This is a genomic window from Pseudoalteromonas piscicida (assembly GCF_002744175.1).
GTDB lineage: Bacteria > Pseudomonadota > Gammaproteobacteria > Enterobacterales > Alteromonadaceae > Pseudoalteromonas > Pseudoalteromonas piscicida_B.
In genome coordinates this window covers 1-115,343 of the sequence record NZ_NKHF01000077.1, presented here as the reverse complement: position 1 = coordinate 115,343, position 115,343 = coordinate 1, and the positions used below count along the sequence as shown (strand labels likewise).

The window sequence follows — 115,343 nt, the reverse complement described above, 5'->3', positions numbered from 1 at the left end:
ATGTGATCCGCTGCGCGGATCGCGTCTTCATCATGTTCAACCACGATGACGGTATTGCCAAGATCTCTTAGGTGCGTGAGTGTTTTGAGCAGCCTATCGTTGTCGCGCTGGTGCAAGCCTATTGAAGGCTCATCTAACACGTACATTACGCCAACGAGCCCTGCGCCAATCTGGCTTGCCAGACGAATACGCTGTGCTTCACCGCCTGATAGAGTATCTGCACTGCGTTCTAACGAAAGGTAGTTTAGTCCAACATTGATTAAAAACGATAAACGATCGCGAATTTCTTTCAGTACTTTATCAGCGATCTGCGCTTTTTGTCCGCTTAGCTCAAGGTCGATAAAAAACTGACTGGCTTCGCCAATACTCATGGTTGTTACGCTAGGTAGGTTGGTTGCACCAATAAAGACATGGCGAGCTTCTTCGCGTAAACGAGAGCCGTGGCAACTTGGACAAGCCTGGCTGGTTTGATACTTAGCGAGCTCTTCTCGCACTGAGCTTGACTCGGTTTCACGATAGCGGCGGTTCATATTATTAAGTACGCCTTCAAACTCGTGGTTTCGAGTGATTAAATCGCCTCGGTCATTACGGTATTTAAAGGCAATTTTAGTTGTGCCTGAGCCTTCAAGTACGACGTTTTGGAATTTACTTGGCAAGTCTTGAAACGGTGTTTCTAAGTCAAACCCATATTGTTCAGCGACCGAGCTAAGCATTTGAAAATAGTAAAAACTGCGCTTATCCCAGCCTTTAATCGCGCCACCCGACAAGCTCAGCTCAGGGTTTTGCACCACACGTTTTGGATCAAAATATTGTTTAACACCTAAGCCGTCGCAGCTTTGGCAAGCACCGGCTGGGTTATTAAAAGAAAACAGTCGAGGCTCTAGTTCGCTCATGGCATAACCACAGCTAGGACAAGCAAAGTTTGCAGAGAACACCAGTTCATCGGCGTCGCTTTCGTCCATATACGCTATTTGCGCGATGCCATCTGCAAGCTCAAGTGCCGTTTCAAACGATTCTGCTAAGCGTTGCTCTAGTCCTTCTTTTACTTTGAAGCGATCAACAACAACCTCAATTGTATGTTTTTTCTGAAGTTCAAGCGTCGGCGGATCAGATAAATCACACACTTCACCGTCAATACGAGCACGGATAAACCCTTGGCTTGCAAGTTCCTCAAGTAATTTTACGTGCTCACCTTTACGGTTTTTTACCACAGGTGCCAACAGCATTAGTTTGCTACCTTCAGGTAGCGCCAGCACCGTATCGACCATTTGACTGATAGTTTGTGCCGCTAGCGGCAAGTCATGGGTAGGGCACCTTGGTTCACCGACTCGGGCAAATAGCAATCTTAAGTAGTCGTATATCTCGGTGATGGTCCCTACCGTTGAACGTGGGTTATGGGAAGTCGACTTTTGCTCGATGGAAATAGCAGGGGAAAGACCTTCGATATGATCGACATCTGGCTTTTCCATCAGCGATAAGAATTGCCTTGCATATGCTGACAAGGATTCGACATAGCGACGCTGGCCTTCTGCATACAAGGTATCAAATGCTAAAGATGATTTCCCCGAACCAGAGAGACCTGTGATCACTATCAATTTATCTCGTGGGATGGTGAGAGAGATATCTTTTAAATTGTGGGTGCGGGCACCCCTGACTTCTATTTTATCCATACGACCCTTGTGTGTTCTCGTGCACTGTAATGAGTAAGCGATACTAATCCATCAATTTGAAACATGAACCAGTCATATCATGATGTGAGGTGAACAGATTACCGCATCCCGAATACAAAATTAAGTTATCTCTGCTAAACGAACTAAACTTATTAAACAGATCAACTTGGAATCTTGATTTTGTCTCGATTATTGTGGTTATTTGCGTTGCTTTGTCACAGCGCTTTTAGTTGTGAGCTGATAGTTCGATTTGAAAACTATGCCGCGCAGTCGACGTTAGATGAAAAGCTCGTTTGGCACGGAATGGATGTTGATTTTGCTAAAGCACTATTAGATGAAGCTGGGTGTGGTTATCGCTTTGTGAGCATTCCATGGGGAAGAGCATTAAAGCTGTTGCAAGAAGGCGAAATAGATTTGATCTTAAGTGTCTCCAAAACGCCTGCTAGAGAGCAATATGCTTATTTCGTTGGGCCACAGCGCATGGAAACCATCGTATTTGCAATGAATACGGAACAGCCTTATCAACTAGACACATTGGAATCATTGTTTAACTTACCCAAACCCATAGCAATCCATAGAGATGCTTTTTATGGCGAAGCATTTATGGAGCGCTTAGCTCAACGCACCGAGCGTGAAACACAGTTTATTTACGTGCCAGATAACCAGGTGAAACTAACACTACTTAAAAAAGGGCGAATTGCAGGTTTTTTAGAAGAAAAGTTCAATGTATTGTATCAAAGCAAAAGCAACCCAGACTTTGAGAAGCTTACGATCAACCCCTTTATTATCAATGAAATGCCAGTGTATTATGCCTTCAGTAAAAAGCGCACCTCTAATGAAAGGCTGCAACGTTTAAACCAAGCATTTGAGCGTTTAAAACGTAGCGGTAAGCTTAGTCAAATCAGCGCCAAGTACGGAGTTAACTGAACCTGAGTTTATCAACTTATCAGCGACTTAAATTAAGCAAATTGGTATAAGTTACGAAAAGAGTTTGTTAAACTTGCGCGTGATTTTCGATAGTGATGAATACCGCCTTATGTCTAATGACTCTCTAAATCCGACAGAAAAGCGCGCCGCGATTTCTCTTGCTGGCGTATTCGCTTTTCGTATGCTCGGCTTGTTCATGTTGATGCCTGTTTTGGCTGTTTATGGTCAATCTTTACAAGATGTCTCACCACTATGGATTGGCTTGGCGATAGGTGCTTATGGCTTAACGCAAGCACTGTTGCAAATTCCAATGGGGTGGCTGTCTGATAAGTTTGGTCGCAAGCCTATCATTGTGGGTGGCCTACTTGTATTTGCGCTAGGCTCAGTGATTGCTGCGTTAGCCGATTCCATCTATTGGGTTACCTTTGGTCGTGCACTACAAGGCATGGGGGCAATTGCCAGTGCTTTGTTGGCGTTAGCCGCAGATCTAAGCCGTGATGAACAGCGCCCTAAAGTGATGGCGGTGATTGGCATGTGCATTGGCATGAGCTTTGCGGTTGCCATGCTATTAGGGCCTATGATTGCAGCCTCATTTGGTATTGCTGGTATTTTCTGGTTAACGGCTGTGCTTGCACTGGTTGGTATTGGTATTATTACTTTTATGGTGCCTAATGCAGTGAACAAAGCGCCTAAAGGTGAGACGATAGCGAGCTTAGCTGACATTCGGCGCTTGATCCAAAACCCACAGTTATTAAGGCTTGATGTTGGTGTACTCCTATTACACTTAACTCTAACCACAATTTTTGTTGCTTTACCGGGTCAACTGATCCGAGATGGGCTCGCTGCTGATAAACATTGGCAACTGTATATTCCCGTGTTTTTGCTTGCCTTTATACTGATGGCACCGATGATGATCATGGCAATTCGCAAACAAAAAGAGAAGCAAACCTTTTTGTTATCCATAGCCATGTTGGTAATAAGCTCAATCACTTTATATTGTTTTGTAGATTCTTTATGGGTGATAGCGGGAGCAATGCTATTATACTTTATTGCCTTTAACTTCCTTGAAGCAACCATGCCTGCATTGGTTTCTCGGATTGCGCCTGCAAGCCAAAAGGGATCTGCGATGGGGGTATTCTCATCGGGCCAGTTTTTGGGGGCGTTTATTGGTGGTGCATTAGGCGGTATGTTGGCGCAAAATTTTGCTGTCGATACGATATTTGCCGCAACGGCTATTATTGGGGTAATATGGTTTGTTATCGCATGGGGCATGCAAGTGCCACCGAAAAGCAAGGCGATCAGCTTGGTTTCTGCTGTAGAAAATGAGCAACAAGCGACGGAATTGGCGGACCGATTGGTTTCATTACCGGGTGTACTTGAAGCCACTGTAGCAAGCGATGAAAATCGTAGCTACCTGAAAGTAGACGATAAAGTTTTTGATTTAAAGCAAGCCAAGCAAGTACTTGGCTTGTCATAGTGTGAGGAGACAATGCCATGGCACGTGGTGTTAATAAAGTAATTTTGGTAGGTAATCTGGGCCAAGATCCTGAAGTTCGCTATATGCCAAACGGTAACGGCGTGGCTAACATCAGCATTGCGACAACAGATAGCTGGAAAGATAAGAATACAGGCCAACTACAAGAGCGTACTGAGTGGCACCGCGTGGTGTTATTTGGCAAGTTGGCGGAAGTGGCTGGTGAGTATCTAAGAAAAGGGTCACAGGTTTACATCGAAGGTCGTTTGCAAACACGTAAGTGGACAGATCAAAGTGGCCAAGAAAAGTACACAACGGAAATCGTTGTAGACATGGGCGGCCAAATGCAAATGTTGGGCGGTCGTGGTGAGCAGCAAGGTCAAGGCGGTGGCCAGTACCAAGGCGGTCAACAGCAGCAAAATAATTATGGTCAGCAAAACTATAATCAAGCGCCGCAGCAGCAATATGCACAGCCACAGCAAAGCCAATCAAACCAGCAGCAAGGTGGATTCGCACCGCAGCAGCCTCAGCAATCGCAGCAGAATACACAGCAGTCTTCTGGGTTTGGCGGTCAATCGCAAGGTGGGTTTGCACCACAACAGAATCAAAACCAGTCACAATCAGGTGGTAGCTCAAACCCAATGGAGCCACCAATTGATTTTGATGATGATATTCCGTTCTAATTTCTGGTATATCTAAAAGCGTAAATATAAATCGCTTTTAATCAAAGTATTAAACTAAACCCAGTGAACAGGCTGGGTTTTTATTTTTTACACTTCACTTTTATTTTTTCAAACAAAGCTAGGTCAGAGTGAAAGCCCACTTTGTTAACCAAATATAAGCTCGGCCTTTAATGCTTCGTCAAAAGTGGCCCGAATACTTCGATATTTTTCAGCCTTCACAACCGGATAAAATCGCAGAGACAATAAAACCAAGGTTTTGGCTTGTATGGGGACGTTTATCTTTAATAAGTTGAAGGTTACTATCTAAGGCTAGTACAGCGGCATGGATATGGCTGCAATACCTTTAGTGAATCAAAAATAATTAATTCTTTTCGCCAAGCCAATTAATTCTACGTCATCTAGCATCGAATTGTTTGAGCAAGCTGGCTCAACAAATGAAATTTTAAATTTATAATCATATAGTTAAAAGCTTTAGTCATGTGCTGGAGTTGTTGCTTTTAGTACTCTATTTGATTTGTGCCACTGGCATAACAGTTAACCGACAACTCTATGGGAATAAAAATCTTAGTCATTTCTAGTTTATGCTCAGGTGCTTAACTTTTCTATGCAATTAAAAGCCGTACCCAGCTTGAGTTTTGCACTATTTTGAACAACACTTCAGTTATCTTCTTACCCAACAAAATTGTTATGCCAATACAGCTGTTAGATGGATTTAGTCGTCAGTACAAAAAGAAGCTAGTCATGGTCTGTTTAGCGGTTTTGTTATGTCTAAATTTCTTACTTAATCATTTATTACACCTTCAGGTACATACTCAAGGTGAGGAGGCGGCTGCAGAAATAGTGCTTCTGTCTGCTGAGACAAGGCTAGAAGAAGCAAGCGAAATTGCTACCAAATATGGTTTTTCATTAACGCCTGCCTACAATACAGAGGTGCATAGATTTACACGTAACGGAGAGGTCGTTACGCTGTACCACGAGTCGGTATGGTTGAGCCATGGTTACATCTTAATTTTCTTCAATTTATTGTCACTAGGCCTAGTCCTATTTGTTCATCGCTGGTGGTTTTTGTACGGTAAAGTAGCCTCGACGCCAGTGATGGATACACAGGCCATGCTAACCGCCCCAGCCGCGGAAGGGCATTACTCCTTATTTGCATTAGTTCATTGGCAGTGCAGTACTCCGAAAGAAATAGATTTACAGCTGCATTTCCAACTTGCTTTAGTTAAAGGGGTGGGAGAATTCGGCACAGTGGCGGTTAAATATCTTGCATCTGGTGCACTTGCGGTAACGGTTAAGCAGGTCGGCGCAAGTGAAGGGATGGCGCTAGCAAAACAAATGCATGAGATTGTATTTAAAGTATTACTTGAGTTTCGGGGAGATCTGTCGCGCAGCAAAGTAAAACTAGGGGCGTGTTTTTATCAGCACAATAAGCAGCAAACCCAAGTTTATCAAAGCGCTAAGTCGGCACTGTCGATAGCGCAAAATCAAGTTTGGCAACACATCCACTTAGTCCACTTAACAGAGTTACTCGCCAAACGATTGAATGAGGATGGCGAGGCTTTATTGGAGTACCTTAAAAGCGGACAGTTCTCATTGTTTTTTCAACCACTGTTTGATTTTTTGGCCGAAGATGTGATTGTGAGTGAAGCGCTGTTACGGATCTCACACAAAGAAATGGGACGGATCTCGGCGAGGCAAGTTATTCAACACTTGTATACTCCTGAACAATTTCAATTTCTTGACAGAGCTATCGTCAAGCAGGTTTTGTCTGTATACGAGCAAGAGAGAAACTTTGGTAAGGTCAGTATTAACTTGCATATTAATAGCTGGCTAGATGAGCGTTTTATTCACTGGCTGGAAGCCCAACTCATTGCCTCTCACTGTGGTGCTGCAATTGGATTTGAACTCAGTATTGAAGAAGTTCACCAACACAGCGATGTGCTAGAGCCCGCATTTTTAACACTCAACCGTTTAGGATGTGATATCTACTTAGATAACGTTTCACAGGCCATTACCTTGAGCGCTTCTCCACTGATAAAAGTGGTGAAAGCGGTTAAGCTCAGTTATGAGTTAGTACATGGCATTGAAAAGTCAGCTTATCGAAAACGTACGGTCAAGCAAATCGTCATGCAGTCTAGAAGTTTGGGAATTCCTGTCTATGCCGTGGGCATTGAAACCATTGACGAGTTAAGTTGTATAAAAAGCTTAGGAGTAAAAGGGGCCCAAGGTCATTATTTTTCTGCCCCACTAGAGCAACTCGCGGATATTCATTAACCTGAACTCGGGATAAGAAGTTAGTTAATCAACCACTGAGTTATTTTGTTTCAGGCACGGTTCTTAAGCTATGTTTTTTTGCATATACCTCAAGCCATCAAGGCCTTGCAGCCCGCCTGTATGGATTGCAGTGATCACGCTGCCGTTTTCAAAATAGCCTTGTTCCGCTAGCGCAAAAATAGCGAAAAACAGCTTTCCTGTATAAACCGGCTCTAGTGGCAGAGCATATCTTTTTTTCATTTGAGTACAAAAAGAAAGTAGCTCAGGTGTTGTTTTTGCATAACCGCCATGATGAAAATTATGCAATATCTGCCAAGGTTTAGTCGTGTTATCGGGGAGAAGATTGCCTACCTCTTGCTCTAAATATTGAGCTCCTTTGAGCACTGCAATGCCCAATACTTGAGTATGTTCAGGTGTGCCTGCCACAAGGCCTGCGAGTGTTCCGCCACTACCGACAGCAGTCATCACATAATCGCTAGCGGGTAATGTACTTGCTAGCTCTTCTACTCCTTTCAAAGCGAGTATGTTTGTTCCCCCTTCGGGAATGATGAATGCATGTTTAAATCGAGTTTGAAGCGCTTGTAAATAATCAGCTTGATGCCTTTTTTTGTACTCTAACCGACTGACAGGGTGCAAGGTCAGTCCACATGCACTGGCCATTTTTAATGTGGGGTTGTGAGGATCCAGCTCAGGTCCCCTGACAATCAGGTGGCCTTTTATCGCGAAAATTTTGCATGCCATGCTCGTTGCATACAAATGATTGGAAAATGCACCACCGAAGGTAACGAGCTCTTTCAATCCGGATTGTTGCAGGTGTTGTAAATTATATTTCAGTTTACGCCACTTGTTCCCTTGAATAACTGGGTGAAGCAGATCATCGCGCTTTACGTGCAGTGTGAGAGCGTGTTTCTCCAGCACTGGGTGACGAATGGTTTGTATAGGAGATTCATGAATGTCTGAGAGTGCTAGCATGGTGATATCGGTCAAGCAGGAAGTCTTTATTATAGTAAACAGCTTAGGTGTTTCAATCCAGCTTTTGCCAAGTAAATCCGTTATTGTAGTTGAAAACTCGTAACACATCGTAATGTTGGAGAAAAATCGACAAAATCTGTTCTAAAAACTGGCAAGACGCTGGTTAATAGTTGTAAACTCAGATATTAATTGTGCAAAGCTTGTGTTTTACTTTGTAAGTACATAGCATAGAGCCCTAACTATAAGAAATAACAAGACCAAACAATTGCCGCTGTTGGGAATGGAACATATGCGAATTGCTCCTTTAACTTTTATTATCTCGGCCTCGATTCTGGCCATGGGTACTGTTGCCTCAAGCGCCATGGCGCAAGATACTGCAACAGTCACCGCCATTGAGTCTGAATTATCTAATAAACAGAGTGAATTAGATAGATATTCGGTCGTTCTGGAAAAACACCTAGCAGAGGAAACGCGTCTGCAATCTCAGTTGGAATTATTGAGAAAACGCTCTGGTGAACTAGATAAAGAAAAAAACCAAGCCTTAGATGCAATGAATGAGCTGTATCGGAGGCTGATTGACGATCCTTCTATCGATATCTCGGCAGCACAATCACGCTACCAGCAGGCTGTAGCTGAGCATAAGCAGAATAAAGAAGATATTGCGATGCAAATAGCGGCGATTGCATCACAACGAAAAGACATTGAGCAAGTTCGTGTCACCAAGCACACCTTAGTGAATACCCTAGAAAATTTAAAAGACCAACTTGGTACAGCACGAGTCGAAAGGTTGCGTAACGAGTTTACTCGTGAAGGGACGTTGGAGGTTGAGCATACAATCAACTGTAAACGCACAGAAACCTTGGCAGCATGTGAACAACGTGGTCAACAAATGGGCCTGCAAAAAGCCACTAAGCGCTTTATTGATCAAATCTTCGCTAACTTAACTGAAAGCCGAGTGGTAGAGCCAAAGCGCAATATGGCTGGCGCGCAAGTGCATGTAGTCAGCAGTCATGTGGTAAACAGTGGGTTTAGCGGTCAGGGCAATTATAGCGTCAATCTTAGCGTGACAATGCGAGGTGATGTTAATAGCAGTCGATTATGTAACTTACTTAGCCTAGACAATCGTTACTGTGCTGAGTATGGAACGCCACTTGCTGGAAATTATCAGTCAAATTACACAACGGTTTATAGTGATAGCCAACTCACTTTTTCAGATCAGCAAACCGAAGCTGTAGAAGTTGCCACTATTGCCAAACAGCCGATAGTGGAGACCCCTCTTGTAAAAAAGTCTCAAACGGCTGATAAAACAGTCGAGTTAACTTTACGGTCTAATGTTTACGATGATGAAGTGTTCATCAATGGCGTAAGTTATGGCGCAACCAAAACAACCGTTGCGATCCCAATGGGGTTTCATGACGTTGAAATTCGCAAAATTGGCTATGAGCCGTATAAAGCTCGTATTAACTTACGAGCTGCACGCACAATCAATGCAAAACTGGTTAAAAAGCGCCAGGCTGTTACCGCTGTCGTAACAAAAAAAGAGGAACCAGCAGCGCCACAAGTGCAAGTTGCTGTAAAGCCAGCAGCTGAGAATGAGCTGACCATAATTCCTGCTGGTACTTTTAAAATGGGCGACCTCACAGGTAATGGTTTACCAAACGAGCGCCCCGTTGTGGAAAAAGTGCTAAGCCATTCCTACGCGATGCAAAGCACGGAAGTGACTGTTGCGGCTTTTCGTCGATTCGTACAAAGTACGGGCTATAAAACGTTAGCAGAACAAGGCAAAGGTTGTGCTTATTACAAAAATGGTGAGCCCGTTTGGGAGCTTGAGTACAACTGGGAAAGTCCAGGGTATGAGCAATCGGATAACTTTCCTGTGGTCTGTGTCGCTTATGATGATGCAAAAGCGTATGCTAACTGGCTATCAGGCGAAAAGGGTCAACAGTATAGATTACCCAATGAAGTCGAGTGGGAATATGCTGCTCGAGCAGGTACGGCATCAGAGTACCCTTGGGGTAACGAAATCGGAAGAAACTTAGCTAACTGTGGTTGGTGCGGTAGTGAGTGGTCTAATAAAAGTCCCTCGCCAGTCGGCCAGTTTTCACCGAATAGCTATGGCTTATATGACACTGTAGGAAACGTGTGGGAATGGACGCAAAAACGTGCATCTCAGAGCGATGTTACAGTGCGTGGTGGTGCATGGAACTTCGCCCCGAGTTTGGCACGAGTGTCGACTCGTCTTGCGTTAGCGCCAGATTTTAGAGCGAATTATATTGGCTTTCGATTGGTTCGAGAGCGATAAGTAGTAAATTTAGAGCAGCAGGTGATGCTGCTTTGTTTGACAGAATTCTGAAAGGTCACCCAGCCTCATGTTTAAAAAATTACGCGGATTATTTTCTAACGATCTCTCTATCGACTTAGGGACGGCAAATACACTTATTTATGTGAAAGAAGAAGGCATCGTACTGAATGAGCCATCGGTGGTGGCGATTCGTCAAGAGCGAGCAGGCGGCCCGAAAAGTGTCGCCTCGGTAGGTACGGCTGCAAAGCAGATGCTGGGTAGGACGCCTGGAAACATCAAAGCCATTCGACCAATGAAAGATGGTGTTATCGCTGACTTCTATGTCACTGAAAAAATGCTACAACACTTCATTAAGCAAGTGCACAACAACAACTTTATGCGCCCCAGCCCTCGAGTACTGATCTGTGTACCTTGTGGAGCAACGCAAGTAGAGAAGCGTGCTATCCGTGAGTCAGCAATGGGAGCCGGTGCCCGTGAGGTGTACTTAATAGAAGAGCCTATGGCTGCAGCTATTGGTGCAGGTTTGCCTGTGTCAGAGGCAACTGGCTCAATGGTAGTTGATATCGGTGGTGGTACAACTGAAGTTGCTATTATTTCTCTTAATGGTGTTGTTTACTCATCATCTGTACGTATTGGCGGTGATAAGTTTGATGAAGCTATCATCAATTATGTACGCCGTAATTTTGGTAGTTTGATTGGTGAAGCAACAGCGGAGCATATCAAGCACGAGATTGGTTCTGCCTTTAAGAGTGAAACACCCGTTGAAATTGAAGTGCGCGGCCGCAACCTTGCTGAAGGTGTACCACGTTCATTTACGCTTAACTCACATGAGATTTTAGAAGCACTACAAGAGCCGCTAATGGGCATTGTAAGTGCGGTTATGGTTGCCCTTGAACAATCGCCGCCAGAGCTGGCATCAGATATTTCAGCACATGGTATGGTGTTAACTGGAGGTGGCGCATTACTAAAAGACCTAGATCGCTTATTAATGGAAGAAACGGGTATTCCGGTGGTAGTAGCTGATGACCCCCTCACTTGTGTGGCCCGAGGCGGCGGTAAGGCGTTAGAAATGATAGACATGCACGGTGGTGACGTTTTTAGTTACGACTGATGAATTTATTATTTGGCCGAACCGTTCCTTTACAACTGCGACTTACTGTCGCAGTTGTGCTTAGTATTATTCTGATCATTGGTGACCGCTACACGGCTGGCGGTACTATGGTGCGAACCAGTTTAAACACACTTGTTAGTCCCCTGCTGTATGTCGCGAACCTTCCATATGAAGCCTTCAATCTTGGTTTAAAAAGCCTTAATACTCGAGAAAAACTACAACAAGAAAATCAGGTTCTTAGAGAAAGGCAGCTGATACAGAGTGAGCAACTACAGCAGTTACAATTCTTGCAAAAAGAAAACCAAGAGTTACGCGCGCTGTTAGGTGCTTCAGCAAGAGAAACAAACCAAAGGCTCATCTCACAGGTACTTTCTGTACACTCAAATCCGTATAGTCATCAGGTTGTTATTAATCGTGGCACCATTGATGGGATCAGTGAAGGGCAAGCCGTGATTGACGAAATGGGTATCGTCGGGCAACTTACGCAGGTGGGAACGACAACGTCTCGTGTATTACTGATGACAGACACAACGCATGCAACACCAGTGCGTATATTACGCAATGATGTACGAACGGTTGTTGAAGGCACAGGAAAAATCAATAGTGTACGACTAGCCCATGTTCCGCATAGCATGGATATTCGTATTGGTGATGTGTTGGTCACTTCGGGACTGGGTGGAACCTTCCCTGAAGGTTACCCGGTAGCGGTCGTCACTCAGATTGATCGTGATGAAGGGCTGCCATTTGCGCAAGTACAGGCTGAACCTATTGCCCAATTAGACCGCATTCGGTTACTCGTGGTTTTGGGTAAACGTAGCCAAGAGGCGATTAATAATGAGTAGACACAGTAATTTATTGATTGCTCTAAGTGTCTTTGTTGCGCTGATCATGGCACTAATGCCACTGCCTTTTTCACTTGAGCCATTTCGCCCTGATTGGGTGTTGTTGGTGCTGATGTATTGGTCCTTAGCTGTACCACATCGGGTCAATATTGGCTGGGCCTGGATGACAGGGCTAGTCATTGATTTGGCTATGGGGTCACCGCTGGGAGTGAACTCACTGACTTATTCTATATGTATCTATATCACTGCCAGCAATTTTCAAAAAATTCGTAATTTCTCCATTTGGCAACAAGCAGTATTGATCGGGTTATTTTTGGCGCTCTATCATTTGTTACAATTTTGGCTTAATCATTTCTTGCTTGATATCTACTTTAACCCGCATTATTTGTGGCCTGCGGTCACGGGGATGGTGTGTTGGTTGTGGATATTCCCACTACTGAGAAAATACCGTAGACAGTTTAGGATCCGATAATGTCTATCTCTTTATACTTAGCTTCGGCCTCTCCGCGCCGAAAAGCGCTGCTTGCACAGTTAGGTTATGCGTTTGAACAATTCAGTGTCGATGCGGATGAAAGCCCGCTTGAACACGAATCTGCAAAACAGCTTGTTGAGCGTTTAGCACGACTTAAAGCGCAGTCTGGTGTCGCACTTGGTTACACCGACAGGCCTGTGCTCGGTAGCGATACTGTTGTCGTTATTGATGGAGAAGCGCTCGGAAAGCCACGCAATAAAGCGGATTTTACGGCCATGATGCAACGCCTTTCTGGTAATACGCATCAGGTTATGACAGCGATAGCACTTGCTGATCCAGACAAAGTACTGAGTGACGTGATAGTAACTCATGTTACCTTTAAAGCCCTGAGCGACTCAGAGATAGATAGGTACTGGGAAACCAACGAGCCTCAAGATAAAGCCGGCGGCTATGGCATACAGGGGATTGGTGGACGCTTTGTAACCGAGATCCAAGGTAGCTATTTTGCCGTAGTCGGCTTACCTTTGTATGAGACAGATGAACTAATTCAACGGTTTTTAAATAATTATGAGCACTGAACTATTAATTAATGTCACCCCAAGTGAAAGTCGCGTCGCCTTAATTGAAAACGGTGTACTGCAAGAAGTTCAGGTTGAGCGGATCGGTAATTTAGGTATTGTGGGCAATATCTATCTGGGTAAAGTAAGCCGCGTACTACCTGGTATGCAGGCTGCTTTTGTAGATATCGGTTTGGAAAAAGCAGCGTTCTTACATGCTTCTGATATCGTCAATAGTGCCTCAATCGAAGAAGGCGTTGCTGAATCGCCAGTGAAAAAGGTGCAGGATATTCGTGAGTTGGTTAAACAAGGCCAGTTCATTATGGTACAAGTGGTTAAAGATCCCCTTGGCACCAAAGGAGCTCGACTGACCACAGATATTACCATACCGTCTCGTTACCTGGTGTTTATGCCTGATGCAACGCATGTTGGAGTCAGTCAGCGTATTGAGACCGAACAAGAGCGCGACCGACTAAAAGAGATTGTCGCGCATTATAATGACGAAAACGGTGGTTTTATTGTTCGTACCGCCGCTGAAGGTGCTTCGGAAGCTGAGCTAAAGCATGATGCCGAGTTTTTGAAGAAGCTGTGGCAAAAAATAGTAAGCCGTCGTCGTAAAACCAGTAAAGCGAGAATTTTGCATGAAGATTTGACGCTCGCATTTCGTACATTACGAGATTATGTCGGCGAAGATATGGAGCGTATTCGGGTTGACTCTAAACTCACCTATCAAGAATTAAAGCAATTTACCGAGGAGTTTGTTCCTCAGCTTGCCAATGCACTTGAATACTATCCCGGTGAGCGACCTATATTTGACTTATTTGATGTCGAATCTGAAATCCAAAAAGCGCTGCATCGCAAGGTTGAGCTTAAATCGGGTGGCTATTTGATCATTGATCAAACTGAGGCGATGACTACCGTTGACGTTAACACCGGTGCATTCGTAGGACATCGTAACCTTGAAGAAACAATTTTCAATACTAATGTTGAAGCAACTTCAGCCATTGCGAGGCAGTTAAGGTTAAGAAACCTGGGTGGTATTATTATCATCGACTTTATCGATATGGTTTCTGATGAGCATAAGCGCAGAGTATTGCACTCTTTGGAAACGGCGTTGTCTAAAGACCGGGCAAAAGCCAATATAAATGGCTTGTCTGCACTTGGTCTGGTAGAAATGACCCGCAAGCGCACGCGTGAAAGCTTGGAACATATCCTTTGTGATGTTTGCCCTTCATGTTCTGGTCGTGGTTCCCTAAAAACCGTTGAAACTGTGTGCTATGAGATCTTGAGAGAGATTGTTAGAGTTAACCGTGCCTATGATGCAGACAAGTTTATGGTCTATGCAGCGCCAGCGGTGAGTGAAGCGCTGATTAATGACGAATATCACAATTTGGCTGAGCTTGAGTTATTTATTGGTAAACAAGTTAGTATTCAAACTGAGAGCTTGTACAGTCAAGAGCAGTTTGATGTGGTAATGATGTAAAAAGGTAGCTGTACATGCAGGCTAAGGCCGTCTGTTTTTTCTGCCTGCGTAAAGCGTGGCAAATTTTTGCGATCACTTTGGTGACACTCGCGGTGTTGGTGTCTGCGCTTAAGTATGCCTTACCTTATGCCAATGATTACAAAAGTAATATAGAAGCGCTGATCCAAAAACAGCTTAATGTTGATATTAGTATCGGCCAGATCAGTGCCAGCTGGGAAGGAAATGGCCCTGCGCTAGTGCTGGAGTCGCTCTCATTTACCGATAATCAAAACTCCCCGATTTCGATTAATATCGCCAAAACCTCTTTGCAGCTTAATGTCTTAGAGTCAGTAAGACAGATGCAAATAGCATCTAACTACTTTGTATTAGAAGGCTTTGAGGCTGATATTGATCTTCGTAAGCTCCGCGCCAATGAGGAGCAAGGTGCATTCGAGCAGCAATCACTCATTGAAAGCTTATTTTTGGGTGATGTTGGCCATTTTGCAGTGCAAAACAGTCGCCTGAATATCACCTTTTCTAGTGGTAAAACACACAGTTTATTACTGAAAGACCTAGTGTGGCAAAACTCCAGCTCGTTACATGAAGGGGCGGGTGAGATTGCACTGCCTGGGTTTTCTCAAGGCCAATTTAATGCCAGATTATCGCTATCTGGTCGCAGGTTGCGAGAGCTGGCAGGAAATATTTATGTATCTGCGGATAAAGTCAACCCCGTCGACTGGTTGGAAGAGTTGATCACCCTAGAATATCCAGATCTAACTGCAGATATCAATGCGCAATTATGGCTTGGTTTTGAGCAAGGCACATTGCAAGATATTACGGTGGATATCAAACCAAGTGTGTTAACTTGGCACGAAGACGACACGCTACGTACGCTAGCGTTGGACGACGCCCAATTTCTACTCACCCCCGATCTGCACGGGTTTTGGATCCAAAGTAGTGGTATTCAGTTTAGCCGCAACCAAATAGCGTTGCCGCCAATTTTAATGGAAGCTTTATGGCATAAGGATAACAAAACCTTTTGGCTAGAAAACATCAATGCCAGTTTATTAGCAGAATTGGCTCAGTTGGCGCAGTTTCCAGGTAGAGACTTACTTTATGGCATGAACCCAAATGGCCAGCTAACTGCTGCCAAGTTTAGTATAGATAGCAATTCCGCATTCTCTGCATGGGGGGTTATTGAAGATATTGCCTTTGAGCCTTATCAGGGGATCCCAGGGATTTATGGCACACGACTAGAGTTGAGCGCAGCAGACGGTCAGTTCAGGCTTAACTTAAGTGCAGAGCAAAGCGAGCTACTATCAAAAGAAACATTCAAGAGTAACCTTGAGATTGAGCAATTAAGTGGCGATATCTTTATTCAAGAGAAGCCCCAGCATGGTTGGCTAGTTTCAAGCCCTAACCTTTGGCTTAGCAATCAAGACGTAGCCTTGGCTACGGAATTTTCGCTACATTTATCTGACGACCCAACACTTGACTTGTATGCTGAGCTATCGGGTGGACGTGGTGAAATTGCGTCTCGATATTTTCCCGTTAGCATCATGCGTAAAAGCTTAGTTGACTATCTTGAAGCAGGTATACAGGGCGGCCAGCATCAGCAAACCCAAGTACTACTTAACGGTCCGCTCTCGCACTTTCCCTTTGCCGATAAACAAGGTCAGTTTGAGGTGAAGTCTCGCCTAAACGATGTCACCTTTGGTTTTGCGCCAAATTGGCCTAGCGTGACTTCTGGGGATGTTACACTGCACTTTGAAAATGAAAGAATGGATATCTATGCGCATCATGGCAAGTTGGTGAATCAAACAATTGATGAAGGGGTTGTCGTCAGCATTGAGGATCTAAACCATGCTGATGTGCTGACCGTTGATATTCTCCATGAAACAGATGCCAGCACGTTACAGCCGTTTTTTGCCAAGACCCCGCTGGTAGACCCGCTTGCTAATATTCTCGACATTGTTCAAGCCTCAGGCACGGCAAAAGGAGATGTGCACCTAGCGGTAGACTTACACAGTGGGGCCGTGAATGCCAAAGGTGAGGTGTATTTAAAGGATAATCCAGTTTTCTTAGCGAAACCTGGGATGCAGCTGCAAAAGGTAACTGGTGTTGTAAAATTCGATGATGACACCATAGAAGTTAACAATTTAGCTGCAACCTGGCTCGATATGCCATTATCGTTGGATTTATCCGGTCACGGTGATAAGCAAAATTACCAAGTGAACACTAAAATAGGCTTGCAAGCTGCAATCGAACAATTGCAACCACACGCCAATGGGATCATTGACGGTTATTTTGATGGCAGCAGTATATTGAACACCGAGCTGGTATTAAACTTTGCAGCAACTGGGTTCAATTACAAAGCAAAGTTTGATAGCGACTTACGTGGGATTGCAAGTTACTTACCTGACCAATTCGCTAAACCGGCAAAGCAAGCTCGGCTACTGAGTGGCACAGTATTGGGCGATGATATCTCTAATTTAATTACGGCGAGTGTCGATAACCAGTTGTATTTCAATGGCATCATTGATAACGATTCGGGTGCTATGCGTAATGCCCACCTCATCATAGGGAGTAAAGACGAGGGGCTAAACGCGACGGGATTTGATATTACAATAAAGCAGCAAGAAGTGGAGCTGCTTCCTTGGTTACCCCTGATTAATCGTATTGTTAAAGCACCTAGATCGGAGTCTGGAGCCGCCTTTATACCTGCACTTAATCAAGTGAGTGGCTCGTTTTCAAAAGTCACTGTGGCGGATATTCCATTTCACGATGTCGATATTGCCATGGCACCATTAAATGGAGCGATGCAGCTTAAGATAAACAGTAAAGAAATGCGCTCACAAGTGGCAATTCCAGCCTCGAATTCAAGCCGTCCAATTCACATCAATAGCGATTATTTACGCCTCAATCTCCCTAAGTCAGAACAATCACCAGAGCCAAGCCCTGAGAAAGAGGAGGATCCTCTAGACTGGTTGCTTAGTTTGCCTGCAACCGAGTTTGTTTGCGCTGACTGTAAGGTCGATGAATATCAGCTAGATAAAGTCAGTTTGTCTTTATTTGGTGATGGTAATCGACTCAATATTTCTGAACTTGTGGTCGATAAAAAAGACCATAAACTCAATGCCAGTGGCCGCTTTGAGCAAGGTAAAACCAGTTTATCTGGCGCGCTAGTCAGTGATGATTTTGGCGAGTTAACCGACGAGTTTGATATCACTTCAACCATTAAAGACTCGCGGGCGAATATTGAATTTGATTTAGCGTGGCAAGGGGCTCCTTATGACATGGATCTTCCTAGCCTTGGTGGAACAATAACATGGCGTTTGGGTGAGGGACACTTAGCTGAAATTAGCGATAATGGCGCGCGGGTATTCTCCTTATTAAGCTTGGATTCGCTGATCCGAAAGCTGCGTCTTGATTTTAGAGATGTGTTTTCTAAAGGCTTTTTCTACAACAGCATGAGCGGCTCAGTACAGTTAAGTAACGGGGTCGCGGTGACTGAAGACACCAAGCTGGACGGTGTTCCCGCTGATTTATCAATACGTGGTTATGCCGATCTGAATACCCATGAAATTAACTATGATCTCGCGGTTGCACCTCAAGTCACTTCTAGTCTACCCGTGATCATGGCTTGGGCCGTCAACCCTGTTACCGGATTAGCAGCTCTGGCATTAGATAAAGTGATCCACTCTGCCCGTGTTATCTCGGAAATTAATTTCAAAATCACTGGGACGATGCAGGAACCTGTGGTTACAGAAGTTGATCGTAAGAGTAAAGAAGTGGAATTACCCAAGCCAATAGTGCCAGAAGAAGAGCCGGCACCTACATCGGCACCCACAACGCCTAAGAAAAATAATCAGGACGAGCTACCTTTGCACTCAGAACCAAAGCACAGTGCTACACTTAAGCAGAGTAAGCAGCCTAGTGAGCCGCAGAGTAAGGAAGGTAATAATGGCTAAAGTGATCGCATTACCAATGTGCTCGGCAAAAACGCCACAAGTGAATTTGGATTACTTGCGTAATCAGCTCGCTAAGTTGGTGATTAATGGCCCCACTTTAGTTTGCTTGCCTGAAACGTGGTTAGCGTTTTGCGATAACGCCCAGCAAACTTGGCAGGAGGCGCTACACAGTGAAGGTTATTTACAAGAGCTTGGCAGACTGTGCCAGCAATATGGTGTTTGGTTAGCGGCGGGCACCATAGCAATACCAAGTTCAGACGAAAAATACCACGCTGCGAGTTTTTTATTTAATGCTCGTGGAGAAGTCGTCGCACGCTATAATAAAATCCATCTGTTTGACGCCGAGGTGAGTGATAACACCAAACGGTATCGAGAGTCAGAACGTACTGAGTCAGGCCAAGATGTTGTAGTGGTAGACAGCCCGTTTGGTAAAATTGGTCTGAGTGTTTGTTATGACTTACGCTTTGCTGGTCTATTTCAGGTGATGAGGGCACAGGGGGCTGAATTGTTTTTGGTTCCGAGTGCATTTACCTGTACAACGGGAGCCGCACACTGGCAACCTTTGCTACAAGCTAGAGCGATTGAAAATCAATGTTATGTGGTTGCAGCCGCTCAGACAGGCAGTCATGAGAATGGCCGAGAAACATACGGGCATAGCTTAATTGTCTCACCTTGGGGCGAGGTACTAGCTGACTCAGGCACGAGTTTAACGCCGATATCACAGTCGATAGATACAGCATTCCTTGATTCGATCCGAAAAAAAATGCCGGTAGCGGATCATAACCGATTTAAAAGTGAGTTTTTATGAGTAATGTAGAGCAGAATTTACTGACCAACAGTCAGCTGACACGAGAGCAATTAGCACAAACACTCGAGTATATTCATCAGCACAAAGTAAATTATGCCGATCTGTACTTTCAATCGAGCCACCATGAAACTTGGGTGTTAGAAGATGGCATAGTCAAAGATGGCAGCTATAACATTGAACGGGGTGTTGGTGTACGTGCTGTGAGCGGCGAAAAAACGGGTTTTAGTTATTCCGATGCTATTAATATCGAAGCTCTCAATAAAGCCGCAGAGGCTGCGCGCAGTATTGCTCAAGCGGGCGAGAACGGCAAAGTCCAAGTATTCAGTGATGTGGCGACTACACTACACTTTCAACCGGCCCAGCCAATCACTAGCATGACCGACGCAGACAAAGTATCGTTATTGAAAGAGATAGAGCAATGTATTCGCGATTTAGCGCCTGAAGCCCAACAGGTGGTTAGTTCATTGTCGGCGGTATACGAGGAAGTGTTAATCGCTGCGAGTGATGGGACGTTTGCTACGGATATCCGTCCGCTAATTCGTTTAAATTGCTCTGTGCTATTGGAAAAAAATGGCCGTCGTGAGCGAGGCAGTGCTGGAGGTGGTGCACGTTTAGACTACGGCTATTTCAAAGAATTAGTAGACGGTAAACCTAGATGGATGCAATTTGCGAAAGAAGCGGTAAGACAAGCGCGAGTCAACCTTGAAGCCATTGATGCGCCAGCAGGAGCTATGCCGGTGGTACTCGGTGCAGGTTGGCCGGGTGTACTGTTACACGAAGCTGTAGGGCATGGTCTTGAAGGGGACTTTAACCGTAAAGGCGCCTCAGCATTCAGTGGTAGGATCGGCGAGCAAGTAGCCTCTAGTTTATGTACGATTGTTGACGATGGCACGATTGCGGACCGCAGAGGCTCATTAAATGTCGATGATGAAGGTACACCAGCGGCTTACAATGTACTGATTGAAAACGGTATTTTAAAAGGTTATATGCAAGATAAACAGAATGCGAGCTTGATGGGGGTTGCACCTACAGGCAATGCTCGCCGCGAGTCATATGCCCATTTACCAATGCCGAGAATGACTAATACCTACATGTTAGCGGGAGCGCACACGCAAGAAGAGATCATTCGTAGTGTCGACAAAGGGATCTTTGCAAGCAACTTTGGTGGAGGGCAAGTTGATATTACCTCTGGCAAGTTTGTGTTCTCAGCCTCAGAAGCCTATTTAATCGAAAATGGTAAAATAACCCAACCGATAAAAGGCGCGACACTGATAGGTAATGGTCCAGATGTCATGAAAAAAGTCTCTATGGTAGGGAATGATCTGGCACTGGATAACGGTGTTGGGGTTTGTGGCAAAGATGGTCAAAGCGTCCCTGTTGGAGTTGGTCAACCTAGCTTAAAGATTGACGAAATCACGGTAGGTGGCACAGCTTAATTCAAATTTGCATTTGATTTAATAACAAAAAGGCGCTGTAGCGCCTTTTTGTATTCTGCCAAAGTAATACCAAATGTATTAAGTAAATGAGCTATTTCATCCTTCAAATTAGAGAACTAGCTCAATTGGTATAACAACAAATCTTAAGGCATGATGGCTTCTTTGAGGTATTGAAACAGCTCTTTGTAGGCTTTACCTGGCTTTTCAGCTTTTACTTCTTTGCTGGCTTGACGAGCCATTTGACGCATTTTTTGGCGCTCAAGTTCAGGGTACTCATTTAAGAGTTCATTGATTTTACTATCCCCTTTGGCAATCACTTCGTCTCGGATCAGCTCTATTTTATTCATCAGTACATCGGCTTGATTATTTTTATTCAGCATCAGATCCATTGCCGCTTGGATCTCTTCTACATTTGCCGTACTACGTAACGTTTTTGCGATGTAATTCATGTGACGACGATAAGCATCGGTTTTTGCACGAATTTTATCTGCAACAGCCATGGCTTCTTTGAGTTCGTCGGTGAGAGGAAGCTTTTCACGCTGTTTCTTGCCAAGCCCTGCTATGTCACAGCCCAGCTCGTGTAGCTCTTGCGCCTCACGTTTCAATTCGCTCTTGGAAACGTAAATAATCTCTTCTTCAGTCGTTTGCTCGTGTTTAGCCATTGGTCTTGTCTATACTATGAATAATTAAGGTCTCTAACGCTAGAGTATACCACAATTGATCACTACAATAGGTAGTAGCTGTGTTAGCATATTAAGTTATAAGCTTTAGTCACAAGAGCGAGCGGATAAGGTATCTATGACTCAACCTCAACAACACCCTATATATAATCAAATTGATGATGTGAAAAACGCTGTTGCCGATGTACTCGCGCAGGCGAAAAAATTAGGTGCGACGTCGGCAGAAGCCGCGATGTCGAGCACATCAGGTCTGTCCGTAAGTACACGTATGGGAGAGGTTGAAACCATCGAGTTTAACCAAGATGGCGGGCTTGGCATTAGTGTCTATGTCGGCAACCATAAAGGCTCAGCTTCAACAGCGGACTTGAGTCCAGAAGCGTTACGCTCAGTGGTCGAAAAAGCGATAGACATCGCTAAATTTACCTCGGATGACCCCTGTAATGGTGTGGCTGATAAAGCGTTACTGGAAATGTCACCGCCCGATCTCGATCTCTTCCACCCTTGGGAAGTCTCTCCCGATGAAGCTATCGATCAGTGTATTGCAGCAGAAAAGGCTGCGCTGGAATACGATCCAAGAATCGTAAACTCTGATGGCGCGAGCTTATCAAGTCACCAGGGGATCCGAGTTTATGGTAATAGTCATGGACTGATTGCAGGCTTCCCCCGCACCAGACATAGCTTAAGCACTATGGTGATCGGTAAGGAAGGGGAGCAAATGCAACGGGATTCAGCATATGCGCTATCTCGAGTACATACGCAGTTAAAATCACCTGAAGATGTTGGCTTAGAGGCCGCCCAGTCTACGTTAGCGAAACTTGGCAGCCGCAAGCTCTCTACACGAAAGGTACCTGTTGTATTTAGAGCTGACATTGCTAACAGTTTGTTTGGACATTTGGTCTCTGGTATTGGTGGTGGGGCTCTCTATCGTAAATCAAGCTTTTTGCTTGATTCCTTGGATACACAAATTTTTAATGCCTGTGTCAACATCGAGGAGAAGCCACATTTACCAAGAGGGCTTGCATCTAGCCCATTTGATAGTGAAGGGGTAAAAACGATAGACCGCGAAATTATTACCGACGGAGTGTTAAATACCTACCTATTGGCAAGTTATGCGGCGCGCAGAATGAATATGCAAGCGACAGGCCATGCAGGTGGCATCCATAACTGGTTAGTAAAACCAACCCACGATGACTTAAATAGCTTGTTGGCAACCATGGGAACTGGCTTGTTAGTCACAGAACTGATGGGACAAGGTGTAAATACAGTAACAGGTGACTATTCAAGAGGGGCGGCAGGCTTTTGGGTTGAAAACGGAACAATTCAGTACCCAGTTAGTGAAATCACCATTGCTGGAAACTTAAAAGATATGTTTTCAGGTATTGTAGGCTTAGGTGGCGATATAGAGCGTCGAGGTGCAGTTCAGACGGGCTCTGTACTACTTAATAGCATGCAGATCGCAGGCGAATAATTCAGAATATATTGAGTAATGCTGGCCAGTTGCCAGCATTGTCTTTTCTTGTTAAACGAGTAACCAAGTTGCTGTTCCAAGGAACGCAAAGATACCAACGATATCGGTTACTGTTGTTAATACTACACTGCCCGCCAACGCTGGATCGATATTCATTTTCTTCAACATAATTGGAATACTTGCGCCTGCGATACCTGCCGCGACTAAGTTCATAAACATAGCGAAGGCAATAACTGCACCGAGCGTGAAATCCCACTGCCATATCGCAATCACACCCGCAATTAATACCGACCAGAGCACCCCATTAAGGGCACCAATCGCCAGCTCTTTACCCATTAAAAACTTTTGGTTTGTTTGGTTGATATGACCAAGTGCAATACCACGGATCACAAGTGTTAGGGTTTGACTACCTGCCACACCACCCATGCTCGGTACGATGCCGTTTAACACAGCAAGAATAGGTAAAATATCTAATGTACCTTCGAAAAAGCTGGCAACAAATGCAGCCATTAACGCCGTGAGCAAGTTAATGCCTAGCCAGATAGAACGGCGTTGGCTACTCTTTAGTACTGGAGCAAAGGTATCTTCTTCATCTTCAAGACCTGCCATGCTCAATAAGCTGTGCTCAGCGTCTTCGCGAATGACGTCGACCACGTCATCGATGGTTACACGGCCGAGTAAGTGGGCGTTATCGTCAACTACAGGGGCTGAAATCCAATTATGACGTTCAAACAGCTGCGCCACTTCAGACTCGTCCATAGAGATAGGGATAGTTTCCTTATCTTCGTCCATCAGTTCTCGGACTATGCTATCTGGAGACTTGGTCAATAAGGTGTTGACGGAAAGCGCCCCTAAAAAGCAGTTGTCTTTATCTACGACATATAGTTCATCCGTACCATCTGGTAATTCACCTTTAAGGCGCAGATAGCGAAATACGACCTCTAATGTCACATCTGGGCGAATAGTTACCGTATCGGTGCTCATTAAAGCACCCGCTGAATGCTCCTTATAAGAGAGCGCTTGCGTGGCACGCTCTCGGTCTTGGCTATCCATGGCACCAATAACGTCTTGATAAACGGTATCAGGCAGGCTACGAAGTACGTCACCAAGGTCATCATCGTCCATGTCCTCGGTTGCGGCAGCAATCAGTTCAGGCTCCATCTGGGCGATGATCCCAAGCCTTACATCTTCAGATAGCTCTTCGAGTACGTCGCCTTGAATATCAGGGTCAACAAGCTGCCAAAGCATTGAGCGAACTTTATGCGGGGATGATTCGAGTAAAAGTGCGGTGTCACAAGGTGCTGTTTCTGCAAGCATGCGCCTAACTTGAACAAACTGACCACTGTTTAAGGCTTTAGTTACCTTTTGGAGTTGTTCCAGTGTGTAGTCTTGTTCAAATACTTCAGGCATAGGCATCCTTTTTGATTATCGTGACAGAAAGTGTTGTTAATAAGTTACCCTGATATTGTTATTGTAGCGCAGAAATCTTTAGGTTTATTCAGTGTGTTTCTGCTGGTGGGTTGTTAGCACATGCAGTGCTATGCGCTTTAGAAACTATCAATTTGCTAAAGCAGCGCATATCGGGTTACTAATCGGAATTACAGTGTAACTCAGTTTACTTTGAACTACCAAGGGTTACGCTTGATAATGAGTGACTTATTCACTCACAAGTGTAGGGGGAGGAGGGTAGCAATTAAGAGCTGAATCAACCCTGAGTGTCAGTAATTACAGCGAATTGAGCTTAATGTTGCTGAATAAAGCAAAGAGGTTTTACTCAGATTCGTTAAACTTATTTGCAATTAAACGGCCAATGGCATTGAGGGCAGGCTGGGCATCGGGGCCTTCACATACAACACGGACTTCTTTTCCCTGGCTACTCTCTAGTAAGAGCAGTGCTAGCACGCTGTCTGCCGCAGCACTTTTTTCACCTTGATACAAAGTCACCTCGGCATCAAATTGCGTGGCCAGTTGTGCAAGCTCGGTTGCTGCTCGCGCATGTAAACCGAGTTTATTTTGAATTAAAAACGTATTTTCTAGCATTAATCTTCTTGCTCGCGATGGCGAATTTTTACGTTAGGATGGGTTTTGGCAAACCGCTCTCCAATCGTTTGTGCTAGATATACTGAGCGGTGTTGGCCGCCAGTACAGCCGATTGCAATAGTTAAATAGCTGCGGTTGTTGCGTTCTAAATGTGGCAACCAAGTCTGTACAAAGGTTTGAATTTGCCAAGTGAACTTTTGCACAATACTATGACTTGATAAATAGTCTTTTACCGGTTGGTCGAGGCCTGTTAACGGTTTTAGCTCCGGCTCCCAGTGTGGGTTTGGCAAAAAACGTGCATCGAATACGTAATCTGCCTGTTTTGGGATCCCGTGTTTAAAGCCGAAAGACTCAAAGGTAATAATCAGTTGTTTGTCTTTTTTTCCTAAGATCTTTTCTCGAATATCTTCAGCAAGTTGGTGCACACTAAGGCTTGTTGTGTCGATGAGAAAGTCGGCGCGGGTGATCAACACATCCAGTAACTCACGCTCTTTCTTTATTGCAACATCTAAAGGAAGGTTGTGTAGCGAAAGTGGATGCAAACGACGAGTTTCAGAAAACCGTTTAATCAGTGTTTGATCATCACTGTCTAGATAGAAGAGAACCGGTTTGGCAAACCCAGGTAAATATTCAAGTATGTCATTGAATTCATCTTGCTCTTTGGGCAAGTTTCTCACATCAATACTCACCGCAATCTTGTTGTAGTTATCAGAAACACTACGGACTAGAGAGGGGAGTAGATTGACTGGAATATTATCAACACAATAGTAGCCTAAGTCTTCCAGTACTCGAAGCGCTACGGACTTACCAGAGCCTGAGCGGCCGCTAATAATGATAAGCTCGAGTCCTTTTTCTTCATCACTCATCAGATTCACCTTGGATCACTGTGTATAACTCATCGTCACTTTTTGCTTGCCTCAGCTGTTTACAAAAAGCCTTGTCTTTGAGTGTATCAGCAATCGCTGCTAAGGTCTTCAGGTGTTGTTGATTATCCCCTTCGGGTACGATGAATGCGACAAAAATGTCGACAGGCTGCTTATCAATAGCTTCGAATGGTATCCCTTGCTCACTAACAAGGACCATAGCAAGTATTTTATCTAGTCCTTCTAGGCGACCATGGGGAATGGCAATACCCTTACCTATGCCTGTACTACCCAGCTTTTCTCTTGCCATTAAGGCATCCAAGATAGCATGCTGACTGGTATCAGGGATTTGGCTATGCGCTAGTTCACTGATGTATTCTAAAATACGTTTTTTGCTATTAAAAAGGACCGCAGCCTTACTGCAGTCCTTGTTCACTAATTCACTTAATTTCATTTTAGTGTCGAGTGAGCTTCTCTTTGTATTTAATAACTTGACGGTCTAGCTTATCGATAAGTCCATCAATTGCAGCATACATGTCTTGATGCTCTGTTGATGCAAATAGCTCGCCGCCGTTAACATGCAGTGTTGCCTCTGCTTTTTGTACTAGCTTCTCGACATCAAGGATCACATGCACGTTGTTGATATGATCAAAGTGCCTTTCTAGCTTCGCAAACTTGTTGGTGACATAGTCTCTTAAAGAGTCTGTAATTTCTACATGGCGACCAGTTAAATTTAGTTGCATAAGCATTTTTCCTTCTTAAGTTTTACGTCTTATATCAAGCTCTTACGCTGATTTGACGGTGGAATGGCTAGTGATTCACGATATTTTGCTATCGTGCGTCTCGCTACCTTAATTCCTTGCTCAGCTAAAATATCTGCAATTTTGCTATCACTCAGTGGTTTAGCAGTATTCTCTGCAGCTATCAGCTTTTTGATCAGTGCTCTAATTGCAGTAGAAGAGCACTCACCTCCGTTTTCTGTACTTACATGGCTGGAGAAGAAATACTTCAGTTCAAAGATGCCCCTAGGGGTATGCATATACTTTTGTGTCGTCACACGGGATATTGTGGACTCATGCATATCGACCATTTCAGCGACATCATTTAACACCATAGGGCGCATTGCTTCAGGGCCATGTTCAAAGAATGCCTGTTGTTGTTGCACAATGCAATTAGTAACTTTCAATAAAGTATCATTGCGGCTTTCTAAACTTTTAATGAACCATTTTGCTTCTTGTAAATGCGAACGAATGAACTGACTGTCGGTGCTGGATTTAGCCGTTCTCGACATCGCTGCATAGTGATCGTTTACTCTTATTTTTGGCATGGCATCGGGATTTAGCTCGACAACCCAGCGGCCTTTGACCTTTTTAACCGACACATCAGGGATCACGTATTCTGGTTCTTCGTGAATAATACTCGCGGCAGGCTTTGGATTGAGGCTATGGATCAAGGTCATGACCTCTTTAAGCTCAGCCTCTTTGAGACGTGTCTTTTTCGCTAAGGTGCGATAATCGCGACTAGCAAGTAAATCGATATGCTCCGTCAAGATCATCTTGGTTTCGGCAATCCAAGGGGTGTCAGGAGCAAACTGATTTAACTGAATACACAGACACTCTTGTAGACTGCGAGCGGCAATGCCAACAGGGTCAAATAGTTGAATGCGTTTAAGTACGGCTTCAATCTCATCTAACTCAATCGGTTCCTCGCTGTCTTCATCGTTAATACTTTCCAAGATGTCTTCACAAGACAGGGTTAAAATCCCAGATTGGTCAACTGCTTCGATTATTGCGATTGCGATGGCTCGGTCTGTGGGGCTAAATGGTGTTAGTTCGAGTTGCCACATTAGATAGTCATGAAGTGACTCAGAGGTTTCGCCTTGATAAACATTATCATCATCGGGCAATGGGCCGGAGCTTGCAGCGGGGGCTGCACTCATATATTCATCCCAAGTGACATCCATGGCCAAGTCATCACTCACAGTGTCCTTAGTCATGGCGGTGTCAGAGTCCATCTCATAGTCACTAACTTGAGCTTCATCGTTGGTGTTTTGGTTGTCGTCTGAGTTGGTTTTTTCTTGCGAGTTTTGGTCTGTACTCTCGACGTCAGTACCGTCACCTTCTTCCACTTCTAACAAAGGATTGCTATCCAAAGCTTCTTGAATTTCTTGTTGCAGATCCAATGTACTAAGCTGCAGCAGACGGATAGCCTGTTGCAGTTGTGGAGTCATTGTAAGTTGCTGCCCCATGCGCAGCTGTAATGATTGCCTCATGTATCTCTAACAATCCTTTTTAACAGTTATTAATACTACGTCTTAACTATAGCTTGAATTGTTCGCCTAGGTAGACATCTCTTACAGTTTGATCCGCCAAAACATCTTCTGGCGTGCCAGCAGCGATTAACTCGCCGTGTGAAACTATGTAGGCTTTCTCACATACATCAAGCGTTTCCCTTACATTGTGATCGGTGATCAGCACACCAATACCACGATTTTTGAGATGCTCAATGATTGTCTTTATATCTAACACCGAAATAGGATCAACGCCAGCAAAAGGTTCATCTAACAAAATAAACTTAGGGTTTGCGGCTAACGCGCGAGCAATTTCAACCCGCCTACGTTCACCACCAGACAAAGCCATTCCTTGAGAATCGCGAATATGTTGAATGTTAAACTCATCGAGCAGCTCATTTAATTCGGCTTCTCTTTCTACTTTAGATAAATCTTTACGAGTTTCCAAAATAGCCATCAGGTTTTGATAGACCGTTAGCTTTCTAAAAATCGATGATTCCTGTGGCAAATAGCCGATCCCTAGCCTAGCTCGGCTGTGCATTGGTAACAGGGTGATGTCTTCATCATCAATTTGGATAAAGCCTTTATCACTCGGTACAAGGCCTACAATCATATAGAAAGTCGTGGTTTTTCCGGCACCATTTGGTCCTAGTAAGCCAACAATGCTGCCGGCTTTAACACTCAGTCCAACATTTTTGACGACCTGACGACCTTTATAGCTCTTTGCCAAACCCGTTGCTTTGAGCTCGCTCATGAATTGTTACCTTCTTCCTGGGCTTTTTCGTCTTTTTTGCTTTTTTTGTCATCAACAGGAACAAGAATCGTCCGTACTCGGGAATCTTCTTGGTCGGAGCGCTCAGCACTGATCAGTTGCTTTTCGATATCATAGGTGATCACTTGGGCATTTATTTTTTGGCCTGTTTGATTGATCTCAGCATCACCAGAAATAACCAAAGTGCCCTTAGCAACGTCATAACGAATCTCATTTGCTTTGGCTTCTAGCAAGTTTCCGTCTGGTTGACGCTCGCTGAAAATTGCCGGGCTGCCAGTTGCAACTAACAGCTGCTTATTAGTACCTAGCTCAGCGCGGCGATGCACCTCTAAACGGTCTGCATTGATTTTTCTGTTGCCATGGATGATGACAACATTTTGCTCAAAAATACCGATATTACTTTGCAGCTGAGCTTGCTGGCGGCCAGCATCGATAATGACTTCGTTTTGTTCTGCAGCCATTGCAAAAGTAGAACTGGTAAGCAAGCCGATGAAAACTAGTTTGTTAATTATTTTACTGGTCATAATAAATTGTCTTTGTATGGTTGATGAGTTCGATCACCTGCTTTTGCAAGTCCGCATGCAAGCCTTTACCTGTGATCTTTAGGCTTGGACCTGTGATAACAACCGGATGTTCCGACTTCATCAATTTCTGCTTAATCTCAACTCTTACATTATCGGCATTGATATCGCTAATCATCGCGTCTGGCGTTAAGTTCTTTGCCAAGACATTGCCTTCTAATATTAAGGTATTATTCTCGTATAGTGTTGCTTCAGATGCACTTATTTGCCAATTTTGTTCGCCGTTATATAAGGTGAAAATGGGCTTTTCAAAATGACTAAAGCCAAGGTCTTGATATAGCTCCATCTTATCAGCCGTTACCTGATAATTTAATAAGCCATTTTCACTATAGGTAGTCTGTTCTAGTGCTCTGGCAACATAATCAGGCTTTGCTAACGGTTCATCTTCGCTTTTTGTGTCTACTTCGGCTGGGTTGAACATAGGAGACCACATCCATACCATTAATGAAGCAAAAACAATGAGTAAGACGACACGCATTACGGTCATGTACTTGATCCTTTAGAGGTGAGTAAATGATCTTGACTGAGCATCAGTAAATCAGTGAGCTCTCTTACTGCGCCAAAGCCACCGGGCATCAATGTCGTATAGTGTGCAATTCGCTTGATGAGCGGATGAGCATCGTTTACAGCAACCGCAAATCCAACTTGTTCCATTACTGGTAAGTCAGGGCCATCATCACCAATGTAGGCGATGTCATTATCGCTAAGGTTTAACTTAGCTTTGAGTTCGTCATATGCCACAAGCTTGTTTTCTTGCCCTTGGTAAATATGAGTTACATTTAAACTAGTCATTCGTTGCTGAACTATTTGTGAATGTCGACCAGTGATCACGGCCACTTCAATACCAGAGTTTACCAACGCTTTGATACCAAAGCCGTCTTTGGTGTTAAATGCCTTAAGTTCTTCACCATTGTTACCAAGGTAAATACGGCCGTCAGAGAATACACCGTCAATATCACAAATTAATAGCTTTATCTGCTTGGCTCTTTGCCATGCATCTACTGAAATGTCTTGATAAAGATCGTTAAACTGCATTACAGCACTCCCGCTCTGAGTAAGTCTTGTGTATTCAATGCACCAACGGGGACGTTATTGTCATCAACAACAATTAGCCCATTAATACGCTTGTTTTCCATAATATTAAGTACTTCGGCAGCGAGCATAGTTGCGCGAGCTGTGGTACTTTTGGCGGTCATTACCTGTGTGATCGGCGTTGTATGAATATCAACTTTTTGCTCAATAATGCGGCGCAAGTCACCGTCAGTAAAAATACCTTGCAGTTGGCTTTGTTCATTGACGATGGCTGTCATACCTAAGCTTTTGGCTGACATTTCAAATAGCGCTTCTTTGACAGTACATTTGCTGCTCACCATTGGGATGGCCTTGCCTTGATGCATGATATCAGCAACCGTTAGCAGCAATCGTTTACCTAGGCTGCCGCCGGGATGAGAAAGTGCAAAGTCGTCAGCAGTAAAGCCTCTGGCTTCGAGTAAAGCAACGGCAAGCGCATCACCCATGACTAGCGTGGCAGTTGTACTCGCTGTTGGCGCTAACCCTAAAGGACATGCCTCTTTTGAGACCTTGACACACAGATGAACTGTCGCATTACGGGCCATTGTTGAGTTTGGGTTGCCTGTCATTGAAATAACCGGTGCGCCGAGTCGTTTGATCACAGGTAAAATAGAGATGACTTCTTGGGTTTCACCTGAGTTGGAAATCATTAGTACTACATCATCTTTGGTGATCATGCCTAAATCACCGTGACTGGCCTCACCAGGATGGACAAAAAATGCTGGGGTGCCAGTACTGGCTAAGGTGGCAGCAATTTTATTACCAATATGACCTGACTTTCCCATGCCAATAACAATGATCCGCCCTTGGCAGCTGAACATAATCTCACAGGCTTTGGCAAACTGTTGATCAACAAACTGTTGTACTTCTTCTATTGCTGCAAGCTCAGTTGCAAAAACTTGGTTTGCAGAATCAATAAATGGGTTCGTTGTCACATGGGTTCCTTAAATGATGTAGTAAATATATCCGACGAAGCTTGCGACTAACACGCCACCTTCTAAACGATTAATACGACGCTTACCGGTCAAGCTAAGGCTCATTAACAGCAGTAATAAAGTGGCACCGAGCATGATGAAAATATCACGTGAAGCAATATTGGCATCCAGTGTTGACGGGTTAATGATGCCAGCTATCGAAAGCACTGCGAGAATATTAAAAATATTCGAACCGATAATATTGCCAAGTGCTAAATCGTCTTCGTTTTTCAATACGCCGGCAACACAAGCTGCTAATTCAGGGAGGCTAGTTCCTACGGCGATGATGGTCAGGCCAATCAAAAGGTCGCTCATGCCGAAGTATTTGGCAATATCAACTGCTGCGCCAACTAAGTAATCTGCACTCACAGGTAGGAGGATCATGCCAACCACGAGCCAAAAAATGGCTTTTTGGGTTGGGATATTATCTGGCACTTCTTCACAAGCCTCACTAACAAATGGGTCTTCGCTGTCATTACCCCCGCGCTTGGTGACAATAATTAGCGCCAGTAAAAATGCAACAAAGCCGATGAGCAAGGCGATGCCTTCAACAAAACTAAACTGGTTATCGCTAACGATATACCACGCGGCCAGTGAAACAATCACGAGAAGAGGCATCTCGCGGCGTAATATCCCAGAGCCAACGGAGAGTGGTCTCAATAACGCGGTGATCCCCAGGACGAGTAGAATATTAGCTATATTAGAACCGACGGCATTACCAACAGCTGTGTCTGTTTTATCTGCAAGTGCGGCTTGTGCAGCTACCATCATCTCTGGCGCTGAAGAGCCCATGGCGACAATCGTTAAACCAACAATTAATGTTGGTACACCAAAATTTCGTGCTAAAGCGGCCGCACCAAAAACAAAGCGGTCAGCACTCCAAACCAGTGCAATAAAGCCAAGAATGAGAATAACAAACGATAAAACCATGAACCTCTAGCCAATAGGATTAAAATTTCGTTAGATACTACCAAATGCGCTTTGGAAAGTATAAGCAAACCGTGACATTTCACTACTTACAAAATTTTACCAAAACGATTTTCCATCTTGTTTGAAAAAAAAGTATCATACTTGGATGAATATAGTCTTGATCTGGAGAGCGACTTGTCGCAGTCAATTGTAGAAATCAAGGATGTAACCTTTACCCGGGGTGAAAGGGTCATCTACAAAAACATGAGCTTTTCCGTACCAAAAGGCAAAATTACCGCAATAATGGGGCCCAGTGGCATAGGTAAAACGACCATGCTACGTTTGATTGGTGGCCAACTAAAACCTGATAGTGGTGATATTCTTTTTGCTGGAAACAGTATTCCTAAAATGTCTCGTGCCGCATTGTATCAAGCCAGAACCCGCATGAGCATGCTATTCCAAAGTGGTGCGCTATTCACCGACATGAGCGTGTTTGACAATATCGCTTTTCCGCTAAGAGAACATACTGAACTCTCTGAAGAGTTAATTCGTTTGGTGGTGTTGATGAAGTTGCAGGCGGTTGGGCTTCGCGGTGCGAAAGATTTAATGCCCGCAGAGTTGTCCGGTGGTATGGCGCGACGTGCGGCGCTTGCCCGTGCGATTGCGCTCGATCCCGAACTCATTATGTACGATGAACCTTTTGCAGGACAAGATCCGATCTCAATGGGTGTGTTGGTTCGTTTAATTAAATCACTCAACGAAGTATTGGGGTTATCGTCTTTGATAGTAACGCACGATGTCACTGAAGTACTCAGTATTGCTGATCATGTGGTGATTATCGCTGAACAGGGTGTTATCGGTTCCGGTACGCCAGAGCAAATGCTTGAGCATGAATCCCCCTTAGTTCAACAGTTTTTACAAGGCCTTGCAGATGGACCGGTGCCGTTCCATTTTGACGCGCCTGATTATCAGCAAGCACTGTTGCAAGGAGAGTAGGTATGGTCGATTTTCTGCAAAAAATAGGTCATAAAACACTGAGTCGGTTTGCCGCTCTTGGCCGTGCAACGAATATGTTATTTGGTGCTTTGTTTAGCCTGCCAAATTTTCGTAAGGGAACGCCACTGCTAATTAAACAGCTTTACATGATAGGTCACCAGTCTTTGTTGATCATCATGGTCTCTGGCCTGTTTATTGGTATGGTGCTGGCGCTACAGGGTTATACGGTTTTAGTGGGCTATGGTGCTGAAGACAGTCTTGGACCTTTGGTTGCTTTAAGTCTATTAAGAGAGTTAGGCCCAGTGGTAACAGCATTACTATTTGCTGGACGTGCGGGCAGTGCGTTAACCGCAGAAATAGGTTTAATGAAAGCAACTGAGCAGTTATCTAGTTTAGAAATGATGGCAATAGATCCGCTAAAGCGGGTGATTTCACCGCGTTTTTGGGCAGGCTTCATTAGTATGCCTTTGCTGGCGTTAATTTTTTCAGCAATCGCTATTTTAGGAGCACACTTGGTTGGTGTTGATTGGTTAGGCGTAGATTCAGGTAGTTTCTGGTCAATTATGCAATCGCAAGTGTCGTTTCAAAAAGACATTTTAAACGGTCTTATTAAGAGTTTCGTATTTGCACTATTAGTAACTTGGATCGCGTTATACAAAGGGTATGACTGTATCCCAACTTCTGAGGGGATCAGTAAAGCGACGACGGAGACGGTAGTTCACTCTTCTCTGGCTGTACTGGGCTTCGACTTTGTATTAACAGCGGTTATGTTTTCAAGTTAAAAGGTTTTAAAAAATGAATACACGGAAAATAGAAATTTTAGTTGGGTTATTCGTGGCACTGGGCGTTGCAGCTTTTGTTATGTTAGCGCTTAAAGTGGCAAACTCAGGCTTGAGCGGCAATGGTGAAACTTATACGTTACAAGCTAAATTTGAAAACATCGGTTCATTAAAAACACGCGCACCGATAAAAGTGGGGGGCGTTGTAATTGGCCGAGTAGATGGTATCCAAATCCATCCACAAGAGTTTGTGCCTGTTGTATCAATGAGCATAGACAAAAACTACGAATGTCAGTTTTCTGATACCTCGTCGGTCTCTATTTTGACTTCAGGTATTTTAGGTGAGCAATATTTAGGTATTTCTCCTGTTATCGCAGCTGAGTCAGCGAAGCAAAAATGTTTAGGTCAGGAAGTTACGAGTGAAGACAGTGTTGATCTGGAGTCTCTTTTTGGTGTCGAAACCAAAGCGCTAAAAGACGGCGATATGATCACTGATACAAAGTCTGCACTTGTGCTAGAAGAGTTAATTGGTCAGTTCCTATTTAATCAAGGGAGCGAGTAAAAATGTTAAAGAACGTCTATGCCAAATGTCTAACTTTGCTGATGGCCTTGATGGCAGCAGTATCAGTACAAGCAAAAGAAGTGGATTCAAGCAATCCTTACAAAATGGTTGAGCAAGTCGCGGCACAAACTTTCCAGCGTGTTACGAAAGATCAGAGCATTATTGAGCAGGACAAAGAACACTTACGCGTTATCGTGGAAGAAGAGCTTTTGCCTTATATCGATTACAAATATGCGGCTTATCGTGTACTGGGGTCCTATATTCAAAAGGTCCGCAATATTACCAATAAAGAAGAAAAGGCCGCAGCAGTAAAGCATATTCGTGAATTTATCGAGGTCTTTAAAAACTACCTTGTAGCGACTTATGCTGGTGTGTTTACCCAATATAATGATCAGGAAGTAGAGTTTGGTGAGCACCGTCCATTTGAGAATGAGGCGGTCGTTGTTGTTAAGAGCAAAATTGTGGAACCTGGTAAGCCTGATATCAAAATTGACTTTAAAGTCAGGCGCGGTCAAGACGGTGATTGGCGTGCTTTTGATATGATGGCTGAGGGGATCAGTTTGTTAGATGCAAAGCAAAGTGAATTACACGGTATTTTGCGTCAGCAAGGTATTGAGCATGTGATCCAATTGCTGGATAAAAAGAGCCAGCTACCAGTGCAATTTAGAGGGGACGATGGTGACGCCTAAAATTTCATTCACCGAAAGTAAAGGTGAAATCGTGTTAACTGGTGAACTAACAAGAGCGAGTTTACCAAGCGCACTGAAACAGTCGGCTATCGTTCAATTGCTGAAAAATGCACAATCAACCGTCTATTTTGACCTTTCTGAGGTCTCAAGGGTTGACACCGCGGGCTTAGCTTGGTTAATTCACTCTTTAGGTCAATTAAAACAGCGCGACATTCGTCTCGAGCTGAAAAACACACCTGAACAACTACAAAATTTAATGGAGTTGGGTCAGGTGACAACCCTATTTGAGTGAGTCTAATGGAAACAAATCAAGTCGAAACTTTATTGAAAGATGCACTATCGCTTGACGAAATTATTGTGAAAGCAAACGGTAGTCACTACGAAGTCATTGCTGTTGGAACGTGTTTTGACGGATTAAGAAGGCTAAAAAGAGAACAGCTGATCTATGGCCCACTAATGGATACTATTAAAGATGGCACTATTCATGCCGTGAGTATCCGTGCTTTCACGCCTGATGAATGGCAAAAAGAGCGCAAATTTATCCTTCCACAATAACGGAGTGCCGCAATGGATCAGTTTGTTATCCAAGGTGGCACCACTTTAGCCGGTGAAGTCACTATTTCTGGGGCGAAAAATGCAGCCCTTCCCATCCTATTCGCTGCGCTGTTAGGCGAGGGGAAAAGCCGATTTTCTAATGTTCCTCACCTACGTGATATCGGCACAACAGAAGCATTATTAAAGACGCTGGGGGCCCAGGTTGAGTGGGATGGTGACATCCTAGAAATCGATGGTGCCACAGTGAATAGCGTGGTGGCTCCTTATGAGCTGGTAAAGCAAATGCGTGCTTCGGTACTAGCATTAGGGCCTCTAGTGGCAAGATTTGGTAATGCACAGGTTTCTTTGCCTGGGGGCTGTGCCATCGGCGCGCGTCCGGTAGATCTCCATATTTCAGGCCTTGAAAAGATGGGCGCTAGCATCAAGGTTGAAAATGGTTACATCCATGCAACGACTGAAGGTCGTTTACGTGGCGCTGAGATCTTTATGGAAACGGTTAGTGTTGGCGCAACTGAAAATCTGTTAATGGCTGCGGCGTTGGCGGATGGCAAAACGGTGTTAGAAAATGCCGCAAGAGAACCTGAAATCATCAATTTGGCGGAGTGCTTGGTGGCAATGGGGGCCAAAATCTCTGGCGCAGGCTCAAGCCGAATTGAAGTCGAGGGTGTAGAACGCCTATCAGGGTGTGAACATAAAATCCTACCAGATCGTATTGAAACCGGTACTTTTTTAGTGGCAGCTGCCATGGCTAAAGGTGAGGTGCTATGTAAAAACACAGACTACCATAGCCTTGAACCTGTACTTGAGAAGCTCAGGGCTGCCAATGCTATTGTGGAAGTTAACGAAGACAGCATCTATGTTGATATGCGCCAGCGCGCTTTAAAAGCCGTGAATATCAAAACCATGCCACACCCAGGTTTTCCAACGGATATGCAAGCTCAGTTTACGGCATTGAATGTAGTTGCTGAGGGAAGTGCCACAATCACAGAAACTATTTTTGAAAACCGCTTTATGCACGTTCCTGAATTGCAGCGAATGGGGGCTAACATCCGCTTAGAAGGTAACACAGCAATTTGTGGTGAAACCGACTCTCTATCTGGTGCTCAGGTAATGGCGACGGATCTACGTGCGTCAGCGAGCCTGATTTTGACGGGCATCGTTGCTTCAGGCGAGACAATTGTTGACCGCATCTATCACGTTGATAGAGGGTATCAGAAGATAGAAGATAAATTGAGCCGTCTGGGTGCCAATATAAAACGTCGTAAAACGTAATACCAATAGCTCATTTACTTAATACATTTGGTATAAGTTGAACAAGCATAAAAAAACGTCCCTAGGACGTTTTTTTATGCCAAGTCGTTAATACAGGCCAGTTTCAAGTTCAGCTACAGCGACTGTAATAGTCAGGCGTTGCCCACCTCTGAGTACTTCAAACTCAAGTTCAGTTCCCGGTGTAGTATTACCTATCTTTTTAAGCGTTCTCTGTGGGTTTGTAACGGGCTCCCCGCCAACTTTAACGACTATATCATTTTCCTTCATTCCTGCCTGCCATGCGGGACCTAAAGGGTCTAACTCACTAACCGCAAGGCCAACAATCGGGGTGTATAGATCAGTAACACTTTTACCGGTGTTGTCGACTGGCGTTCCTCTAAAACCAAGATATCCTCGGATGACTCTGCCATCCATGATCAGCTTATGCATCACATCCATCGCAAGATCATAGGGGATTGCAAAAGAAATTCCTTGAATATCAATATTTAAACGGGTTCTAAATTGTGCAGAGGTGATCCCGACAAGTGCGCCATTAGAATTGACAACCGCACCACCCGAATTCCCAACATTAATCGCGGCATCCATTTGTAGTAAGTTGTTGAATTGGCTCTCAGTGAGTGTTTGTTTACCGGTAGCACTGATAATGCCTTGGGTAATTGTTTGCCCAATATTCAAAGGGTTACCTATAGCTAGCACCACATCTCCTACGCGTGGTTGATAGTCGTTATCAATCGGAATAACGGGGAGGTTTTCTGCAGGGATCTTTAATAGCGCCAAATCGGTAATGGTATCAAAGCCTATTAATTGCGTATCGCTGTACTGGCGCCCATCGGGAAGTAAGACGATAATTTGATCGGCATTATTGACCACATGATAGTTGGTTAATATATAACCGTCACGACTCATAATAACGCCAGAGCCAAGCTCTCGTACCGTATTTTGGCGCTGGTATCTCGGTTGGCTACTAAAGCCCTCAGAAAAAATAGTCACCACAGCAGGCGCCGTTTTTTCAACGGCTTTTGCAAAGCTCATATGTTGGGACTGGATGTTAGGCGCTTCCAGCTTTGGTAAGTTCGCCCTTAGCTCCGGATTGAACCAGATGATAATAAACGCGATCCCTAACCCTGCAAGCAGTGGTGGAAAAATAAATTTAATTAATTTGAACACAAGAGCTTATATTTATCGTTGTTTAATACTGCTAATAATGACACAAAAAAAAACACAGCGACAAGTTTCGCTGTGTTTCATTTCAATATTTATTGGAATTGTTACTGAATGAGATAAAACACAGTTTCACGGCCGCGTTTTATACCCAACACAATGTTGCCTTTAATATTGTCAATCAGCTTAGACATGTCTTTTACAGAAGTAACTCGTTGGCGGTTTACTTGCATGATCACGTCGCCTTCTTCAAGACCTACACGTGCTGCCGGAGAGCGCGGTTCTACAGATGTGATCACCACGCCTTCATTACCATTACGTTCGCCACTTTCAAGTACCGCACCTCGTAGGTTAGGGTGCACATCTTCGGCATTTGCTTGCTCTTCTTGTTTACCACCGAGCTCAACGTCAATAAACTTGGTTCTGCCATCTCGATAGACGCCAAGTCTTACTTCGCGACCTTCACCTAAAGTGGCTACCTTGCTTGCAAGCTCAGCCATGCTTTCAACTTCATCACCGTTTAAGCTCACAATAACATCGTTCGCTTTAAGCCCCGCTCTGTCAGCCGCTGAGTCTTCTACAACACGCATCACATACGCGCCGCGTTTAACATCAAACCCTTGTGCTTTGGCAAGGCCGGCATCGAGTGTACGACCGTGAATACCTAACGAGCCACGGCGTACTTCACCATATTCAATGATTTGGTCGACAAGGCTTTTCATCATATTGGATGGAATGGCAAAACCGATCCCGACATTACCACCTGACGCGCCAAGGATCGCTGTATTAATACCGATTAACTCGCCATTTAGGTTTACCAAAGCGCCCCCAGAGTTACCTTGGTTGATTGCCGCATCAGTTTGAATGAAGTCTTCATAGCCCTCGATATTTAATCCACTACGGCCGAGTGCACTAATAATGCCCGAGGTCACTGTGTGACTAAGGCCAAATGGATTACCAATTGCAACAGAAAAATCGCCCACTCTTAGTTTATCTGAGTTTGCTAGTTTGACTTCGGTCAGGTCTTCACCGTCAATTTGTAACAAGGCAATATCCGATTCAGCATCACTTCCGATCAGTTTAGCTTCAAACTCTCGGCCATCTTTCAAGGTCACTAACATTTCGTCTGCGTCGTCAATCACATGGTTGTTGGTGACAACATAGCCTTTGTTTGCATCAATAATGACACCAGAACCTAACCCGCTAAAAGGACGCTTTTGGCTACGCGGTTGTGGTTGGCCGAAGAAAAAGTCGAACGGGTCGACGCGGCGGCGCACCTCTTTGGCCCCTTTTACTTGAATACTAACAACACCGGGTGCTACTTTTTCCAGCATTGGCGCTAAAGTTGGTAGCTGTTGACCATCTACGGCAACAGGAAGTTTGGCCATGCTCTGTTGTGGGAACAACAATAAGCTAGAAGAAAGTAAAGCGGCCGATAACAAAGATAGTTTAAATTTCATAGTCGTGAAGTACTCCGCTATTAGCGTTAATATAGGTCATAAGAGGCTGATAACTAGCCTCTTATTAGTAATTAATAACTTCTTTTACTGACTATGGGGTCAACAAAAAGTTTCATCAAGAGGCTTTAATTTGTTCACTTTCTTTTTTTTGACCAGAAAATAACCCAGTTTCACCCTCAGCATAGTCGCTTGGAGGCGTTTCAAAACTAGGATCTTGCTTACGTCTTCTCTCTGGACGTGCTTGAAGAGATGCTTGTAACTGCTCTGTGGTTTCTTTTGAGAAGAAAGGATCCGATGGGTGAGAAGGGCGCTCCTGCGTGAGTAATTGGTTGGTTTCTTCAACATGGGTAAGCAGTTGTTGGTAGTTATCCTGCATTTTATTCACCAGCTTTTTAGTGCTTGCAAGATGATCTGATACGTCTTGACGGTATTGCTCAAGGTCGTGTTTAGCCTGTTGTGCTTGAACTTCCAGTTCGTCGTGTTTGAACTGCTTCTTCGTTACAAAGCCACCTAAAAAGAATGCGGCAATGGCAACAACGATCAATAATCCAAGCCAAGTAACGGTAGTCATAGGTTTCTCCCTGTGTGCCTCAAAGGCAAATAAAATAAAAACTCTGATAGAGTTAAATATACGCTGTGAATACAGTCGTGTTAATATAACCCACAAACAAATCGTAAAAAAATATTTAAGTCGATGACGCCTTGGGAAAAATATCAGCAAGATCTACAACGTGATGATTTTCAGTATGACAGCGCACAAGAAAATGCGGTAAAGCATTTACAGCGACTATATGATAATCTCACCAATCAGCCTGTTGCTAAGCAGGGGTTCTTTTCACGTCTATTTGGTAAAGTTGAGCAGCCAAAAGTAAAAGGTTTGTACTTTTGGGGTGGTGTAGGGCGTGGTAAAACTTATCTTGTTGATACTTTTTACGATGCTTTACCAACAGAGCGTAAGATGCGAGTGCACTTTCACCGTTTTATGCACCGTGTTCACGCAGAGCTAAAAAAGCTTAACGAAGTGAAAAACCCTCTGGAGCACATCGCTGATATTTTTAAGTCAGAAACCGACATTATTTGTTTTGATGAGTTTTTCGTTCAAGACATTACAGATGCCATGTTGCTTGGCGGCTTAATGCAGGCGCTATTTGAGCGTGGCATTGTACTGGTCGCAACATCGAATATTATTCCTGACGACTTATATAAAAATGGCCTGCAGCGCGCGCGATTCTTGCCGGCAATTGAGTTGGTAAAAGCAAACACAGAAGTCGTCAATGTTGACTCTGGTATTGATTATCGCTTGCGTACCTTAGAGCAAGCAGAAATCTTTCATAGTCCCTTGGATAAGCAAGCGGATGAAAATCTATTTGATTACTTCAATAAACTTTCCCCAGAGCCGGGCAAGGCGGGGCAAACCATAGAGATTGAGGGGCGGATGATCGCAACCCGAATGGTCTCTGATTGTATCGTGATGTTTGACTTCCCAGCTTTATGTGAAACGGCGCGCTCACAAATAGACTACATGGAGATCAGTCGTTTATATAACACCGTGATCTTGTCTAATGTGAAGCAAATGGGGCAGCAGAATGATGATGCCGCTAGGCGTTTTATTGCATTAGTCGATGAGTTTTATGAACGTAATGTGACGTTGATCATCTCTGCCGCAGCACCGATCACAGAGTTGTACACGGAAGGAACATTAACTTTTGAGTTCAAACGTTGTGTTAGTCGATTACAAGAGATGCAGTCGCATGAATACCTTGCAAGAGAGCATTTAGCTTAGCGTTTGCACTGTATTGTGCTGTAGGGCTGTGTTGGGTACTGGTTGAAAGGTACTGACAATGCAGCTTTTCAACACCTTCGCTATGTCGCCCCGCCGGATTTTTGGTCTTTTTGGTTTTTTTCAAAATTCTTGAGATTTTCTTGTAGAAAAAAGCACCAAGCGCTGGTTTTCGCCCAGAAGGCTTGCTATAATCCGCGGCCTGCCACGTTGCGTTCTATTGCCCTCGTCGGCTTAGCCACTGACTTGAGCGGCATAAAAGTCTTCAACTCGAAGGGGTTAAAGCAAATACAAGTAGAGCGGTAGTCCAAGGACTGCCTGTGGTTTTAAAATTGAAAACTTTGGATTTTTATAATGAAAACGTTTGTTGCTAAACCAGAAACTGTAAAACGTGACTGGTACGTAGTTGACGCTGAAGGTAAAACTTTAGGTCGCATCGCTACTGAAATCGCTCGTCGCCTTCGCGGTAAGCATAAAGCTGAGTACACTCCACACGTTGACACTGGTGACTACATCATCGTAATCAACGCTGAGAAAGTTACTGTAACTGGTAACAAAACTCAGGACAAAATGTACTATGCTCACTCTGGTTACCCAGGTGGCCTTAAGTCTATCAACTTTGAGAAACTTCAAGCTAAAAAGCCTGAAATGATCATCGAGAAAGCGGTTAAAGGCATGTTACCTCGCGGTCCTCTAGGTCGTGAAATGTTCCGTAAACTTAAAGTTTACGCTGGTAACGAGCACAACCACGCTGCACAGCAGCCTCAGGTTCTAGACATTTAAGGAGCACTATCATGGCAAATCAATACTACGGTACAGGTCGTCGTAAAAGTTCAAGTGCTCGCGTATTCCTACGCCCAGGCACTGGCAACATCGTAATCAATAAGCGCTCTTTAGAAGAGTTCTTCGGTCGTGAAACTTCTCGCATGGTTGTTCGTCAGCCACTAGAGCTAGTTGAAATGACAGAAAAGTTTGACTTATACATCACTGTTGCAGGTGGTGGTACTACTGGTCAAGCTGGTGCTATCCGTCACGGTATCACTCGTGCACTTATGGAGTTTGACGAGTCTCTACGTCCAGCTCTACGTAAAGCTGGCTTTGTTACTCGCGATGCTCGTAAAGTTGAGCGTAAGAAAGTGGGTCTTAAGAAAGCACGTAAGAAGACACAGTTCTCTAAGCGTTAATTTATTACGTTTCAAGAATTCAAAAACCCAGCTTATGCTGGGTTTTTTGTTTTCTGTGTTAGAGGCGTTTTAAATCATGTAGCCACTACCTTTGATAAGATTTCCCCTTCATTTCGCTCAAAAACCTCCCGTCGCATTAAAAAAGTTCAATAAATATAATAATTAGTGCAAATCGAACGGTAACTTGGCGGTTTTTTTTGCTACAATTGGCGGAGCAAGTAGAAAGACCTGAGATCCAGTCACGCGATTTGGTGCGTATCCTTAGTCGGGGGTTGATCTTAGTCAGTATATTGTTGTGTCAGATGCGATATCATAAATGCTCGGTTTCATGCTCGAAGTAATCATAGATTATTTTCTGCCGGTTTATTCGGGCATGGATCTGGAATAACCTTGTTTTAATCAAGGGATTTATTTATGATCGCGTCTATTTTGTAATTTCTTAAATTAACCTGCTGTAACTGATGTTCTCAATATAGCAAGTGTTGGGAATCAAGTGGAGATAAGTGGATGAGCAATGCGCCTGTAGACAACAGCCGACGTCGCTTTTTAACTATCGCTACCTCTGTTGTAGGTGGCGTTGGTGCGGTTGGAGCTGCTGTTCCTTTTATTGCGTCCTGGAATCCAAGTGAGCGAGCTAAATCTGCAGGTGCGCCTGTAGAAGTAGATATCAGCAAGCTTGAGTCTGGACAACTTATTCGTGTTGAGTGGCGAGGCAAACCAGTTTGGATTGTTAATCGTACACCAAAAATGCTAGAACAAATGAAGCAACACGAAGACAAACTTCGTGATCCTAACTCAGAAGAGCCACAGCAGTTGGCGTCGGCCCAGAACGATTACCGTTCTCAACGACCTGAAATCTTCGTAGCGGTTGGGATTTGTACTCACTTGGGATGTTCACCGTCTTTCCTAAATGGAAGCTTCGGTGAAAAAGTAGAAGGCACTGAAAGTGGTTTCTTCTGTCCTTGTCACGGTTCGAAGTTTGATATGGCGGGACGCGTATTCCAAAACGTACCTGCACCTCTAAACTTAGAAATCCCTCCGTATACCTTTATTGACGAAACTACCATCTTGGTAGGTGAAGAAGGGGTTGCATAATGTCTGAACAAGTAGATAAAGCAGCAAATACGGGCGTAGTGGGTAAAGTTGTTGATTGGATTGATGCTCGTATTCCAATGACTCGCGTCTGGAATATGCATATTGCACAATACCCAGCGCCAAAGAACTTTAACTTCTGGTACTTATTTGGTTCATTAGCCATCTTAGTACTGGTTAACCAGATCGTAACTGGTATCTGGCTAACCATGAACTTTGTTCCTTCAGCGGAAGGTGCATTTGCTTCTGTAGAATACATCATGCGTGATGTGGAATACGGCTGGCTTCTGCGATACCTGCATTCAACCGGTGCTTCGGCATTCTTTATCGTGGTCTACTTACATATGTTCCGCGGTATGATTTACGGTTCTTACCAAAAACCACGTGAGTTACTGTGGTTGTTCGGTATGTTTATCTTCCTAGCGCTAATGGCTGAAGCTTTCATGGGGTACTTATTACCATGGGGTCAAATGTCATTCTGGGGTGCTCAGGTAATCATCTCTCTGTTCGGTGCTATCCCTGTTATTGGTGATGACCTAACACTGTGGATCCGTGGTGACTATGTAATTTCAGGTGCAACGCTTAACCGCTTCTTCGCACTACACGTAATTGCATTACCATTAGTTCTGGTTATCTTAGTGTTCCTACACATCGTTGCATTGCACGAAGTGGGTTCTAACAACCCTGACGGCGTTGAAATCAAACGTAAAAAAGGGTCTGTGGCTGAAGAAGATAAGCCTAAATTTAAATTCCATGAGTACTATACAAACAAAAAAGACATTGTGGATGCGATTCCATTCCACCCTTACTACACAGTAAAAGATGTCTTAGGTGTTGCTGGTTTCTTAATTTTCTTCTGTGCTATCGTTTTCTTTGCACCAGAGATGAATGGTTTCTTCTTAGAAGCGCCAAACTTTGAAGCAGCAAACCCGCTTAAAACACCAGAGCATATTTTCCCAGTATGGTACTTCACACCGTTCTATGCGATCCTTCGCGCAATCCCTGATAAGCTAATCGGTGTACTTGCGATGGGTGCATCAATCGTAGCATTGGCGCTATTGCCTTGGATTGACCGTGGTTCTGTTCGTTCAATTCGCTACCGTTGTGGTTTACACAAGTTGAACATTGCTCAGTTTGTTGTCACTTTCGTTATCCTTGGTTGGATTGGTGCAACTCCACAAACTGACTTTAAAACGCTGTTGTCACAAATCACTACAGTGACATACTTTATGTTCTTCGTATTGCTATTCTTCTACAGTAAAAACGAGAAGACTAAGCCACTACCAACGAGGTTGACGAAATGATGAAAAAGCTAGTAATCGGTTTATTCGCATTGTTGCCAACATTATCGATGGCAGCTGGCCCATCAGTACCCCTGATGGAAGCAAATAATGACCTAACTGATAAAGCATCTTTACAGCGTGGCGCTAAGTTATTTATGAACTACTGCCTTGGCTGTCACCAGATGCAATATCAGCGTTATGAGCGTACCTTCCGTGATATCGGTATTCCAACTGAGATTGGTCAAGAAACGCTTATTTTCGACGGTTCTAAAGTGGGTAGCCATATTAAAAACTCTATGGCAAAAGATGACGCAGCAAAATGGTTTGGTGCGGCTCCACCAGACTTAACACTTATCGCACGTGTTAAGTCTCCGGACTACATCTATACTTACTTGAAGTCGTTTTATAAAGATGAGTCTCGCCCATTTGGTGTAAACAACATTGTTTTCCCATTAGTGGGTATGCCTCACGTACTACAAGAGTTGCAAGGCTTGCCAACACCAATTACTGAAGATCATGAAGTTGAAGTGGTTGAAAATGGCGAAAAAGTCATGAAAACCGTGACTAAAGTAGTCGGTACTGAAACAGATGGTACAGGTGAGATGAGTGTTGATGAATATGACCAAGCAGCACGTGACCTTACAAACTTCTTAGCTTATGTTGGTGAGCCTTCTCGCCTAGAGTCAGAAGCATTAGGTATTAAGGTTATTGGTTTCTTAGTTATCTTCTTCATCCTGGCATTCTTCTTGAAGAAAGAATACTGGAGAGATGTTCATTAATTTGAATGTTCAAAGGTAATTTATGCAATAGGGGCGTTCGCCCCTTTTGCTGTTTAAAGTGATTTAATTACTTTTAGTTTTTTAATGGAGGTAGGCATGGCCGTTGCTGCCAATAAGCGCCCTGTAATGACACTTTTTTCTGGGTCAAACTGTATGTACAGTCACCAAGTGCGTATCGTACTTGCTGAGAAAGGTGTAAGTGTTGATATTCACCAGGCTGAAAAGGACAACTTACCAGAAGCTCTGCACGAGATTAACCCGTATGGCACTGTGCCTACACTAATCGATCGTGAGCTTGGCTTATACCAAGCGAATATCATTATGGAATATCTAGATGAGCGCTTCCCGCATCCTCCTCTGATGCCAGTATATCCAGTAATGCGTGGTCGCAGCCGTTTGATGATGCACCGCATTGAAACTGACTGGTATTCATTGGCTGAGAAGATCACCGCAGGCGGTGATGAAGCAGCGCAAGCTCGTAAAGAGTTAACAGAAGCTCTACTAGCTGTAGCCCCTATCTTCAATGAAGCACCTTATTTCATGAGTGAAGAGTTCAGCTTAGTTGATTGTTATTTAGCACCTCTACTTTGGCGTTTACCGCAACTTGGTATTGAGTTGAACGGTGCAGGTAGCAAAGAGCTGAAAGAATATATGTTACGTTTATTTGAGCGTGATTCATTCCAAGCATCTCTAACGGATGCAGAGCGCGAGATCAGATCGTAATGACGTCTAATCGTCCTTACTTACTACGCGCATTTTTCGAGTGGATTGTCGATAATGAGTGTACGCCACATTTAGTGGTAAACGCTGACTATCCCTCGGTGCAGGTTCCAACACAATTTGTACAGGAAGGGCAAATTGTGTTGAATGTGAGTCCATCGGCAGTGACTAATTTCTCTATGGATAACCACGCGTTAAGCTTTAATGCACGTTTTGGTGGGCAGCCTATGCAGGTATATGTACCTAATGGTGCTGTGTTGGCTATCTATGCAAGAGAGAACGGTGAAGGTACGGTATTCACACCTGAAGAAGAAGTCTTTGAAGATGAAGAGTTAGACTTGGTGGAAGAGACAGATGTCTCACAAGAGCCCGAGACTAAGTCTGAGCCCGAAAAGAAAAAAGGGTCACATCTTAGAGTGATAAAATAAAAAAACCTGCGAATGCAGGTTTTTTATTGTCGTATACAAAACAAATGAGCTATTTCACCCTTCCAATTGATTGGGGAATGAATTCAATTGGTATTATATGTATTCAAAGGCCTTGATCACGCGTTTAACGCCATTGATATTTCTCACAATTTCTACCGCTGAGTTAGCTTCGTCTTTAGATACCAGCCCCATTAAAAATACTTCAGCGTTTTCGGTAACGACTTTTATATTGGCACCGTTTACTTCTTCCGCTGCTAACAATTTGGTTTTGACCTTAGAGGTCAACCAAGTGTCGTGAGTTTGTGTAGTAATGCCGATATTCGTGCTGATTCTTAGCTGGTTGTGTACTTGTTTGATGCCTGCGACGTTCTGTAGTGCACGCTCGGCTTCAGTTTTCATTTCTTGATTGGCAACCTGGCCAATCATTAATACGACACCATTAACGCTAACGAGGGTGATATTGGCATGATCGGCAAGACGTTTGATACCTTTAATCGCCAATGTACCTTTAATTTCTATGTTATTGTCATCTATTTGCGCACCGATAGTACGTCTATCATTTGCGGCCGATACCGCACCAGCAGTGCCTGCTACCACCGCAGCAGCACAGCCTTGTAGTAACAAGATGGCTGCAAGTAAAGAGGCTATTCTCATCATTATACTTCGTCCTGAGGGAATAAAATTGCGTCGATTAACTCACTTAGGCAGTGAGTGTTGAAGAGTTGTGATTCAATGATCCTGCTTGGGCGTTTGCTTGGGATCCGGATCTCAACATCTTGTGGGCCCAATAAGCCAGTGATTTCGCCACCATCATCACCAACAAGTGCGATGACTTTCATATCTCTGGTTAGTGCTGCTTCAACCGCCCCGATCACTGCTTTTTCTTGCCCATTAATGGCATAAGCCACCAATAAATCACCTTGCTGAGCGAAAGCGCGAATTTGTTTCGCGAAACGCTCCCTTGCTTTGCCATTTTCAGGGGAAGCGAGGTTGTACTGCTCGTTTGTTAAAGCAATTGCTGGCAGACAAGGTCGTTCGGTCTCGTAAAAGTTACTTAAAATCGTGGCGAAATGGTGCGCAAGCATATGGTTACTGGGCGCACCACAGCAGATAATTTTATTGCCATTAATCAAGCTTTGAGCCATGGTCATGGCTGCAGTCTCTAAGGCTTTTGGCAACACTTCACCCGCAGCGATTTGGGCTTGAATTGACTCTGTAAATATAGATTTTATAGATTCTTGCATGCTAAAAAATATTTCTAATCCAGTTTATGTCAGGGGGGTCTCCCCCTTGGATGGCAACAAAGTCGACTCTAAGTTGCGTGTTATGCAAATTTTGCTGTGCCAAATAATTATAAATACTACGCTTTAATCTTTGAAGCTTAGTTTTAGATAGCGCATTAATGGCACCGCCAAAATGCTTACTGTCACGATATTTTACTTCAATGAACACTAAAGTGTGTGAGTCTTGCATAATAAGGTCTATCTCGCCATATTTACAAAGATAGTTTCGGGTGATCGGCGAGAGTCCTTGTTTTACCAAAAACTGCTCTGCAAGTACCTCATAATGTTCACCTTTGCTCCGTGTATTATTAAATAATCCTTTAAACATTTCAGATGTCCTATCTGAGCAAAGAGGCTCCCTCAGGTTGCTCTTGTTGCATAAATAACGGTAATGGTGGCTGTTCGTCCAAGCTTACCAAGCGAATTTGTTTATTATGATACTGTGCCCAGCTTAGTTTACGAACAATATCGCTGCCACCTCGAATACTAAGCTGGCCCGTCAGTCCGTCAAAGCTTTTTCCAGATAGCCACGCTAGTTGACGTAACTCTGGTACTAAGTTAACGGCATCGTATGCCATAGCAAATAAGCGTTGCTCTAAGTCGGCCTGTTCAGGCCATAGTGTTTGATAGGTCTCTCGCACAGATGCTTTATTGACTGCGCCAGGCAACATCCAAGGTTGCTCGGTAAAATAAAGCCCTTCTAAGTCGCCTTTATCGGTAACATCAATCTGTTTGCTGTAACTGCGAGAGCTGGCATAGAGCGGGATTCTGTCTGCAAAGGTACTGACATTGACATCTAAGTAGGGCTTAAGCAAACGGGTTTCCATGGCATCGCCCAAAATATAGATGGCATCAATGTCGCGACGTGAGCGAGTTTCACTTTTAATTTCTTGTCTAAAGAGGCTTTTTATTACCTTAGTGCGGTCTTTTGAGGCATCTACTTCTAGGAGCTCTGTGATCACATCCGCCATGTTTTTGCTGTTGGTATAGTAACCAACCTCAGGCTCTGTCTCGCTATAGCGTTGCCAACCTTGACTGAAATGCTCGATCAGGCGCTTACCCGACGCACTTGCCGGTGCAAGCAGCATTGGTTTCTTGTAACCTTTTGCCAAGAAGTGCTTCATCGCCTGTTCAACTTCATGTTCTGGATTCAGCGCAAAAAAGTATTGTTCACTGGCGCTTGGAGTAATGTCTTCTCGAGCATTGAGAAATAAGGTTGGGTAAGCTGCAAAACCGCTACTGTTTACTAGTTTTTCGACATTGGATTTGAGAAGTGGGCCAATGACGAAGTCTACATTTGCTTGAGCAAGCTGCGCTAAGATCTCTTGCTCTGTAGCCATCTCGTCGATAAAGAATACTTCTTCAACCGAATTGTTATCTGTGGCGGCTAAAAAGCCATTTTTAAGTGCTGTACCCAAGCGCTCACTTTGACCAGATTGCGGCAGCAATACCGCCAATTTCTTCACTTGATATGGCTCTAACGCTACTGCACCTTGCAGGTCTTTTGGCAAGAGGGCAGTCGCTGGGTGGTTGCTAAAGCGGCGGCGCCAATTGTTCATTGCTTGATCGAGTTGGACGCTTGAGCCCAGATAAATCTGTTGATACTTTGCTAAAGTCACCCATCCCCGTTGCAACACAGTTCCCGTATCAAAGCGTTCTAGCGCATAACTAGATAGCTCCTGTAAAGCCAACCAGATTTCATTATTAAGCCCTGCCACTTCTAGGTTATGTTGGTTTGCGATGTCTGCGGCTTTGAAAAACGCAACGAGGGCCTTTTTGGGTAACTGCTGCGATGAGTAAATGCTACCAAGCAAATATTCATACCATGCTTGGTGCTCGGGGGTATTTAGTCGTTCTGCTAGTGTCTTTAATAGTGTTAGTGCACTTTCGTACTGCGCCAGTTCCTTTCGAGCAAAGGCGACGTACAGTTTATTTTGAATGTGATCAACACTGGCCTTGGCTTCCATCGCCAGCCCGATCTGCTCGAGTAGCTGCCAGTTTTTTTCTGAGATAGCAGCGTCTCTAGCCGCATATAGCAACTGGATTTTGGCAATGCCTTCTTTACTCTGCGCTTTTGTAAACAGCGCAGCGGCACTCTCATCCGATTGGCTAACGGTTTTAGTTGTTTTGTTTTCTTGAGGTAATTTGGTGACATTTGTGCTTGTACTACAAGCGGATAACCCCGACAATATGGCAACTAAAAGCGCTATCTTTTTAAACTGCACAGGCAAACCTTCTTTTTCACGACTGAGTGGATATCTTACTGACTGATATTGGAGAGCTCAATGGCTAATCTTCACAACGAAAACAAAATTGGCACCCTACATATTGTAGCGACACCAATAGGTAATTTAGATGACATCAGTGAACGTGCACTGAAAGTGTTAAGTCAGGTCGATTTAATCGCTGCTGAAGATACGCGCCACACTGGTAAATTATTGAGCCACTTTAGCATTAAAGCAAAAACTTTTGCACTGCATGATCACAACGAAAAGCAAAAAGCACAACAAATCCTAGATTGGCTAAATGAAGGTAAAGACATTGCCTTGGTATCTGATGCTGGCACGCCACTTATCAGCGACCCCGGCTATGCTGTGGTTAACCTATGTCGTGAGGCGGGCGCAACCGTTACTCCTGTACCTGGTGCTTGTGCTGCGATTGCAGCGGTAAGTTGCTCTGGTTTACCTACTGATAAGTTTCAGTTTGTGGGCTTTTCACCCGCGAAAAGCCAAGCACGCCAGCAGTTTTTTAAAGATGCGGTTGCCTCTGGCATTACCAGCATCATGTATGAAAGCACACACCGTATTATGGCAAGTCTTGAAGATATGAAAACAGCATTAGGTGAAGCACAAAAAGTGGTATTTGCCAAAGAGCTAACGAAAACCTACGAAACGTTTTTCAGTGGCACGGTGACTGAGTTAATCGAATTCCTAACTGCAGCACCCGAAAAGCAAAAGGGAGAGCTGGTATTGATGCTGCCTGCTGAAGAGCGGGATGAGCAAGCGTTAACACCGGAAGCAAAAACACTCATCACCTTACTCGAGCCTGAAATGCCGTTAAAGAAAGCCTGCGGTGTTGCAGCTGAATATCTAGGGCTGAAAAAAAATGCCTTGTACAAAGCTATTATTGCGGAGAGAGAAGCATAATACACGCAATTTATCGCGTGCGTTCTGGTTGTAAAGTGCGTATAATCGCCCGCCTGAGTCAGCCGGATAATCGCTGCCTGTGACGAAAATGATCAGGGGGAGGAAAGTCCGGGCTCCAATGGGCAGGGTGCCAGCTAACGGCTGGGGGGCGCAAGCCTACGACAAGTGCAGCAGAGAGAAGACCGCCTAAGTCCTTCGGGACCGGTAAGGGTGAAAGGGTGCGGTAAGAGCGCACCGGGCCACTGGTAACAGTTGGTTGCAAGGTAAACTCCACCCGGAGCAAGACCAAATAGGGTTCCTTATGGTGTGGCCCGCATCGGAACCGGGTAGGTTGCTCGAGCCTAGGAGCGATCCTAGGCCTAGACGAATGATTATCGATCTCCTTCGGGAGTGAACAGAACCCGGCTTATAGGCTGTCTCAGAAGCTTTAGTAACCGCTTGATTTGCTTATGTAGATCAAGCGGTACACTAAAGTTATCCACCCTCAAATCACATTTCCATGTACCGCTTGGTACACGGCTCGCAGCTTTAAAACTCAATTCACAAAACAAAATTCAACTCGCTATAAATTCCTAAGGTATTGATTTAGGAGCTTCTTTTCGCCTGATACACTTTTCACTAACAGTTTGATTTTAAAGTTCAAAAGCACAATTTCTGTGGTACATGGCTTTGGTACACGGTGCTTTGATCTGCATTGGTTAGTGAGGTGAATATGCAAGCCGTAGTTGGTTGCCAATATTTATATCGCCGTAAGGCCACGTACTACCTTAGGATTAAAATACCTAAGCGCCTTGGAGTGAGGGAAGTAAGGCTGTGCCTTAGGACACACAAACTAGAGGTGGCCTTGGTATTGATGGAACGACTCAAGCCACTAATTTCAAAGCTAAAGGGGCTTGTCATTCATTCAAGGACGTTAGACACTAGCTTAATAAGCCAACAGCTAAACCAGATAAAAAATGCCATGCAAAAGCAGTTAACCATAGCCGATATAGATCCATTGATAGCCAAGCTAGAGCAGGGCTTTAGCGATGGTGGCCATGCTGTTAATGCCTTGGGTGATAAATCGATACTGGAGCTGGATAGCAGATTCAAAGAGTTGTTTATCCACATGGCGGATACTGATTCTAATGAAGAGCGGGTAAATCGATTTGCTGAGATTATTAAAGGTTTGCCTGAAGGTGAGAGGTGGTCTTTCCTAGAGTCAATGGCTTCGGTGGTGAAGGTGTTCTCAAGGATGGAGGAAGATACTACCGATGAAGAAGGTCTACCCCAACAGGCCAATGAACTGCTCGCCGAACACGGCTTTTCCATTGAGCCAAATAGCCTTCCTTACCGAGTCCTATTGAGTAAGCTCAAGGCCAGTAATGCTGTTAGGGGGGAGTTATTGGCGTCCATCTTTAACGAAGACTTCCTAGGAGAGCGAGAAGTCCAAGGCTTATTAGCCAAATCCCCTGAGCCTAAGGCAGCTGCTCCTGAGGGGAAAGAAGAGCCTACAGGTCCTCTGTTTTCGGAGGTTTATGCCGAATTCCTTGAATTCAAAATTAAAAAGGAAAAACTGACTGAGAAAATCCAGAAGGATTATGAAAGAGTCTATACGATATGGCGACTTGTAATGGAAGATCGACCAATCGAGCAGTATAAGCCTAAGGATATAGGGCGATTTATCGACAAATGCTTTGAATTACCCCGTATGAATATCGCGCCTTACAACAAAATGAGCTGGCAAGAACGGGTGGAGTGTGAAGTGCCCGAGGATGATTTGATTTCACCTAAGTCGGTCCAAGGGTATTACAAATGGACACAGTCGGTATTCGCGTATGCGAAGAAAGACACAGTGGACCTGATTAGTGTGTCACCTTGCTCTATCAAGCGCGACTTTACTACCAATACCCGAGGTGCTTTCTCGGATACAGAGCTAAAACAGTTCTTAAATGCCGCCAAGGAGCAACACAAGCCTTGGAAGAAGTGGATTATTCAACTTGGCATATACACAGGGGCACGCCTTGGTGAGCTGTCTCAATTAAGGAAGTCGGATATTCGATATGATGAGGAAACCCAGCGGCATTACATACTCATCACCGACGAGCATAAGGATCAAAAGTTAAAAACGGACAATGCCAAACGCAAGATACCAATACACAAGACCTTGGTAGCGAGCGGCTTTATTGAGTATGTGGCCACATGTGACCAATGGTTATTTGAAGAGTTAGATAAGTCAGTACGTGTAACAGGTTGGGTGCCTAGGCTAATGGAATCCATTGGCGTGCCGACCTTTAACGAATTAGGCCATAAGCGATCATTCCATAGCTTCCGTCATACCTTTATCACCAAGTTGATGAATGATGGCGTGCCAGTGAACAACCTTCAACAGGTGGTAGGGCATGAGATTAGCTCGTTTGGTATCACTAGCAACTATACCCACAAGGCAACGAGTATTAAAAACTTAGTTGAGGTGGTGGATTCTTTCAAAGTTGAGGCTCTAAGTTAAAAATGTAGTGACCTAGAGCTAAATATGGATCAAGGACGTTTATGAAAATACGTTATATAAAGTTAGGTGATGGTGGCAAGTGGGAAACCGAGTGTATAGAAAAATATCAAACTTTAAAACTTGGGTACGAAAGCCCACACCATCATGACTCATTGAGTGGAGATTGGGACTCCGTTTACAACTATTGGCTAACACACAGGAACGGTAATTCGGGGGCTGCTAAAAGAGACTTAAATCAGATTCGTGATTTTTATGAACTTTCGGATAAAGACATATGGATTACTTTTTATAAGCGTAAGATGTATTGGTGCCATGCTAATGAGGAAGTCAAAGAAGTTGAACGCCATGGTAGCCGAATCAGAGAGGTTATAGGAGCATGGAGTTGTGAGGATAAGAGAGGTAACCCTCTATTTATCGAAAATATTGATGGAAGAGTCACAAAGGTTCAGGGATATAGAGGAACTATTTGTGGAGTTGAACTTTCAGATTATCTGCTAAGAAAAATTAATGGTGAAGTTCAACCTGAAATTCAAGTGGCACAGGCTGCATTGGCAGCATTGAAATCGAGTACTGAGGAACTTATTAAAGGGCTTTGGTGGCATGATTTTGAACTACTAATAGACTTAATCTTTTCTCAATCTGGATGGCAGAGGATTTCAGTATTAGGTAAAGCCGAGAAAAATATAGATTTAGACTTATTTTCACCAGTAACTCAGAAGCGGGCTTTTGTTCAAGTAAAATCTATAACGACAGCTAATCAAATTCAAAAGTACTTTGAAACCTTCACGACGCACCCTCAGTATCATGAAATGTATTTCGTCTTTCATACATATTCCGGCGATATTAATAAGTTGAAGCTAGTGGATCCAAGAGTATCCATTTGGGATACCTCCAGAATAGCGGATTTGGTAATAAGTACAGGGTTGGTTAATTGGCTTCTAGCAAAGAGATCTTAATTTAGTTATTTTCATTTGGTTTATCGCATAATGACAATCAGACGATCTTAAAACTTTTGCTTTTAAGGTTTACGTCGATATAGGAGAAAAAATGTCGAAATTTGGAAGGAGCATTAGGATTTTTCTGGCTGATGGGAGCCCAACAGGCTTAAGGCATGTTGAAATTGCGAACTGGACTGGCCAAGCTTTAGCCTGTCCAAGAAGTAGGTTTTCAGAGTTGGCAAAATGGGATGAGAGTAAAAGACCCGGTGTTTACTTTCTATTTGAGAGCAGCAACTCTGATAGTAATGTGGCATATATTGGTGAATCTGAGGATGTTTTCAAAAGATTGGCTGACCATGATAGGAAAAAAGAGTTCTGGAATGAAGTCATTATTTTCACGAGCAAAGACGAAAATTTAACAAAAGGCCATATTAAATACCTTGAATCAAGGCTGGTTGAGGTTTCTAAATGTGCCGATCGATATCAGTTAGAAAATAGCAACACGCCAACACGTTCAATTCTCCCAAGGGCAGATACTGCGGCTATGGAAGAGTTTATAGATAATATAAGACTGATATTGGGCAGTTTAAGTCATAAAATTCTAGAACCAGTTTCAATCAAATCACCATCGAGCTTGCCAACTACAGAGCAAGAGACGTTAGTGAATTATATTTTTTATTTTACTGTACATAAGCTAACGGCAAGTGGGAAGTTAACAGATGATGGTTTCTTATTGTTAGCTGGTTCTCAGATTTCTAAAAAATCCTCAACTAGTATGCCTGGTAAAAGCAAGTTAATTAAAGAAAAAATGATTGAAGATGGTGCTCTTGAAGAGAGAGAGGACTGTTATATATTGATGAAAGATAAACTTATAAGCTCTTCCTCTTATGCCGCATCCCTAGTCGCAGGTAATAGTCGAAGTGGTCCTCAAAGCTGGAAAACAAATAATGGGGAAATGTTGAAAGCTCTTGAAGAAAGGTTAGTAAGTGAACTAAATGACACCAGTGATTGAGAGAAGACTAAGTAAGGTAATTCTAAATTTGCCAAGGTCATTGAGCGACCTTGGCACGGCGAATAGGATTAGGATTTATTGATTGGCAGGCTGCTGGTTACTATTTCAATAGCCTTATCCAGTTCACCATTGGCGGTGGCATTGATCACGGTTTGGATTATTGTAGGTAGGTGTTCCTTATCACCAACTTCAATGGCGTGATTGCCTTTGGACAGCTCCAATGGTTTGTTAGCGTATCGGACCTCCAAGTAATACTTGCCGCCTTTGGCGTAAAACCAAGGGCTTACCTTCTTGGCGACTTTAACCTTCTCCTGTTGGCCTGTTTCTTCGTTCTTCTGCCACTTTTCTTTGTAACAGGTGTAGGACTCACCGTTAACCATAGCGGTTGCCATTTCCAGTTGGATTTGGAGGCGGTTGATTAGCTTTTCACGGCGCTTGGCCTCAGGTGTGGTGCTTTTCTCTGGGCGTGAAACGGCCTTGAGCGTACTCAATATTGATTTAGTCATGGTATTTACCTTTTGGTTTGTGGTTACTTTACAAAGCCGATGGGCCTTGTGGTTTGCTTGTGATTGGATTCAGTAATGAGAATGTTTAAGCAGTCTTGGGCGGATAGCTTAGTCGTCGAAAATTGCTGTCTGCGTTTGATAATCGCAAAATCACCCACAGTGATGTTTTTAAGATTTTCTAGCTTCTGAAGCTGATAATCTGTTATCTGAGAGCGTCCACAGGCTGTTTTGAAGAGCCGTTTTAGCTGTTCTGATGTAAGATGTTCAAATGCTAATTTAAAGTCAAAGCGACGCATTACAGCGCGATCAAGATGTTTATCAAAGTTAGTAGCTGCAAAAAGAGGGAACTCGAAACAGTCGATTTGAGTCAGTAGCTCGTTAACTTGCTGTATTTCAAAGTTTTGAGAAGCCCCAGACCTATCAGCCAATAGGCTATCCACCTCATCAATAAAAAGTACCGCCTGCTGCTCTGTGGCCTTGGCAAAAATGCTAGCGATGTTCTTTTCTGAGCCACCCACATACTTATCAAGTACATCACTGCAACGGACGGTGATTAGCTCTTGGTTGGATATTTGGGCTAGGTGGTTGGCTAGCGCAGATTTCCCCGTGCCACTTGGCCCCGTGAATAGGGCGCGTATACCACTATGTTTTTTCATGGCTCGCTTAATTTCCACCAAGGCTTTATTGCCACCTTTGATGTTTAGGTTATCGAGTGAAAACGCCATTGGTGGTTTGTAGCTGGCGGTATTGGTATTAAAGCCACAGGCTTGGTGGACTTCGGTAATTAGGTTATCCACTAAGGCTTCTGCCTGTTTACCTTGGTGGCCTATGGTATGGCACACGAAGGCGGCATTGGCGATATTGGCTGGGGTAATATTATCCTTGGTGGCGAGCTGCGCCTTAAATGGTTTGCTCAATCTTAAACCTTTGGTGGTATTGGCGATAATGCCTTCCATAACACGGTTGTCTGGTACGAAAATGTGTTTAACGAAATTGAACCGCCTTAGGACGCTGGCTGGAATGTCTTCTACCGAATTAACCACCCAAATACACGGTACGGTGTTGGCTTCAAGTGTGGCATGTAGGTTATCTTTGCCACCTGAGGCGCGGTGGTTAAACACCTGTTGGACTAAAATATCCTCGGCCTCGTCCAACATAAGCAAAGACTTCTCGTCATGGCTAACTATTCGCTGTACCAAATGGTGGTGTTGAAGCCTAAGGTTTGAACTTAATCTCTCTTGGTCATAATCCACCTCCTGCTGGTGGACATCAGAGCCAAAGGCTTTAATGGCAATAAGCGAAGCGCCTAAGGTATCAGCCAAAAAGCGACTTAGTTGAGTCTTGCCTGTGCCAGGCTCGCCCCACAAAAGCACGTTACAGCCTTGGATGGAGTGATTTAATGCCACATCAAGGAAGGCAAATAAGTCCTCCAATTCAAGGTGCTTAAAGTCACTTAACTTTAAGGTGGATGGTGGTTGCATCTGTACTAATGGTTCAATTAGCTCGGTATAACTGGTAACCTTTTCACCCACTAACTTTTCCACCAAGGCATTAGGGATACCTGATTGGTCTAGCTGAAGGTATTGTGAACCCTGCACAAGGCCAGTTTCCACCAAGGCGAGGTTGATATTAATTAGCGCCTCTTCAGTGATACCGACCATATGAGAAAACATCGAGTTGATATGAATGTCCGAAGGCAGACAGCAGTGTATCCACTCATAAAGGCCACCGTTTACCTTAAGCACCACCATGAGTTTAATCACTTTCCAGCTGTTGGCGGGCAGCTGTAAGCCATGTTCAAATACACGGCAGTTATGACCTAGGTCGCAGCCTTTGGTCACAGATAACCTTTGGTGTAGGTGGTGGATTAGGTTGTCGAAGTCTTCATTTTGCCCCGTGAACTTAAAGGAAGTGCCACAGATACTTTTAATGGTGGCACCTTTGACCGCCATTAAATCAGTGGAATCGATAAAGCCTGAGGTCATTGCCCGATATGTATAGCCTGTGGCGTACGACTGATACATATTTGAGGGCAGTAGCTTGTTGTATGTTCGAGTCATACTGCCTCCATCAGCTGAAGGCAATATTGCTGTAAGTGTATGATTAACATAGTTGATACCCTGTTTCTTTTAATCCAAGGTATCAGGAAGGCTTAAGCGGTTTTAGGGTGAGCCTTGGCCGAACTTAGGCACCGAAACGACTAGTCGTTGGGCTGGTAATTCGAGATGATCTCGGCAAGGTCGTCTTCTTCACAGAAAAAGTAGGCGGTGGGTACTTTAAGCACGGTTGCTAAGCTTTTTACCATTCCAAAGTCAGGGGCATGAACGCCTTTTTCGTACTGGTTCATTCGGGCGCTTGCTGAACCTTCATCAATTCCCGCTTCGATACCGAGCTTTTCTTGGGTGTACTTTGCTTTCGTTCTTGCTTCCTTAAGCCGTTTGGCAAATGGGCTCTTAGACATGTGTAGTATCTCTTTGAACTTCAATAATTCATCTAAGAGATTCTTAGTTTTTCCATTGACTTTTTTACTAAGGAGTACTTAGTATTTGCTGAAGCTAAGTATTCCTTAGTTAATACAACCGATTATTAATTCCATTGAGGGAACCTAATATGAACGCCAAATGGAAAGCCATTGCCCTAGTTACTTTATCCACCACTGCATTGAGTGCCCAAGCCACAACAATTAGCTGTAGCCACCTAGAGAAAAGCTCTTACCTTGACCCAAAAGCTTACCAGCCTGATAGGCTTAGAAGCCCATTTGGTAGCTGGTCGACCGAACTTGTTGGTGAAATTGAGAAAAGGTTTCAAGAGTGCTTATCTGAATATACTAAAAAGCATGGTCAAGATGGTTTCAAAACGCAAAAGCTAGTTAAGCAACAAGCTTATTTTGAGACCGTGAAAGCCGAGATTGAAGGCAACCTTCAAGCCCGACAAGTTGCTGATAAGTATAAAGGAAAGGGCGGCAAGTTGATGAGCGAGCTAGAACAAGCTTTAAAGTCACATGGTATTGAATATAGTGGTGACGGCTTTAGTAATAAAAAGTTACCTATAGAGCGTGACCGGATCTCTTCTATAGCGGCTTCAGGCCTTGGTGGTAAACTGCCTGAAGCGTTAGATGACAATGCTATCAAGGGCATTAAAGGCCACATATCAAACTTATCAGAGTGGGTAAAAGGCGTAACCTCGTTAGCACAGTCTGGCAATGCCGATATGAAGGAACTGCTTACTTACAGTGATAAAGAGGTGCTTACTCAAGTATCAAATGTATCTCAGCAATTTGATAGTTACTTACGGGATGCTCGTTATGAACCTTATTTAGCTATATTCAACAAATATGCGGCAAGGCTAAATCAAAATATTAAGCCTTTCGTTGAGCAGCACGCCACTGGTCAACTAGATCTCCAGCGCTTATTCCAATCGCCCGAATGGCGTTCACAGATCCCAAATGAGTTTGAACTAGAGTCGATTCTTGAAGCCTTGATCAGAAGTGGCGAGATGCTTGAGAACAGAGGGCTGCCAGCAGAAAACATCAGCCAAGTTAAAGATGTTTTGACTGAGGCTCAATCGACTAAAGCTAAGTTCCTTGCTGCACATGAATCGATTCAACAAGCTGAAGAAGAAAATAACCGCCAGATCATGCAGGCTCGAGAGCGTGAGCAAGAAAAGGTCAGGCAATATGCAATAGCGGCACAATCAAGCGAAGCAGCCCAAAGCCTTCAAGACCTTGGTTATCCTGATGCTATGTTCTCATTCGGGCAGTACGGCAACCCGATAGACAGCACATATGCAGTTGTACATTGTCTTTCAAGCCACTTTGGTGGGCATGAAGTCGCTAAAAATGGTAAAGCTATCGATATATCGTTTGGTGAAAAAGGTTTGTTCAACATAGATACGCAGTATGTGTTGAGGCTCAGCTTTGTAACCGCCTACGGTACTCAACAATATGTAATCGTAGATACAGCAGAGCCTAATAATCCTGCTAATCAAGATGGTATGAGTAAAATCATTGGCTTAGCTCAGAATATTAAAAGCTGCGGCTCATCGCATGGTGTTAGGTTGATCGCTGAGTGATGTAGAAGGGGCTAGCCGATCTTAGCCCCTTAAGATCGTATTTAAAAGTTTATAATTGATAACATTATTGGCTATTTGGACAGCTTCAATATAGTATTTAACAACTCAGTCGCTCGGGGATACTGAGGGGATTCGCATACTTTCTCGTGTACGAGAAACTTAACATGGCCTTTTAGTTTATTACGCCAACCTTTAAATATTTCACCAGTTGCAAACCAATGTAGTTTAAAGGGGCGCATCATTTCTTTGATAGAGTCACTTTCTTCTTGTTTTCTACGCTGAAGAACAGGCACTAGACCTATACCAGTAATGGCATCTATAAAATCATCTGTGAAGTACTCGCTTTCAATCATCGCATTTACATCGTAAATACTAAATTTAATTGGCCGATCTTTCACTTTATGCAATTTCTTAAGTGGCTGTGCTTTCAACTTGTATCTAAACTCAACTCGCATGACTTCATTTACAGTATTTGGCTTTTTGAAATGAGTGGCCTTAGCATTTTTTGAATAAATAACAGTATGGCTGGACTTCTTGTTATCGCCAATATATATGGTTTCTGTGTTACCACTTCGGCCAAAGTACATTTTACCTTTTTGAGCGCGAACATTATCAAATACGCACTGTTCCGGAGTGACGCCTTCAAAGTCAACGGCCATATCTACGGTCGATACAGTGGCATTTTTCACCTCATCTAAATAATTATCGGCACCAAGTAAAAACTCTGCAATTACGCGAAGAACACACAGAGAGTAGCCAGTGACACGACCTTTTAAGTCAAACCGTATGAATGGTCGATTGCTGATAGGGTTTAAAGAAATAGCAAGTGTGGATTTGGCTTCGCTTCCACTGCTTAGAACTGTACATAGGCTAAGCTTCATGACCATGCTGTAGTTGGCATTGAAAGCAGCCGCACTCATTGTGACTGGGTTCAACTCTGAATATTCTTCAATTAACTTTTTCAAGGATTTAGCCTTATGCATAACATTCTTTTGAAGATGCTCATCACTCACAGGTAGATTTATACATAACCTGTCTGTGATAGCCTTAGCATCAGTAAACTTGGGTAGTAGCGGGCTATCACTATCATTGGCACTGTTTGAACCGTGTTGTTTTATTAAATCTGGCTTAGTTGTATCTTGTACGACTTCTAGTGTGGTTGATTTAAGTTTTTTTACTGACATTGTATATATCCTATTGATGTAAAGTTTAATTGTCTGAATTGGAGGTATCTATCTGATTAATATCACTATTAGACTCATCTTCAAGCTGCTGCTCATAGCTTTCAAACAGGTCTTCTAGTAATAATTCCTGCATGCTTCCTTCTAGTTTTAGGAAGAGAGTTTTGATTTTCTGAACAGTTACTGCTATTTGCTCTTCATTAGCTTGCTCCATTGATTTAGCAGTGTCTGAACAGGGTTTTTTCTTTAAGTTGGGAAAAAGCTCGGATGCTATTTCTTTAATAAGAGTGGATGAAGGTGAGTTGCTGATTTCACTGGCTTTTTTCCATACAAGTAGCTTGTGTTTATCGCTTTTAAGCTTGTTGAGTTCTTCGGTAGCTGTGATGCTCAGCTTTCCAACGAAGCTTCGCCCTTCAAGCCAATACTGCGTAGCTCCTGCTTTTGCTTTTTTATATATTTGCGATGTACCTAAATCTTCTCCCATGTTATCTCTAACGCACTCCTCGTAGCTTTTATACCCAAGTTGCTCTTTCCAGTTAGAGCACTTAATGTCCGTATAAGCTAATAAGGAGTCACTGTTAGCATGCTTAACTAGTTCAAATCGAGCTGCTAGTTTGGTTTTACTGGCTTGTTGATTGTGCTGTTTTAAAGTCATGTTACTTTACCTCGTTTGATTTAAGGTAAAGTCTATAAGTCTTAGGTTTTGAATGGTTGGAAATCCAAAAGAGAAAATGGATTTCCAAAATGGTGAGATTATTTCAATCGATATGTATTCAGGGGATAGTCATCTTCTATCGCGTTTATGGCTGCTTTGATTAGATCTTTAGTGGTATCCTTTTGCATTTTTGAGGTGTCTCGATTTGCACTTTCTTGGATTTCAATTATGAGAGAAGAAAGCTTATCCATATTGATCTTGCCATCGTCTGAGAATGAAGGCTTAAAGGCTTTGGTGGTATACCTTGAGTCAGTTCGAGCAATTTCCAGAAGTACAAAAACTAGGTTAACAACAAGCCTATTAAGTTTGAAAATTTGTTTCTCACTTCTATTTGTGCCGTCAAGCTTGGGTGGAATCCTATGAATTTTATCGGGCACGAGAATATCTGAAACTTTGAACGATGCAGGTGTGTTTAATTGAAATGTTAAGTCGGAAAAGAACCTAATGTCTTTGATTATTTGCTTACTCGAAATAGAGTGTGTAGCCAAATCATCAATTTCACTTTCACCAGTATTTGAATCACTTATGGGGTCGATAAAGTCCAAATCGTCTTGTGTTGATTTAGATTCAGGCTTTAATACTGTTAGAGTTGTATTATCTTCACCATCAATTAAACCAAGACAAGGTCGAAGGTATCCACTTTTAGTAAAGTGAAACTCACTGTTAGAAAGGCTTGGTGATTTAGTAAAGCTTGCAAGTTGAGATTCCTCTAACTCACCCCCTCTAAAGTAGTAATGGCAATAAGGCGACTCCTTTATACATGAAAGGTTAAATTCTAACGAGCTGACACTGAGGTTGAATTCTTTATTTTTATGAGCTAGTAGTACTATATCTGATAAGGTTAACATTAAATAACCAGTCACTTTGCCAGAGCCTATTATTTCGTCACCGTTAACCCAAGTGCCATTGGTGTCGTCAAGATAAACGTAAAAATGAGGTTCTTCCGAGATTTGACTGAGAATGAGAGGGGTTAAGTCAATCTTGTTCTTTTCTAGGACATTTTCAAGCTGTATCAGCATGTACATTTCTTTAATAGTGGTTCATAACTAACAGTTTTACTTAACCTTGAAATATAAAACAAGGCAAAGTAATTAAATTGACTATTCCGTGATAGACAAGGCTTTATAAACAGTGGCCCTAGCACAGCCTAGGGTTTTTGCTATCTGCATTTTATTCATGCCTTCAGAGTGCATCTGTCTGATGCGCTCGTGCAGTTCCTTGTTGATGCCCTTACCTTTGTACTTACCATTAGCTTTAGCAATAGCTATTCCTTCACGCTGGCGCTCAAGTATCATAGATCGCTCGAATTGGTAGATTGCGCCAAGAAGTGTCAGCATCAATTCTTGGGTTGGGTTATTGGTGCCTGCAAAATCAAGGTGTTCCTTATAGAACTTCAAACTAATACCTTGCTCGGTGAATAGGCGGACTAGCCGAAGAAGGTCTTCGGTATTACGTGCCATGCGGCTTATGTCATGGCAGTGAACAACATCCCCCTCTCGAGCATATTCAATTAACTGCTTTAGGGCTGGCCTGCTAGTATCTTTACCACTGCACTTATCAACGAAGGTCTTATGAAGTTTAACGTCGCTTAATTGTCGAGCTGTGTTCTGATCAACTGAGCTAACGCGAATGTATCCGATTTGTTTAGTCATAGTAGAAGTGTCTGTTTTAAGTCTATAACGTTAATACTATCTGGCTGCTATAGATTCCAACAGGGCTTAAAACAGACGGTCTTAGGCGAGAAACTGAACGGCTATTTTGAGTACACTTAAAATGAACACTGGTGAGCTAACCAGTAGCATTTCACTATCCATTTTTAAAAACTGAAAATGATAATGCGCTGACTGCTAGCGGATTAGCTGAAGCCGTGATTTTCGAGTGTACTCATAACGAACACCCTGAATTTAAGTGAATACCAGAAGCTACTCTATCGCAGGCCAGTAGCCAGTTGAAAATCACTAAGGCAAATTATCCTTCTATCCAGAAGGTAATCTGAGTTAGTATTACCCAATTTAGAATTTGTTAAGTAGAAATTTTAGCTGGATTATTGGGAAGTAGATGTCGTATAGGTATTTGGGGAATAAGTCCCGTATAGCAGATTGGATAGTTGAAATTGTCTCTAAAAACCTAAAGCCGGGGGATGTCATCGCAGACTTGATGTGTGGAACAGCTACCATGTCTGAAAGATTTGCAACTTCAGGATATAAAGTTATTGCGGGTGATCAACTGTTATTTCCTGTTCTTCATGCTAAGGCACGGCTTAGTTGCTTAGATGATGATGTTTTCGATAAACCCAGTAATAATGAGTTGGGCTCTTATGTTAATTCGATCCGTATATTGAATGACTTAAAGCCAGTACAAGGTTTTTTCTGGAAAGAATATAGTGATGCTGGTGTTCCAGAGAATGGAGCTAAGCCACGGAAGTACTTTACATCAGGTAACGCCATGAAGATCGACGCGATTCGCGAGCAGTTAAGAAACTGGCGGAGCCAAGGCGTAGATCAAGATATATGTGACCTTCTTCTGCATGACCTAATTTTAGCGTCAAATAAAGTAGCCAATATTGCAGGAACATTTGGTTACTACAAAGCTAACTACTGTAAATCTAGTCTTGCCGATATTACTTTACAGCCCTCTTCATCAAATCAGTACGATGTTGAACATGAAGTCATTCATGGCCCTGTAGAGGAAACTTCTAAAATAGTTAAAGCTGATGCCGTTTACCTTGATCCACCATATACGAAGAGACAATACGCTGGAAATTATCATATACCAGAAACCCTAGCACAAGAGGATGAGCCCGTACCTCAAGGTGAAGGGGGGTTGAGGGATTGGCAAAAGCAAGCATCTGACTTTTGTTATAAGCGAAATGTAAAGAAAGCATTCTATGATGTTATCAGTAATATAGCTGCACCGAATGTATTCATTAGTTATAGTGAGGATGGACAGATACAACACGATGACTTAATTGATATTTTAGGGGATTTTGGTAAAGTTTCTGTAGAAAGCATGCCTTTAGAACGATACAGAAGTAACAGTAAAGTAAAATCTGGAATGGTTGAAGAAAGGCTTTACATATTGGAGAAATAGGTGAGCAATAAGATAAGGGAACTATGGTCGCTTAGACTTAATCCCAGTGATTTTAGAAATATTGAGAGGGTTGAAGGGGATAACCCTAAAAGTGGAAATGGACAACTCTATATTCAGATTCCAAAAGGGTTAGTAACAGATTTACTCACCTTCATAAGAAAAGACTATCCTGAAAATGGTATGGTACATAGCCTAGAGGTGTATGATATTAAAAGTCCCGAATCAGAACCAGAAGTATTGGAGTTCAGGTCTAAATCAATGGGTAGGATGAGGACGTCTAAACAGAATAGACATAGAAATACTCGCCTATCGGCATGGCTGCCGAAAAGAGGTTTTCCGACTCTTGAGCCTTTTGCAAGTATTGAAGATGCTCAAAGAGTGTTAGAAGAATATGGGTGTGTGCACCTATTCCTAGCGAGATTGGAAAGTAGTAAGGTATTTGTTGGTTTTACAAAGGGTCAGCCACCGACTAAGTCTGATGCCTCTCAGCCTTTTTCTGACTTATTGTGGGGTGAGAGTAAAGGTGGATATTGGAGCTCTGGTTCATGAGTATAGATGCTAAGGAAATAATCAGTTTATTGAAGAAGCACAAAAATATCTTGCTTTATGGTCCTCCGGGCACAGGTAAAACTCATATTCTTTCTCAAATTGTTAAAAGCTTTAAGCAAGATTCTTCCACATCCCCGACTCTCGAATTAGGGGACTCTGAAAGTTTATTTGGTTCTGTTGCAAGTGATAGTGATGTTCAAGAAATAAATAACGCGGAAGTGGATTGGGTTACATTCCACCAAAACTACAGCTATCAGGACTTTATTCTAGGTAAAAGGCCAAAACCAGCCGACCAAGGTATGGTGTTAGAACCCTATTTTGGAAAGCTTATGGATAACATTATAATTGCTAAACAACATGACCCAGCTAAAGACTCTGTAATTATTATCGATGAAATAAACAGAGCCAATGTTAGTAAAGTGTTTGGGGAGTTTATTACGTTTTTAGACTCCCAATACAGGGAAACATTGGACGACAAGCCAAATGAAGATGCTATTAGTATCAATTTGGCTGGTATCGAGTATGCGGGTGGAGTTTCAGAGCCGATTAAATCATTGAAGAGCGGGCAGTTCGTTACGGTTTCTGAGGATTGGAAGTTCCCAGAAAATGTATATTTGATAGCAACAATGAACTCGGTTGATAAGGCTGCTATGCCATTAGATGCTGCGATGTTAAGGCGATTCCATCAAATAGAGATAAAGCCCGACGTAGAATTGTTGGCTAAACAGCTTGGTTTTCAACTAGATGATTTAGTAAAGCTAATGGACGAAATCCGTAACGGGCGAAGTTCATTAGATGAATTGACCGCTGCTCATGCTGCAATATTGATACTTGATAAAGTTAACTGGTTCATAGCAAATGAGCTAGGTAGTGACTTTGAAATAGGTCACTCAGTGTTTTGGAATATATCTCGCGAGTCAGAGCAAGGATGGTTGGATTTAATTGATTCTTGGGATAATAAGTTATTACCGCTTCTTAAAAATAGGTTGGTCAGAGCGCAGAGCGTCCTCTCTGCGATACTGAAAATAGAAGAGTCAGAAGTAGTCAAAGCAGCTTTTAACTACAGAACTACATTAAACCCAAATATTCACTCTGACTATACGGCACCTATAGTATGTAAGCCTTTAGCTAGTTTGAAGTCAGAGGAAGCAAAGAGCGTTTTACTTGAGTTGGCTATATAAGTATGACGCTTGTCGAATATGGAGCTCCTATTTCAATTCAGCTTACTGAGAAAGAGGTTGAATCACTTCGTTTAGCATCATCTTCTTGGAGAAAAAAGCTCAGGCTCAAGTATAGCCCACTTTCTATCTCGGGCAATGGTAATAACTCTTACTTAGTTACAGCTAGGGGGGTTGCGGGTTTCATAAGTGTTGGAGATCTTCATCTAGAAATTATTCCCAAATATATTGCCGAGTCTGATTCTGATTCATGGAAAGTATCTATGTGGAGGTTTCTTTCATATGGAAAGGGTTTTAATTTATTCGAACATACCCGAATAGGGTTAAGTAGACAGGACGGCATTGTAGATCTATTAGCTGAATTATTTCTCTCTTCAGTTCAAGGAGTCAACGAAATAGGCTATGCGATTTCATACAAGGAAGTAGAAGTGGTAGGGGGTAATTTGGTTGGTTATCTTAATCCCGAGCGCTACGATACTTTCCTGCCGGTGACTGGCGAGCTGCACTTAATTACAGATGAACTTTCCAATGACAATGATATTAACCAGCTTTTGAAGTGGGCTGGAGCACAACTTGAGGCCAATGTTGAATCTAATGAACTTAGAAAAAGGTTAATGCATTGGTCTGAGGAGCTAAGTCACGTTTCAGATGTTAAGCCTCTGAGAAAAGTTGCAGCACAGAGGTTGAACAACTACTCACACCTAAAGCCTGCGGTAGAAATTTCAGAGTTATTACTTGATGACCTAACTGTTAACTTCTCTCAAGATTTTGCTAATGTGCCAGGCTTTTTGTGGGACTCTGATGCATTGTTTGAACGAGCGATATTCAGATTATTTAAGGAAACTTTGCTTAGTTGTGGTCTAAGAGTAGTAAAACAACACTTAACTCTTGCTTCTGGTGATAATGGGCAAAAACTCATAACAATACCTGACCTATTATTTAAGAATAGTGAGAGAATTGTATTCTTGGGAGATGCAAAATATAAGAATTACAAAGGAAGACCTTCACCTGAAGACTTCTATCAGATCATGGCTGGAGCTGCGCTAGTTGGCCTGGATTGTGCTGCTTTAATTTACCCTGCATCCGGTGGGGAGCTTTTGATTGATGAGTTTACTGTTGCGAGCAACCAAAAGCCCGGTAGGGTATATGCAGTCAAAATTGGAATTAATGCATTTAGTTCCTCAAGCTCTCTATTCAGTTTAAAAAGAGAGCTGAAGCATTGGATTGAAAGTATCCTTTCTAGCTCTTAGTTGCGATCTGTTCACCCAATTAAACTCATATGAGCCTAGCCAATTAGGAATAACTAAAGGCTCTTTTCTACAGTTGAAAAAGAGCCTCCCCCTAGCCAACCAACAGATTTCGTTATACCTCCGTTATCGGCCCCATTAATTACCATTTCAATTCTCGGTTTTGTGAACTCGTAAAATGTTCTAGGCTCCCTCTCAGTTGAAATCCACTTCCGGCCCATTTTGTGACTAACTGCGGCTGTAGTACCGGAGCCTCCATAAATATCGACTACTAAGTCACCCTCATTAGTTGCGATGTGAATTATCCTAGATGCTAATTCTTCTGGTTTTGGTGTTTCAAAAGGAGTCAAATCTGGGAAGAGAGATTTAAGATGTTTTTTGGCAGTGTCAGCTGTCCCAACGTCGGCTCCTGACCACCAAGTGTCGGGTACTAAACCTGGATCGGTTTCCGATAAGAAGCGCTTTAGTCTAGGCATTGAATTGCCTTGACCAAAGTATATCCTATTGTCTGCAACTAGCTCGTTAAATCTTTCTCGGGTGAAACGCCACGCAGTCCCTTTACTCGGACTGACAACCCTTCCCGAAGGGAGGGTTATTTCGTAAAACTGCTCAGCACGCCTGCCTGGTCCGGCTTTAGCCGTTAAATCGCCTGAAGTCCATGGGCCTCTTGGGTCGTTATCCTTATTTTTATATCTTGATGTTTGCTCTTCGGTTGCAGGTAACTTGGAGCGAACAGATTTCCAGATGCTTTTATTTTTTGCATAAACCAGAATATACTCGTGTGTAGTAGATATAGTAGTTCTATTGTCTCGACTTACACTTTTCTGCCAAATGACACTGGCGATGAAATTATTTTTGCCAAAAAGTTTGTCCAACATGAGCCTTGCTGAAATCATTTCAGAGTCATCAATATGCATCCAAAGGCTACCCGAATCATCAAGGCTCTGGTGAAGAGAGCGGCAGTGTCGTTCTAATGTTTCACTCCACTCTATGCTGCATGTATGATCGTTGTAATGGTGGAACTTAGTTTTTCTATTGTAAGGAGGGTCAATTAACACCAACTTTGGCTTAACGTCCAACTTACAAAGGTCTTCAAGGTAGTTATCTGCATCACCTAAAGCTAGAACAGATTTTTGTTGATTCGCTAACTCTAACAAGGACGTCATATTTATATTTACCGCATATACTGTTTTTTTAATCAGTAGATTCTAATCCAATTTTTTTTGAATATAAATGAGTTTCCTTGGATTCCACTGATTATGGCTGGTATTACTTTAAAGATTCACTTGAGAACCTAAAGCTTATGGGGTTTCTGGCAGAGGTTCTTGTAAACGACATGAATCCATCTGATTTTCAATAACTCAGTAGTGTGATAGGGCGGTTCAGTTAACTTATAGGCTGACTCACCTCATTCCTTAGTAACCACTTGATAAATTCAAGTGGTTACTAAAACCAAGCTTCTGTATTACCATCGACTACACCAAGAGCAAGTGCTGGGTGATTGCCGATTGTACTATTTTTACTGTCTAACAGGACCTTTGCAAAGCAATATGTTGAGTGCTTCTGCTAACTGTCTGATTCTGCAATACTATGTTGTAGTGCTTTTAAGTTAGCACCATGGCTATCCAAAATTTCTTCAATCACTAAAAGCGCTTCATTGGGTAAAGCATCGAAAGTCGTTTTCTCATTTTCCAGTTTGATTTTTAATCGCGATACCTCGTTTGCCAGTGCATCTTGTTTAGCAAGTTGGTCTTTATGTTTGGTGTTATATGATTCAAGAGCATCTTTACTCCTTGCTAATCTGCCTTCATGGCTGTCTACTTCTGCTTCTAGGTCTGAATGTGCTCTTTTTATATCATGGGAAGGAATATTTCCGTCTGGATATTTCGAGAGGAACTTATCTAACTTTTGCTGAGCAAGCTGTAAGGTAAATTCGTTTTGATTAACTTCATTTTCCATCTCTTTTTGTTTGCTAATAATGTCTTTGATATTATTAGCAGAACTGAGTAGAGCTTGTTCTTTAGACTCTAATTCTTCAGTGATTTGCATTATATTGTTTTTGGCGATTGCCATTCGCTCAACATAAGCGTTATAAGTATTGTTGATCCGCGCTTTGGTCCTACTTTCCATTTTCTCAGCCACATCATCGCTGTGACTATCGTTAGCGGCAAAGAGCATGTTTTCCCCTTGTTGTGTCACCTGTTGAACATTTGCAAGGTTTTGAATTACGTCACTGCCAGTAGTCACTTTAGTTGCAAGCTTTGCTGCACTGGTAAACAGGTTAGTGCCGATGGTTTTATAGGCTTGTAGCATTTCAGTCGGGTTATTGTCGTAATTTTTTAAGTTCCAGTTGCCAATACGGTCTTTAACAAACACCATACTTGTCTTTCCGTCCCCTTGGGCAAATGCAGTATTTATTTTTGACCAGTTGTTGTCATTAATAAGCCGCTCAATCATTCTTGTTCTACTTTGAATCGGCCAAGTTTTTGTCGTTCTGGGTGTGGCATCTAGCCATTCAAACATATTGAGATAGTCCGTGCCTTCGGAGTCGCGCAAAAATACGCTTGTTGGAAGCAATTCGGCAAAATCTACGCCTTTTTCTTGTTTGATAATTGCATCGGCGCGGGCGATTAGCTCATTCCCTAGCTCAGCTACAGTAACCGCTGTTCGAGCAATCGCTATACGAGTACGTTTATTGTTGGGTAATATGGCGACTTGAGTTGTAGCCCAATGCTCTGCGCCTTCTGTCATTAGTTTCCCTACATTTGCAATTTGTGAGAGGCAGGTTAATGAATCGGGTGTTAAATTGCCATCTCCTGATTCATCGTCAAGTAGTATAGCTCTACAATCAGCTACTCGTGATTGAGCAATATAGTTCAGTACATTCAGTACATTGAATTTAACATCAGCAAGTTGCGGGCAAACGTGATGGAGTGCATCATCATTATTGGTCGGGATTGAAACCATCTCTTGGCGCCAAGATTTCTTCCCTAGAGAGAGAGTTGTGTAGTCCTTTATCGGAAATATTTCAGGATATAACCTTTTAATTTGTTTAGGAAATACAATGTTCATATCGACATGATTTAAGTGTTCCTTAATTTCGCTGAGTGACTGATCTAGCAAAGTAAGATTGCTATTTACTTCAGAGGAGCACTGAGAAAGGAGGTATGAGCCACCTTCTTCCGTTTTACCTTGTGAACCTTCTCCTACTTCACCTTGTGAACCTTCTCCTGCTTCACCTTGTGAACCTTCTCCTGCTTCACCTTGCGAACCTTCTCCTGCTTCACCTTGTGAACCTTCTTCTTCTTCATCTTGTGACTTTTTCTTCTTTGAGCCAAAGCAACCAAGCCGGCACTCGCTAACATGTATTGCCCGAGTTAGGTTGGCGAGGACATGAGCAGTAATATTGACTGTACCAATGAGTTCAGCCTTTTGTACTTCAATACTCTTACTCAGTGGACCATTATAAACCTCGACTTCAATGCGCATGGAAGCGTCTGCAAGTGCTGTCGATAGGAATATGCAATAGGAGAGCGCACCGATAATCCAATTTTTCATAAGTTCACTCCTTTAACAATCATCATTATTAGTTGCTGCGGCTGTTTCGTGCGTGGCGAATTTGCTGTTTACTTGTTTTATTAATTGACACAGGGCTTGTCCTTTCTTATCTGAGCTCGTTGTCGTAACGCTACTTTTGTTATTAATGAGTGCTTGCTGTGCTTGGGTTAACCTCAGTTCAGCCTGCACCAAGGGGAGTAAGTTTGGCTTGTTTGCTTGGTGAGCATCTAATACTTGCTTTGAAAGCTCTTTCAGTACACCAGTGATGGGAGAATTGTCTGAATACATAGCCATAACAAGACGCTCATCTTGATCAAATGTTCGCCAGCCTTCCGGCCCTAAAATCTGGAATCCAGTCCGTTTATTGACTTGAGAGCAGTTTATCGCGTTATCGGAATCATTAAGGGCCACCTGTGCCGAGGTTGTAGATGTGCCAGTCGCGATTGCCAACTTCGCATTCATTGCTTTTTGTAGTGTATCTAGAGTTGTGCCAAACTTGCTGGTGTTGTCGTAGTAAGCTTGTTGTACAGCACTATTAATTAGAAGGTTGGACTGATTTAACAACGCTTGGTTTAGATTTGATTTATTTAATTCTGTGAATATGTTAAGGGGCGATATCTGAGCACTAAAATCAAACGATTTTGGCACATTTTTTAAATTATTCTCTAAATCTGTAGTGAAAGAAAAAATCTTATGTACTTGCGAGAAAAGCTGCTTTCTTAGCATTGCCTTGTCTTCTGTGGTCAGCGACTTGAATGTACCATCATCTTGCTTTAGGCTAGTTTTCTGAATAGTATAAACATTATCAAATTTATCTTTTAAAGAGTTAATAGATATATTTTTATTATTGAGTTCTCCTATGTAATGTTTTGCTAACAAATCAATGGCACGGTATAAGCTGCCATTTTTATTGATTTGTAAAGACTCCAGTTCACTTACATCTTTAATGCTTTTGTATTTTTCACTCAACTTTGCAATAAAGTGTGCTTTTTTGTTGTCTTTAACAGGGAAATCTATAACGTTATTTAATCTAGTAGTAAATGTCTGCCATTTGCTTTTGTCATTGCTTATCGCATCATTAGGTAAGGTTAATAACTCTCTATCTATGCCGCTCTTTAGTTCTTCGATAATGGTTTCTAATAACCACTCTTTACTTTTATCATTGAATTGCTGCGCTAGTTTATTATGATTGCTTTTTAGTAATTCATTCTGTTTATTTTTTAGCGCGTTGACGACATGACGTTGTACGTCGGTATTAATACTATTGAGTGTGTTATTTTGATAGTTGCTAAAGGCTTGGTTCAGATCTGTGACTAAGTTGCTACTCACTCCATTGTTAGAAATTACGGCTGTAAGTGAAGCTGTTAAGGCCTTGTTGTGGTAGGTTGTCTTTGTGTTTTCTTTCTCGAGCGCTAAGAGTTCGGCTTTGAGCTGATTGTATTCCAACCAGGCTTGGGCTGCTGTAGCTTGGTTTTGTGTCTCCTCTGCTGAAACATATCTGTGTCTACCAATATTTTTGTCATAGGCTACAGTTGCACCAAGCGGATCCAGCTCCCAACTTTTGAGAATACCAGATTCAAACTTTACGGCATTAAATGTTGTATTGGATTTTCCTGTCATTTTAAAGCGGTACAAGCCGCTGGTTTTAGGATAAGTTCTTTTTTCCTCTAAGTGTTTGCTGTAGCAATAGTCAAAAACCCTAAAATAATATGTGGTTCTAAATGCAACGTCTTTATCTTGGTATCTCGGATCTTCCCCTGTCCTAACATGGTGCTGAGATGTGATACCACAACTTGATAGCAACACGATACTTAAAATATTGACGAAATGCCTTTTATTATTTGCACTTGTAAGTTTCATAGTCTTGCCTATAGCCAGCTCTGCATTTTAATAAAGCCTTAATGCTTTTCTTAATTCTATTAGGTGGAAATTGCTAATTTCAGAATGTTGCCAATATTCCGAGTGGGTAAATCCATTCTTTACTTGTGTATAATCTAAGCAGACCTCTTTAATGGGAGATTTAAATAGGTTTTGGGGTGGGTCAATAATTAGATTTGTTAAGTCTGTGTGTTGATAGCTGAAGTTTTTACTAACAGGCCCTGAAATAAAGTCACCATAAATCATGTAGTAATGTGGCATGAAAATATTTGTCCAGCGAACACTCGAAAAAACCGCACCATGATGGAGGTAAGCACTGTCGTTTATATAGTAATACCAATGTTCTTTTTCTGGGACTGGGGGCGAGGTTGGAGATTCACGGTCTAGCTTTCTTTTATTAAATTCAAGCTTATCTTCATACAATAAAATATCTGTGTAGGTTAATGGGCTACCCAGAGTAATGAAGTCTGAAATAAGCCAATTATGGTTTTTATCTTTTTCGCGTAGTTCGCAAAATAATTCGTATTGTAAGCTGTGATAGGCATTTTGATCGAAATCTTCAGTGCCGCAATTTATTGCTAACTTTTCCAGTTGATGGATTAATTCTAGCGCATGAGGTGAGAGGGGAGTCGTGTGGGTATGCTCGCCGTCTGTATGGGGAAACTTATTATGTCGTGCCCACAAGTGATTAAGAATATCATACGCGATGATAGAGCCGAGGCTGTGTCCCACCAATACAATGCGGTCATATTCACCACTTTGATGGATCTTTTCTAGCAGCTCTATGCCTCCTTGTCGAATTGCTTGTCGTATCTGTATATTTGCAGGCTCTGCACGAACATATCTGGCAACATCACCAAAATATCTGAGCATAAAACGGCTTAAGTTAAAAAGCAAAATGAGAAAGCCTACTTCTGCGACCACCGCCAATGACGTTACAACGATAGGAATGTTCTCTACTTCGTAGTTTATTCCGTAAATTAAGTAGTCGCCCAGTAACCAAATAACGACAGGCAGTGAAATAAGAATAAACCACAGCGGTTGCAAGGTATTGGGGTGATCTTTATAGCGCCAAGGCCAGCAATATAGTAGTGTTTTTAGCCACCCTATAAAATGTTCCCATTTGGTATTATTTGTATGATGGGCCCAATAGTATTCATAGAAATCAGTGCGTTGAACTTTATTATTAGCTTCGGTCTCAGGACTATTAGTGGTGAGCTTTCGTTGTTCTAAAGATTCAGAAACACTACTTGGTTTATTCCAAAAGTGTGGACTCTTGATCTTGGGATCTTTTTTCCAAATATTGTTTACAAAAGCTCTTATTGTTGTCATTGGGCGTTGTTCACCCATGCCATGAATCACGACAACAGCTTGCTTTTTATTCGTAGTTTCGAACGCGGAATTAGTTGCTGTGTTGATTGTCATTGCTCCATCCATTGATGCAAGCAACACCTTATCTACTGGCTATTAGTAAATACTGCAAAATGTTGTAATTTTGTGTAAATTAAAAGTATATACTGGGTTCCTTTTATGTCAATAATTTGATTGTTTCATATAATTTAAAGAGATACCGGATATTCGAAACGATCCCTACCTTCAGTCTAGATTGCCTTTTTTAGAATAAATGAAAATAAAATATAAAAAGTTTTGGTCACACGAACATGTGCTCAAGGAGCAAAGCTTACATCTGTAACTCTTTTGATGCAGCACATAAGCAACTCGGATTTTTGTAACTAAACTTACATAAACCCAAGGGGAATTACCCCGTGCAAAGAAATAGAGTAAAAGCGATGGCAACAATTACCTTCCATGGGGCTGCGCAAGAAGTTACAGGGTCTTGCCACCTTATTAGCTCGCCTTCATTAGGTGATGTACTACTTGATTGCGGTATGCATCAAGGGATGAGAGCAAAGCATCTTATCTCGCGTGAGCAATTTGAATTTAATCCAAATAGTATTGATATGGTTATTCTCTCCCATGCGCACTTGGACCATTCGGGTAGGCTGCCTTGCTTATTACATGATGGCTTTACAGGCCCAATCTATTGCACAGAGGCGACGTCGCAATTGTTGCCCATTATGCTATTTGATGCGTTAAGTTTATACGAAAATGATTTGCGTAGAGAAAACAGAAAGCGTGCACGTAAGGGGCTCGATGATATTCCCGCACAGTACACCAAAGAAGATGTACTGGATGTATTGGACTGTCTCAAGCCTATTGCTTATCAGCAAGAAGTAAAAATTGCAAAAGGCGCGAGTGTGCGCTTTCACGATGCTGGGCACATTCTTGGCTCGGCAATCACAGAGCTAACCTTTGATGAGCAAGGGAAACAGAAAAAGGTGGTTTTTTCGGGTGATCTTGGTAACAAAGATACACTGTTGATGAATGATCCTGCGTTGCTAGAACAAGCTGATATTGTATTAATGGAAGGTACCTATGGGGACCGTGAACATAAGTCTTTAGGTGATACACAAACCCAACTAAAAGGCATTTTGGACGATGCGTTTGCACGGGGTGGTAATGTGATGATCCCCGCGTTTGCAGTGGGCAGAGCACAGGAGCTATTGCTTTACCTAGGTAAGTTACAGCATGCCGGTGAGCTTGATAATTGGCAAGTTTTTCTCGATAGTCCAATGGCTATTGAGGTCACTGAGGTATACGACCAGTGGCTCCCGACTTTGGATTGTGAAGGCGTTAAAAAACTTCATACCGGAGAGCAAAGCTTACTCAAAAATTTCTTATCTACATTGCATTTGATGGTCGATGCCGAAGACTCAATGGCAATTAACAAAATAAGCAGCGGGGCATTAATCATCGCGGGTAGTGGAATGTGCACCGGTGGGCGGATCACTCATCATTTTAAACATCGCATTTGGGATAGTCGCAATACCATTATCTTTGTTGGATATCAGGCCAACGGCACCTTAGGAAGGATATTGGTTGACGGTGCCCAACACGTCAAATTATTTGGCGATGATATTATAGTGAAAGCAAACATCGAAACATTAAACGGCTTCTCAGCACATGCCGGGCAAGCGGCATTGATTGAATGGGTTAGTCATTTTAAAAGTTGCCCTAAAGTGATACTTGTTCACGGTGAACCCGACGCATTGGAAGGACTAGCAGAAGCGCTTAAGCTGCAACATAACATTCAGGCTGAAATTCCCGTATTGGGGGAAACAATAGAGTTTTAGCGGCTATCTGCTAAGAATAGTTATATAATACCAATTAGTCTTAATACTTGCTCAATTTGAAGGAGCAAATCTGACGCTAACTGCGTTAAAAATTTCGTATTTAGAGCAACTAAATAGCAAAATTTTTGCCTTGCCTACACGGATGTAGGTACCTTGGCGATAGCAGGGTGCGGTAGCGGTGTTATCGACAAGATTCTCTCGCCTCAAAATAGAGCACTTAATTAAGCTAATTGGTCTAACGACACAATAATAACTGATAGCAAATAGTAGTATGTGTCATTGTAGTGCCAACTAATGAGATTTTGAGCGTGAAACTTTGCTTTATATTATATTTATTCAGTGTGTTAGCTTGTACTCTTGGTAGTGTAAAAACGCACGCGTCAGATAAGCCATTAGCACCTTATCAGGTGTGTAGTCTAACGCTGGCCCCTCAAACAATGCTTAATACTGACGGCGAACCGGATGGCTATGCGGTAAAGGTGTTGCAAGCATTAGCTCAGCGACTTGATTGGCCGATAAAGATTGAATATTTTCCGTGGCCCAGAGTGGCACACATGGCGCAAAAAGGGCTGTGTGATATTGTCTTGACGGTACTTATGCGGCGAGATTACGCAAGTTATATGGTTTTTCCAAATCAGCCCATCCTAGATCAAAAAAACGTGATCATAGTCAGAAAAGACAGCACCATCACATTTGACGGAAACATAGCCATGTTTTTGCGTCAACATACAGTCTCAATGTACCGAGACAAAGCGATCGATGACGAGTTTCAGCGTACACGTCAACACTTAGCCAAGCATATTCAATTAACCAATACGTCCCAAAGTAGTTTGCAAATGTTGCTATTAGGGCGGGTTGATGCTGTATTTGAAAATGATTTAACTGCAATTATGGAGTTAAAAGCCCTAGGGGCGCTTGACCAAGTTAAGCTATTACAACCACCGCTGAATGTAACTCCTGCCTATATCACGTTACCTAAGTTAGGGCGGTTGGCCGAACGAGCAAATGAGTTTGATGCCGCGATGCTCTCTTTTAAACAAACAGCAGCATTTAAACAAATACAGCAACAATACCTTGCCGTGGAAAGAGAATGATCGTGCTCTGTGCCTCATTATTCCGCTGTTCACCGAAATCCCCTGATGTATTCGTCAAATTCACTATTTATTTATCTTTTTCACTATTTTGTTTTTATGTAGGCTTAACTGGAAGCAATGGTTTTTAATTAAGTTATTGAAGTTAAAGTGTATTTTTTTTTGGCATAAGACTTGAAAATAACTAACCATCTCTTAATGTAAATGAAAGATGGAACAATCATGTACAAGAACAACAAGGTCTTATTATCAACCATTTTATGGTTTGGCACGCTACTGTGGTCGGCCTTATTCTCTTCATTAGTTAAAGCAGAATCGGTCGATAAGCTCATTAAAGTGTTAATGAAAGAAAGACACATTCCCGGATTACAGTTAGCTGTAGTTAAAGACGATAAAATCGTTAAGCAAGGAAGTTACGGTTTTGCAGATTTACAGCATCAAGTGCCTGTGACCGAGCAGACGTTGTTTCCGATTAATTCGATGACAAAAGCATTCACCGGTGTTGCTATTGTGCAGTTAGCTGAGCAAGGATACCTGCACATAGACGATGAAATTGGCAAACACTTACCTAATTTACCAGAGGCTTGGCAGCAACTCAAAATTAATCAATTAATGGCTCATACCACTGGACTGCCGCCGATCCTCGCATCAAATTATGCCCTAGAAACCATAGTACCAAACGATGCGGAGGCCTCATGGCAAGCCGTGCAAAAGCAACCGCTCCAGTTTACACCTAACTCACGCTTTAGTTATAACCAAACGGGCTATGTGATTTTGGGTAAAATCATTGATAAATACATGCCTGAAGGTTTTCCTGCTTTTATCACTAAGATGCAGTTAACTCGAGCCAATATGACCCAAACGGCGCAAGCAGGGTTTGACTATCTTGAACGCATGGTGCCAAATCAAGCTCGTCAGTATATTCATTTAGGCGAAGGTAACTATAAGAACTTTTACGGTGAATTCCCTTATATTCTAAGACCAGCAGCGGGCATGAGTTCAACGGCAACGGAGCTAGCTAATTACCTTATATCGCTACAACAAGGAGAACTGGTTAAAGAGCTGGACATGCTATGGACGCCAGTAAAGCTTAACAATGGCCGTACTGAAGCCTTTAACAACAAAGAAAACGGCTATGCTATGGGCTGGCAAGTGATCCAACGTAAATATCACCCAGCAATTAGCGCAAGTGGTGGGAATGCGACTACAGTGATCACTTACCCTGAAGACAAGCTTTCTGTGATTGTACTCACCAACCTTTTAGGCGGGTTACCCATTGAGTTTGTTGATGACATTGCCGCGTATTATATTCCAGGTTTTAATGAGGCAAGTAAGCAAAAGGCCTATCAGCCGATGGCATACTTATCGCAGCTCACCGATGAGCGAGGCTTTAGCAACTTTGCCACTACGTTTGCACAAGCACAGCAAGATACCGGTGTAATGTACGACCTAGAGATTTTAGTGGAGTGGGGTAATAAGTTAGTTAAAACCGGTCAAGTGAATGAGGGCATTGCAGTGTTTAAATTCGCTTTGACGCAAAATAACGAGCAGCCTTATTACCATCACAGCATCGCGGAAGCGTATGAGTTAAACAAGCAATATGCGCAAGCTCTGGCGCACTATCAGCAACTACTTGCAATAAACCCAAACAGTCAACTCGCAAAAAACAAAGTGGCAGAAGTAAAAGAGTATTTGTAAACTACGCTGAGACCAGCAGAGCAAGTAAATTAAAAGCCGCAAGTTCAATTGCTTGCGGCTTTTTAGTGTTTAATCTGAGGTTTGGATAAGAAATGAGCTAATTTATTGTTTTTAAAATCACATTAAATTACTTCCCTATCTAGCCAGAGAGTTTTAGGGATAACTCCGCCCTCGCGTCCTGCCACCTCCCTGGTACCTGCATCCTTGTTGGCAAGGCGAATTTACGCACCAATAGCCGGCTATTGGAAGTGGATTCAATACAGTTGGCGCTAAAATGAGCTGCTAGAAAAGCATTAATTGTCCGAAGCTCTGGCTATTTACTAATGGCAATAAATCGCTGTCTATACTTAACGAAGTATTAGAAGCTGCGGTATACTACGCAATCACCTATTTGAGCTATGTACTGCTATAGACATAACGAGTACAGGTCATTGATAGTAATCCTGATAGAGAAAGTCATACCATGAGCCAACAACCTACTCCACCCTTTGAGCCACAAACACCGAATCACTGTGTTGATGCCTTTCGCCGCTTTAGCGTTGCACCGATGCTGGATTGGACGGATCGTCATTGCAGGACCTTTCACCGTAAGCTGACTAAACATGCGGTGCTTTATACTGAAATGATCACCACAGGTGCGATTATTTTTGGCAAAGGGGATTATTTGGCGTTTGGTGCGCATGAGTTGCCGGTGGCGTTGCAATTGGGTGGTTCTGATCCTAAAGCGTTGGCTGAGTGTGCTAAGCGCGCTGAGGAATATGGTTATAGTGAAGTAAACCTGAATGTGGGCTGTCCGTCAGACCGTGTACAAAATGGTCGCTTTGGTGCATGTTTAATGGCTGAGCCGCAGTTAGTCGCTGATTGTGTGGCGGCGATGAAGGCGCAAGTGAATATTCCGGTAACAGTAAAAACGCGTATTGGTATCGATGAGCAAGATTCTTATGAGTTTCTTACAGCGTTGATTGAAGCCTCAAAAGCGGTGGGGTGTGATGACTTTATCATTCATGCTCGTAAAGCGTGGCTGCAAGGTTTAAGCCCGAAGGAAAACCGTGAGGTTCCACCGCTTGATTATCCTCGTGTATATCAATTGAAAAAAGATTATCCCGATCTACATATTAGTATTAACGGTGGGGTAAAAACCCTTGAGGAATGTCAGCATCATTTGGCCCACTTAGATGGAGTAATGGTTGGCCGCGAAGCCTACAGCAATCCGTTTATGTTGTCGCGGGTTGATGAGCTGCTCTATGGTGAAGCTGCGTTTACGCAAACTCGCCACCAGGTGGTAAGAAGCATGTATGACTATTTCGAAAGCGAAATGTCGAATGGCGCTAACTTCTGGCATATTGCGCGTCATATGTTGGGGATTTTTCAAAATCAGCCAGGTGCCCGTGGTTTCCGTCGTCACTTATCAGAAAATGGTCACAAAAAAGAGGCCGGGATTGAGGTGATGGAAAAGGCACTGTCTTTTGTACCCGAAGTATAAAATGGATTAGCCCAATTCCATGTGTGAAAAAGACGATTTTATCGTCTTTTTCACTATTTTATGTATCCCAATGATCCCCTTTCTTCTTTTTAAAAATCCTAACCTAATGATTTAACTTTATTTTTATTTTTGGCACGGCTCTTGGAATAGTCTAACTATATTATAAAAGGAGCCGAACAATGACCATCATCAACAGAATTGAAGATCTTATCAAAGCAGAGCTAAACGCATTGTTAGACAAAGCCGAAGATCCACAAAAAATGGCAACTCAGTTAGTTCGTGACTTAGAAGAAGCGCTATCTGATTGTCGTGCGACCGCAGCAGAGTTTATTTGTCAGCAAAAAGTAGCACAGCGCCAAGTTGACCAAGCAAATAAATCGGCAGCTTCATGGCAAAGCAAAGCTGAGCATGCCCTTGAAAAAGGTCGTGAAGATCTAGCTCGTTCAGCGCTTGAGCAAAAACAGCGAGAAATCGAGAAGGCGCAAGCGGCACAGCAAAAAGTGGATGACGTAGCACCAGCACTTGAAAAGCTCAGTGCAGATGCAGATAAGTTGCAAAGCAAAATTCAGCAGTTAAAAGCCAAAGAGAAAGCCATGCTACGCCGCTTAGAAGCAGGTAACGCTAGGCTACATATCAAACAAACGTTGAGCAGCGATGAAATGCAGTCAGCAACACGAAAGTTTGATGAGTTAGAGCGCAAAGTGTCACGTCTTGAAGCTGAGGTTGAATCATACGATTTGGGGCAGCCCGATGTATGGCAGCGCTTTGACGATGAGCAAAAGCAGCAGCAGATCGACGACGAATTAGCACAGTTGAAGCAAAAAATGGCGAGCTAAGCTCGCCCACTAAACCAACTGAGCACGCAAGGCAAAAGGGGATCAAGATGAAAAGTAGATATCAATCAACACTGTCTCAAATGAATAGTTCAAAGAAAATCGGTGGCGTTTGTGCGCGATTAGCTCAGCGCTTCGATATGCCAATTTGGCTAACGCGTTTACTAACCGTATTACTGTTTTTTAAGTTCCCAATGTTTGTGATGCTGGCTTATGGCGTAGCGTGGTTTGCGATGCCAAAAGCTAACATACAACACTAAGTAAAAGCGGCGAGGTAGGCTCTATGAAAGTCGTAGCCGGTATACTGTTTGCGTTGGTATTTTTACTGGCGCTTTCTTGGGTGTCGCTACCACTGATGTGGTTGGACATCAGCGATCTGCAACTAGGTATGGGATTTGATCTAGGTTGGGTAGGCTTTGAAATACTCACGTTGCTTTTTGCAATAGTGGCGCTGGTGGTGTTAGCCGCATTGCTCAGTGCAGGTATTTTAGGTTTGCTCCTAATTGTGTTCATTGGGCTAGTAATGACACTGTTATTTAATTCGCTGATTGCGCTATTCCCACTCATTTGTATTATTGCGATTGTGTGGTTAGTGGTAGACAAGTCTGCTCAGGCGCAAGCTTGAGCCATTGATTTTTTGTCGGCGTGGGAGATAAAAAACACGCTAAATTGGGATCTGTGATATAGTTATTTGCAGTATAAATCCAAGGAAAGCCAACATGAAATCAAGTGTAATCAAAACCTTAATTTTTGCTTTATCAACATTTATCGGCTTTAACACATCTGCGCATCAAGGCCATGAGCAGGGCGAACACCATCATAGCGCTGAGCAACTTTCTGTTCACAATGCCACTGTGCGTGCCTTTCTACCAGCAGCCCCCTCTACGGCGGGTTACTTAGTAATTAAGAACCCAACCGAGCACAATAAAGTGCTAGTTAAAGCGGCACTAGAAGGGGTTAAACGCGTCGAGATCCATGAACACGTGCACAAAGAAGATATGATGAAAATGCAACGTGTTGACGAACTCATCATCCCTGCGGGTAAAGCGGTGACATTTCAGCCTGGTGGCTATCATTTAATGGTGTTTGAGCCTGTAGAAACGCTAAAAGTCGGTGAGAAGCGCAAGCTTACGCTATATTTTGCTGATGGCGACAGAATATACACCATGGCAGAAGTAGTAGCTTTGGCAGATATGTTTGGTGGCAAAGAAAAAGCAAAATCAGGACATCACTCTCATCACTAACTCAGTGAGGTACGAAATGGGAAATCATACGGGAAAAATCATCTCTGGCATTATCGCTGTAATACTTCTCGGTTATGTTATAGCCGTGTACTGGAGCGTTGAGCCGGACCAGTTTGACGTTGTAGCAGCGGCCAAAGCCGACGCCCAAAAGAGCGGCAATACCTTAGTGACTGGCTATGTGACTACACACACGTTGATAAAAGTGACGGACACATTACTCAATAAGCCGGGTGGTTATTTGTCGAATGACATGATGCCACCGAGTGTCATGATGGACAATATGCCTGCTTGGGAATACGGTGTACTCGAGATGACGCGAGATCTAACGCTATCAATGCGCAAAGATTTTAGCCGCTCTCAGTCTCAGTCAACTGAGCACCCAAGTTTAAAATTGGCACAACCGCAGTTTAATATCAGCTCAACGGCGTGGATGTGGCCAAGTGCTGAAGGTGAATATCAAAAAGGCAATGACTTACTGCGTCAGTATTTAACTCAGATCTCGGATAACAGTAATAGAGACAGTCAGTTTTATGCTCGCGCCGACAATTTACGCTCTTGGTTAAAAGAGGCGGAAAAGCGCATGGGTAGCCTGAGTCAACGGCTCAGTGCCAGTGTGGGCCAAGACAGGTTAAATACAGATTTGGCGGGGGATACCGCAGCAGATCAGGCAACCATGGCACCTAGTCACAACATGGTTAAAACCTCTTGGTGGAAGATCGACGATGTATTTTACGAAGCCCGAGGCGCGACTTGGGCTTTGCTACATTACATGAAGGCAATTGAGCATGACTTTAAACCTGTGCTTGAAAAGAAAAACGCACTGGTCAGTCTGCAGCAAATTATCAGAGAGTTAGAGGCGACCCAGGAAACCGTATGGAGTCCTATGGTACTAAACGGTAGCGGCTTTGGCTTGGTTGCGAATCACTCGCTGGTGATGGCAAATTATATTTCGCGAGCCAATGCGGCTCTTATCGAACTTAGTGAACTTTTAGCGCAAGGATAACATCATGAAAAAACACTTTTTAGCGGCGGCATTATCTCTCGCTTGTTTAGCACCTGCTGCACATGCAGATACGGTACTCGGGCTTTATGTCGGTGCAGAAGGGTGGGACACTGAAACCGAAGGTAGTTTTGCTGAAAAAGGCAATATGCAAACCTTTAATTTTAACGATGAAACGTTCGCAAGCTTTTATGCTGCACTTGAGCACCCAGTCCCGTTAGTGCCGAACATCAAGCTACGCTATACAGAGGTTGAGTTAAATGGCCAAACAACTCTGACAGACAGCTTTGACTTTGGCGGTGAAGTTTATACAGTTGGCACAGATGCCGCTACTAATCTAGATCTCAATCATATTGACTATACGCTCTATTATGAAGTGTTGGACAATGACTTATTAACGCTAGATTTTGGTGTTAATTTAAAGCAGTTTGATGGTTCTATTATGGTTACGGGTATTGCTGATGGCCAAGTTCGTACCGAAGAAGTTGATTTCTCTGGTGTCGTTCCACTCGGTTACTTACGAGGTGAAGTAGGTTTACCACTCACTGGATTCAGCGTTTTTGCCGAAGGCAGCATGCTCGCAATTGACGACAGTAAGATTCAAGATTATCAAATTGGTCTTGCATATGAGTTCATTGATAATATGGCGGTGGATGTTGCGGTAAAAGTAGGTTATCGCTCTATGGTGCTTGAGTTAGATGATATTGACGATATTTATACTGACTTAGATGTGTCTGGTCCATTCGCTGGAGTTCAGTTGCACTTCTAAGATATTGTAGCGCAATATGATCAAAGTCGGCTTGGTATGAGTAATCTACCAGGCCGTTTTTATATTATTTTGAGAGCGTTACCTATCATCCCACTGTAATGAAAAGTCACTCTCAAAGGCTTTTTCCACCAGTTGTTTATATTGCTTGTGAATCGGGCTTTGTAGCAACTTTTTGAGTTCGTCACCTGTTTGTGTCAGCTTGTAATAGCTCAGCACAAGGTCGTTAGACTTAGCCGTTAATGTGAGCTTTTTACGCAAATAAACCAGTTGCATGGACTGTCCTTTTTGCAACGATGCTGATTCAATCTCTTGGCGATAAAGAATATTAATATCCATTAAAGTCAGAATATTTGGAAAGTTGAGACCGGCTTGACTTAAGTTTATCGACTCTGTGCTGCCTTTGCGCAACAAGTCAAAAATAGATGGCTTTTTGTAGTAACCATGAAGGATAAGGTAACTGTCTTCTTTTTCTAAGTAACCGCAAAGCGGAGCACACTTTTGTAAGGCCGTGGCTTCACGTTGGGTCATCATTTTTAAGGTTTGCAAGCTCTTGATAGAAAATGTACCTGGGGTAATACTTTCTCCCACCAGAATCTTCGCCCATAGCTTTTGCATTGAGTGGTTTGCAATGTCCTCTGCGAGGGAAATAAAGTGTTCTAGCCAATCAGGATCAGGGCGGCCACGTGCGGTAATATCGGGGCAAATAGTCAGTGCCATACTCATAACGGTTTCTAAGTTCTGCTGACGCTGAATTTTAATTAGTTGCTGACGTTTTAGTGCACGCTTTAATATACCGTGTTCAGTTCGAACCGTATATTGGTTATCTTTATTTTTGTCAGATTGGTAGCGATCGTTTTGAGTGACAAGCGGTGTTATCCGTTTCACCATGGGGTAGCCCAGCTTTTCTTCAATAGAGAGTGCCAGTGCTGATTTTACTTGTGCATTTTTGACTGCCATATCAAGCTCGTAATTTATACAATGTATTCATGTGATTGACCGCAGAGTTGGTTACTTGCTGCAAATATTGCTGCATAAATAGTGCAATAAAGCTTCCTATAAAAGGAGTGTTTGCTCTGCCCTCAATAATGATGCTGAGTTGTTTGTTATCGGCCTGATATGACAACAAATTTAGCGTTATTTTTGCTATATGTTCATCATCAATATGCAAAGACACCGACAGGGTTTGCGCGGTTAGCTTTGTGATGGTCATTTCAGCTTCTCCCCACGGGTGCATCAAAATAGCTGAGCTTCCGATATGCTGCGATTTAGGCAAAACACGAAAATAAATATCTTGCGTCGGTTGCCAATTAAATAGGGCAGGCCAATGGGACAGTACAAGCGGTGACAGTGTTGTTGTATTTACATCACTGTGAGTTTGCTTCACGACTTTATAGTGGTGAGGCATTGCCAGTCCAGTTAATACGATAGCTAACGCTAAGATCATCAGCATTCTTATGGGAGTTGATAGTCGTTTGATACGGAATCCTCTTTGGTAAAAAGTATGCTAAATCATCTATTTTGTTCTATGCTCGACTATAATATTTTATGTATTTTTAGCAAACTGAACTGTAATAGTAAAAATGTATCATATTTTATATGATGGTAAACACTGGGGTGGATCAGTGCCTATAATTGAAGAGTAGTGCGGATTTAAAGGGTAAAGCATGGCACCTGAGCAAGAAGATTATTTGTTTGCAGAGCACGACGAAGTTACTCAAGAAGAAGAAACAACAAGTGCATTTTGGGATGTATTGGTCGTTGACGATGATCCAGAAATTCACTCTGTTACCAAACTTGCGCTGTCAAATTTAGAATTTTGGGGTAGAAAACTCAGGTTTTTCCATGCCTATTCGGGTGCTGAGGCCATCGAAGTACTAAAAAAACAAAACGATATCAGCATTATGTTACTTGATGTTGTGATGGAAACCGATGATGCTGGCCTTAATGTCGTCCGCCGAGTTCGTGAAGAAATAAAAAACATGTCGGTACGGATCATCATGCGTACGGGCCAACCTGGCTATGCACCAGAAGAAAAAGTTATCCGCGAATATGATATTAACGATTACAAAATGAAGACTGAGCTTACCCGTAGTAAGCTAGTTACCTCGCTATTAACCGCCATTCGTTCTTATCAACAAATCTGTGAACTTGAGGCACAAAGCCATGCCTTAGAACAGATCCTCTCCGCTTCTCGTGCTATTCTTGGTCATACTGATATGAGCTCGTTTGCTGCGGCTGTTGTAGCACAATTGTCGAAAATACTTGGTGCATCGGGTGAGGGCGTTGTAATTGGTTACCCTGAAGAAGATATGCATTTGCGAGTCTTTGGCGGTAGCGAAGAGTACCGAGCCTTTTTTGGTCACGGTATTGAGCAGCTCGATAATGGCCGCGTTATTATGCAAGTGCAAAACTGCATCGATTCAGAAATACACCAGTCCACAGACCACGACATTACCTTCTTACTAGAAAGTAAAAATAAAAAGGCAGCAATTTATTTAGAGTTAAACGATGCACCGTCAGACGCCCAGTTAAAGTTTGCAGAAATATTTTTAACCAATGTTGGGGTTGGGCTAGACAACATTAAGTTATTCCACGAATTGCATGATGTAGCATATAAAGATACCTTGACTAAACTACCAAACCGCGCAAATTTCATCGAGAAAATAGAGTCTTATTTCGATCAGGAGCAATCTTTAGTTTTTACGCTGATTGATATTGCTCAGTTTTCAGATATTAACAATGGGCTCGGTCAGGAAGTCGGGAACTTGCTGCTGCAAGCGGTGGCAGAGCGGATCAGCGTCGAATTTCCGGATGCGCAATTAGTGTCGCGCATTGGTGCTGATGTGTTTGGTTTTTTACTGCCTGAGTCGCAGTTTGATGAAGCGACCTTTATTGATAATTTATGTGTGCCCTATCAAGTCGGCGAGCACCTACTAACCATGCATTTCCACATTGGTGTCTGTCGCCAAGAAGACTTCCAACCTCAAGGGATAGAAACACTCAAACTTGCCTATATTGCGTTAAACCAGGCCAAACAATCCAGCATTCCACTGGATTGGTATACTCCAGATCTCGAAGAAAAAATGGCGTGGAAACTTGGGCTGATAAGGCAGCTTAGACAAGATTTTGAGATGAATAAACTGGAAGTGTGGTATCAGCCTCAGTTTTCTATTGCTGATCGCAAAGTAATTGGCTGTGAGGCGTTGCTACGTTGGCCTTCGGGCAATGGTAACTATATTTCCCCTGCCATCTTCGTACCTCTTGCTGAAAACGCAGGGCTCATTGTTGAAATTGGTCAATGGGTACTTGAGCAAGCCTGCCAACTGCAAGCAACCATGCAGCAACAGGGCTTTGGGCAGCTAAGTGTTGCCGTGAATGTGTCTGTACCGCAGTTTAAAGTGCCAAATTATGCTCAGCAAGTTAAGGATACCATTCGTGCTTTCAACGTTGAACCTAAGCACATTGAGCTTGAGGTAACCGAGAGCGTGGTGATGGATGAAGTAAATTCAGTGATAAATACGCTCCAAGAACTACAAGAGTTTGGCGTTGAGGTTGCCATTGATGACTTTGGTACTGGGTTTTCATCGCTCAGCTACTTGCAAAGGCTGCCCTTAGCAAGACTTAAAATTGACCGTGCTTTTGTTAAAGACATCCCACACGATGATAGCGGCGCGATCGCTGACTTGGTTATCTCGTTGAGCCAGCTATTAGGCCTAAAAACGATTGCTGAAGGTGTTGAAACCGAGGAGCAAATGGCGGTCTTGCAAAAGCTTGGGTGTGATGAAGTGCAAGGGTTTTTATTGGCAAAGCCAATGCCAGAAAAAGCGCTATTGGACTTTTTGGCTGAACAGAAAAAGGGTTAGCCTCTTACATTGGCGAACATTTATCAAAAGTTTTGGTTGAAAATTAACCTCTCATGAAGGATAGTGGTTTTCTTATATATGGACTTCGGTCTCAAATATAATAGATACGGTTTAAGGAGAAGCAAGATGAAATATATTGTTGTGATATTTGTGGCACTTGGGCTTAGTGCTTGTAACTCAACTCAGTCTGAGTCTGACGTGGACGAAAAAATAGCACAAGCAGAAGTCAGCCCTCGGGATCAGTTATACTGTGAGCAAGAGATTATTACAGGAACACGTTTTACCAAAAGACGTTGTCGCACTGCAGCACAAAAGGCAGAAGCTGAGCGAGAAGCAAAAGAGATGTTACGTCGTCGGGCTTCCTCAGTGGGTAAGCAATAAAAACGTTCTTTAGGACAATGAAAATGCTTTATAAAAAAGCCCCTTTTGGGGCTTTTTTATTCGATATATCGGATTACATTCTAAATGTGAAACCAGCAAAGATATAACGGCCAAGGATATCGTGGAATCCTGGGTAGGTATTACCATTTGCTACACCAGATGGGCCGTCTGGCACAAGTGGTGGCGTATTATCAAATACGTTGTTGATACCAGCTCGGAACGACAAGTTTTCTGTTGCATTCCAAGTCGCAGCAATATCGACATAGTCTCTAGCTGTTAATGGAACTAACACAGGAAGCTTCGATGGATCTGCCTGTTCAGCTGCGGTTGGACGATAAAACTCTTCAACTTCGCTTACATAACGGTAAGTTGCGGTTACGTTGATATCCCATGGTGTTACCCACGTTGTTTTAAAGTTATAGCGCATATCTGGAACCGGGTTTTCACACACAGTGTTATCCCATTTTCCGGCGCACTCATCCACGATACCACCTGGAGAGTTTTGCGTATCAAACTTTTCCATCCATGTACCAACTAAAGAGAATCTAAGTAGGCCCATATCTTCTGGTAAGGTGTAACGGTATGAGGCATCAAAATCAATACCTGAAGTTTCAACACTACCTATGTTAGTGTCTGTAGCCGTAACGGCATCTTCGCCAACCCAAAGTGAACCTGTGCTACCGCGGTTGATAAGGCCACAGAATTCTTGGTTATTCTCTACAGCACATTGCTCTACGATGTAGGAAACTGGGTAAGGTTGGATCGCGTCTTTAATGGTAATATCGAAGTAATCGATAGCAATATCTAAACCTTCGATAAACTCGGGTGAGTAAAGTACGCCAAACGAGTAAGTATCAGACTTCTCAGGGCGCAGGTTTGGATTACCCGCTTGAACCGAGTTGTATTGACCCGCAGGGTTAATTAAACCGTCTGAACCATAACGGTCTGCCGCTAAACCAGTTCTTAAACATTGCTCTAATGTATATGCAGGGTTAGAACCACCACATGGATCATTCCAGTTTACCAGCTCTAACGATGATGGTCGGAATAGATCTTGGATATTACCTGCTCGAACCGCACGTTGATAGCTAGTGCGTAAACCGAGACTGTCGTTGATGCGAACATCAAATGCTGCTTTATAGGTATCAGTTTCTTTTCCTGTAGAGTAATCCGAGTACCGGTATGCAAGTTCAAGTGTAATGTAGTCCGCGAATGTAGTGTCTTCAATCAACGGAATGTTTAATTCAGTGAAGAATTCATTAACGTCAAACTGACCTGAAACCGGTTTTCTCGGACCACCTTGACCTGCACCATCATTAGTAATGAAGTTATAGTCAGGGTTAAACTTGATAGACTCTTTTCTGTGCTCAAGACCTAATACGACACCTACGCCTGTGGATGTACCAGGTACAGCTATGCCGTACTCAGTCAAATCACCCGTAACGAAAGCACTGATTTGTTTTGAGCGCGTATCACCACGAGCGAACAGAGGAATGGTCAGATAGTCAATTTGCTCTTGAGTGATATTATCAAGGTCAAAAATATTCCAAGGAATACAATCTGGATCAGAGCCATCTACAACGGATTGGCAAACAATATTACTATCGTCATCTCGTGTTGCCTGAAGAGCCTTACTGATTTTACGTTTAGATAAATCGTTTAGGTAGGTTTGTTCGTATGACACGTTGCCGTAGTTAAAGAAAGCATCATAAGTCCAATTGTCATTGATCTCACCACGCATACCTAAAACAAAACGAGTTGACGTGTGACGAAGATCATCTTGGCGAGGGCCGCCTTCAATATTACGTTTACCTACAAATGCGCTTACAGCACCATCAACAGCATGGCCATTCGGGCCACAAAGGGTCTCACGCTGTGAGTCTGACAACAATGGGTTATCACACTTAATAGATAACTCTTCATTGAAGAATGAGCCTGAGGGCGCTATCTGAGCAACCGTCCGGTTATCCATATAATTCATTTCAGCATAAAACGTATGTTTTTCTGTTAAGTTGTAGTGACCTAATAGGCCAAACGTTTTGCGCTTATCTGGACGCTGGAAATAATTTAACGGTCCGTAGTTATATACTTTACCGTTACGATCAACTAGATCTCTGCCTGAAACCGTGTAATCAAATTTATCGAAGTCTGTTAATCGGACACTTGGGATCGTACTTGAACCACTACAGGTTCTAATACCTGCATCTTGCTCACTTCGATCACGCTCTAAGTTCATCGCACAAGCACTAAAATCACGCGAGTCTTGACGAATATCATCAATGTCTCGCCAAGTAAGGTAACCTGTAATATTCCCTTTGTCATTTGCTGAGTTTATACCAAATATCAAAGAGATATCATGCGTGTCACCATCAGTAACCGAGGAATCTGGGATATCAAATCCGGCAGCATTTAAGGCTCGCTGCATGTCTTTATGGTCATTTTTATGATTGTAAGCACTTCCTTGATAGTCTATTTCGAAACCTTCAAAGTCGTCTTTCATTATAAAGTTTACAACACCTGCAACGGCATCTGAGCCATATGTTGCAGATGACCCACCAGTTAATACATCTACACGTTCAACCAAAGATGCTGGGATTTGGTTCACGTCAGCGCCCACTCCGGCTTGCCCTGCAGGTGAGCCAGAAGGTAATCGACGACCGTTAACTAGAACGAGTGTTCTAGAAGGACCTAAATTCCGGAGATCAACGGTTGCCGTACCGGTAGCACCATTTGCCATACCAGCGGTTTGGTCTGCGAATACAGCAGGCATATTGTTTAATAGATCTTCGACTCGAGTAATACCTGCGATTTCTATATCTTCAGCCGTTAAACTGGTGACTGGGCTTGCACCTGTCATTGCAGCTCTTTTAATACGAGTACCAGTTACTTCAATTCGTTCTACATTATTATCAGCTGTGGTCTCTGTTTCGGCATGTGCGAAATTAGACACGCCCATGGTCAGCGTTGAACAGGCGAGGAGCGATAGCCTGATCGTCGCCGATAGGTTTGAAAGTTTCATCTTATTTCCTTACTTATTTGTTAGCAGAATAGGAAAGTTCCCTGCACCTTCAATTTACATGCCATTTAAAATTCATTCAATAGTTAGCTTGAAATTTGCTCTTTTTAGTGCTTTGTAGTGTGTGTGTCTACTTATTGCATGCAATATTTGGAGTGTGTTAATAAATTTACGCTAACAACTTGAAGGTTATAAGTATCTATATTAAGAGCGTGGGTTGAAGAGAATTTGCTACATTGGCTTAAGCGTTTCCCCAGAATAGGGGCTGCTTAAAAGTGTTCATCTAAAGCAAATCGAGTAGTAGCGTTTTGTTGTGATACTTTGGTGGAGGTTGGGCGAGGAATAGGGGTTATTAACGAGCTTTTCTTGCCTCAATATAGACCACTTAATTTAGCAAGCAGGAAGAGGGAAACGCTGTGGAATGAAAGTCTTAGGATTGGGCATGACGGGTAGGATTGGGCATGACGGGATATCATGCCCAGATTGGTAAAAAGTGTTATTCTTCGGCGCTGAAAGCCTCACCTGAGGTGATCCAATCGGCTGGTGGCTGACCTTTAAGGTAGTGGTCAAAGTACTCTTTCATTCTAATTGAATAGTCCACTTGATTGGAAAACTGTTTTAGGTGATGTGGTTCACCTTCGTATTGTAAGAAGATCGCGTCTTTATCGTGCCTTCTCAAGGCTAAGTAATATTGAATACCCTCTTGCCATGGTACAGCCCCATCTTTATCACCAAACATAATCAAAATTGGGGTATTAACCTTGTCTGCGTAAAATACCGGTGAATTTTCGATGTACAGCTCTGGCGCTTCTGTAAGTGTTTTGCCTATGCGGCTTTGCCCCGTTTCATATTGGAATTGGCGAGCAAGCCCCGACTTTAATCGAATACCACTGTAAGCTGAGGTCATGTTAGACACTGGCGCACCAGACACAACTGCCTTGAACATATCAGTTTGGGTGATCATAAAGGCACTTTGATAGCCTGCCCAAGAGTGACCTTGTAGACCAATTTTATCTGGATCTGCGACTCCTTTATCAATCAGTGCTTGAGCGGCATTAATCATTGTTTGTGTTGAAGAGCGGCCAGGGTGACCCACTTCAAAACGAATATCTGGCAAGAATATCGCGTAGCCATTTGACGTGAACATAGGGAAATTTGGTCTGTGGTTGAGTTCCATTTTCGGGAAGTCATACATGCGCTGACTCATATAGCGATAGAAATAAATCACCACAGGTACTTTGTCACCCGATTTGTAATTCGCCGGTTTGATCAACACACCTTGAAGATCTTCGCCATCGTAGCCTTTATATTGCACGAGCTCCGGCTTTTGGCCCCAAGCAAATGTTGCTTGTTGTGGGTTCAGGTGAGTCACCTTGGTAGGTTGTTTAAAGCGGCTGTCTGTCACCCAATAATCAGGGAATTCATGGTAAGACTGCCTAGTAATTAAGAAGGTATCAGCCTCTTTTGCTTTTTTCACGACATTATATTTGGCTTCACCCGCTAAAACGGTTTCTAGGTTGCCATTGTTAAGCGATAGCTTGGCAATATGAGTCTGTTTATTAACAAGGTTATGTGCGCTTAATATCAGGGTGTCATCAGCCGTAAAGCCAAGCTTATCTTGGTCCTTATATTCAATTCGGTATTGAGTTTGTGTTTTATACCCATCGGTCAAGCGGGTAGCATTAAACGTCGCGGTATCAAACGCCCAAATATCATATTTGCTATAGGCGTATAGCACTGAGCCATCCAGTTGCCAGCCTGCAAAGCCATAACCTGCATTTGGCTCTGGGTAGTCATGTTTGTCATCAGCGAAAAGTGCTTGTTTGACAGCTTTACTGATTGGCGTCAGCTTTTGTGTTGTCAGTGCTTTTAACCAAACTTGTTCGCCATCAAAATAAGCGGCAAATTGTCCGTTGGGTGCAATACTCGGACGGTTTGGGCTTTCTTTAACGATCAGCTGAGCTTTACCTGTATTGACGTCTACCGCGTAATAATCATTGTAAAAGCCTTTATACATGATCTGTTTTAAGTAAGCTGTATCGTCACGACCGAGCACAAAGTCGGCCTTGGTCTGTAAAGAAACTGTAGGAACTTGCTGGTTTTCGAGTTGCACAACACGTTCGCCATTAACATGGAATACCGCTTGATAATGTTGGTCGCGACGGCTCTCACCCCAAGTTTTAATCTCTCTTGGCTTGATTTCAGGGTCTGCGTTATGCCATACCTTTAAGCCTTTTTGCTGGCGGATCGTATCGTAATCGTACAGTGACCCTTCATCTTTATACTTTAGTGCTTTGGTTTTTTTCTCAAGCTGTGGACGATTTTCAAAGAATAAACGCGTGCTATCTTCAGACCACTTTAGTGTTGCGGTTTTACCAGAAAACAACCCGTTGGATTGTCGATATTACTTAACTGATTATTGCTTGGTGACCAAAGTTTAAGTTGGTAGTCGCGGCGACGCTTGTCGTCATTCACATAATTACCAAGGTAAAACGCGACTTTTTCGCCACTTGGTTGCCATGCGATATCTCCCACTGTTACACCGGGTTCATCAATTAAGCTTGAGAGCTGAGCGGTGCCTAACTCGATAAACGCAACGCGGTTCTTACTACCATCTTCGCTTTGTTGGTTGATCAATACACCTTGGCTATTAGGCGCCAGCTCATAAGCTGCAACCTCGTCATAGCGAGTGGTGGTGTTAGTTGCTAGGTTGACAACAACGAGCGTAAACGCTTTATCATTTTTGTCTGCTTTGATAGCTAAATCTGGACCTGATTGCTCTGTAGCGGAGGCAGATTCTGGTTTGCTACTGCTCGGTGCATCTTCACGATACACTAACCACTTGCCATCGTCTGATATTTGATAATCTTTTACATCCGCAAATGTTTGCTGCGCTTGGGTTGCAGTATTAACTAGGACTAAGTTGTTTTTTAGCGCTTTTTTTTCTTTTTTGTCAGCGGTTTCTTTGGCAAGCAAAGTGGGCGTTTGGGTGAAGCCAACCCATTGCGCGTTTTTGTTTATAACTGGATTAGTGCCGCGCGGCACAGATGCAATGAGAGTATTACTTTGCAATGAGTATACTTGGCCTTCGCTATCACCGCGATAAGGTTGTGCACTTAAGCTAAGGTATTCCCCTTGCTCAGAGATCACGGTGCCATGTGCGTAGCGAAAATCAAAAACGTCTTTAAATTCTAAATTGGGTTTTGCAGCAAAGCTACTAACACTGAATAGTGCAGCGCTTAATAAAGATAATTTTAAGGTCATAGAGTGAGCATTTTAATCAAAACTTATTGCGTTTTTATCACTTTTAGCGGTGAAACTAAAATGCTCTGCGGTGTGCGGATACAATTAAGCGACTAAATCACAGCCAAATTTTTTCCAATTCGACCCATTGCTTGTCAAACTGTGCAGTTGGTTTGGCTTTAAAGTCACTTCTAACGAACTGGTTCATTTTGCCCTCTACAAAGGCTAAAAATAAATTGGCAAGAACGCTTTCTTCGCTAGTAAAGGCTTTACCTTCTCTTAGCTTGCGCTCTCTCAGCACTTGCTTAAATTGGGTTTCGAGTTTTTCAAACAGACTTTGCACTCGCTCACGTAATCGCTCTTGCTCACCTTGCAGTGCGTCACCTGTTAAGATACGAGTGATCCCTGGGTTTTTTTCCGCAAAAGCCAGCAGTAAAGTAAGAATATTATAAATGCGGTTACGAGTTTCTTTTTCGTTTTCTAAAATTAAGTTGATGCGTGATAGCAGGGTATCTTCAATAAACTCAATCAGGCCCTCAAACATTCTTGCCTTGCTTGGAAAGTGACGATACAGAGCGGCTTCTGAAACACCTACTTCAGCGGCTAGCTTGGCGGTGGTGATACGCTGCCCAGGACTGGTTTCTAGCATCTGCGCGAGAGATTGAAGAATTTGCTCTTTGCGATTACTGCGTTTTGTCGCTGGCATGAAATTTCCCTTATTTTTCTAATTGTTATGATGTTTTGCCGAGTTATTTTGGCACAGAGAGTGATGCGCAGACGTGCAAACCCCGACTCGTTTACACGCTTATCGGGGTATCATGTTAATGTTTTATTCAGTTTCTTTCCAGTCTTTTACATGAAGGTTATTTTATCTTTTCAGCAATGGCTTGCATGACAGTAAGTGCTAACTCTTTTTTGCTAGTAAAAGGGAGTTCGAGTCGGTCTTTTTTCCAGTATAGGGTCAAGGCATTGTTATCAGAATTAAAACCACCTGTAGCGTCCGAGACATCATTAGCACAGATCATATCTAACCCTTTATTAACTAATTTGCCCTGGGCGTATTCGGCTACGTTTTGCGTTTCAGCAGCAAAGCCAACTGTATACGGGCGTGACTGACTCAAGGCTGCCACGCTTGCGATAATGTCTGGATTTTTGACCAGTGTGAGGGTCATCTCATCGCCTTGTTTTTTGATTTTTTGCTCAGCAACGTTAGCCGCGCGATAATCGGCAACGGCTGCGCAACCAATAAATATGTCAGATTTTGTCGCATAGTCTAGTGCGGCTTGGTGCATTTGCGCTGCGCTTTCAACATCAATACGAGCCACTCCAACGGGGGTAGCAAGTGACACTGGGCCTGCAATAAGATTGACCGTCGCACCGAGTGCTGTTGCAGCTTGTGCAAGGCTAAAGCCCATCTTGCCCGAGCTATGATTGGTAATAAAGCGCACCGGATCTAACGCTTCGCGTGTTGGGCCCGCTGTAATAGTCACGGTTTTTCCCGCGAGTATTTGTGGTGTTGGCGTCAATGCAGTTACGCAGAGCTCAACTAGCTCATGTGGTTCTAACATGCGTCCAGCGCCGACATCACCACAAGCCTGTTCACCTTTACCTGGCCCCCATATTTGAACGCCACGCGAGGCAAGGGTGTTGATGTTGGCTTGGGTGGCTAAGTGGGCATACATTTGTTGGTTCATTGCGGGTGCTACAGCTACAGGTGCAGGTGTGGCTAGTAATAAGGTGGTGAGTAAGTCATCTGCAATGCCCATGGCCATTTTTGCGAGAATATTGGATGTGGCGGGTGCGACGAGTACTAAATCGGCCCATTTTGCAAACTCAATATGACCCATTGACGCCTCGGCCTGAGGGTCGAGCAAGGAGTCTGATACTATCTCACCAGACACCGCCTGCATCGTCAGTGGCGTAATAAAATGCTTGGCAGATTCAGTCATTACCACTTTGACATCTATATGATGATCTTTTAAGCGTCGAACTAATTCTGCACATTTGTAAGCAGCGATACCACCGCTGATCCCAAGTAAGAGGCGTTTATTTCTTTGCATGTTTGTTTTATACGGTCACAGAGTTAATAACCTAAAGATATCACAGTCGGTGATAATTTTTGAATTCTCCCCGTTGCTGGCTACACTTTAGTTGCCAAGGAGGCAAATATACACAGGAATCGCTATGCAAATATCAACACTCCCAAAATCCGCACGACCTCGAGAAAAGCTGATTGAACAAGGCCCAGAGGCCCTAACCAATGCTGAGTTGTTGGCAATCTTCTTACGCACTGGGATCAAAGGCTTAAATGCCATTGAGTTGGCTGAGTCGCTGTTGCAGGAGCAGCAAACCTTACAAAGTTTGTTTAACGCATCGCTAGAAGAGTTCTCAGCAGTAAAGGGGCTAGGGGTCGCAAAATATACTCAGCTTCAAGCGGTGTTGGAATTAAGCCGGCGTTATCTAAAAGAAGCATGTTTACGAGAAACTGTATTTCAAAACCCCAGTGCCGTGCGTGAATATTTAGCGGCGCAGCTACGTGGGCTTGGTCATGAAGTGTTTATGGTGTTGTATTTAGACAACCAAAATCGCTTGATTAAAGATGACATTTTATTTCACGGAACGATTAACGCCGCGTCTGTTTACCCAAGAGAAGTGGTCAAAGCGGCACTCAAGCATCATGCCGCTGCGGTTATTTTTGCTCATAATCATCCCTCCGGCGTGGCTGAGCCCAGTGAAGCCGACAAACTTATCACTAGGAAGTTACAGCAAGGTCTCGCTTTGGTTGATATTAACGTGCTGGATCATCTTATTATCGCTGGCAGCCAATGTATTTCATTTGCTGAGCGAGGGCTCATCTAGCGACGGCTTGTGTGCTCAGTTTATGGGTGCAGCTTGGTTGAGATGGAGCGTAGACGACAGCATTTGTGTTGCCAAATAACATGGCCATGGCAAGTAACATTGTTGCTATGTGCTCAAACGCGGCTTATGGCGTTCAATTTGTGCTTGGTTACTCAACTTTTGAGTGAATTATGGAGCATTTAGTCGAGCGCCTTGACACAAGTATGGCTAAAAGCACAAAAATCAAACCGCCAAAATAAACACGGGCGAGGGTAAAAATCATAATTTTGTTCGTTAAATCAGCACATTTGTATAAATTTTATAAATTAGTTCAATTTAAATGCAGTTTTTACTTTCCTAGAGGCCTTCGGATCATTATAATTGGCCGCTATCAAATTTACCCATGAGCTGATTTCAGTAGGATCAGATCCTTGATCTCTGCCTGTAGATACTGTATAAAGAGCGCCCTTTGATTTTACCTAGGGCACGCAGTTAAAAGGCCTTTAAGGGAAAATTAAGCTCGAGCGAAGTTATTGGAGATACATAGACATGTCTAAAGTCTGTCAAGTTACAGGTAAGCGCCCAGTGGTTGGTAACCACCGTTCGCACGCGCGCAACGCTACTAAGCGTCGCTTCCTACCTAACCTACAAACACACCGTTTTTGGGTTGAAAGCGAAAAGCGTTTCGTTTCTCTACGCACTACTACTAAAGGTATGCGTATTATCGATAAAAAAGGCATCGACGCGGTTCTAGCAGATATCCGTGCTCGCGGCGAAAAAATTTAAGGAGCTTAAATCATGCGTGATAAGATCCGTTTAGTTTCTACTGCTGGTACTGGTTATTTCTACACTACCGACAAGAACAAGCGTAACATGCCTGAAAAAATGGAGATCAAAAAATACGACCCTAAGGCTCGTAAACACGTGATCTTCAAAGAAGCGAAAATCAAGTAATTCGTTTCAAGAATTAATAAAAACCCAGCCTCGGCTGGGTTTTTTGTTTTCAGCGCCTCAGTTTTTGTGAGACAAGCGCCACAACTCGCCACTTGGCTGGTTTAATTCAGCAAACACAATATCTCCGTTCTCTAATACGTCAAACTGACCAATAAATTGCGCCGGTGGGGTAAAATGAAGTGATTCTTGGTGATTGTTGAGATCATATTGGTAGATGCTTCCGGCCTTTTGGTAATATAAAACGTGCCCTCTTAATCGCCAGTTGAGCCAGTTGGTGATTGCAACGTCTGCAATAAGTCTAGATTGTTGCCCATTTTTAAGCTGCCAAATACCTGGTTGAGTGAACTTAGTAAAATACAACACGCCGTTATATCGATAACCACTGTAGCCACCCTGTGTAGTGAGCTTTTGGTGTTTTCCTGTGATGAGGTCAAGCGACCAGAGTTGCCAGCTACCAGAGCGCTCGCTGCTATAAATTATTTCGTCATCATGTTGACCGTAGTTTGCGACATAGGGTTTTAGCTCTGCGCCTATGACTTTTATGCTTTGTTGATCGTCAACTGTAAACTGGTAAATGGCATCTTGATACTCGAAGAGTATTTTAGACGCATCGTTATTGAGCTGGTAACGTTGAAAATGAAAACTGTGCGGCAGTGGTACCTGTGCTTGTGCTTGAGTATTGATAGACCAAAGGGCTGAGTGCGCTCCCTGATCAGAAATATACCAAATACGCTCTGCTTGGTTAGCACGCGGTAAGCGATTAAGCGCTTGGTTATTTACCATCGTTTTGATGTTCTCTTGGCTGTGCTCAAACAACTTAATGCTACTGGTTAACTTATATTGATTAAATAGCAGAGTGTTGTCGCTATCTAGCAGAGCCAGACTCTCGATAGGTGCCGTTAGCGTGTGTACGAGTGTTGCGGTTTGGGCGTGTGTGTTTACGCTATAAATGCTGTTGGCATGTGAAAAATAAACCGTATCACCATCGGCAGACCAAGTGAGTGATGTCAGGTGGTAAGGCAGCTCAATGGTGTGTTTTATGGTCATTTCAGGGTAACGGTAGAGTGTTAATCTATGCTTTTCTTCACCAAGATAGGTTGCCACGGCAAGTCGCTCTTGAGTGTGAGATAAGCTAAATAAGTGGTCGCCCCTAACATTGCCTGATGAGGGAGGGAGTGTTAGTTGGGTGTGCTTTTGAGTATTGATATCAAAGCGATATATCCCAAAGCCACTGTGAATATTATCGCGCTTTCGATAAATCAGCTCTTGTCCATCGCGCCCCCAAGCTAGCTTTATTTTTTCGATGGCTTGGCAGCCAAACAGTGGCTGTGTATTACCCGTTGAAACCGTAAATTGCTTTACTGTGCAGCCGTTTTCATCATCAATAAATGCAATATGGCTGGTGTCTGGACTTAATGCTTGTGCAGTTATGTTCCCTGTTAGTAACTTTTGGTTTTCTCCTTGATGGTGTAGCCATAGCTCTGAAATAGGGGCTGTAGTTGGGTGTAAATAGCTAAAACTATTATGTAAAGGGGCGCTGCTGAGCTGTAATTCAATACCACTTTGACTGGCCAGCTTGTGGGGAATAAGCGGCTCTGGGGAAGCGGGTGGTTGCACCAAATTAAACACGACGAGAGCTGCCACGAATGTAATAGCTACCGCACCAATCAGCCTTGGTAGTACCTTTGGCGTGCTGGGGGTGGCTGTCGTTTCGAGCATTACTGCGTCTGGCACCAACCTATATCCAAGAGTAGGAATGGTTTCAATATAGTCTGTTTCAGCATCTAGCTTATTTAGGTGTTGCCGTAGCGTTGATACCGCTTTATTAATCGCACTTTCTGTGACGATACGCCCTTGCCATACCTGTTCAATCAACTGCGATCGAGAGACAACATTACCGTTTGCTGCTATCAAAGTCTGCAGCAGCGAATAGGGCTTTGGCTCTAGCCTAATGCTTGTTGTGCTGTTTGCCAGCGTTCTATTTACTGTATCAAACCGTATCGCCGCAATCTCAAAACGCATTTATATCCTTTTGATTTTATTATTTATATTTTTTGGTAATGAATTGCTCACAATGATTTCATGAGAAATCGTCGCGTCTTTTTTCCTGTTATTTAGAGTACATGAAAACGACAAAATAGGAATGACCAACATGAAAACTAACGCATTTTTAAAACGCACGTTGGGGATTGCAATCGCGACAATGTTGGTGGGGTGTGGTGGTAGCAATAACAACAATAAAGTCGCCCCCATCGAGGATAACAGCGGTATGCCTGTAAATGGTGTTGAAGTGCACGAACTAAACGAGCGCTTTTACTATATGAAGCCAGTAGAAAACTCGAGCAAATCGTATAAACTTTTGTTCGCGTTTCACGGCTCTGGTGGCAGTGGTACGGGAATGGCTGGGTTAACAAAGCTGCATGAACAAAACGACGACTATCTAGTGGTATACCCTAAGTCAAAAAACGAAGAATGGAATGAGGGATGTGGCTGCAATAAAGCGCATCGCTTAGGGGTTGATGATCTTGGTTTTGTGGATGATATGGTCGCTGAACTTTCTGCAAAATATCAAATTATGGCAGGAGAGATCTATGCCACCGGGTTTTCTCAAGGTGGGTTGTTTGTACAAAACCTATTGTGTAATCGTTCGGATGTCTTTAATGCAATAGTAACGGTTGGTGCGCCTATGTCTTACCAACTGGGAGACAGTTGTAAGTTTACGACGCCTACGCATTACAGAATTATGCATGGCAAAGCGGATACCGTATTGCCATATAACGGCAAAAGCCATTCGAATTTTGGCCTGCTCTCTTCTTTGCAGGCGATTAAAATTATCGGAAAACTCAACTATGAGTCAGCAATGCCTGTCGATAAAGCGCTAGCTGAAGGGGTTACCTTAACGCATTACCCCAACCGCCGAATTCAAACAGAGTTAGTGAGTGTTGACGGTGCTGGGCACACATGGAATTTATCACCAGTTAAAACAACCCAATCGATCATGACGTTTTTTGAGTCGGCTAGCCAGCATCCTTTGCCACAAGGCTCTGATCTTGTCGAGATAAACAACCGCTATTACCATATTCGGCATCTAACTTCTCAAACTGATAAGCCAACGGTGGTGATGCTGTCTGGCGCCAATAAGCATTTTCATAGTGATAGTGCGTGGTTTGCATTATTACATCCGTATTTATCTGAACACTTTAATGTTTACGTCATCGACAGGCTAGGGCAAGGCTTAAGCAGTAACGAGGATTCGCCATCCATGCAAAAATTTGCAACCGACCTGCCACTATTATTTGAAAAGTTAGCACTAAATGATGTGCACTTAGTAAGCTACGCGAACAGCAACGCTGTGCCTTTGATTGCAATGCAGCAAGCCACTGAGTTTAAGAAAAAAATCGCAAGTATGCTGTGGCTCGACCCGGATATTTTATTGCCGCACTCGATAGCACAGTATCAAGGTTATCCCGTTGATATTTATCGTGAGTGGGGTCAGCACTTAATAGACCATGTAAATGCCGGAAAATGGCAGGAAAAAATGGATGGTAAAATTGCAGAGGAGCAGGCGCATGTGGAGTCTTTGCTTGAAGGCAGTGAGTTTGCAGACTTTATGGACTGGCAATATTTTAATCTTATTATGCAAACTCGTCACAGCATTGAAGCTCAGCTCACTCGAGTGAATGAAATGATGAATTACCATGATGACTTAGAGCTAGTTAGAAACTGGCAGCCGGACGGTAGTATTCCTATTACAGTTATCGACAGCGAGTTTGAGCAGTTAGATATTGCAGCCGCAGAAACACAAGCGGATAAAGAAAGCCTCATCAAGTGGGAAGCTGAGGGCCGTAAATGGTCGCAAGAAGTCGCACAAGCTAGCGGCGGTCAATACCTGCCTATTCCCTCGACTGAGCATTTAATCCCATTTACACATCCAGAGGTTATTAAGCAGGCTTTAATCGAGCTCTCAAGTCGATAATCAAACCTATCCCTACTAGTTGACTTGGACAGTCACTATACCCCAAAGCTCAGATGTCCTTATCTGAGCTTTTTTTGTGGGTTGGACGCTCAATATTGTTTAGAGCTTACTGACATCTACTGTTAATGTAGCCAAATGCTCTGTTAGTTTGCTATCAACAGTACTGGATTTAGCACCTCCCAAGTGTTTTGCGAAAAAGTTTTCCATCGCGATAATGGCAGCTAGTTTATTGTTATGCTGAAGAAACCCGTGGCCTTCATCTTTAGCTAGTACATATTCTACTTCTCGGCCCGTATCGAACAGCTTCTTGGCTATCATCTCTGATTGTGCTTGTGGCACTCTAGGGTCGTTAGCACCTTGGATAAGTAAGACAGGTGTCTTAATGTTTGCTACAAAATTAATTGGAGAGCGCGATTCCATGTCTTTTCTATTTGATTCAATTTGAGGGTCCCCAACAGCGGCAAAAAATGAACCAAGATAAGGTCTGTAATAGTCAGGAAATGACTCAATCATCGCAATAAGGCTTGACGGTCCAACATAAGAGACAGCAGCGCGGTATAGATCTGGTGTGAAGGTTGCACCCGACAGCGCAGCATAACCGCCATAAGAACCACCCATGATACCGATACGTGCTTTATCGGCAATCCCGTTATCAATCAAATACTGGACACCATCGGTTAAATCCTGTTGCATCGTTCCTGTTCCCCAGTTTTTATTTCCCAATTCTGTGAAATGTTTACCAAACCCAAGGGAGCCCCTAAAGTTAGGTTGTAAAACTGCATATCCTCGACTCGCGAAGTAGTGTGCAACGGGAACAAACGTACCACTACTAAACTCCCAACTGTCTCTAACCCAAGGACCTCCATGTGGCAGAATAATAGCTGGTAAGTTCTTCTGATTGTGCTGAGGTAATGTCAAATAAGCTTGGATTTCAACACCATCTTTAGCTTTATAGGTAATCGATTTACGAACTCCCAAGTTGTCGGGGTTAAATGAAGGCTCTTGGTTCAACAAGTCGACCAGCTTATGTGTTGTTGGGTGATATACAAACCTTTTGTCAGGCTGGTTGGCATAGGTTGCTTTTACAAACCACTGATCTTTGCTTTGATTGATTTTTTCTACATGTATGTCGAAATCACCAACTAATTGGGACTTAATAGCTTCTAAAGTCGTTTTTGTGGCTGCTGTTAGCGGATAATTGCGTAATCTTGATCCATAGTAGGACGCCAGCAATGGTTCTCCGTCCTCATTGAAGACCGCTTGGTGTAGGTCTGAATTGCCAAGCGGATCTTTGTGTATTGTGCGCATTTGGTCAGAAGTTAAGTCAACTAAGATGAGCTCTTGCTTATCACGACCCTGAATACTGCCAGAAATATATGCGGTATTCTGCGCTTGATTATAGCTTTGTAGCATAATGACTTCGCCTGGCTGTGTATGCAAGATGGCTTTCCAGCTATGGTTTTCTCGTTTGTATAAGGTTGTGGAATTATCACCATTTAATACAGTTGCTAGGGTTGGGTTACCTGCTTTATCTGACAACGCAGAATAAAAGCCGATGTCATTTTTTTGCAGCAGTGAAAGCGTTTGCGTATTCATGTCCAAAGCGAAGAAATCTAGCCTTTTACTATCTAAATGGTTTGCAAAGAGGACTGCTCTGTGTGGCCTGTCTTTTAATTGCGACACAAGTCGATAGTTGACCTCATCATTGTGCGTCAACCTCTCAATGTTAACACTTTGCTCTAGATTCGATGGGTCAAAGCGTAATCTATACACTTGGGAGTTTTCGTTTCCTTCCGTATCTTTGCTGAATAAAATTTCATGCTTATTGTGTGACCATAAAAAGGAGTCCACTGAGTCAGATAAATGGGTTAAAGGAATTGCTTGTGATGCTTGCTTCCCTGATTGAACCAAGTGGATGTTTTGTGCTCCATTCGAAGTTTTTAAAAATGCAATCCACTGTCCGTCTGCTGATAGCGTAACACCAGAAGTTGCGCTTTCGCTGTATAAACTTGTCAGGTCGACCTGCTGTGTTTGCACTTGGGCGCTTGAAAGAGAACTTTGTTTTGATGTCTTGTTTAGCTGGCAGCCACTAAGAGTTAGGCTTGCTAGTATGAATGTGCAAAGCATCGGCTTTTTAAATGTCATCAGATTTATTGTCATTATGGTTACTCCTTTTTGATGTTGGAAATATCATTGCACAACTTTTAATTGTTGTAAAACGATAATTTGTTGTTGTCTTTTGATGTGTGGGAAAGTTGTGTTATATTGCTGGCATGACAAGTTGAATTGGAGAAAGCATGTCGACGACATTGGATAAGATTCAAAAAAGAAGTAAAGCTATCCGTTGGGTGATCCTATTATTTGCCGGTTTTGTGCTTGCGCTTATTGGTTATGAATTGCTAACTCAAGGCCGCTTGATCTACCACAACGAACCATTATTTGATGCGCTGTGGCAGTCGGGAAAAATAAGTAAAATCGGCCTATTTTTAACAACTCTGCCGATTCTTTTGCTTGCGATATTAGGGGTTTATTTTATCTGTAAACTACTTGTACATTTTGAACGCGGGAGCTTTTTCACACAGGACTGTTTCAGTTGCTTTATTTACTTTATTGGCACTAAAATCGCCTCTATCTTGTACAGTGGTTGCATGGGGGTTGCCATCGCTTATTGGCACGCTTCTTACTTTGAAACAACAGAGTTAGTTGTAGGTATTGAGTTTGGGGAACTTATTACACTCGGTATTTTAGCAACCGTTGCCTATCTGCTGCGTGCCGCGCAAGAGATTAGTGATGAAAACAAGGAGTTTATCTAGCGATGGAAATAGTAGTGAACTTAGATGTGGTCATGGCAATGCGAAAAGTCTCATCCAAGGAACTCGCTAAAGAAATAGGGATCACAGAAGCCAATTTATCACTGCTAAAAAGAGGAAAAGTGAAGGGAGTTCGGTTCGAAACACTCGCCCATATTTGCCAGTATCTCGATTGCCAACCTGGTGATATTTTGGAGTTTAAGCAATAAGCACAGCAATTGTTGCGGGCATGTAGATATTAAATGGCAGCGCGCGGTGCTAAATTAGCGGTTTTCTGCGGTGATTCAGGTTAGCGAGCTTACGCTCGCGTGCTGACTCTTGGATTTACTGACTCTAATAAAAAGTGACCAAATAAACCGGTGTTAGCATTTAACTGTTCATCTCTCGTTTTGTAGTCTTGACTAAAACCGTCAGAGCGAAATTGTTCACTGTAACGCTCGGTTAATTCGTTAAGCATTAGGGCACCACGAAGATAATCGGCGGCCTGCAGTTTACTATATCCAGCTGAATCTCGGTGTTTAAGGCCTTGTGCTATACCGCTATGAAGCTGTGTGGCTGGTTGCGTTGAGGTTGTATATGAACTAAAAAACGCGAGTTCGGGTGTGGCTCGCGTTTTTTAGCTTTTAATTGTTTCCAATTAAATTAATAGCTTATCTCATAGTCACAAACTCTTCTGAGCCGGTTGGGTGTATCGCGACTACCGAGTCAAAGTCTGCTTTGGTTGCGCCCATCTTCATGGCGACGGCGAAACCTTGGATCATCTCATCTACGGCAAAGCCGATACCGTGTAGACCCACTACGGTTTCTTCTGGGCCTGCGCACACTAGTTTCATGCGGCATGGTTGGCGGTGCTGCGTGACTGCGGTGTACATTGCGGCGAAAGTTGAGGTGTAGACCTTGATATTGTCTTTACCGTATTTTTCTTCCGCTTCTGGCTCTGTTAGGCCAATGGTGCCAATCGGTGGGTGGCTAAAGACTACCGTTGGAACTAAGTCATAATCCATTTTTGCATTAGGTAACTCTGGGTTGAATAGGCGCTCAGCTAGCATTCTACCTGCTTTTACGGCTACCGGAGTGAGTTCTATGCCACCTTCCATAATATCGCCAAGGGCATAAATACCTTTGGCTGTGGTGTTCTGCCATTCGTCAACTTTAATGTGGCCACTTGGTGTGGTTTCTACGTCTGTTGCCGCGAGATTGATAAGATCTGTCATTGGCTCACGGCCAATTGCCCAGATCAGTGTGTCGACTGTGTATGATTCACCGTTTTCAAGGTGTAAGGTGACCGAGCCGTCTTCTTCTTTGGTCACAGACTTTGGCACTGAGTGGGTGTGCAGCGTCGGGCCTTCTTTTTCCATCACCTCGGTTAAGGTTTCAACCAAGATAGGATCAAAGTTACGCAGTGGGGCATGTTTTCGGACAAACAGATGCGTTTCTGTACCTAAGCTATGTAGCACACCGGCCAGCTCTACCGCGATATAACCTGCACCTACAACCGCAACGCGACGAGGTTGCGACTTAAGCTCAAAGAAGCCGTTAGAGTCAATACCATGCTCCGCGCCAGGAATATTAGGAATGGTAGGGCGGCCACCAACGGTAATATTGATATGATCAGCAGTGTAATGCTCACCGTTAACTTCAATGGTATTGTTGTCAACAAACTTGGCAAAACCGTTGATCACGGTCACGCCATTTTTTGCTAGGTAGTTGTTATAGCCTTGGTGAATACGACCAATGTACGCTTCGCGGCTTTCTACCAGCTTACCCCAATCGAAGTTTTTGAGTTCAACATCAAAACCATAATCTGGTGCGTATAGTTTAATTGCTTCAGCAACTTGAGCGCCATGCCACATGGCTTTTTTTGGCACGCAGCCTACGTTTACACAGGTGCCACCTAAGTGCTTTGCTTCTACCAGTGCAACCTTTGCACCTCGCATCGCCGCTCGGTTTGCCGACGCTATCCCGCCGCTACCGCCACCAATTGCGATATAGTCAAAATGTTGAGCCATAAAAATTCCTCGCCAATTATTTGTTTTGCTTAAACCCTACTACTTTATATTAAGTAAATAGAAAAAGTGCACAACCGTAGACCGATATTAAGCAAAAATCTGTTCAGATACTTGTAAATGCGGTCATTCACCCTTATTTCAACCTCAATATTAGATTAGAAAATAAAGAGCGTGCCCATGAATAACCCATTAATCGGGCTAGAAGGATTGCCTCCTTTTTCGAAAATTCAGCCTGAGCATATTGTTGATGCATTAAAATCTGCCATTACCCATTGTCGTGAGACTATCGATGCTGTTTTAGCACAGCCAAATTATACTTGGGATAACTTTGTACTGCCGTTAGAAGAAGCGGACGATAAACTAAGCCGCATGTGGTCACCGGTATCGCATATGCACTCGGTGGTCAATTCAGAGGCGCTGCGCAAAGCGTATGATGAATGTTTGCCGTTGATCTCAGAATATTCGACCTATGTTGGTCAGCACCAAGGGTTGTATGAGGCGTATAAAGCAGTAAAAGAGTCTACAGATTTTGCTCACCTTACTATCGCTCAACAAACGTCGGTAGAGAATGCTCTACGTGACTTTCAATTATCTGGGATAGCCCTAGAGCCTGAAAAGCAAAAGCGTTACGGTGAAATTGTTGCGCGGCTCTCAGAGCTTAGTTCTAAGTTTGGTAATAATGTCATGGATGCAACACAAGCATGGCAAAAGCATATTACCGACGATTCTGAGTTGGCTGGACTTCCGGAGTCTGCACTGGCGCTGGCTGCTCATACTGCTGAGGCGAAAGGAGTAAGCGGTTGGGTATTTACCCTCGATATTCCGTCTTATCTTCCTGTAATGACCTACGCCGATAACCAATCACTTCGCGAAGAAGCTTACCGTGCGTTTGTTACTCGTGCGTCAGATCAGGGGCCAAATGCGGGTGAATTTGATAACTCTGCGATTATGCATGAAGCACTCACACTCAGACACGAGCTTGCTCAGTTACTTGGCTTTGCCAACTTTGCTGAGAAGTCACTGGCAACCAAAATGGCAGAGAGCCCAGCGCAAGTGTTTGAGTTTTTGAATGACCTTGCCGCCAAGTCTAAACCACAAGCTGAACAAGAAGTCGCTGAGCTGCGCGAATTCGCGAATAAAGAACATGGTGTAAGCGAGTTAAAACCATGGGATTACGCGTATTATGGCGAAAAGCTAAAACAAGCCAAGTATGCGATTTCCGACGAAGCATTGCGCCCTTACTTCCCTGAACATAAGGTACTTGCAGGTTTATTTGAAACCGTGAACCGCTTGTTTGGTATACGAGTTAGTGAAGTCGAAGGCGTAGATACTTATCACCCAGACGTGCGCTTTTTTGCAATTCATGATGAAAAAGGCGAATTGCGTGGTCATTTTTATCTCGATCTTTATGCCCGTGAACATAAGCGCGGCGGTGCATGGATGGACGACTGCATGGGCAGAAAAGTGCGTGCCAATGGCGCACTTCAAACTCCGGTTGCCTATCTTGTATGTAACTTTAACAAGGCAGTAGGTGATAAACCTGCGCTATTTACGCATAATGAAGTAACAACGCTATTCCATGAGTTTGGACACGGCATTCATCACATGCTGACGCAGGTGGATGCGGCGCCAGTTGCTGGTATAAATGGCGTGGCATGGGATGCGGTTGAGCTGCCAAGTCAGTTTTTAGAAAACTGGTGTTATGAAGAAGAAGCGTTAAACTTTATTTCTGGTCACTACGAAACGGGTGAGCCGTTACCAAAAGAGATGCTCGACAAGCTCTTGGCTGCAAAGAATTTCCAATCAGCTATGCAAATGTTAAGACAGTTAGAGTTTTCGTTGTTTGACTTCCATATTCATGCAGACTTTGACCCCAGTCAGTCTTGTCAGATCCAAGCAACACTGAATGCGGTACGTGAACGCACTGCGGTGGTGAAAGCGCCAGAATTTAATCGTTTTCAACACAGCTTCAGCCACATTTTTGCAGGCGGTTACAGCGCAGGTTATTACTCATATAAGTGGGCCGAAGTTCTCTCGGCTGACGCGTTTTCTAAGTTTGAGGACGAAGGAATATTTAACCCGCAAACAGGGCGTGAGTTTATGCACCATATTCTAGAAAAAGGCGGCTCTGAAGCACCTATGGTGCTATTTACACGATTCCGTGGTCGTGAGCCAAAAGTGGATGCACTACTGCGCCATAGCGGAATAGCCGCTTAAGCCACTTTCTATTCTCAGCGCCTTCAATTGAAGGCGTTTTTTTATCTCAGAAAATGTGACTTTTTGTTAGCAAATTCAATATCTCTGACTATTCTATAAAGATATGAATTAATAGGGAAAGCCACATGACTAAACTGGTTCTTGCCATTGATGATGAAAAACTAGTTCATCATATTGTCGATGAAGCTTTATCGCGCACATGCAAGATTTTACATGCAAAAAATGGTGAGGAAGGCTTAAGGCTGGCTAATAAGTATCGACCAGATATCATCTTACTAGACGTTGAGATGCCTGGCCTGTCGGGTTTTGAGGTCTGTGAGCAACTTAAAAAGCAAGCTGATACCGTCGACATTCCGGTGATGTTTTTATCTTCTCGTACCGATATATCAGAACGTATGCGCGGCTACAACGCAGGTGCTGCCGACTACATTGTTAAACCATTTAATGCCCAAGAGTTATTGGCACGTATTAATGTGTTAGATGACTATCGCAAGACCTCTTCAAAACTAAAACAAGACGTACAACGCGCGCAAACTACCGCTGAAATTGCGATGACAGACTCCGGCGATATGGGGCGAATTATGCGTTATGTTGGGCAGTCTTATCATGCCCACGATCTCAGCACCCTCAGCGAGCACTTTTTAGAGTTTTTTATTCCCATGGAGCTCGATGTTGCGGTTGCATTTTGGTATCGCGAAGACGCGATGTTTTATTCCAGCGAAGGGGCTATCCAACCTATTGAACAAGAGCTATTTGAAAAACACAAAGATGGCAGCCGTTTTGTCGACTTTGGCCGCAGAACCATTATTAACTACCCAAAAGTGTCGTTACTAATTAAAAATATGCCCGTGGATGATGTTGCGGTTTATGGTCGCTACAAAGATCTATTCCCCCATATCCTAGAGGCAACCGATGCCAAAATAAGAGATATGGAAGTGAGCGAAGAGGCACTGAATAAGGTAGAGCATATTGGCCAGGTGTTTGCTGAGCTTAGTGATCATTTAAGCGGTGTTGGTGATCATTACAGTGGTAAGGTGGCCGAGTTTCAAAATGTACTGAACAGCAATCAACTTGCCGTATTGGCCACTGAAGACAAAGCTCGATTACAAGATCTCTACCAGCATTTTACGTATCTCAGTGATGAAATCTCTATTATTAAATATAAGTTAGGTGAGGTTACTGAGGTTCGCCAGCAGTTAATGGAAAGCCTAAACAAAATCGCCAAGCCTTGGGGAGAGGGAGAAGTTGCCTCGCAGGTGGACATTGAGCTGTTTTAAACAGCAGGCAGGATAATCAAAGACAGTATTAAGGGAAAAGAGTATACTGCCACGGTTGGTAACCCTTGGGAGTTTAGCTTGTATATTCACACCCCTTTTGAAGAAAACAGATCCTACCTAGATACGCTAACTAAGCTGTTTAATTTGTCTGCCCTTGATGTGAACGAGGCGGAGTTTCAATTGGTTTATGATGAGCTAGGCTTACAATTATTTAAAAAAGACGAGCCAAAACTTGGCGCTATCCGAGTTGATTTTGTTACAGGTGCGGTGGCGCATCGGCGGAAGTTTGGTGGTGGAAAAGGGCAAGCTATTGCAAAAGCGGTGGGGTTAAACAAAGGTGCTGTACCTACGGTACTAGACGCTACCGCCGGACTTGGGCGCGACGCCTTTGTACTTGCCTCAATGGGGTGCAAAGTAGTGCTGCATGAGCGTAACTCTGTTGTGGCAGCGCTTTTATATGACGGATTACAGCGTGCTTATCAAGACCCTGAAATTGGTGAATGGGTGCAGTCGAGCATGCGGCTAGAGTTTGGTTCAAGTCATGACTTACTCGCACAAGCCCAGTGGCGTCCTGATGTGGTTTATCTCGACCCGATGTTTCCACACCGAGAAAAGTCGGCGCAAGTAAAAAAAGAAATGCGCGTGTTTCAAGACTTAGTTGGGAATGATCAAGATGCGGACACTTTACTGCCATTTGCTTTGCAGTTGGCCAGTAAACGAGTCGTGGTGAAACGCCCTGACTATGCGGGATTTTTAAATGACAAAACCCCAAGTATGCAAATCAAAACCAAAAAGAATCGCTTCGATGTTTATGTAAATGCAGCAATGAAATAGAAGTTTACGTATGGCTGGTTTTTATTCAGTAAACATCTAGACGGATATACGCAAAAAGTATGGTTTTGTATTTTTGTACATAAAAGAGAACCAGATTTAATTAAGTTGTCATAAATCCTTAATACTCTTGCGGGGCATTTTGAAAAAAGGGTTGTGATTATATGCGCGTGTCTACTTTTACTCGGTTGTTGGCAATATTACTGACCACCGCGAGTATTCTACTTGGGGCCAGCCTGTTTTGGGCTAGTAAAGTATTAACTGAGCTTGATGTCCAAGATGCGGCATATAATCAAGTTAAAAATGCCGTGATTATTGAGCTTGAAGGAACGGTAGAAGACTATTTAAGTGCAGGTGATAGCCAATACTTAACCAAAGCTGATGAACAAATCAACGCACTACAACAAGATGTAGAACAGTTACCTCAAGCTCTAGCTGAGCAAATTCAACGTAAGTTAAAACAACTTCAACAAGATATCTCCGGTAAATACCGCGCTCTGGGTAAGCTATCTGGTAATGAATTAGCGCTGTTAGATAACGCACTTAGACAGATGTCGGGCTCCGCATCGAGTCTAGTAAACTACGCCATTAAAGCTGATGAGAGCGCAGTTAAAGAATCATACTTTAACCTTGCTGCGGACTACTTCAGTGAGGTGTCTAATCTTAGTTTATATACTTACCAATTAGTAATGGCTTACGACCAACAAACTGAACAAAGTTTGATGTCGAGCCTCACTCGATTAAAAGACATTTCACAGCAGATTGATAGGCTAGAAAACTTAGGCGTGATGAGCGAAGTTGATGAAGACGAGCTATTTTTAGGCGCAGAAGCAGAAGACTTAGCGCTTGAAATTAAGGCTGAACTGGTCAGTTGGCCTAAGCGTTATGCCCGTGACTTAGACAATACCTTACAACAATCCAAAGAGCGTCAAGCGGGGATGCTGGCGCTGCGCGGTGATATTAAATCAATCTCAGAGAATATTCTGCAAGCTGAAGCCAACCTAATCGCCGACCAAACAGAGGTGAAGACCAATGTGTTTATCTTATTTGGAGCTGCAATTGGTCTGCTCGTGTTGCTCGCAGGAGGGGTGTATCTTGTACAATTTAATCAAGTACTTACACCATTAAGACAATTAAGAGATGGCTTTGCTCAACTAATAGAAAGCAATGAATTGAGCAATATTGAAAGTAAAAACCAAGATACAGAAATTGGCGAAATTGCGAGTTACTTCAATCAGCTAATTGACCGTCAACGGGCCGAAGCAGATGAACGCTCGGAAATGCTAGGTATGATCAATACCTTTATGGAAGAAATGAACACGAACCTGGCGCATATCGCAGCGCAAGCAGGTGATACTTTTGACCAAGTTGAACAAAACCAGGCTCAACTTGATTCACTCAGAACATTAGGGGCCGATGCAAACCAGATCAATGCGCAAGTGGCTGATAATGCAAACCATACATTTGAAGCCATGACGCAAAGTGTATCTTATGCTGATTCGATGTTGAGTGCTTCTTCAACAACACAAAAGCGTGTAGAGCAGGGGCTGGAGAGTTTAAATGAATTACTCAATGGCGTTTCAGATGTCAGTAAAGTCATAGATATGATTAGCTCAATTGCAGAGCAAACGAACTTATTAGCCCTGAATGCAGCGATTGAATCGGCTCGTGCTGGTGAACATGGGCGCGGGTTTGCCGTCGTAGCAGATGAAGTACGTAAACTGGCACAGCAAACACAATCCTCCTTAACCGATATTCATCAGCAGCTAAATGTGCTAAGCGACAACTCAAATAAAGTCTCCACGCAAATTTCAGCTCTGGCAGATGAAGCCCAGCAGCAAACAGGTCATGCACAAGAGCTGAAGCGTAATTCTGAAGGCGTTGCAGAGAGCGCGCAAAGTGCCAACCAAGTTGCTGCTCACGCGATGGACCTTGCTAATCAACAGTCTGATTTATTAGACACCTTCGGCCATGCCATGGACAACATGAAAGGCCAAGTAAACAGCTCTCATGAGCAAGTACAGCAAATTCAACAAAGCCTAAAAGAAAAAATGCAGGAAATTCGCAGCACCTTAGGACTGTAGAAAATCAAATTACTGCCAACCCGCTCCTATCAAGTGAACACCATGGTAGGAGCCGCTTCACGCGGCGAGCTTTAAAATATCGCGAGGTAAACTCGCTCCCACAGAGTGAATACTCTGGTAGGAGCCGCTTCATGCGGCGAGCATTTAACAGATCGCGAGGTAACCTCGCTCCCACAGGATGAGTACTCTGGTATGAGCCGCTTTACGCGGTGAGCATTTAACAGATCGCGAGGCAAACTCGCTCCCACAAGATGGAGACTCTGATAGGAGCCGCTTCATGCGGCGAGCATTTAACAGATCGTGAGGTAAACTCGCTCCCACAGGATGAATACTCTGGTAGGAG

The 115,343-nt window shown here is 43.2% G+C and carries 102 protein-coding genes, 1 other RNA gene and 1 pseudogene (1 of these 104 running past the window's edge); 61 read left to right on the top strand and 43 right to left on the bottom strand.

Features of this window, described 5'->3' with window-relative positions:
* Window positions 1–1,670, bottom strand: partial view of an excinuclease ABC subunit UvrA gene (gene uvrA, locus CEX98_RS16945; protein WP_099643202.1) — the 5' portion only. Its footprint begins 1,153 nt before the window's first position; only the first 1,670 of its 2,823 coding nucleotides appear in the window; the start codon lies at window positions 1,668–1,670; the stop codon falls past the left edge of the window.
* A gap of 180 nt (window positions 1,671–1,850) precedes the next feature.
* Between uvrA and CEX98_RS16940 the strand changes: the two genes are divergently transcribed.
* From CEX98_RS16940 to CEX98_RS16925, 4 genes are all read left to right on the top strand, one after another.
* Window positions 1,851–2,597 (top strand): substrate-binding periplasmic protein, encoded by a 747-nt coding sequence (locus CEX98_RS16940; protein ID WP_099643201.1) that lies wholly within the window; start codon window positions 1,851–1,853, stop codon window positions 2,595–2,597.
* 109 nt (window positions 2,598–2,706) lie between these two features.
* Window positions 2,707–4,074 carry an MFS transporter gene (locus CEX98_RS16935; RefSeq protein ID WP_099643218.1) on the top strand — a complete coding sequence of 456 codons (1,368 nt, stop codon included), beginning with the start codon at window positions 2,707–2,709 and terminating at the stop codon, window positions 4,072–4,074.
* Between the two features lie 17 nt (window positions 4,075–4,091).
* Window positions 4,092–4,754: a single-stranded DNA-binding protein gene (gene ssb / locus CEX98_RS16930; RefSeq protein ID WP_099643200.1), complete on the top strand. Its 663-nt coding sequence runs from the start codon at window positions 4,092–4,094 to the stop codon at window positions 4,752–4,754.
* Between the two features lie 687 nt (window positions 4,755–5,441).
* Window positions 5,442–7,028, top strand: a complete 1,587-nt coding sequence (locus CEX98_RS16925; protein ID WP_099643199.1) for an EAL domain-containing protein — start codon at window positions 5,442–5,444, stop codon at window positions 7,026–7,028.
* 63 nt (window positions 7,029–7,091) lie between these two features.
* On the opposite strand, the gene CEX98_RS16920 is transcribed toward CEX98_RS16925, so the two are convergent.
* Window positions 7,092–8,000 (bottom strand): 1-aminocyclopropane-1-carboxylate deaminase/D-cysteine desulfhydrase, encoded by a 909-nt coding sequence (locus CEX98_RS16920; RefSeq protein ID WP_099643217.1) that lies wholly within the window; start codon window positions 7,998–8,000, stop codon window positions 7,092–7,094.
* Between the two features lie 289 nt (window positions 8,001–8,289).
* Between CEX98_RS16920 and CEX98_RS16915 the strand changes: the two genes are divergently transcribed.
* The 9 genes from CEX98_RS16915 (at window position 8,290) to tldD (ending at window position 20,961) form a co-directional block, all read left to right on the top strand.
* Window positions 8,290–10,302: an SUMF1/EgtB/PvdO family nonheme iron enzyme gene (locus tag CEX98_RS16915; protein ID WP_099643198.1), complete on the top strand. Its 2,013-nt coding sequence runs from the start codon at window positions 8,290–8,292 to the stop codon at window positions 10,300–10,302.
* A gap of 67 nt (window positions 10,303–10,369) precedes the next feature.
* Complete coding sequence (locus CEX98_RS16910; protein ID WP_099643197.1) at window positions 10,370–11,413, top strand: rod shape-determining protein; 1,044 nt, start codon at window positions 10,370–10,372, stop codon at window positions 11,411–11,413.
* Window positions 11,413–12,255: a rod shape-determining protein MreC gene (mreC, locus tag CEX98_RS16905; RefSeq protein WP_099643196.1), complete on the top strand. Its 843-nt coding sequence runs from the start codon at window positions 11,413–11,415 to the stop codon at window positions 12,253–12,255. The genes CEX98_RS16910 and mreC overlap by 1 nt, the downstream gene beginning before the upstream one ends.
* The gene (mreD, locus tag CEX98_RS16900) at window positions 12,248–12,727 is read left to right on the top strand and encodes a rod shape-determining protein MreD (RefSeq protein ID WP_099643195.1); all 480 of its coding nucleotides are present in this window, start codon (window positions 12,248–12,250) and stop codon (window positions 12,725–12,727) included. The genes mreC and mreD overlap by 8 nt, the downstream gene beginning before the upstream one ends.
* Window positions 12,727–13,305 (top strand): Maf family protein, encoded by a 579-nt coding sequence (locus CEX98_RS16895; RefSeq protein ID WP_099643194.1) that lies wholly within the window; start codon window positions 12,727–12,729, stop codon window positions 13,303–13,305. The genes mreD and CEX98_RS16895 overlap by 1 nt, the downstream gene beginning before the upstream one ends.
* Window positions 13,295–14,767 (top strand): ribonuclease G, encoded by a 1,473-nt coding sequence (gene rng / locus CEX98_RS16890; RefSeq protein ID WP_099643193.1) that lies wholly within the window; start codon window positions 13,295–13,297, stop codon window positions 14,765–14,767. Before CEX98_RS16895 ends, rng begins: the two co-directional genes overlap by 11 nt.
* Before the next feature lie 14 nt (window positions 14,768–14,781).
* On the top strand, window positions 14,782–18,717 hold the full coding sequence (locus tag CEX98_RS16885) for a YhdP family protein (RefSeq protein ID WP_099643192.1): 3,936 nt from the start codon (window positions 14,782–14,784) through the stop codon (window positions 18,715–18,717).
* Window positions 18,710–19,525, top strand: a complete 816-nt coding sequence (locus CEX98_RS16880) for a carbon-nitrogen hydrolase family protein (protein WP_099643191.1) — start codon at window positions 18,710–18,712, stop codon at window positions 19,523–19,525. The genes CEX98_RS16885 and CEX98_RS16880 overlap by 8 nt, the downstream gene beginning before the upstream one ends.
* Window positions 19,522–20,961 (top strand): metalloprotease TldD, encoded by a 1,440-nt coding sequence (gene tldD, locus CEX98_RS16875; RefSeq protein ID WP_099643190.1) that lies wholly within the window; start codon window positions 19,522–19,524, stop codon window positions 20,959–20,961. Before CEX98_RS16880 ends, tldD begins: the two co-directional genes overlap by 4 nt.
* A gap of 143 nt (window positions 20,962–21,104) precedes the next feature.
* Here tldD and yjgA read toward each other — a convergent pair whose 3' ends face one another.
* The gene (yjgA, locus tag CEX98_RS16870; RefSeq protein WP_099643189.1) at window positions 21,105–21,623 is read right to left on the bottom strand and encodes a ribosome biogenesis factor YjgA; all 519 of its coding nucleotides are present in this window, start codon (window positions 21,621–21,623) and stop codon (window positions 21,105–21,107) included.
* Window positions 21,624–21,759: 136 nt separating this feature from the next.
* Here yjgA and pmbA point away from each other — a divergent pair, with 136 nt between their 5' ends.
* Window positions 21,760–23,109: a metalloprotease PmbA gene (gene pmbA / locus CEX98_RS16865; RefSeq protein WP_099643188.1), complete on the top strand. Its 1,350-nt coding sequence runs from the start codon at window positions 21,760–21,762 to the stop codon at window positions 23,107–23,109.
* 51 nt (window positions 23,110–23,160) lie between these two features.
* Here the strand turns inward: pmbA and mgtE are convergent, their stop codons facing one another.
* From mgtE to CEX98_RS16805, 12 genes are all read right to left on the bottom strand, one after another.
* Window positions 23,161–24,519: a magnesium transporter gene (gene mgtE / locus CEX98_RS16860; protein WP_099643187.1), complete on the bottom strand. Its 1,359-nt coding sequence runs from the start codon at window positions 24,517–24,519 to the stop codon at window positions 23,161–23,163.
* 360 nt (window positions 24,520–24,879) lie between these two features.
* Window positions 24,880–25,149 carry an HPr family phosphocarrier protein gene (locus CEX98_RS16855; RefSeq protein WP_099643186.1) on the bottom strand — a complete coding sequence of 90 codons (270 nt, stop codon included), beginning with the start codon at window positions 25,147–25,149 and terminating at the stop codon, window positions 24,880–24,882.
* The gene (gene rapZ / locus CEX98_RS16850) at window positions 25,149–26,015 is read right to left on the bottom strand and encodes an RNase adapter RapZ (RefSeq protein WP_099643185.1); all 867 of its coding nucleotides are present in this window, start codon (window positions 26,013–26,015) and stop codon (window positions 25,149–25,151) included. Before rapZ ends, CEX98_RS16855 begins: the two co-directional genes overlap by 1 nt.
* Complete coding sequence (gene ptsN / locus CEX98_RS16845) at window positions 26,008–26,466, bottom strand: PTS IIA-like nitrogen regulatory protein PtsN (RefSeq protein WP_099643184.1); 459 nt, start codon at window positions 26,464–26,466, stop codon at window positions 26,008–26,010. Before ptsN ends, rapZ begins: the two co-directional genes overlap by 8 nt.
* A gap of 1 nt (window position 26,467) precedes the next feature.
* Window positions 26,468–26,755, bottom strand: a complete 288-nt coding sequence (gene hpf / locus CEX98_RS16840; protein ID WP_099643183.1) for a ribosome hibernation promoting factor — start codon at window positions 26,753–26,755, stop codon at window positions 26,468–26,470.
* 29 nt (window positions 26,756–26,784) lie between these two features.
* A complete protein-coding gene (locus CEX98_RS16835; RefSeq protein ID WP_099643182.1) occupies window positions 26,785–28,284 on the bottom strand; it encodes an RNA polymerase factor sigma-54 in 1,500 nt (499 codons plus the stop codon).
* 46 nt (window positions 28,285–28,330) lie between these two features.
* Window positions 28,331–29,056, bottom strand: a complete 726-nt coding sequence (lptB, locus tag CEX98_RS16830; protein ID WP_099643181.1) for an LPS export ABC transporter ATP-binding protein — start codon at window positions 29,054–29,056, stop codon at window positions 28,331–28,333.
* Window positions 29,053–29,598 carry a lipopolysaccharide transport periplasmic protein LptA gene (gene lptA, locus CEX98_RS16825; protein WP_099643180.1) on the bottom strand — a complete coding sequence of 182 codons (546 nt, stop codon included), beginning with the start codon at window positions 29,596–29,598 and terminating at the stop codon, window positions 29,053–29,055. Before lptA ends, lptB begins: the two co-directional genes overlap by 4 nt.
* Window positions 29,588–30,142: an LPS export ABC transporter periplasmic protein LptC gene (gene lptC, locus CEX98_RS16820; RefSeq protein WP_099643179.1), complete on the bottom strand. Its 555-nt coding sequence runs from the start codon at window positions 30,140–30,142 to the stop codon at window positions 29,588–29,590. The genes lptA and lptC overlap by 11 nt, the downstream gene beginning before the upstream one ends.
* Window positions 30,139–30,690: a 3-deoxy-manno-octulosonate-8-phosphatase KdsC gene (gene kdsC, locus CEX98_RS16815; RefSeq protein ID WP_099643178.1), complete on the bottom strand. Its 552-nt coding sequence runs from the start codon at window positions 30,688–30,690 to the stop codon at window positions 30,139–30,141. Before kdsC ends, lptC begins: the two co-directional genes overlap by 4 nt.
* A complete protein-coding gene (locus tag CEX98_RS16810; RefSeq protein WP_099643177.1) occupies window positions 30,690–31,661 on the bottom strand; it encodes a KpsF/GutQ family sugar-phosphate isomerase in 972 nt (323 codons plus the stop codon). Before CEX98_RS16810 ends, kdsC begins: the two co-directional genes overlap by 1 nt.
* 9 nt (window positions 31,662–31,670) lie before the next feature.
* Window positions 31,671–32,630 (bottom strand): calcium/sodium antiporter, encoded by a 960-nt coding sequence (locus CEX98_RS16805; RefSeq protein ID WP_099643176.1) that lies wholly within the window; start codon window positions 32,628–32,630, stop codon window positions 31,671–31,673.
* Window positions 32,631–32,804: 174 nt separating this feature from the next.
* On the opposite strand from CEX98_RS16805, the gene CEX98_RS16800 reads away from it, so the two are divergent.
* Genes CEX98_RS16800 through murA form a run of 7 tightly spaced genes read left to right on the top strand, consistent with a single transcriptional unit; the run spans window position 32,805 to window position 37,462 of the window.
* Entirely contained in the window at window positions 32,805–33,605 is an 801-nt protein-coding gene (locus tag CEX98_RS16800; RefSeq protein ID WP_172439791.1) for an ATP-binding cassette domain-containing protein, read from the top strand.
* Window positions 33,606–33,607: 2 nt separating this feature from the next.
* Complete coding sequence (gene mlaE / locus CEX98_RS16795) at window positions 33,608–34,387, top strand: lipid asymmetry maintenance ABC transporter permease subunit MlaE (RefSeq protein WP_099643175.1); 780 nt, start codon at window positions 33,608–33,610, stop codon at window positions 34,385–34,387.
* A 13-nt stretch (window positions 34,388–34,400) separates the two neighbouring features.
* Window positions 34,401–34,946, top strand: a complete 546-nt coding sequence (gene mlaD / locus CEX98_RS16790; protein ID WP_099643174.1) for an outer membrane lipid asymmetry maintenance protein MlaD — start codon at window positions 34,401–34,403, stop codon at window positions 34,944–34,946.
* Window positions 34,947–34,948: 2 nt separating this feature from the next.
* Entirely contained in the window at window positions 34,949–35,635 is a 687-nt protein-coding gene (locus tag CEX98_RS16785; protein WP_099643173.1) for an MlaC/ttg2D family ABC transporter substrate-binding protein, read from the top strand.
* On the top strand, window positions 35,622–35,927 hold the full coding sequence (locus tag CEX98_RS16780) for an STAS domain-containing protein (RefSeq protein ID WP_099643172.1): 306 nt from the start codon (window positions 35,622–35,624) through the stop codon (window positions 35,925–35,927). The genes CEX98_RS16785 and CEX98_RS16780 overlap by 14 nt, the downstream gene beginning before the upstream one ends.
* Window positions 35,928–35,932: 5 nt before the next feature.
* Entirely contained in the window at window positions 35,933–36,190 is a 258-nt protein-coding gene (locus CEX98_RS16775; protein WP_099643171.1) for a BolA family protein, read from the top strand.
* A 12-nt stretch (window positions 36,191–36,202) separates the two neighbouring features.
* Entirely contained in the window at window positions 36,203–37,462 is a 1,260-nt protein-coding gene (murA, locus tag CEX98_RS16770; protein WP_099643170.1) for a UDP-N-acetylglucosamine 1-carboxyvinyltransferase, read from the top strand.
* Window positions 37,463–37,549: 87 nt separating this feature from the next.
* Here murA and CEX98_RS16765 read toward each other — a convergent pair whose 3' ends face one another.
* The 3 genes from CEX98_RS16765 to CEX98_RS16755 form a co-directional block, all read right to left on the bottom strand.
* Window positions 37,550–38,629, bottom strand: coding sequence for a trypsin-like peptidase domain-containing protein (locus CEX98_RS16765; RefSeq protein WP_099643169.1), 1,080 nt, complete (start codon window positions 38,627–38,629; stop codon window positions 37,550–37,552).
* A gap of 101 nt (window positions 38,630–38,730) precedes the next feature.
* Complete coding sequence (locus CEX98_RS16760) at window positions 38,731–40,083, bottom strand: DegQ family serine endoprotease (RefSeq protein ID WP_099643168.1); 1,353 nt, start codon at window positions 40,081–40,083, stop codon at window positions 38,731–38,733.
* A gap of 115 nt (window positions 40,084–40,198) precedes the next feature.
* Window positions 40,199–40,654 (bottom strand): YhcB family protein, encoded by a 456-nt coding sequence (locus tag CEX98_RS16755; protein ID WP_099643167.1) that lies wholly within the window; start codon window positions 40,652–40,654, stop codon window positions 40,199–40,201.
* 123 nt (window positions 40,655–40,777) lie between these two features.
* On the opposite strand from CEX98_RS16755, the gene zapE reads away from it, so the two are divergent.
* The 8 genes from zapE to CEX98_RS16715 all read left to right on the top strand — a co-directional run bounded on the left by zapE (window position 40,778) and on the right by CEX98_RS16715 (window position 47,349).
* Window positions 40,778–41,866 carry a cell division protein ZapE gene (gene zapE / locus CEX98_RS16750; RefSeq protein ID WP_099643166.1) on the top strand — a complete coding sequence of 363 codons (1,089 nt, stop codon included), beginning with the start codon at window positions 40,778–40,780 and terminating at the stop codon, window positions 41,864–41,866.
* 351 nt (window positions 41,867–42,217) lie between these two features.
* Window positions 42,218–42,646, top strand: a complete 429-nt coding sequence (gene rplM, locus CEX98_RS16745; RefSeq protein WP_010376694.1) for a 50S ribosomal protein L13 — start codon at window positions 42,218–42,220, stop codon at window positions 42,644–42,646.
* Between the two features lie 8 nt (window positions 42,647–42,654).
* Entirely contained in the window at window positions 42,655–43,047 is a 393-nt protein-coding gene (rpsI, locus tag CEX98_RS16740) for a 30S ribosomal protein S9 (protein ID WP_161796706.1), read from the top strand.
* A 507-nt stretch (window positions 43,048–43,554) separates the two neighbouring features.
* Window positions 43,555–44,142, top strand: a complete 588-nt coding sequence (gene petA / locus CEX98_RS16735; RefSeq protein WP_099643165.1) for a ubiquinol-cytochrome c reductase iron-sulfur subunit — start codon at window positions 43,555–43,557, stop codon at window positions 44,140–44,142.
* Window positions 44,142–45,443 (top strand): cytochrome b, encoded by a 1,302-nt coding sequence (locus tag CEX98_RS16730; RefSeq protein WP_099643164.1) that lies wholly within the window; start codon window positions 44,142–44,144, stop codon window positions 45,441–45,443. Before petA ends, CEX98_RS16730 begins: the two co-directional genes overlap by 1 nt.
* Window positions 45,440–46,201: a cytochrome c1 gene (locus CEX98_RS16725; RefSeq protein ID WP_099643163.1), complete on the top strand. Its 762-nt coding sequence runs from the start codon at window positions 45,440–45,442 to the stop codon at window positions 46,199–46,201. Before CEX98_RS16730 ends, CEX98_RS16725 begins: the two co-directional genes overlap by 4 nt.
* Before the next feature lie 96 nt (window positions 46,202–46,297).
* Window positions 46,298–46,924 (top strand): stringent starvation protein SspA, encoded by a 627-nt coding sequence (gene sspA, locus CEX98_RS16720; protein ID WP_017219052.1) that lies wholly within the window; start codon window positions 46,298–46,300, stop codon window positions 46,922–46,924.
* Entirely contained in the window at window positions 46,924–47,349 is a 426-nt protein-coding gene (locus CEX98_RS16715) for a ClpXP protease specificity-enhancing factor (RefSeq protein WP_099643162.1), read from the top strand. The genes sspA and CEX98_RS16715 overlap by 1 nt, the downstream gene beginning before the upstream one ends.
* 93 nt (window positions 47,350–47,442) lie before the next feature.
* Here the strand turns inward: CEX98_RS16715 and dolP are convergent, their stop codons facing one another.
* From dolP to CEX98_RS16695, 4 genes are read right to left on the bottom strand one after another with little or no spacing between them, the layout of a single operon-like run.
* On the bottom strand, window positions 47,443–48,009 hold the full coding sequence (gene dolP / locus CEX98_RS16710) for a division/outer membrane stress-associated lipid-binding lipoprotein (RefSeq protein ID WP_099643161.1): 567 nt from the start codon (window positions 48,007–48,009) through the stop codon (window positions 47,443–47,445).
* The gene (locus CEX98_RS16705; RefSeq protein ID WP_010376705.1) at window positions 48,006–48,593 is read right to left on the bottom strand and encodes an SIS domain-containing protein; all 588 of its coding nucleotides are present in this window, start codon (window positions 48,591–48,593) and stop codon (window positions 48,006–48,008) included. Before CEX98_RS16705 ends, dolP begins: the two co-directional genes overlap by 4 nt.
* A 1-nt stretch (window position 48,594) precedes the next feature.
* Window positions 48,595–48,960: a YraN family protein gene (locus tag CEX98_RS16700; RefSeq protein WP_099643160.1), complete on the bottom strand. Its 366-nt coding sequence runs from the start codon at window positions 48,958–48,960 to the stop codon at window positions 48,595–48,597.
* 10 nt (window positions 48,961–48,970) lie between these two features.
* Entirely contained in the window at window positions 48,971–50,857 is a 1,887-nt protein-coding gene (locus CEX98_RS16695) for a penicillin-binding protein activator (protein ID WP_099643159.1), read from the bottom strand.
* Window positions 50,858–50,917: 60 nt separating this feature from the next.
* On the opposite strand from CEX98_RS16695, the gene rsmI reads away from it, so the two are divergent.
* The 5 genes from rsmI (at window position 50,918) to CEX98_RS16670 (ending at window position 56,216) form a co-directional block, all read left to right on the top strand.
* On the top strand, window positions 50,918–51,778 hold the full coding sequence (gene rsmI, locus CEX98_RS16690; RefSeq protein ID WP_099643158.1) for a 16S rRNA (cytidine(1402)-2'-O)-methyltransferase: 861 nt from the start codon (window positions 50,918–50,920) through the stop codon (window positions 51,776–51,778).
* Window positions 51,779–51,832: 54 nt separating this feature from the next.
* An RNA gene (gene rnpB / locus CEX98_RS16685) (RNase P RNA component class A) lies at window positions 51,833–52,203 on the top strand.
* A 287-nt stretch (window positions 52,204–52,490) separates the two neighbouring features.
* A complete protein-coding gene (locus CEX98_RS16680; RefSeq protein ID WP_099643157.1) occupies window positions 52,491–54,266 on the top strand; it encodes a site-specific integrase in 1,776 nt (591 codons plus the stop codon).
* A 41-nt stretch (window positions 54,267–54,307) separates the two neighbouring features.
* Entirely contained in the window at window positions 54,308–55,222 is a 915-nt protein-coding gene (locus CEX98_RS16675; RefSeq protein ID WP_099643156.1) for a restriction endonuclease, read from the top strand.
* A 91-nt stretch (window positions 55,223–55,313) separates the two neighbouring features.
* Window positions 55,314–56,216 (top strand): GIY-YIG nuclease family protein, encoded by a 903-nt coding sequence (locus CEX98_RS16670; RefSeq protein WP_099643155.1) that lies wholly within the window; start codon window positions 55,314–55,316, stop codon window positions 56,214–56,216.
* 68 nt (window positions 56,217–56,284) lie between these two features.
* Here the strand turns inward: CEX98_RS16670 and CEX98_RS16665 are convergent, their stop codons facing one another.
* The 3 genes from CEX98_RS16665 to CEX98_RS16655 all read right to left on the bottom strand — a co-directional run bounded on the left by CEX98_RS16665 (window position 56,285) and on the right by CEX98_RS16655 (window position 59,183).
* Window positions 56,285–56,722, bottom strand: a complete 438-nt coding sequence (locus CEX98_RS16665; RefSeq protein ID WP_099643154.1) for a DUF6641 family protein — start codon at window positions 56,720–56,722, stop codon at window positions 56,285–56,287.
* 23 nt (window positions 56,723–56,745) lie between these two features.
* Entirely contained in the window at window positions 56,746–58,782 is a 2,037-nt protein-coding gene (locus tag CEX98_RS16660) for an AAA family ATPase (protein ID WP_099643153.1), read from the bottom strand.
* A 140-nt stretch (window positions 58,783–58,922) separates the two neighbouring features.
* Window positions 58,923–59,183, bottom strand: a complete 261-nt coding sequence (locus CEX98_RS16655) for a helix-turn-helix domain-containing protein (RefSeq protein WP_099643152.1) — start codon at window positions 59,181–59,183, stop codon at window positions 58,923–58,925.
* A gap of 149 nt (window positions 59,184–59,332) precedes the next feature.
* Here CEX98_RS16655 and CEX98_RS16650 point away from each other — a divergent pair, with 149 nt between their 5' ends.
* Window positions 59,333–60,793, top strand: coding sequence for a hypothetical protein (locus CEX98_RS16650; protein WP_099643151.1), 1,461 nt, complete (start codon window positions 59,333–59,335; stop codon window positions 60,791–60,793).
* A gap of 71 nt (window positions 60,794–60,864) precedes the next feature.
* Here CEX98_RS16650 and CEX98_RS16645 read toward each other — a convergent pair whose 3' ends face one another.
* The 4 genes from CEX98_RS16645 to CEX98_RS16630 form a co-directional block, all read right to left on the bottom strand.
* Window positions 60,865–61,977, bottom strand: coding sequence for a hypothetical protein (locus CEX98_RS16645; protein ID WP_099643150.1), 1,113 nt, complete (start codon window positions 61,975–61,977; stop codon window positions 60,865–60,867).
* A gap of 25 nt (window positions 61,978–62,002) precedes the next feature.
* On the bottom strand, window positions 62,003–62,458 hold the full coding sequence (locus CEX98_RS16640; RefSeq protein WP_143484352.1) for a hypothetical protein: 456 nt from the start codon (window positions 62,456–62,458) through the stop codon (window positions 62,003–62,005).
* Between the two features lie 269 nt (window positions 62,459–62,727).
* Window positions 62,728–63,708, bottom strand: a complete 981-nt coding sequence (locus CEX98_RS16635) for a hypothetical protein (protein ID WP_099643148.1) — start codon at window positions 63,706–63,708, stop codon at window positions 62,728–62,730.
* An 81-nt stretch (window positions 63,709–63,789) separates the two neighbouring features.
* Window positions 63,790–64,341 carry a recombinase family protein gene (locus CEX98_RS16630; protein ID WP_099643147.1) on the bottom strand — a complete coding sequence of 184 codons (552 nt, stop codon included), beginning with the start codon at window positions 64,339–64,341 and terminating at the stop codon, window positions 63,790–63,792.
* A 406-nt stretch (window positions 64,342–64,747) separates the two neighbouring features.
* Here CEX98_RS16630 and CEX98_RS16625 point away from each other — a divergent pair, with 406 nt between their 5' ends.
* Genes CEX98_RS16625 through CEX98_RS16610 form a run of 4 tightly spaced genes read left to right on the top strand, consistent with a single transcriptional unit; the run spans window position 64,748 to window position 68,756 of the window.
* Window positions 64,748–65,779 carry a DNA adenine methylase gene (locus CEX98_RS16625; protein ID WP_099643146.1) on the top strand — a complete coding sequence of 344 codons (1,032 nt, stop codon included), beginning with the start codon at window positions 64,748–64,750 and terminating at the stop codon, window positions 65,777–65,779.
* A complete protein-coding gene (locus tag CEX98_RS16620; protein ID WP_099643145.1) occupies window positions 65,780–66,328 on the top strand; it encodes a hypothetical protein in 549 nt (182 codons plus the stop codon).
* Window positions 66,325–67,509, top strand: coding sequence for an AAA family ATPase (locus tag CEX98_RS16615; RefSeq protein ID WP_099643144.1), 1,185 nt, complete (start codon window positions 66,325–66,327; stop codon window positions 67,507–67,509). The genes CEX98_RS16620 and CEX98_RS16615 overlap by 4 nt, the downstream gene beginning before the upstream one ends.
* Window positions 67,510–67,511: 2 nt before the next feature.
* Window positions 67,512–68,756: a 5-methylcytosine restriction system specificity protein McrC gene (locus CEX98_RS16610; RefSeq protein WP_099643143.1), complete on the top strand. Its 1,245-nt coding sequence runs from the start codon at window positions 67,512–67,514 to the stop codon at window positions 68,754–68,756.
* Window positions 68,757–68,809: 53 nt separating this feature from the next.
* Here the strand turns inward: CEX98_RS16610 and CEX98_RS16605 are convergent, their stop codons facing one another.
* The 4 genes from CEX98_RS16605 to CEX98_RS16590 form a co-directional block, all read right to left on the bottom strand.
* On the bottom strand, window positions 68,810–69,919 hold the full coding sequence (locus CEX98_RS16605; RefSeq protein ID WP_099643142.1) for a site-specific DNA-methyltransferase: 1,110 nt from the start codon (window positions 69,917–69,919) through the stop codon (window positions 68,810–68,812).
* 400 nt (window positions 69,920–70,319) lie between these two features.
* Window positions 70,320–72,311 (bottom strand): hypothetical protein, encoded by a 1,992-nt coding sequence (locus CEX98_RS16600; RefSeq protein WP_099643141.1) that lies wholly within the window; start codon window positions 72,309–72,311, stop codon window positions 70,320–70,322.
* Between the two features lie 12 nt (window positions 72,312–72,323).
* Complete coding sequence (locus CEX98_RS16595) at window positions 72,324–74,171, bottom strand: hypothetical protein (RefSeq protein ID WP_099643140.1); 1,848 nt, start codon at window positions 74,169–74,171, stop codon at window positions 72,324–72,326.
* Between the two features lie 27 nt (window positions 74,172–74,198).
* A complete protein-coding gene (locus CEX98_RS16590; protein ID WP_143484351.1) occupies window positions 74,199–75,614 on the bottom strand; it encodes a hypothetical protein in 1,416 nt (471 codons plus the stop codon).
* Window positions 75,615–75,955: 341 nt separating this feature from the next.
* Here CEX98_RS16590 and CEX98_RS16585 point away from each other — a divergent pair, with 341 nt between their 5' ends.
* The 10 genes from CEX98_RS16585 (at window position 75,956) to CEX98_RS16540 (ending at window position 85,501) form a co-directional block, all read left to right on the top strand.
* Entirely contained in the window at window positions 75,956–77,383 is a 1,428-nt protein-coding gene (locus tag CEX98_RS16585) for an MBL fold metallo-hydrolase RNA specificity domain-containing protein (protein ID WP_242441739.1), read from the top strand.
* A gap of 308 nt (window positions 77,384–77,691) precedes the next feature.
* Window positions 77,692–78,477 carry a substrate-binding periplasmic protein gene (locus CEX98_RS16580; RefSeq protein WP_242441738.1) on the top strand — a complete coding sequence of 262 codons (786 nt, stop codon included), beginning with the start codon at window positions 77,692–77,694 and terminating at the stop codon, window positions 78,475–78,477.
* A gap of 219 nt (window positions 78,478–78,696) precedes the next feature.
* Entirely contained in the window at window positions 78,697–80,172 is a 1,476-nt protein-coding gene (locus CEX98_RS16575) for a serine hydrolase (protein WP_099643137.1), read from the top strand.
* Window positions 80,173–80,635: 463 nt separating this feature from the next.
* Window positions 80,636–81,655, top strand: a complete 1,020-nt coding sequence (gene dusA / locus CEX98_RS16570; RefSeq protein ID WP_099643136.1) for a tRNA dihydrouridine(20/20a) synthase DusA — start codon at window positions 80,636–80,638, stop codon at window positions 81,653–81,655.
* Window positions 81,656–81,834: 179 nt separating this feature from the next.
* Window positions 81,835–82,491 carry a PspA/IM30 family protein gene (locus CEX98_RS16565; RefSeq protein WP_099643135.1) on the top strand — a complete coding sequence of 219 codons (657 nt, stop codon included), beginning with the start codon at window positions 81,835–81,837 and terminating at the stop codon, window positions 82,489–82,491.
* A 47-nt stretch (window positions 82,492–82,538) separates the two neighbouring features.
* A complete protein-coding gene (locus CEX98_RS16560; protein WP_099643134.1) occupies window positions 82,539–82,748 on the top strand; it encodes a PspC domain-containing protein in 210 nt (69 codons plus the stop codon).
* Between the two features lie 23 nt (window positions 82,749–82,771).
* Window positions 82,772–83,113: a hypothetical protein gene (locus CEX98_RS16555; RefSeq protein WP_099643133.1), complete on the top strand. Its 342-nt coding sequence runs from the start codon at window positions 82,772–82,774 to the stop codon at window positions 83,111–83,113.
* Between the two features lie 94 nt (window positions 83,114–83,207).
* Window positions 83,208–83,732 carry a copper chaperone PCu(A)C gene (locus tag CEX98_RS16550; RefSeq protein ID WP_099643132.1) on the top strand — a complete coding sequence of 175 codons (525 nt, stop codon included), beginning with the start codon at window positions 83,208–83,210 and terminating at the stop codon, window positions 83,730–83,732.
* Between the two features lie 16 nt (window positions 83,733–83,748).
* The gene (locus tag CEX98_RS16545; RefSeq protein ID WP_099643131.1) at window positions 83,749–84,735 is read left to right on the top strand and encodes a DUF2333 family protein; all 987 of its coding nucleotides are present in this window, start codon (window positions 83,749–83,751) and stop codon (window positions 84,733–84,735) included.
* Window positions 84,736–84,739: 4 nt separating this feature from the next.
* Entirely contained in the window at window positions 84,740–85,501 is a 762-nt protein-coding gene (locus tag CEX98_RS16540; protein WP_099643130.1) for a TIGR04219 family outer membrane beta-barrel protein, read from the top strand.
* A gap of 78 nt (window positions 85,502–85,579) precedes the next feature.
* Here CEX98_RS16540 and CEX98_RS16535 read toward each other — a convergent pair whose 3' ends face one another.
* Both CEX98_RS16535 and CEX98_RS16530 read right to left on the bottom strand, forming a co-directional pair.
* On the bottom strand, window positions 85,580–86,458 hold the full coding sequence (locus CEX98_RS16535; protein ID WP_099643129.1) for a TIGR03899 family protein: 879 nt from the start codon (window positions 86,456–86,458) through the stop codon (window positions 85,580–85,582).
* 1 nt (window position 86,459) lies between these two features.
* Window positions 86,460–86,945: a hypothetical protein gene (locus CEX98_RS16530; RefSeq protein WP_099643128.1), complete on the bottom strand. Its 486-nt coding sequence runs from the start codon at window positions 86,943–86,945 to the stop codon at window positions 86,460–86,462.
* A 220-nt stretch (window positions 86,946–87,165) separates the two neighbouring features.
* Between CEX98_RS16530 and CEX98_RS16525 the strand changes: the two genes are divergently transcribed.
* Together CEX98_RS16525 and CEX98_RS16520 are read left to right on the top strand one after the other, a co-directional pair.
* Window positions 87,166–89,364, top strand: a complete 2,199-nt coding sequence (locus CEX98_RS16525; RefSeq protein WP_099643127.1) for a bifunctional diguanylate cyclase/phosphodiesterase — start codon at window positions 87,166–87,168, stop codon at window positions 89,362–89,364.
* A gap of 126 nt (window positions 89,365–89,490) precedes the next feature.
* On the top strand, window positions 89,491–89,745 hold the full coding sequence (locus tag CEX98_RS16520; RefSeq protein ID WP_099643126.1) for a hypothetical protein: 255 nt from the start codon (window positions 89,491–89,493) through the stop codon (window positions 89,743–89,745).
* 73 nt (window positions 89,746–89,818) lie between these two features.
* Here CEX98_RS16520 and CEX98_RS16515 read toward each other — a convergent pair whose 3' ends face one another.
* From CEX98_RS16515 to coaBC, 4 genes and pseudogenes are all read right to left on the bottom strand, one after another.
* On the bottom strand, window positions 89,819–92,764 hold the full coding sequence (locus tag CEX98_RS16515; protein ID WP_099643125.1) for a TonB-dependent receptor domain-containing protein: 2,946 nt from the start codon (window positions 92,762–92,764) through the stop codon (window positions 89,819–89,821).
* A gap of 493 nt (window positions 92,765–93,257) precedes the next feature.
* Window positions 93,258–96,025, bottom strand: a pseudogene (locus CEX98_RS16510) (prolyl oligopeptidase family serine peptidase).
* A 97-nt stretch (window positions 96,026–96,122) separates the two neighbouring features.
* Window positions 96,123–96,710 carry a nucleoid occlusion factor SlmA gene (gene slmA / locus CEX98_RS16505; protein ID WP_010376740.1) on the bottom strand — a complete coding sequence of 196 codons (588 nt, stop codon included), beginning with the start codon at window positions 96,708–96,710 and terminating at the stop codon, window positions 96,123–96,125.
* A gap of 157 nt (window positions 96,711–96,867) precedes the next feature.
* Entirely contained in the window at window positions 96,868–98,064 is a 1,197-nt protein-coding gene (coaBC, locus tag CEX98_RS16500) for a bifunctional phosphopantothenoylcysteine decarboxylase/phosphopantothenate--cysteine ligase CoaBC (RefSeq protein ID WP_099643124.1), read from the bottom strand.
* A 124-nt stretch (window positions 98,065–98,188) separates the two neighbouring features.
* Here coaBC and radC point away from each other — a divergent pair, with 124 nt between their 5' ends.
* The 3 genes from radC to rpmG all read left to right on the top strand — a co-directional run bounded on the left by radC (window position 98,189) and on the right by rpmG (window position 99,796).
* Complete coding sequence (gene radC, locus CEX98_RS16495; protein ID WP_099643123.1) at window positions 98,189–98,863, top strand: RadC family protein; 675 nt, start codon at window positions 98,189–98,191, stop codon at window positions 98,861–98,863.
* A gap of 528 nt (window positions 98,864–99,391) precedes the next feature.
* Window positions 99,392–99,628 (top strand): 50S ribosomal protein L28, encoded by a 237-nt coding sequence (gene rpmB, locus CEX98_RS16490; protein ID WP_099643122.1) that lies wholly within the window; start codon window positions 99,392–99,394, stop codon window positions 99,626–99,628.
* Window positions 99,629–99,640: 12 nt separating this feature from the next.
* Complete coding sequence (gene rpmG / locus CEX98_RS16485) at window positions 99,641–99,796, top strand: 50S ribosomal protein L33 (protein ID WP_099643121.1); 156 nt, start codon at window positions 99,641–99,643, stop codon at window positions 99,794–99,796.
* A gap of 57 nt (window positions 99,797–99,853) precedes the next feature.
* Here rpmG and CEX98_RS16480 read toward each other — a convergent pair whose 3' ends face one another.
* On the bottom strand, window positions 99,854–101,818 hold the full coding sequence (locus CEX98_RS16480; RefSeq protein ID WP_099643120.1) for a winged helix-turn-helix domain-containing protein: 1,965 nt from the start codon (window positions 101,816–101,818) through the stop codon (window positions 99,854–99,856).
* A gap of 130 nt (window positions 101,819–101,948) precedes the next feature.
* Here CEX98_RS16480 and CEX98_RS16475 point away from each other — a divergent pair, with 130 nt between their 5' ends.
* Window positions 101,949–103,772, top strand: a complete 1,824-nt coding sequence (locus tag CEX98_RS16475) for an alpha/beta hydrolase (protein WP_099643119.1) — start codon at window positions 101,949–101,951, stop codon at window positions 103,770–103,772.
* Between the two features lie 99 nt (window positions 103,773–103,871).
* Here CEX98_RS16475 and CEX98_RS16470 read toward each other — a convergent pair whose 3' ends face one another.
* The gene (locus CEX98_RS16470; RefSeq protein ID WP_099643118.1) at window positions 103,872–105,932 is read right to left on the bottom strand and encodes a S9 family peptidase; all 2,061 of its coding nucleotides are present in this window, start codon (window positions 105,930–105,932) and stop codon (window positions 103,872–103,874) included.
* A gap of 137 nt (window positions 105,933–106,069) precedes the next feature.
* Here CEX98_RS16470 and CEX98_RS16465 point away from each other — a divergent pair, with 137 nt between their 5' ends.
* Window positions 106,070–106,585, top strand: a complete 516-nt coding sequence (locus tag CEX98_RS16465; protein ID WP_099643117.1) for a hypothetical protein — start codon at window positions 106,070–106,072, stop codon at window positions 106,583–106,585.
* Window positions 106,586–106,587: 2 nt separating this feature from the next.
* A complete protein-coding gene (locus CEX98_RS16460; RefSeq protein WP_039492858.1) occupies window positions 106,588–106,791 on the top strand; it encodes a helix-turn-helix domain-containing protein in 204 nt (67 codons plus the stop codon).
* Window positions 106,792–106,880: 89 nt separating this feature from the next.
* Here CEX98_RS16460 and CEX98_RS22910 read toward each other — a convergent pair whose 3' ends face one another.
* Window positions 106,881–107,039 (bottom strand): hypothetical protein, encoded by a 159-nt coding sequence (locus CEX98_RS22910; protein ID WP_172439789.1) that lies wholly within the window; start codon window positions 107,037–107,039, stop codon window positions 106,881–106,883.
* 193 nt (window positions 107,040–107,232) lie between these two features.
* Window positions 107,233–108,591: a glutathione-disulfide reductase gene (gene gorA, locus CEX98_RS16455; RefSeq protein WP_099643116.1), complete on the bottom strand. Its 1,359-nt coding sequence runs from the start codon at window positions 108,589–108,591 to the stop codon at window positions 107,233–107,235.
* 177 nt (window positions 108,592–108,768) lie between these two features.
* On the opposite strand from gorA, the gene prlC reads away from it, so the two are divergent.
* The 4 genes from prlC to CEX98_RS16435 all read left to right on the top strand — a co-directional run bounded on the left by prlC (window position 108,769) and on the right by CEX98_RS16435 (window position 115,000).
* Complete coding sequence (prlC, locus tag CEX98_RS16450) at window positions 108,769–110,808, top strand: oligopeptidase A (RefSeq protein ID WP_099643115.1); 2,040 nt, start codon at window positions 108,769–108,771, stop codon at window positions 110,806–110,808.
* A 125-nt stretch (window positions 110,809–110,933) separates the two neighbouring features.
* On the top strand, window positions 110,934–112,085 hold the full coding sequence (locus CEX98_RS16445) for a response regulator (RefSeq protein ID WP_099643114.1): 1,152 nt from the start codon (window positions 110,934–110,936) through the stop codon (window positions 112,083–112,085).
* A 78-nt stretch (window positions 112,086–112,163) separates the two neighbouring features.
* Window positions 112,164–112,919 carry a class I SAM-dependent methyltransferase gene (locus CEX98_RS16440; RefSeq protein ID WP_099643113.1) on the top strand — a complete coding sequence of 252 codons (756 nt, stop codon included), beginning with the start codon at window positions 112,164–112,166 and terminating at the stop codon, window positions 112,917–112,919.
* 161 nt (window positions 112,920–113,080) lie between these two features.
* The gene (locus tag CEX98_RS16435) at window positions 113,081–115,000 is read left to right on the top strand and encodes a methyl-accepting chemotaxis protein (protein WP_099643112.1); all 1,920 of its coding nucleotides are present in this window, start codon (window positions 113,081–113,083) and stop codon (window positions 114,998–115,000) included.
* Window positions 115,001–115,343 lie beyond the last annotated feature (343 nt).

Excerpts from the sequence above, each read along its gene's own strand:
- coaBC (WP_099643124.1), bottom strand. The coding sequence starts at position 98,064 with ATGCAAAGAAATAAACGCCTCTTACTTGGGATCAGCGGTGGTATCGCT.
- CEX98_RS16640 (WP_143484352.1), bottom strand. The coding sequence starts at position 62,458 with ATGGGAGAAGATTTAGGTACATCGCAAATATATAAAAAAGCAAAAGCA.
- lptC (WP_099643179.1), bottom strand. The coding sequence starts at position 30,142 with ATGACCGTAATGCGTGTCGTCTTACTCATTGTTTTTGCTTCATTAATG.
- petA (WP_099643165.1), top strand. The coding sequence starts at position 43,555 with ATGAGCAATGCGCCTGTAGACAACAGCCGACGTCGCTTTTTAACTATC.
- rng (WP_099643193.1), top strand. The coding sequence starts at position 13,295 with ATGAGCACTGAACTATTAATTAATGTCACCCCAAGTGAAAGTCGCGTC.
- CEX98_RS16715 (WP_099643162.1), top strand. The coding sequence starts at position 46,924 with ATGACGTCTAATCGTCCTTACTTACTACGCGCATTTTTCGAGTGGATT.
- CEX98_RS16460 (WP_039492858.1), top strand. The coding sequence starts at position 106,588 with ATGGAAATAGTAGTGAACTTAGATGTGGTCATGGCAATGCGAAAAGTC.
- CEX98_RS16545 (WP_099643131.1), top strand. The coding sequence starts at position 83,749 with ATGGGAAATCATACGGGAAAAATCATCTCTGGCATTATCGCTGTAATA.
- rapZ (WP_099643185.1), bottom strand. The coding sequence starts at position 26,015 with ATGAGTGATGAAGAAAAAGGACTCGAGCTTATCATTATTAGCGGCCGC.
- zapE (WP_099643166.1), top strand. The coding sequence starts at position 40,778 with ATGACGCCTTGGGAAAAATATCAGCAAGATCTACAACGTGATGATTTT.
- CEX98_RS16730 (WP_099643164.1), top strand. The coding sequence starts at position 44,142 with ATGTCTGAACAAGTAGATAAAGCAGCAAATACGGGCGTAGTGGGTAAA.
- CEX98_RS16935 (WP_099643218.1), top strand. The coding sequence starts at position 2,707 with ATGTCTAATGACTCTCTAAATCCGACAGAAAAGCGCGCCGCGATTTCT.
- rplM (WP_010376694.1), top strand. The coding sequence starts at position 42,218 with ATGAAAACGTTTGTTGCTAAACCAGAAACTGTAAAACGTGACTGGTAC.
- CEX98_RS16780 (WP_099643172.1), top strand. The coding sequence starts at position 35,622 with ATGGTGACGCCTAAAATTTCATTCACCGAAAGTAAAGGTGAAATCGTG.
- mreD (WP_099643195.1), top strand. The coding sequence starts at position 12,248 with ATGAGTAGACACAGTAATTTATTGATTGCTCTAAGTGTCTTTGTTGCG.
- CEX98_RS16655 (WP_099643152.1), bottom strand. The coding sequence starts at position 59,183 with ATGTCTAAGAGCCCATTTGCCAAACGGCTTAAGGAAGCAAGAACGAAA.
- CEX98_RS16520 (WP_099643126.1), top strand. The coding sequence starts at position 89,491 with ATGAAATATATTGTTGTGATATTTGTGGCACTTGGGCTTAGTGCTTGT.
- CEX98_RS16785 (WP_099643173.1), top strand. The coding sequence starts at position 34,949 with ATGTTAAAGAACGTCTATGCCAAATGTCTAACTTTGCTGATGGCCTTG.
- CEX98_RS16465 (WP_099643117.1), top strand. The coding sequence starts at position 106,070 with ATGTCGACGACATTGGATAAGATTCAAAAAAGAAGTAAAGCTATCCGT.
- CEX98_RS16910 (WP_099643197.1), top strand. The coding sequence starts at position 10,370 with ATGTTTAAAAAATTACGCGGATTATTTTCTAACGATCTCTCTATCGAC.
- CEX98_RS16650 (WP_099643151.1), top strand. The coding sequence starts at position 59,333 with ATGAACGCCAAATGGAAAGCCATTGCCCTAGTTACTTTATCCACCACT.
- CEX98_RS16435 (WP_099643112.1), top strand. The coding sequence starts at position 113,081 with ATGCGCGTGTCTACTTTTACTCGGTTGTTGGCAATATTACTGACCACC.
- CEX98_RS16755 (WP_099643167.1), bottom strand. The coding sequence starts at position 40,654 with ATGACTACCGTTACTTGGCTTGGATTATTGATCGTTGTTGCCATTGCC.
- CEX98_RS16635 (WP_099643148.1), bottom strand. The coding sequence starts at position 63,708 with ATGCTGATACAGCTTGAAAATGTCCTAGAAAAGAACAAGATTGACTTA.
- sspA (WP_017219052.1), top strand. The coding sequence starts at position 46,298 with ATGGCCGTTGCTGCCAATAAGCGCCCTGTAATGACACTTTTTTCTGGG.
- CEX98_RS16880 (WP_099643191.1), top strand. The coding sequence starts at position 18,710 with ATGGCTAAAGTGATCGCATTACCAATGTGCTCGGCAAAAACGCCACAA.
- gorA (WP_099643116.1), bottom strand. The coding sequence starts at position 108,591 with ATGGCTCAACATTTTGACTATATCGCAATTGGTGGCGGTAGCGGCGGG.
- radC (WP_099643123.1), top strand. The coding sequence starts at position 98,189 with ATGCAAATATCAACACTCCCAAAATCCGCACGACCTCGAGAAAAGCTG.
- kdsC (WP_099643178.1), bottom strand. The coding sequence starts at position 30,690 with ATGCAGTTTAACGATCTTTATCAAGACATTTCAGTAGATGCATGGCAA.
- dusA (WP_099643136.1), top strand. The coding sequence starts at position 80,636 with ATGAGCCAACAACCTACTCCACCCTTTGAGCCACAAACACCGAATCAC.
- tldD (WP_099643190.1), top strand. The coding sequence starts at position 19,522 with ATGAGTAATGTAGAGCAGAATTTACTGACCAACAGTCAGCTGACACGA.
- CEX98_RS16565 (WP_099643135.1), top strand. The coding sequence starts at position 81,835 with ATGACCATCATCAACAGAATTGAAGATCTTATCAAAGCAGAGCTAAAC.
- CEX98_RS16555 (WP_099643133.1), top strand. The coding sequence starts at position 82,772 with ATGAAAGTCGTAGCCGGTATACTGTTTGCGTTGGTATTTTTACTGGCG.
- CEX98_RS16705 (WP_010376705.1), bottom strand. The coding sequence starts at position 48,593 with ATGCAAGAATCTATAAAATCTATATTTACAGAGTCAATTCAAGCCCAA.
- CEX98_RS16775 (WP_099643171.1), top strand. The coding sequence starts at position 35,933 with ATGGAAACAAATCAAGTCGAAACTTTATTGAAAGATGCACTATCGCTT.
- ptsN (WP_099643184.1), bottom strand. The coding sequence starts at position 26,466 with ATGAAATTAAGTGAATTAGTGAACAAGGACTGCAGTAAGGCTGCGGTC.
- rpmG (WP_099643121.1), top strand. The coding sequence starts at position 99,641 with ATGCGTGATAAGATCCGTTTAGTTTCTACTGCTGGTACTGGTTATTTC.
- pmbA (WP_099643188.1), top strand. The coding sequence starts at position 21,760 with ATGACTCAACCTCAACAACACCCTATATATAATCAAATTGATGATGTG.
- CEX98_RS16725 (WP_099643163.1), top strand. The coding sequence starts at position 45,440 with ATGATGAAAAAGCTAGTAATCGGTTTATTCGCATTGTTGCCAACATTA.
- hpf (WP_099643183.1), bottom strand. The coding sequence starts at position 26,755 with ATGCAACTAAATTTAACTGGTCGCCATGTAGAAATTACAGACTCTTTA.
- ssb (WP_099643200.1), top strand. The coding sequence starts at position 4,092 with ATGGCACGTGGTGTTAATAAAGTAATTTTGGTAGGTAATCTGGGCCAA.
- CEX98_RS16645 (WP_099643150.1), bottom strand. The coding sequence starts at position 61,977 with ATGTCAGTAAAAAAACTTAAATCAACCACACTAGAAGTCGTACAAGAT.
- CEX98_RS16575 (WP_099643137.1), top strand. The coding sequence starts at position 78,697 with ATGTACAAGAACAACAAGGTCTTATTATCAACCATTTTATGGTTTGGC.
- CEX98_RS16560 (WP_099643134.1), top strand. The coding sequence starts at position 82,539 with ATGAAAAGTAGATATCAATCAACACTGTCTCAAATGAATAGTTCAAAG.
- CEX98_RS16915 (WP_099643198.1), top strand. The coding sequence starts at position 8,290 with ATGCGAATTGCTCCTTTAACTTTTATTATCTCGGCCTCGATTCTGGCC.
- slmA (WP_010376740.1), bottom strand. The coding sequence starts at position 96,710 with ATGCCAGCGACAAAACGCAGTAATCGCAAAGAGCAAATTCTTCAATCT.
- CEX98_RS16480 (WP_099643120.1), bottom strand. The coding sequence starts at position 101,818 with ATGCGTTTTGAGATTGCGGCGATACGGTTTGATACAGTAAATAGAACG.
- CEX98_RS16610 (WP_099643143.1), top strand. The coding sequence starts at position 67,512 with ATGACGCTTGTCGAATATGGAGCTCCTATTTCAATTCAGCTTACTGAG.
- lptB (WP_099643181.1), bottom strand. The coding sequence starts at position 29,056 with ATGAGCGAGCTCAAAGCAACGGGTTTGGCAAAGAGCTATAAAGGTCGT.
- CEX98_RS16670 (WP_099643155.1), top strand. The coding sequence starts at position 55,314 with ATGTCGAAATTTGGAAGGAGCATTAGGATTTTTCTGGCTGATGGGAGC.
- CEX98_RS16445 (WP_099643114.1), top strand. The coding sequence starts at position 110,934 with ATGACTAAACTGGTTCTTGCCATTGATGATGAAAAACTAGTTCATCAT.
- mgtE (WP_099643187.1), bottom strand. The coding sequence starts at position 24,519 with ATGCCTGAAGTATTTGAACAAGACTACACACTGGAACAACTCCAAAAG.
- CEX98_RS16760 (WP_099643168.1), bottom strand. The coding sequence starts at position 40,083 with ATGAAATTTAAACTATCTTTGTTATCGGCCGCTTTACTTTCTTCTAGC.
- CEX98_RS16605 (WP_099643142.1), bottom strand. The coding sequence starts at position 69,919 with ATGACGTCCTTGTTAGAGTTAGCGAATCAACAAAAATCTGTTCTAGCT.
- CEX98_RS16920 (WP_099643217.1), bottom strand. The coding sequence starts at position 8,000 with ATGCTAGCACTCTCAGACATTCATGAATCTCCTATACAAACCATTCGT.
- prlC (WP_099643115.1), top strand. The coding sequence starts at position 108,769 with ATGAATAACCCATTAATCGGGCTAGAAGGATTGCCTCCTTTTTCGAAA.
- CEX98_RS16665 (WP_099643154.1), bottom strand. The coding sequence starts at position 56,722 with ATGACTAAATCAATATTGAGTACGCTCAAGGCCGTTTCACGCCCAGAG.
- CEX98_RS16855 (WP_099643186.1), bottom strand. The coding sequence starts at position 25,149 with ATGCTAGAAAATACGTTTTTAATTCAAAATAAACTCGGTTTACATGCG.
- CEX98_RS16700 (WP_099643160.1), bottom strand. The coding sequence starts at position 48,960 with ATGTTTAAAGGATTATTTAATAATACACGGAGCAAAGGTGAACATTAT.
- CEX98_RS16675 (WP_099643156.1), top strand. The coding sequence starts at position 54,308 with ATGAAAATACGTTATATAAAGTTAGGTGATGGTGGCAAGTGGGAAACC.
- CEX98_RS16525 (WP_099643127.1), top strand. The coding sequence starts at position 87,166 with ATGGCACCTGAGCAAGAAGATTATTTGTTTGCAGAGCACGACGAAGTT.
- CEX98_RS16895 (WP_099643194.1), top strand. The coding sequence starts at position 12,727 with ATGTCTATCTCTTTATACTTAGCTTCGGCCTCTCCGCGCCGAAAAGCG.
- mlaD (WP_099643174.1), top strand. The coding sequence starts at position 34,401 with ATGAATACACGGAAAATAGAAATTTTAGTTGGGTTATTCGTGGCACTG.
- CEX98_RS16630 (WP_099643147.1), bottom strand. The coding sequence starts at position 64,341 with ATGACTAAACAAATCGGATACATTCGCGTTAGCTCAGTTGATCAGAAC.
- CEX98_RS16550 (WP_099643132.1), top strand. The coding sequence starts at position 83,208 with ATGAAATCAAGTGTAATCAAAACCTTAATTTTTGCTTTATCAACATTT.
- CEX98_RS16515 (WP_099643125.1), bottom strand. The coding sequence starts at position 92,764 with ATGAAACTTTCAAACCTATCGGCGACGATCAGGCTATCGCTCCTCGCC.
- CEX98_RS16925 (WP_099643199.1), top strand. The coding sequence starts at position 5,442 with ATGCCAATACAGCTGTTAGATGGATTTAGTCGTCAGTACAAAAAGAAG.
- CEX98_RS16595 (WP_099643140.1), bottom strand. The coding sequence starts at position 74,171 with ATGAAACTTACAAGTGCAAATAATAAAAGGCATTTCGTCAATATTTTA.
- CEX98_RS16475 (WP_099643119.1), top strand. The coding sequence starts at position 101,949 with ATGAAAACTAACGCATTTTTAAAACGCACGTTGGGGATTGCAATCGCG.
- CEX98_RS16535 (WP_099643129.1), bottom strand. The coding sequence starts at position 86,458 with ATGGCAGTCAAAAATGCACAAGTAAAATCAGCACTGGCACTCTCTATT.
- rsmI (WP_099643158.1), top strand. The coding sequence starts at position 50,918 with ATGGCTAATCTTCACAACGAAAACAAAATTGGCACCCTACATATTGTA.
- CEX98_RS16885 (WP_099643192.1), top strand. The coding sequence starts at position 14,782 with ATGCAGGCTAAGGCCGTCTGTTTTTTCTGCCTGCGTAAAGCGTGGCAA.
- mreC (WP_099643196.1), top strand. The coding sequence starts at position 11,413 with ATGAATTTATTATTTGGCCGAACCGTTCCTTTACAACTGCGACTTACT.
- CEX98_RS16835 (WP_099643182.1), bottom strand. The coding sequence starts at position 28,284 with ATGAGGCAATCATTACAGCTGCGCATGGGGCAGCAACTTACAATGACT.
- CEX98_RS16680 (WP_099643157.1), top strand. The coding sequence starts at position 52,491 with ATGCAAGCCGTAGTTGGTTGCCAATATTTATATCGCCGTAAGGCCACG.
- mlaE (WP_099643175.1), top strand. The coding sequence starts at position 33,608 with ATGGTCGATTTTCTGCAAAAAATAGGTCATAAAACACTGAGTCGGTTT.
- rpmB (WP_099643122.1), top strand. The coding sequence starts at position 99,392 with ATGTCTAAAGTCTGTCAAGTTACAGGTAAGCGCCCAGTGGTTGGTAAC.
- CEX98_RS16615 (WP_099643144.1), top strand. The coding sequence starts at position 66,325 with ATGAGTATAGATGCTAAGGAAATAATCAGTTTATTGAAGAAGCACAAA.
- CEX98_RS16530 (WP_099643128.1), bottom strand. The coding sequence starts at position 86,945 with ATGATCTTAGCGTTAGCTATCGTATTAACTGGACTGGCAATGCCTCAC.
- CEX98_RS16470 (WP_099643118.1), bottom strand. The coding sequence starts at position 105,932 with ATGACAATAAATCTGATGACATTTAAAAAGCCGATGCTTTGCACATTC.
- CEX98_RS16540 (WP_099643130.1), top strand. The coding sequence starts at position 84,740 with ATGAAAAAACACTTTTTAGCGGCGGCATTATCTCTCGCTTGTTTAGCA.
- CEX98_RS16590 (WP_143484351.1), bottom strand. The coding sequence starts at position 75,614 with ATGACAATCAACACAGCAACTAATTCCGCGTTCGAAACTACGAATAAA.
- CEX98_RS16805 (WP_099643176.1), bottom strand. The coding sequence starts at position 32,630 with ATGGTTTTATCGTTTGTTATTCTCATTCTTGGCTTTATTGCACTGGTT.
- CEX98_RS16625 (WP_099643146.1), top strand. The coding sequence starts at position 64,748 with ATGTCGTATAGGTATTTGGGGAATAAGTCCCGTATAGCAGATTGGATA.
- CEX98_RS16600 (WP_099643141.1), bottom strand. The coding sequence starts at position 72,311 with ATGAAAAATTGGATTATCGGTGCGCTCTCCTATTGCATATTCCTATCG.
- CEX98_RS16660 (WP_099643153.1), bottom strand. The coding sequence starts at position 58,782 with ATGACTCGAACATACAACAAGCTACTGCCCTCAAATATGTATCAGTCG.
- lptA (WP_099643180.1), bottom strand. The coding sequence starts at position 29,598 with ATGACCAGTAAAATAATTAACAAACTAGTTTTCATCGGCTTGCTTACC.
- CEX98_RS22910 (WP_172439789.1), bottom strand. The coding sequence starts at position 107,039 with ATGCTTAACGAATTAACCGAGCGTTACAGTGAACAATTTCGCTCTGAC.
- murA (WP_099643170.1), top strand. The coding sequence starts at position 36,203 with ATGGATCAGTTTGTTATCCAAGGTGGCACCACTTTAGCCGGTGAAGTC.
- yjgA (WP_099643189.1), bottom strand. The coding sequence starts at position 21,623 with ATGGCTAAACACGAGCAAACGACTGAAGAAGAGATTATTTACGTTTCC.